Annotated in this window: 83 protein-coding genes; 43 read left to right on the top strand and 40 right to left on the bottom strand. The window is 41.9% G+C overall.

Annotated elements, in window-relative coordinates:
* Positions 1-403 precede the first annotated feature (403 nt).
* The 6 genes from RMX89_RS02270 (at position 404) to RMX89_RS02245 (ending at position 8852) form a co-directional block, all read left to right on the top strand.
* Entirely contained in the window at positions 404-1246 is an 843-nt protein-coding gene (locus RMX89_RS02270; protein ID WP_322682245.1) for an HpsJ family protein, read from the top strand.
* 126 nt (positions 1247-1372) lie between these two features.
* Positions 1373-2281: a glycosyltransferase family 2 protein gene (locus RMX89_RS02265; protein ID WP_322682244.1), complete on the top strand. Its 909-nt coding sequence runs from the start codon at positions 1373-1375 to the stop codon at positions 2279-2281.
* 709 nt (positions 2282-2990) lie between these two features.
* Positions 2991-3731: a DUF502 domain-containing protein gene (locus RMX89_RS02260; protein WP_322669835.1), complete on the top strand. Its 741-nt coding sequence runs from the start codon at positions 2991-2993 to the stop codon at positions 3729-3731.
* A 147-nt stretch (positions 3732-3878) separates the two neighbouring features.
* Positions 3879-4520 (top strand): transcription antitermination factor NusB, encoded by a 642-nt coding sequence (gene nusB / locus RMX89_RS02255; RefSeq protein ID WP_292787087.1) that lies wholly within the window; start codon positions 3879-3881, stop codon positions 4518-4520.
* Between the two features lie 253 nt (positions 4521-4773).
* The gene (gene ftsY / locus RMX89_RS02250) at positions 4774-6435 is read left to right on the top strand and encodes a signal recognition particle-docking protein FtsY (protein ID WP_322687757.1); all 1662 of its coding nucleotides are present in this window, start codon (positions 4774-4776) and stop codon (positions 6433-6435) included.
* Between the two features lie 1025 nt (positions 6436-7460).
* Positions 7461-8852 (top strand): PP2C family protein-serine/threonine phosphatase, encoded by a 1392-nt coding sequence (locus RMX89_RS02245; protein ID WP_322669833.1) that lies wholly within the window; start codon positions 7461-7463, stop codon positions 8850-8852.
* A 573-nt stretch (positions 8853-9425) separates the two neighbouring features.
* Here the strand turns inward: RMX89_RS02245 and RMX89_RS02240 are convergent.
* Positions 9426-10709 carry an ankyrin repeat domain-containing protein gene (locus RMX89_RS02240; RefSeq protein ID WP_322687756.1) on the bottom strand — a complete coding sequence of 428 codons (1284 nt, stop codon included), beginning with the start codon at positions 10707-10709 and terminating at the stop codon, positions 9426-9428.
* 199 nt (positions 10710-10908) lie between these two features.
* Here RMX89_RS02240 and RMX89_RS02235 point away from each other — a divergent pair, with 199 nt between their 5' ends.
* Complete coding sequence (locus tag RMX89_RS02235) at positions 10909-11379, top strand: DUF4079 domain-containing protein (protein WP_322682239.1); 471 nt, start codon at positions 10909-10911, stop codon at positions 11377-11379.
* Between the two features lie 64 nt (positions 11380-11443).
* On the opposite strand, the gene RMX89_RS02230 is transcribed toward RMX89_RS02235, so the two are convergent.
* Positions 11444-12115: a DUF1997 domain-containing protein gene (locus RMX89_RS02230; RefSeq protein ID WP_322687755.1), complete on the bottom strand. Its 672-nt coding sequence runs from the start codon at positions 12113-12115 to the stop codon at positions 11444-11446.
* A 178-nt stretch (positions 12116-12293) separates the two neighbouring features.
* On the opposite strand from RMX89_RS02230, the gene RMX89_RS02225 reads away from it, so the two are divergent.
* Positions 12294-12950 carry an NAD(P)H-binding protein gene (locus tag RMX89_RS02225; protein ID WP_322687754.1) on the top strand — a complete coding sequence of 219 codons (657 nt, stop codon included), beginning with the start codon at positions 12294-12296 and terminating at the stop codon, positions 12948-12950.
* 131 nt (positions 12951-13081) lie between these two features.
* On the opposite strand, the gene RMX89_RS02220 is transcribed toward RMX89_RS02225, so the two are convergent.
* The 11 genes from RMX89_RS02220 to gloA all read right to left on the bottom strand — a co-directional run bounded on the left by RMX89_RS02220 (position 13082) and on the right by gloA (position 29857).
* The gene (locus RMX89_RS02220; RefSeq protein WP_322687753.1) at positions 13082-13735 is read right to left on the bottom strand and encodes a TIGR04282 family arsenosugar biosynthesis glycosyltransferase; all 654 of its coding nucleotides are present in this window, start codon (positions 13733-13735) and stop codon (positions 13082-13084) included.
* 30 nt (positions 13736-13765) lie between these two features.
* A complete protein-coding gene (locus tag RMX89_RS02215; RefSeq protein WP_322682236.1) occupies positions 13766-14416 on the bottom strand; it encodes a type II secretion system protein in 651 nt (216 codons plus the stop codon).
* Between the two features lie 53 nt (positions 14417-14469).
* A complete protein-coding gene (locus RMX89_RS02210; RefSeq protein ID WP_322687752.1) occupies positions 14470-15435 on the bottom strand; it encodes a glycosyltransferase in 966 nt (321 codons plus the stop codon).
* Positions 15428-16429, bottom strand: a complete 1002-nt coding sequence (gene hpsE, locus RMX89_RS02205) for a hormogonium polysaccharide biosynthesis glycosyltransferase HpsE (RefSeq protein WP_322682234.1) — start codon at positions 16427-16429, stop codon at positions 15428-15430. The genes RMX89_RS02210 and hpsE (RMX89_RS02205) overlap by 8 nt, the downstream gene beginning before the upstream one ends.
* Before the next feature lie 21 nt (positions 16430-16450).
* The gene (gene hpsE, locus RMX89_RS02200; protein ID WP_322687751.1) at positions 16451-17410 is read right to left on the bottom strand and encodes a hormogonium polysaccharide biosynthesis glycosyltransferase HpsE; all 960 of its coding nucleotides are present in this window, start codon (positions 17408-17410) and stop codon (positions 16451-16453) included.
* A gap of 184 nt (positions 17411-17594) precedes the next feature.
* Positions 17595-18299, bottom strand: a complete 705-nt coding sequence (locus tag RMX89_RS02195; protein WP_322682232.1) for a prepilin-type N-terminal cleavage/methylation domain-containing protein — start codon at positions 18297-18299, stop codon at positions 17595-17597.
* A 38-nt stretch (positions 18300-18337) separates the two neighbouring features.
* Positions 18338-19354: a hormogonium polysaccharide secretion pseudopilin HpsC gene (gene hpsC / locus RMX89_RS02190; RefSeq protein ID WP_322687750.1), complete on the bottom strand. Its 1017-nt coding sequence runs from the start codon at positions 19352-19354 to the stop codon at positions 18338-18340.
* 65 nt (positions 19355-19419) lie between these two features.
* Positions 19420-20079 (bottom strand): hormogonium polysaccharide secretion pseudopilin HpsB, encoded by a 660-nt coding sequence (gene hpsB / locus RMX89_RS02185; protein ID WP_322682230.1) that lies wholly within the window; start codon positions 20077-20079, stop codon positions 19420-19422.
* Between the two features lie 204 nt (positions 20080-20283).
* Positions 20284-25275 carry a hormogonium polysaccharide biosynthesis protein HpsA gene (hpsA, locus tag RMX89_RS02180; RefSeq protein ID WP_322687749.1) on the bottom strand — a complete coding sequence of 1664 codons (4992 nt, stop codon included), beginning with the start codon at positions 25273-25275 and terminating at the stop codon, positions 20284-20286.
* Positions 25276-26178: 903 nt separating this feature from the next.
* A complete protein-coding gene (gene clpB / locus RMX89_RS02175) occupies positions 26179-28821 on the bottom strand; it encodes an ATP-dependent chaperone ClpB (RefSeq protein WP_322682228.1) in 2643 nt (880 codons plus the stop codon).
* A gap of 601 nt (positions 28822-29422) precedes the next feature.
* Positions 29423-29857, bottom strand: a complete 435-nt coding sequence (gene gloA / locus RMX89_RS02170; protein ID WP_322687748.1) for a lactoylglutathione lyase — start codon at positions 29855-29857, stop codon at positions 29423-29425.
* Positions 29858-30127: 270 nt separating this feature from the next.
* Here gloA and eno point away from each other — a divergent pair, with 270 nt between their 5' ends.
* Positions 30128-31417, top strand: a complete 1290-nt coding sequence (eno, locus tag RMX89_RS02165) for a phosphopyruvate hydratase (RefSeq protein WP_322669817.1) — start codon at positions 30128-30130, stop codon at positions 31415-31417.
* 95 nt (positions 31418-31512) lie between these two features.
* Here eno and argC read toward each other — a convergent pair whose 3' ends face one another.
* Positions 31513-32571: an N-acetyl-gamma-glutamyl-phosphate reductase gene (gene argC, locus RMX89_RS02160; RefSeq protein ID WP_322687747.1), complete on the bottom strand. Its 1059-nt coding sequence runs from the start codon at positions 32569-32571 to the stop codon at positions 31513-31515.
* A gap of 316 nt (positions 32572-32887) precedes the next feature.
* On the opposite strand from argC, the gene ribBA reads away from it, so the two are divergent.
* Entirely contained in the window at positions 32888-34561 is a 1674-nt protein-coding gene (gene ribBA / locus RMX89_RS02155) for a bifunctional 3,4-dihydroxy-2-butanone-4-phosphate synthase/GTP cyclohydrolase II (RefSeq protein ID WP_322687746.1), read from the top strand.
* Between the two features lie 236 nt (positions 34562-34797).
* On the opposite strand, the gene RMX89_RS02150 is transcribed toward ribBA, so the two are convergent.
* Positions 34798-35127 carry a TRADD-N-associated membrane domain-containing protein gene (locus tag RMX89_RS02150; RefSeq protein ID WP_322687745.1) on the bottom strand — a complete coding sequence of 110 codons (330 nt, stop codon included), beginning with the start codon at positions 35125-35127 and terminating at the stop codon, positions 34798-34800.
* 308 nt (positions 35128-35435) lie between these two features.
* Here RMX89_RS02150 and RMX89_RS02145 point away from each other — a divergent pair, with 308 nt between their 5' ends.
* From RMX89_RS02145 to RMX89_RS02135, 3 genes are all read left to right on the top strand, one after another.
* A complete protein-coding gene (locus tag RMX89_RS02145; RefSeq protein WP_322687744.1) occupies positions 35436-37013 on the top strand; it encodes an NB-ARC domain-containing protein in 1578 nt (525 codons plus the stop codon).
* 114 nt (positions 37014-37127) lie between these two features.
* Positions 37128-38030: a serine/threonine-protein kinase gene (locus tag RMX89_RS02140; protein ID WP_322687743.1), complete on the top strand. Its 903-nt coding sequence runs from the start codon at positions 37128-37130 to the stop codon at positions 38028-38030.
* 18 nt (positions 38031-38048) lie between these two features.
* Entirely contained in the window at positions 38049-39797 is a 1749-nt protein-coding gene (locus RMX89_RS02135) for a serine/threonine-protein kinase (RefSeq protein WP_322687742.1), read from the top strand.
* A 220-nt stretch (positions 39798-40017) separates the two neighbouring features.
* Here RMX89_RS02135 and RMX89_RS02130 read toward each other — a convergent pair whose 3' ends face one another.
* Both RMX89_RS02130 and RMX89_RS02125 read right to left on the bottom strand, forming a co-directional pair.
* Positions 40018-41730 carry a diflavin flavoprotein gene (locus tag RMX89_RS02130; RefSeq protein ID WP_322687741.1) on the bottom strand — a complete coding sequence of 571 codons (1713 nt, stop codon included), beginning with the start codon at positions 41728-41730 and terminating at the stop codon, positions 40018-40020.
* A gap of 137 nt (positions 41731-41867) precedes the next feature.
* Complete coding sequence (locus RMX89_RS02125; protein WP_322669810.1) at positions 41868-43592, bottom strand: diflavin flavoprotein; 1725 nt, start codon at positions 43590-43592, stop codon at positions 41868-41870.
* 109 nt (positions 43593-43701) lie between these two features.
* Here RMX89_RS02125 and RMX89_RS02120 point away from each other — a divergent pair, with 109 nt between their 5' ends.
* From RMX89_RS02120 to RMX89_RS02110, 3 genes are all read left to right on the top strand, one after another.
* A complete protein-coding gene (locus RMX89_RS02120; RefSeq protein ID WP_322687740.1) occupies positions 43702-44550 on the top strand; it encodes a pantothenate kinase in 849 nt (282 codons plus the stop codon).
* Between the two features lie 82 nt (positions 44551-44632).
* Complete coding sequence (locus tag RMX89_RS02115) at positions 44633-45109, top strand: hypothetical protein (protein WP_322687739.1); 477 nt, start codon at positions 44633-44635, stop codon at positions 45107-45109.
* A gap of 14 nt (positions 45110-45123) precedes the next feature.
* Complete coding sequence (locus tag RMX89_RS02110; protein WP_322687738.1) at positions 45124-45588, top strand: type II toxin-antitoxin system VapC family toxin; 465 nt, start codon at positions 45124-45126, stop codon at positions 45586-45588.
* On the opposite strand, the gene RMX89_RS02105 is transcribed toward RMX89_RS02110, so the two are convergent.
* The 8 genes from RMX89_RS02105 to trmD form a co-directional block, all read right to left on the bottom strand.
* Positions 45580-46422 carry an alpha/beta hydrolase gene (locus RMX89_RS02105; protein WP_322687737.1) on the bottom strand — a complete coding sequence of 281 codons (843 nt, stop codon included), beginning with the start codon at positions 46420-46422 and terminating at the stop codon, positions 45580-45582. The two genes, RMX89_RS02110 and RMX89_RS02105, sit on opposite strands and share 9 nt — an antisense overlap.
* 210 nt (positions 46423-46632) lie before the next feature.
* The gene (locus RMX89_RS02100; protein WP_322669806.1) at positions 46633-47127 is read right to left on the bottom strand and encodes an NUDIX hydrolase; all 495 of its coding nucleotides are present in this window, start codon (positions 47125-47127) and stop codon (positions 46633-46635) included.
* Between the two features lie 1091 nt (positions 47128-48218).
* A complete protein-coding gene (gene argH, locus RMX89_RS02095) occupies positions 48219-49604 on the bottom strand; it encodes an argininosuccinate lyase (protein ID WP_322687736.1) in 1386 nt (461 codons plus the stop codon).
* Between the two features lie 104 nt (positions 49605-49708).
* Positions 49709-49915 (bottom strand): hypothetical protein, encoded by a 207-nt coding sequence (locus RMX89_RS02090; protein WP_094348493.1) that lies wholly within the window; start codon positions 49913-49915, stop codon positions 49709-49711.
* A 106-nt stretch (positions 49916-50021) separates the two neighbouring features.
* Complete coding sequence (gene larB / locus RMX89_RS02085; protein WP_322687735.1) at positions 50022-50810, bottom strand: nickel pincer cofactor biosynthesis protein LarB; 789 nt, start codon at positions 50808-50810, stop codon at positions 50022-50024.
* Between the two features lie 178 nt (positions 50811-50988).
* Positions 50989-52773 (bottom strand): ABC transporter substrate-binding protein, encoded by a 1785-nt coding sequence (locus RMX89_RS02080; RefSeq protein ID WP_322687734.1) that lies wholly within the window; start codon positions 52771-52773, stop codon positions 50989-50991.
* Positions 52774-52834: 61 nt separating this feature from the next.
* Positions 52835-53320 carry a 2-C-methyl-D-erythritol 2,4-cyclodiphosphate synthase gene (gene ispF, locus RMX89_RS02075; protein ID WP_322669802.1) on the bottom strand — a complete coding sequence of 162 codons (486 nt, stop codon included), beginning with the start codon at positions 53318-53320 and terminating at the stop codon, positions 52835-52837.
* Between the two features lie 45 nt (positions 53321-53365).
* Positions 53366-54103 carry a tRNA (guanosine(37)-N1)-methyltransferase TrmD gene (gene trmD / locus RMX89_RS02070; protein ID WP_322687733.1) on the bottom strand — a complete coding sequence of 246 codons (738 nt, stop codon included), beginning with the start codon at positions 54101-54103 and terminating at the stop codon, positions 53366-53368.
* Between the two features lie 481 nt (positions 54104-54584).
* Between trmD and RMX89_RS02065 the strand changes: the two genes are divergently transcribed.
* From RMX89_RS02065 to cphA, 3 genes are all read left to right on the top strand, one after another.
* A complete protein-coding gene (locus RMX89_RS02065; protein WP_322687732.1) occupies positions 54585-54785 on the top strand; it encodes a hypothetical protein in 201 nt (66 codons plus the stop codon).
* On the top strand, positions 54758-55621 hold the full coding sequence (locus RMX89_RS02060; RefSeq protein WP_322669800.1) for a cyanophycinase: 864 nt from the start codon (positions 54758-54760) through the stop codon (positions 55619-55621). Before RMX89_RS02065 ends, RMX89_RS02060 begins: the two co-directional genes overlap by 28 nt.
* A gap of 178 nt (positions 55622-55799) precedes the next feature.
* A complete protein-coding gene (gene cphA, locus RMX89_RS02055; protein ID WP_322669864.1) occupies positions 55800-58505 on the top strand; it encodes a cyanophycin synthetase in 2706 nt (901 codons plus the stop codon).
* A 48-nt stretch (positions 58506-58553) separates the two neighbouring features.
* Here the strand turns inward: cphA and tatA are convergent, their stop codons facing one another.
* Both tatA and RMX89_RS02045 read right to left on the bottom strand, forming a co-directional pair.
* Positions 58554-58727 (bottom strand): twin-arginine translocase TatA/TatE family subunit, encoded by a 174-nt coding sequence (tatA, locus tag RMX89_RS02050; protein WP_322669863.1) that lies wholly within the window; start codon positions 58725-58727, stop codon positions 58554-58556.
* Between the two features lie 81 nt (positions 58728-58808).
* The gene (locus RMX89_RS02045; protein ID WP_322687731.1) at positions 58809-60212 is read right to left on the bottom strand and encodes a serine/threonine-protein kinase; all 1404 of its coding nucleotides are present in this window, start codon (positions 60210-60212) and stop codon (positions 58809-58811) included.
* Between the two features lie 93 nt (positions 60213-60305).
* On the opposite strand from RMX89_RS02045, the gene cbiT reads away from it, so the two are divergent.
* A complete protein-coding gene (cbiT, locus tag RMX89_RS02040; RefSeq protein ID WP_322669798.1) occupies positions 60306-60908 on the top strand; it encodes a precorrin-6Y C5,15-methyltransferase subunit CbiT in 603 nt (200 codons plus the stop codon).
* Between the two features lie 159 nt (positions 60909-61067).
* A complete protein-coding gene (locus RMX89_RS02035; protein ID WP_322669797.1) occupies positions 61068-61955 on the top strand; it encodes a phosphatidate cytidylyltransferase in 888 nt (295 codons plus the stop codon).
* Positions 61956-62163: 208 nt separating this feature from the next.
* Here the strand turns inward: RMX89_RS02035 and RMX89_RS02030 are convergent, their stop codons facing one another.
* Positions 62164-62877 carry a DUF2993 domain-containing protein gene (locus RMX89_RS02030; RefSeq protein WP_322687730.1) on the bottom strand — a complete coding sequence of 238 codons (714 nt, stop codon included), beginning with the start codon at positions 62875-62877 and terminating at the stop codon, positions 62164-62166.
* Between the two features lie 134 nt (positions 62878-63011).
* On the opposite strand from RMX89_RS02030, the gene RMX89_RS02025 reads away from it, so the two are divergent.
* Together RMX89_RS02025 and RMX89_RS02020 are read left to right on the top strand one after the other, a co-directional pair.
* Positions 63012-63770: a pseudouridine synthase gene (locus RMX89_RS02025; RefSeq protein WP_322687729.1), complete on the top strand. Its 759-nt coding sequence runs from the start codon at positions 63012-63014 to the stop codon at positions 63768-63770.
* Positions 63771-63799: 29 nt separating this feature from the next.
* Complete coding sequence (locus RMX89_RS02020) at positions 63800-64612, top strand: RodZ family helix-turn-helix domain-containing protein (RefSeq protein ID WP_322669794.1); 813 nt, start codon at positions 63800-63802, stop codon at positions 64610-64612.
* A gap of 245 nt (positions 64613-64857) precedes the next feature.
* Here the strand turns inward: RMX89_RS02020 and malQ are convergent, their stop codons facing one another.
* A complete protein-coding gene (gene malQ, locus RMX89_RS02015) occupies positions 64858-66372 on the bottom strand; it encodes a 4-alpha-glucanotransferase (protein ID WP_322687728.1) in 1515 nt (504 codons plus the stop codon).
* Positions 66359-66490, bottom strand: coding sequence for a hypothetical protein (locus RMX89_RS02010; protein WP_322687727.1), 132 nt, complete (start codon positions 66488-66490; stop codon positions 66359-66361). Before RMX89_RS02010 ends, malQ begins: the two co-directional genes overlap by 14 nt.
* Before the next feature lie 220 nt (positions 66491-66710).
* Between RMX89_RS02010 and RMX89_RS02005 the strand changes: the two genes are divergently transcribed.
* The 4 genes from RMX89_RS02005 (at position 66711) to RMX89_RS01990 (ending at position 69127) form a co-directional block, all read left to right on the top strand.
* The gene (locus tag RMX89_RS02005; protein WP_322669792.1) at positions 66711-67142 is read left to right on the top strand and encodes an NUDIX hydrolase; all 432 of its coding nucleotides are present in this window, start codon (positions 66711-66713) and stop codon (positions 67140-67142) included.
* Positions 67143-67252: 110 nt separating this feature from the next.
* Positions 67253-68563 (top strand): Rid family detoxifying hydrolase, encoded by a 1311-nt coding sequence (locus RMX89_RS02000; protein ID WP_322687726.1) that lies wholly within the window; start codon positions 67253-67255, stop codon positions 68561-68563.
* Positions 68564-68576: 13 nt separating this feature from the next.
* Complete coding sequence (locus RMX89_RS01995; protein ID WP_322669790.1) at positions 68577-68831, top strand: hypothetical protein; 255 nt, start codon at positions 68577-68579, stop codon at positions 68829-68831.
* A complete protein-coding gene (locus RMX89_RS01990) occupies positions 68828-69127 on the top strand; it encodes a type II toxin-antitoxin system VapC family toxin (protein ID WP_322687725.1) in 300 nt (99 codons plus the stop codon). The genes RMX89_RS01995 and RMX89_RS01990 overlap by 4 nt, the downstream gene beginning before the upstream one ends.
* A gap of 267 nt (positions 69128-69394) precedes the next feature.
* Here RMX89_RS01990 and tumE read toward each other — a convergent pair whose 3' ends face one another.
* Entirely contained in the window at positions 69395-69640 is a 246-nt protein-coding gene (gene tumE, locus RMX89_RS01985) for a toxin TumE (RefSeq protein ID WP_322700922.1), read from the bottom strand.
* A 148-nt stretch (positions 69641-69788) separates the two neighbouring features.
* On the bottom strand, positions 69789-70031 hold the full coding sequence (gene tumA / locus RMX89_RS01980) for an antitoxin TumA (RefSeq protein ID WP_322687724.1): 243 nt from the start codon (positions 70029-70031) through the stop codon (positions 69789-69791).
* A gap of 91 nt (positions 70032-70122) precedes the next feature.
* Between tumA and RMX89_RS01975 the strand changes: the two genes are divergently transcribed.
* Both RMX89_RS01975 and RMX89_RS01970 read left to right on the top strand, forming a co-directional pair.
* Positions 70123-70596 (top strand): hypothetical protein, encoded by a 474-nt coding sequence (locus tag RMX89_RS01975; RefSeq protein ID WP_174708314.1) that lies wholly within the window; start codon positions 70123-70125, stop codon positions 70594-70596.
* Between the two features lie 689 nt (positions 70597-71285).
* Positions 71286-73259 (top strand): ATP-binding protein, encoded by a 1974-nt coding sequence (locus tag RMX89_RS01970; protein WP_322687723.1) that lies wholly within the window; start codon positions 71286-71288, stop codon positions 73257-73259.
* 286 nt (positions 73260-73545) lie between these two features.
* Here RMX89_RS01970 and RMX89_RS01965 read toward each other — a convergent pair whose 3' ends face one another.
* From RMX89_RS01965 to RMX89_RS01955, 3 genes are all read right to left on the bottom strand, one after another.
* Positions 73546-73968, bottom strand: coding sequence for a hypothetical protein (locus RMX89_RS01965; protein ID WP_322687722.1), 423 nt, complete (start codon positions 73966-73968; stop codon positions 73546-73548).
* Between the two features lie 291 nt (positions 73969-74259).
* Positions 74260-74928 carry a (2Fe-2S) ferredoxin domain-containing protein gene (locus tag RMX89_RS01960; RefSeq protein ID WP_322686659.1) on the bottom strand — a complete coding sequence of 223 codons (669 nt, stop codon included), beginning with the start codon at positions 74926-74928 and terminating at the stop codon, positions 74260-74262.
* A 63-nt stretch (positions 74929-74991) separates the two neighbouring features.
* The gene (locus RMX89_RS01955; protein ID WP_322669777.1) at positions 74992-75249 is read right to left on the bottom strand and encodes an Asr1405/Asl0597 family protein; all 258 of its coding nucleotides are present in this window, start codon (positions 75247-75249) and stop codon (positions 74992-74994) included.
* Between the two features lie 454 nt (positions 75250-75703).
* On the opposite strand from RMX89_RS01955, the gene RMX89_RS01950 reads away from it, so the two are divergent.
* The 7 genes from RMX89_RS01950 to nblB all read left to right on the top strand — a co-directional run bounded on the left by RMX89_RS01950 (position 75704) and on the right by nblB (position 84610).
* On the top strand, positions 75704-76258 hold the full coding sequence (locus tag RMX89_RS01950; protein ID WP_322669776.1) for a Dps family protein: 555 nt from the start codon (positions 75704-75706) through the stop codon (positions 76256-76258).
* A gap of 610 nt (positions 76259-76868) precedes the next feature.
* Positions 76869-80126, top strand: coding sequence for a carbamoyl-phosphate synthase large subunit (gene carB, locus RMX89_RS01945; RefSeq protein ID WP_322686661.1), 3258 nt, complete (start codon positions 76869-76871; stop codon positions 80124-80126).
* A gap of 637 nt (positions 80127-80763) precedes the next feature.
* Positions 80764-81720, top strand: coding sequence for an RNA polymerase sigma factor, RpoD/SigA family (locus RMX89_RS01940; protein WP_322686662.1), 957 nt, complete (start codon positions 80764-80766; stop codon positions 81718-81720).
* A gap of 237 nt (positions 81721-81957) precedes the next feature.
* On the top strand, positions 81958-82302 hold the full coding sequence (locus tag RMX89_RS01935; protein ID WP_322687721.1) for a DUF760 domain-containing protein: 345 nt from the start codon (positions 81958-81960) through the stop codon (positions 82300-82302).
* 532 nt (positions 82303-82834) lie between these two features.
* Entirely contained in the window at positions 82835-83251 is a 417-nt protein-coding gene (mutT, locus tag RMX89_RS01930) for an 8-oxo-dGTP diphosphatase MutT (RefSeq protein ID WP_322686731.1), read from the top strand.
* A 162-nt stretch (positions 83252-83413) separates the two neighbouring features.
* On the top strand, positions 83414-83878 hold the full coding sequence (locus tag RMX89_RS01925) for a CBS domain-containing protein (RefSeq protein ID WP_322687720.1): 465 nt from the start codon (positions 83414-83416) through the stop codon (positions 83876-83878).
* Between the two features lie 66 nt (positions 83879-83944).
* The gene (gene nblB, locus RMX89_RS01920; protein WP_322687719.1) at positions 83945-84610 is read left to right on the top strand and encodes a phycobilisome degradation protein NblB; all 666 of its coding nucleotides are present in this window, start codon (positions 83945-83947) and stop codon (positions 84608-84610) included.
* Between the two features lie 262 nt (positions 84611-84872).
* Here nblB and RMX89_RS01915 read toward each other — a convergent pair whose 3' ends face one another.
* Together RMX89_RS01915 and RMX89_RS01910 are read right to left on the bottom strand one after the other, a co-directional pair.
* Positions 84873-85538: a PEP-CTERM sorting domain-containing protein gene (locus RMX89_RS01915; RefSeq protein ID WP_322687718.1), complete on the bottom strand. Its 666-nt coding sequence runs from the start codon at positions 85536-85538 to the stop codon at positions 84873-84875.
* 548 nt (positions 85539-86086) lie between these two features.
* A complete protein-coding gene (locus RMX89_RS01910; RefSeq protein WP_322687717.1) occupies positions 86087-86605 on the bottom strand; it encodes a DUF456 domain-containing protein in 519 nt (172 codons plus the stop codon).
* A gap of 337 nt (positions 86606-86942) precedes the next feature.
* Here RMX89_RS01910 and RMX89_RS01905 point away from each other — a divergent pair, with 337 nt between their 5' ends.
* Positions 86943-87857, top strand: a complete 915-nt coding sequence (locus tag RMX89_RS01905) for a M48 family metallopeptidase (protein WP_322687716.1) — start codon at positions 86943-86945, stop codon at positions 87855-87857.
* 111 nt (positions 87858-87968) lie between these two features.
* On the opposite strand, the gene RMX89_RS01900 is transcribed toward RMX89_RS01905, so the two are convergent.
* Positions 87969-88619 (bottom strand): cofactor assembly of complex C subunit B, encoded by a 651-nt coding sequence (locus RMX89_RS01900; protein WP_322669766.1) that lies wholly within the window; start codon positions 88617-88619, stop codon positions 87969-87971.
* 228 nt (positions 88620-88847) lie between these two features.
* Positions 88848-89576, bottom strand: a complete 729-nt coding sequence (gene rpaB / locus RMX89_RS01895; protein ID WP_292866575.1) for a response regulator transcription factor RpaB — start codon at positions 89574-89576, stop codon at positions 88848-88850.
* Positions 89577-89747: 171 nt separating this feature from the next.
* Here rpaB and radA point away from each other — a divergent pair, with 171 nt between their 5' ends.
* The 3 genes from radA to RMX89_RS01880 all read left to right on the top strand — a co-directional run bounded on the left by radA (position 89748) and on the right by RMX89_RS01880 (position 92790).
* Positions 89748-91277, top strand: coding sequence for a DNA repair protein RadA (gene radA / locus RMX89_RS01890; protein WP_322669765.1), 1530 nt, complete (start codon positions 89748-89750; stop codon positions 91275-91277).
* Positions 91278-91471: 194 nt separating this feature from the next.
* Entirely contained in the window at positions 91472-92242 is a 771-nt protein-coding gene (locus tag RMX89_RS01885; protein WP_322687715.1) for a Uma2 family endonuclease, read from the top strand.
* A 272-nt stretch (positions 92243-92514) separates the two neighbouring features.
* Positions 92515-92790, top strand: a complete 276-nt coding sequence (locus tag RMX89_RS01880) for a hypothetical protein (RefSeq protein WP_322686669.1) — start codon at positions 92515-92517, stop codon at positions 92788-92790.
* An 82-nt stretch (positions 92791-92872) separates the two neighbouring features.
* On the opposite strand, the gene RMX89_RS01875 is transcribed toward RMX89_RS01880, so the two are convergent.
* On the bottom strand, positions 92873-93157 hold the full coding sequence (locus RMX89_RS01875) for a hypothetical protein (RefSeq protein WP_322686670.1): 285 nt from the start codon (positions 93155-93157) through the stop codon (positions 92873-92875).
* A 201-nt stretch (positions 93158-93358) separates the two neighbouring features.
* Between RMX89_RS01875 and RMX89_RS01870 the strand changes: the two genes are divergently transcribed.
* The 3 genes from RMX89_RS01870 to RMX89_RS01860 form a co-directional block, all read left to right on the top strand.
* The gene (locus tag RMX89_RS01870) at positions 93359-93583 is read left to right on the top strand and encodes a hypothetical protein (RefSeq protein ID WP_322686671.1); all 225 of its coding nucleotides are present in this window, start codon (positions 93359-93361) and stop codon (positions 93581-93583) included.
* Positions 93583-93822 carry a type II toxin-antitoxin system HicA family toxin gene (locus RMX89_RS01865; RefSeq protein ID WP_322687763.1) on the top strand — a complete coding sequence of 80 codons (240 nt, stop codon included), beginning with the start codon at positions 93583-93585 and terminating at the stop codon, positions 93820-93822. The genes RMX89_RS01870 and RMX89_RS01865 overlap by 1 nt, the downstream gene beginning before the upstream one ends.
* 70 nt (positions 93823-93892) lie before the next feature.
* Positions 93893-95074 (top strand): serine/threonine-protein kinase (locus RMX89_RS01860; RefSeq protein ID WP_322687714.1); only part of this gene is annotated, 1182 nt, incomplete at its 3' end.

The following is a 95074-nucleotide window of genomic DNA, read 5'->3' as shown; positions in this document are numbered from 1 at the left end:
AAATTGGTTTAAAAATTGCTGCTACTGTACCTCATAAACTCCGAATCTGCTGTAAGGGTTTCAATAATTTAAATCAATCCATATTTATTCGCTGAAATTCAGACCTAGTAATGAGTTGAGTACCCTTAAAATTTTCTTTACGAATCAGCTCTTAATTTTGAATTGGTATGAGTCTGTTCCTGTAGCCCCACATCATTTTTGTATTTTAAGATACCAAGAATTTCCTGAAGACACTGGAGATAACAAATGTTACTGTGGGCTAGTTGAAAACCAAGAGGCAGATTAGCCTTTATCAATATTGAATCTGCTTTGTGTTTTTACACAATAGTCATAGTCATGGGCACAATATTCAAGTAGCTTGAAATATGAAAATCACTCATATTCACCACCAGTTTGAAAAACTATGGTTAACCGTTTTACTTCCGTGAGTACTGCTCTCACACTTAAGGTAGTTGGAATAATCTGCATTTTGTCGTTTTTCGTTGACTTTTTGATTCTGTTGTTACCCTTTCAACCCACCGATCGGGTATGGCAAATCAATTTGGGAACAGCGCTTGTCGATCGCGGAATTGTCCCTCTAGTCGGTTTGGGGCTTTTGTTTGCTGCCTATTGGATTGAGAATGCCGATCCAGCAAGCGATCGCCCCCAGGGTATCGACTTAAGATTTCCCGCCGCGATTATCTCCAGTATTTTAGGGTTGATGTTCTTGCTGATTTTTCCCCTGCACTTAAATAACGTCAATCAAGCCAAGACTCAAACACTCAACCGAATCACCCAGGAAGCAGATCAGGCAGAAACTCAACTGAACACTCGCTTATCGCAATTGCAAGCACAACTGAATACTGAGCAAGGAAAAGCGCAACTAGATCAGCTGCGAAACCAAACCAAAGCTCAGTTTAGTGAAATCCTCAAAGATGACCAAAAATATAAGCAAGCAATTGAAAGTCCTCAAATTCCCGCAAATATCAAAGAGTTACTCAAGAAGGCTAAAACAAATCCCCAAGTACTTGACAAAGCTATCGAACAACAAACAGATGTTCAAACGCTGCAAACTCAACAACTAAGCCAAGTTCGCCAGCGCCGAGACGAAGCACTGCAACAAGCTAAAGATACTGCTTGGAAATCTGGACTGAGGATTGGTATTAGCAGTTTGCTATTGTCCATTGGTTACATTATCATCGGCTGGACAAGCTTAAGAGGTAGGGGTGCTGTACAAGGTGGTAAACCTAGAACTGCCGCACGCTAATCCACTATTGGCATGGCAGTAGGGAGTATCCAAAAATTATTGACGGCTGATACTGCCATGCGCCTAATAGCTAATAACAATAAAAAGACAACGATCGCTGAGTAAAATCGCTATAAAACTTGAGTAATGTTCTCAATTTACATACTGACATATAACGAAGAACTAGATATTGCTGCTTGTATCGAATCGGCGATGTTATCAGATGACATCATTGTTGTGGATTCATGCAGTAGCGATCGCACTGTGGAAATCGCCAGTCGCTATCCCATCCGCGTTGTCCAACACGCTTTTGAAAGCCACGGACGCCAACGCACCTGGATGTTAGAGTCTATCCCCCCGAAGCATCAATGGGTTTACATTCTCGAAGCTGACGAGCGCATGACACCAGAATTGTTTGCAGAATGTGAAAAGGCAAGTCATAATCCAGACTACATCGGTTACTATGTGGCTGAACGCGTCATGTTCATGAATCGTTGGATTCGCTACAGCACACAGTATCCGCGTTACCAAATGCGACTCTTCCGCCACGGTAAAGTGTGGTTTACAGACTACGGTCATACTGAGCGAGAAGTTTGTGAGGGTGCAACTAGCTTTTTAAAAGAAACATACCCACACTACACTTGTAGCAAAGGTTTGAGCCGCTGGATTGACAAGCACAACCGTTATTCTACTGATGAAGCTCAAGAAACATTGTATCAGCTAGAACAGGGTAAAGTTAACTGGCAAGATTTATTCTTTGGCAAATCGGAAGTCGAAAGACGGCGTGCCCTGAAAGATTTGTCTTTGCGTTTGCCTGCTAGACCGTTGCTCCGGTTTGTATATATGTATTTTATCTTAGGCGGATGCTTAGATGGACGCGCCGGAGTCGCTTGGTGTACATTGCAGGCATTCTATGAATACCTGATTTTGCTCAAAGTCTGGGAAATGAAATATCTACCAAAACCTAATTTAGATACAACAGCGATTTTGGTAAAAGAGAGTACACAACAGGTGCAGTGTGCGGATTCTGAAACTACACAGGTTGATGCGGCGTGAACAGGGCTGAAAATCCTTTTGATTTCCAGTAAAATCAGCGATCGCAAAATCATATGGTGCACAGATGTGCTACACAGATCCTTGACTTCGTAAAAGTTGTCAGGGATCTTGTTTTTTATGAATCAAGACTAGATAAAAGGCAATACAGTTCAGTTGGACTTTGGAACCAGAGTTTTACCCTTAACTGAACCGTATTGAGATAAAAGGGACTTCCAAATAAAAAACATCCCAAATTTTCTAGTGGGATGGGTGTCCTCATCTGTATTCAGGGCAAGCAGAATACTTACCCCATAAGATGGATAATTTATTTCTTAGAAATCCTTAACAAATTAATATTTTTAATAGAACATTTTCATAAAAGCCGCTCCTGTTCAAAAGTGAGTGACTGAACAGATAAACTAATAAATTATTTTATCCAGTAGTACTTGCACAATCATCAGCAGCTTTTGATTAAGCGCGGTACATTAATAATATCTAAGAACTTGCAACAATCATTTACAAGTCTTATAAAGAAAAGTAATATCCTCTAAGAATAAACAGTTGCGATCGGATTGGTGAATGTCTATGTGTATGCTTATAGGAAAATAGCTAATTTCCAGCAGCAGGTACGTGTTTTTGCGACAGCAAGCAACTTGCTAGCGTTTTAGACAGTTGCTTGCGGCAAAAACTGCCAAAGTTAAAGCCTTCGGAATTTGACGAATCTGCTGGTATGGATACGAATAACAAAAGTTCCTCTAGCTTAAAACAGGAGAATCGGGGCTTGGTAATCGATCGCCTAAAACAGGACTTAAAAAACGACCTGATTGCTGGTTTATTGGTAGTAATTCCCCTAGCAACCACTATCTGGCTGACAATTACCATTGCGACTTGGGTAATCAACTTCCTCACCCAAATTCCTAAACAATTGAATCCCTTTGATGGGTTAAACCCAGTTTTAGTAAATATACTTAATTTATTAGTAGGATTGGCTGTACCTCTACTAAGTATATTGTTGATGGGATTGATGGCTCGGAATATAGCTGGGCGCTGGTTGTTAGATTTTGGTGAGCGATTATTACAGGCAATTCCTTTAGCAGGACAGGTATACAAAACTCTCAAACAGCTTTTAGAAACGATACTAAAAGATTCTAATGGCAAGTTTCGCCGAGTAATTTTGGTAGAGTATCCCCGCCGAGGAATTTGGGCGATCGCTTTTGTGACTGGTGTAATCAGCAGTGATATCCAAGCCCAGATATCTCGCCCAATGCTAAGTGTTTTTATCCCCACCACCCCAAATCCGACTACCGGATGGTACGCAGTTGTTCCTGAAGACGAGGTGGTGAACCTCTCAATGTCGATTGAAGACGCCTTTAAAATAGTTGTTTCTGGTGGCATTGTCGCCCCTAATACGCCTTTTGTTTTCCCTCAAGAATCCACACTGGAAGTGAAACACGACGAAATCAAGCAGTAGGTTATTCCCGTTGAAGAAACTTAAAATCAATCTGGCATAGTCACAAGCAAATGCGTAATGTTGTTGTTTGAGTGTGCCAAAATTGATATAATTATAAGTTTGTTTTGCCTAGTTAATTCAGTTCTTGCACAATCACCCCTCAGTTTTATGCAACCTCGTAAACCCCAGCAAATTGCTCGTGAATTGGCGCTTTTAAGCCTTAGCCAATTGCCAGTCAACCCAAAGAAATTAGATAAATTAGAAGACGATCAACTAGTATCCAAGTTGGTGCTAGGAGCAGTACGTACTCTGACCTCAGAAGTACAAGATACCCTCGATAATGCCGCAGGTGAACTGCAACGCAGTAACGATCGCCTCTTAAGCAGCCAAACTCGGGCCTCCGACCTCAATACTGCCAGAACAATGCTTCAAGAAGCGATCGCCTGCACCCAGACAGCAATTAATCAGTTGGGTACAGCAGTTGATTTCCCAGTATTGATTCAATTAGCTAATCAGGACAAGGGAGTTCGAAATTACGCTAAAGAGCTTGTAATCACCGTCAACGAAAATCGACACATTATAGATGAACTCATTTCTGCGGCCTTAGTAGATTGGCAAGTAACTCGTCTCGCCCAAATTGACCGCGATATCTTGCAAATCGCCGTGGCAGAAATGAAGTTCTTAGGAGTTCCAGACAGTATCGCCATCAACGAAGCTGTGGAGCTAGCCAAACGCTACAGTGGAGACGATGGTCATCGGTTTATTAATGGTGTTTTGCGCCGAGTCACTGAGCAGAAAAAAACTGCGTAGTACTGCCGCGGAATTCATAATTTCTTTACTGCCGTGGAAAAAAATCTGTAGCCCCTTCTGCGGCTTCCTCCAAGCGGAACCTCTTCCAAGGGAGATGCTGCGCAAACAGAGGAAACCTTTTATTGTAACGATTTTCTTTAAACTGGCGTTGAAAGGTGAGGATAACCCGGAAGTTTTCACCCCAAGAAAAAGTACAAAGTTAAATTAAACTCATAATTTATAACTTATAACTCATATAACTAATACTGCTGCAATGGTTTTTAATTGGTTCCGTCGTCAACATAACGATTCCTCTAACACTCCCTCTGATAAGAAACAGGAAGAAACTCCTCCTGCAAAAGAACCCCAACCAAAGCCAGCCGAAACCTCCACACCAACTGCTGAAACTACACCAGACACAACGGCAGACTTATTGGCATTTGCGAAAGCTGCCTACAAAAATATTCAGCAAAAACAGCAAGTCGAGGTAGTAGAAACCCCGCCCGATCCAGCAGATACCTTAGCACCATCAATACAACCTGAAACCGCAGAAACGGCAACTGCGGAAATAACTGAACCAGAAGCTACTAATACAACCGTAGAAACAGCACAACCAGAAGTTATCCAAGCTGCTAGTGAGGAAGAAATTACAGAAGATTTTTCAGTGGCAGCAATTGCTGAACAGCCAGATGTTTCCACCACAGAACTCACGGCAAGCGAAGTTGAACCAACACCTAGCGAACCACTAGCTACGCCAGAAGCAACACAGCCAACAGCACCAGCTAACTTATCCTTTTTAGAACGGGCGGCGGCAGAACGGCAAGCCAAGCTAGAACAACTAATAGCCACCGCCATTGAAGTTCCAGAACCGGAGGTAGTACAGCCAGTAGCTACAACCTCAGAAACAGGAGAGGAAAGTCCCGGACTGCTATTTGATGATGGGTTTGTCTGGTCAGCGAAAGTTCTAGCAGCTCAAGGTAGGAGTGCAGAAGACGTTTCTATTGAAGAAATTACCTGGCTGAAAAAGCTCCGGCAAGGGTTAGACAAAACTCGCCGTAGTATTCTCAATCAACTGAAGGCGATCGTTGGTCAAGGGCCGCTAAACCAAGCTGCTGTGACGGAAATTGAGGCATTGCTTTTGCAAGCTGATGTGGGTGTAGAAGCGACAGACTTTATTATCAATGCCTTACAGACAAAACTTCGAGAAGAAGTCACCGCACCTGAAGAAGCGATTGCTTTCCTGAAAAAAATCCTCCGGGATATGCTGGATGCACCGAGCAAAACATCCCACAAAACTACCTTTACGCCAGAAAAAGAAACCTTGAATATTTGGTTAATCACTGGGGTAAATGGTGCCGGTAAAACCACCACTATTGGCAAAATCGCCCATCTGGGACAAAAATCTGGCTATAAATGCTTAATTGGGGCAGCAGACACATTTCGCGCCGCTGCTGTGGAACAAGTAAAGGTTTGGGGTAGTAGAAGTGGCGTGGATGTAATTGCCAATCCGGGAAAAAATACAGATCCGGCAGCAGTTGTATTTGATGCGATCGCAGCCGCCCAAGCGCGTCAAACCGAATTACTTCTGGTAGATACAGCTGGGCGACTGCAAAACAAGAAAAATTTAATGGACGAACTCGGTAAAATCCGGCGAATTATCGACAAAAAAGCCCCAGATGCCAAAGTAGAATCTCTTTTGGTTCTAGATGCCACTTTAGGCCAAAATGGACTACGGCAAGCTGAAGTTTTTTCCCAAGCTGCCCAACTCAGTGGTGTTGTCTTAACCAAGCTAGATGGCACTGCTAAAGGCGGCGTTGCCCTTGCCGTTGTACAGCAGCTAGGTTTACCCATTCGCTTTATTGGTGCTGGCGAAGGAATTGAAGACCTACGCCCCTTTTCGAGCTATGAGTTTGTCGAAGCTCTTTTGAGTGGTTAATTGAAAAATTTCGAGTTAAAAATTTTTCTTACCAAACTTAGGACTTACGCAATATTGTATTATTCTTCTCTGGGAGACACTGCGCGTTGGCGTCAGCCTCTGACAGAAAAGGAGGTTCGATAAATTAAGCTTTTTAGCTATTTTTGCGTAAGTCTTAAAACTGATAAATTTAGGGATGACTGGTGTTGGCTATGGCGACTTACTCGTGCAACGTCTATCGAGAGGTTGGAATTATGATGGTTAAATGAAAAGACTCTTTCTGACTTTTGACTTAAAGTTCTTAGAAGATATTTCTTCTATTTTTAGTGTCATCTCTTCTATTCATATCTTACACTTACCAAATGACTCACCCCTAGAATAAATTACAGGCTAATGGTTTAACTCTGTTACCTTTGACTAAGAAGATAGAGTTACTTCACTTTTATCCAGTTTTGATGGATTTAAATTTTGCGTATTCAGCAACTCAAAATTTACAAAACGAGAAATTAAAAATGGAAAAGCTCAATCTTGGCGATTATCCGAGCATTTATGGTGTACAAATTAAGTATTTGAAAACTTATTAACATATACTCAGGTTTGGGAACGAGTGTAATTCTGTTTTTGAGCAAATCAAGCTCGATTTGAGCGCTTATAGAGGTTTTTACTCAAAAGACTTCTAGTCTTCTAGTTGCTTCTGCCCAAAAAGTCCCTCTGAGAGCGTTAGAAATTATTCTTTGAATAAAGTATTTTTATGACTTTAGAGATATGCTTTGGTAATTAAGTTATGGAAAAATGAAAAATTTTCTGATATATCAGCGAAACTAGTAATTTTTACGGGTAAAATTTGGACTAAAAATACATGATTTGAAATAACTAATATTCCATCAAAAATACAATAAGCAAATAAAATACTTATAAAATTTGCCTGTTACGTCTTTATACTCTTGCTAAAATGGCAAGTCTTGTCTAAATATGGTTTAGCAATGCCAAAGCCAAAAGATTTATAAATCATCTAAAATCTGCCAATATAAAGTGCAATAATACCCGTGCCTGTGTCTCAACTGCCCTCTCAACCCACTGATAATAGTAGTAGTGCCGCGACGGATGTCACACCAGTCGTGGCACTCAAAGAACTCGTGGCAAGGTTGCACCGGGAACAGAACAAAATTCAAGATTTGCTAAGTTCTTTAGGATTTGCCCTGAGAAGTTTCAATAATTTGAATCAGTTTTTGGAACTGATTCCACTGATGGCAACAAGAGTGACAGATGCAGATGGTAGCGCCCTGTTTCTCTACAAACCTAATGGTCAAGTCAGGTTAGAACAGTTACATTGGCAAGATAGTGGCCAGCGCAAGAATATCCGCAAAGCGCTAGAAATAGCCAGTAGTCAAATCACGCTTTTACCCAATACTGCCCCTCTAGCGAATGCCACGGGGATTTTAGATGACCAGATGCATCGCTATTTGGGGCCAGATGTGCAAATCTTTGGTACGGCGATTCTGGTAAAGCATACAGAACGGGGATGGCTCTATGTCTTGAGCCGCGATCCAGAATATAGTTGGACAGAAACCAGGCAAAAGTTAGTTAGGTTAGTGGCAGACCAAACAGCAGTAGCGATCGAAAACGATGAACTAGCTGTAGAACTAAGAAAAAAAGAACGCTTAGACCAAGAATTAGAAATTGGCGCAGAAATTCAACGGCGACTTCTACCACGTCAATGCCCTACAATTCCTGGTGCCGTCCTAGCTGCACGCTGTAAACCTGCCAATCGCGTCGGCGGAGACTACTACGACTTTATTGCTACCAATCATAATAAGATTCAGCCCAAGATCAAAGGTGGCAGCGAAACTAGTCGCTGGGGTTTAGTTATTGGAGATGTCATGGGCAAAGGTGTCCCTGCTGGGCTGATTATGACGATGATGCGGGGAATGCTACGGGGAGAAGTGTTACATGGTAATTCCCCAGCCGGAATTCTACAAAACTTAAATAGAGTTATGTATGCGGATTTGGAAAATTCCCACCGCTTTGTAACACTATTTTACTCAGAATATAACCCCTACAGCCGAATTCTGTCTTATAGCAATGCGGCACACAATCCTCCTTTATGGTGGCACGCAGCGACAAAAACTGTCACCCGTTTAGATACTTTAGGAATGTTAATCGGTTTGGATGCTAACAGCCAATATGAAGATGCCCAGGCACAGCTAGAGCCTGGAGATACAATTATTTACTATACAGATGGCTTAACTGATGCCGCTGCTGCTGGTGGCGATCGCTTCGATGAAGACAATTTTGTTACTAGCTTCAATACTGCTTGTAAATACTGCAATGGGCCAGAGGAGATTGTAGATTACCTATTTGACCAAGTTCAGCAATTCATCGGTGCTGATAAACAAAACACTGATGATATGACACTAGTTGTTCTGCAAATCTTATAATCATTGGCTATTTATACTCGATCGAGTCCATTAGTCAATGCTTGAGTTTATGGTGACAGAGGATTCACCACAGTGATTACACTAAATTTAATTTTTTATTTATTTTTCTTTGAATTTTCGTGGCGACCGCCCAAATGGTTGCACATCAACCTTTTTTGGGAACTTGTTTGTATTTAGCCTTTAGAATAATACATAAAAAATGATCGTTAGAATACTTTTCTGTTCAATTAAAAACTATATATTTTGCACATCTAGCACAGTAGGAAACGCCAAGGGGGAGAGCAGGTAAAAGGTAAAATGTACAAGGTAAAAAGTAAAAGGTAAATTTACTTCTTCATTTTTGCTTTCTTTCTATCCTTGTGACGCAAGCATTTGGTCTGCTCCCTTTTGGCGTTTTAATTTTTCTTTCTCCGCCGTAGCAAGTTCACAACAGCTACGACGGAGTTTTGCTTTCTTTGTTTCTTCGTCCTAAATTTGGTTTTTTAAACTTCCTTGCTATTTCAGCGAATAAGCTTCATTTAATAATTTGTCAAGATATTTCTAGAAAATATTTTCGATGAAGAATTTAGATTGCTATTCTTGCGCCCCAGCTTTTTGCAGACTCCGCACCACATTTTTATAACCATTAAATTCTGCAATCATCAAAGCAGTATAACCGCCACGGTTTTTCAAATTCACATCTGCCCCAGCTTGGAGTAATAACTGCACAATTTCGCCATAACCTCCTGAAGCCGCCCACATCAATGATGTGGCCCTCGCTGAGTCTTGAAAATTCACATCTGCCCCCTTTGCCAGCAGCAAATGTACGATCTCTTTGTGTTGGCGTTCGGTTGCCTTGATCAAAGCAGTTTTGCCATCATCCCCTGGAATATTGACATCAGCACCATAGTCTAACAACACTTGCACCGTTTGGGTGTGTCCTTGTGATGCAGCCAACGTCAAAGGTACTTCACCAAGACTTTTCCCATTTATATCTCCGCCAGAACGTACCAGTGCCTCGACAATTTGGCTATGTCCCTGCAATGCTGCTACAAGCAGTGGTGTATCGCCCAGGTGGTTGCTAATTTGCACATCTGCACCCCTGTCAAGTAATATTTGCACCACATCAATGTAGCCTTCCACAACGGCAAGGTGTAAGGCAGTTTCACCATCTCGATCTTGAAGATTAATCTGGGCACCTCCATCTAGTAAAGCTGCTGCGATCGCACTGTGTCCAGCCGCTGCTGCTGCCGATAGGGCTGTTCCACCATCAGCGTTTTTCACATTCACATCAGCCCCTGCTGCTAGCAGTGCTTCCACAATCTTTAGATGTCCTAAGTCTGCCGCTAGCATTAAAAGTGTCTCACCCTCCTCATCTGGGATATTTACATCGATACCAGTTTGGAGAATTGCTTGTAAAACTTCTATTTTTCCCTGCTTAACGGCAAGTTTCAACGCCGTATCATTATCTTTATCAACAATATTAACTTCGGCACCAGCAGCCAATAAAACTTGCACTACATCGATATAACCTTTGAGGACTGCTGCCATTAATGCTGTACTGCCATCTTCATTAGTGGCATTGACATCTGCACCTTTAGATAGTAAAAGTTGCAAAATGTCAAGCTGTTTGGCACTAGCCGCCAACATCAAAGCTGTTAAACCATAGAGTTTTCTGGGCAAGTTGATATTTGCCCCAGCATCGAGCAGCGATCGCACAATTTCGGTGTAGCCTAAATTGGCAGCAAACATTAACGCCGTGGTACCTTGGCGATCGCACGCGTCCACCCTTGCACCAGCAGCCAGTAGCGCACACAGCCCCTTAATATCACCACTTTTAGCAGCTTTGAGCAGCAAAGTATCGTTGTTTTCAGTCATGGATGAGATCCCACACAAGGGGTTTTGTTCGTCTACCCTCAAAATTTAGTCTGAGATTGTTTATCCACTTTGGCAAGAGGGTGAAGGAAAATAGTCGGGGACGTGCGGAAGTCTCTTTTAATTTGTGCAACATTAAGCACAGAAAATAGAGTTATGCTAATTTTTATAAATATTTAATAATTAATTAGGCGAGAACACGATGAGTCTGGAACTTTCTACGTCGGTGAAATATTGGCTGAACTTCTTCCACCCGGTGCTCATGTGGGCGCTATTAGTACTCTCAATTTATGCTGCCTATTTGGGACTGCAATTACAGCGTACCAGAAATGCTCAAGGGGAAGAAAAGAAAGAACTGATTAAAGGTAGATATAACGTCAGACACTACCAAATCGGTTCTATACTCCTAGCTTTGATGGTAGCAGGTGCGATCGGAGGGATGGCTGTCACTTACATCAATAATGGTAAGTTGTTTGTCGGGCCTCACCTGCTGGCAGGACTTGGTATGACAAGTCTAATTGCATTTTCTGCTGCTTTGTCCCCTTATATGCAGAAAGGGGCAAATTGGGCGCGTGCAACTCACATTTTAATAAATTTCACTCTTTTGGGACTTTTTGCTTGGCAGGCTGTTACTGGGGTGCAAATTGTCCAAAGAATTCTCACTAAAGCATAGTCCTTTGCCATTTGTCCTTTGTCATTTGTCATTAGTAGATGATAAATGACAAAGGATTGTTGACTCAGCGCTTTTGTTTAGAATTCCCAGGAAATGGTATTTCTAAAGATTTATGAAAATCTTCCTGAACTTTGCGAGTTAAGCGGCGGGAGACTTGGCGGACAATTTGGTTAAGTAAGCGATCGCCTGTAGATTGAATTATAGATTTGGGTAATCGCTGAATAAACCGGGGAAAGTGAAGATAAACTATCAAATCCAATTCCCATTCAACTCTTGTAACCTTACCAATGCTAGTGGAAAGATCGGTTTCTTTTAACTCTAGAGATGCACGATAGTCTACGTCATAACCAGGCGGTTGGTAGTCAGGAATGGGGATTGTACGGATGCGGTAAATACCCTTTTCTGGGGGCAACAATTCCAAACCTATTTTCGGTTCTACTTCATAACCGAAAGAACCAAAACGACCAATTGTTAAAGCATAGCCATTTTCCCCAAGTGATTGCACCTTCATGGGTTCAGCGCAGCGCGCAAACCATGAGGCGTGAGAATTGAGATACTCAGCAACCTTCTCTACTGGGGCAGCCATTTCCATACAATCTTGATAACGACCGTAAAATTTTGTCAACGTCGCTACATTTGGTTCTGTTAATGTGTCCTCGGCTTCTTGGCTGGACGCTACAGGTAAAACTGCTTCTGTTATTTCCCAGGATTTATATTCGCCTTTTCTTGAAAGCATAAATGCATTACTGTATATTTTGGCGTTAGTCTATATTAATGATTCCCCACACACCTGGGTCATTTCGCATTCAGATCCTATTTTGACCGAAACCTCATGAATCTGCGAGTAACTCCATAGAATTACTAAAATAAAGAACTGAACAAGCACACAATAGTTTCCCAGGATAGCATTTATCATGAAAGCATTTGTAGCAGGGGCAACAGGTGAAACAGGTCGCCGGATTGTGCAAGAATTAATCGCGCGGAATATTCCCGTCCGAGCCTTGGTGCGGGATATAGAGAAAGCTAGGGGTATTCTGTCTCCTGAAACCGAATTAGTGTTAGGCGATGTGTTACAACCAGAAAGTTTAACTGCTGCCTTGGGAGATAGCACAGTTCTATTGGTTGCGACTGGGGCAAAACCTAGCTTTGACCCCACTGGCCCCTATAAAGTGGATTTTGAAGGGACTAAAAATTTAGTAGATGCTGCTAAAGCAAAGGGAATTGAGCATTTTATCTTAGTTTCCTCTTTGTGTACTTCTCGGCTTTTCCATCCGCTGAATTTGTTTTGGCTAATTTTGTTGTGGAAAAAACAAGCTGAAGAGTATATTCAAAAAAGTGGTCTTACTTATACGATTGTCCGACCTGGTGGGTTGAAGAATGAAGATAACTCCGACCGCATCGTGATGCAGAGTGCAGATACGCTGTTTGATGGTAGTATCCCCAGGCAGAAAGTTGCACAAGTTGCTGTTGAAGCGCTGTTTGAAGCAGATGCACGCAATAAAATTGTCGAAATTGTTGCCAAACCTGAAGCAGCTTCAAAAAGCTTTAAGGAGCTATTTCAGCAGTGCTGATATTTCACAGGATTTTATTGCTTCTGTCTCTTAATTCTCATCCCCAAGATCATCGGCTCACATCTTTAGGGAAAAGTGATTTTTATGGCTCTGCCTACGCACTTTTTCAATTCGCCCCTTGATTATGCTCCTTAAAGCGATCGCTCCATCTCCCCTGCAAGGGCTTGTTCCCAAATTAGCAGATCCTCCGGTCGGTCAACATCAGCTAAGGGCAACAAGTCCGCGTATGATAAATTAAGTTTCTGGGCAATATCCACGGTTTTCTGGAATACTTGAGCAGTTCCCCACTCGATGTTAACGAATAACTCCGGGATGGGTTGGTGCAAACCAATTAAGTAATATCCACCATCGATCGCAGGCCCAAGTACGAGGTCAAAAGCGTGTAACTTCTCAAAGGCTGTTGCTAAAATCTGGGCATTCACTCCAGGACAATCTGTACCAATGATAATTACTTTTTCTGCACCAGATTGAAAAGCATTAAAAAGCGATCGCGCCATCCGCAAACCTAGATCCCCTTCACCTTGAGACTGGTAAAGCAAATCCAACCCCAGCCAGTCTTGCATAAGTTGCGAATCGCCGCCTGCAAACCGCACTTCCACAGATATGTCAATGGCTTTTTGCAATTCTTGAACCTGAAATATTGTATGCTCAGTCATTTCCCGTTGAAGATTGGCAGCACCAACATTTCCCAAAGCAGGTATCAATCGGGTTTTTGTCCTACCTGGTTCTGGATAACGGGTGAAAATAATCAGGTGCTGTTTTGGGCTTGCTGGTAAGTTCAGCACACAATACCTTGTTTAACAACTAAAAATATCTTAATAGCAATACTTGTCGTTTTCGTTGGCTCTAGAATGATCTTTTCCCGTCCGCATAGCCCCCAAAATGGTAGAAACATAGACACAACGTCTAACTTTACCACCATTCAAGCTGTAGAAGGTTATCTGTCCTAATCCGCCTACAGTACATTGATTTCCAACTTCAGAGATCGGACAACCGTGATAGTTAAATAAAACTCGCCACATTTGCTGTGAAGGGTGTTTTAGTAAAGTTGTCTCCTTTTTTCCTTTATTGTTTTCCTCTTCATCAATGCGAATGTTCGGCTCAAGACTATGCCATAAGTTGCCATTGTTTTTAACAGCATCAGGAATGAATTGTCCTGCCTCTGCTTGATGAACTGCCCATTGCACGACACCATTTTGTATACGAAAACTGGTTTGCCTAGTTAATTTATCTTTAGTGGCTTGGCTTTGCGCTTGGCGCATAGCATAATAAACCTCATTTTGACTAGTGTTGAGACGACGAGTCTCCACAAAAGCCAGCCAATTAGATATTCCGAGCGTAGCTAATATACCAATTAATACAATAACTACTAAAATCTCTGGTAAGGTAAAACCACTGTTGGAATGATTATTCTTCAAGAGATTTTTTGCAGAAACTAAAGACGGTAGATGCACCAGGCTATTCATTTTTATTCTGAGAGTTTTTCAGCTACCTAGCTGTTAAACAATTTTCAGTTTGTTTAGCTTTTTACTTCGTGCTGGTTAGTAATATTTTCGAGCAACGTAGGCATTAAAATAATTATAAAAATTTTTAATAATAATTTTAAAGTAAAGTTTATTCGCTGAAATCTTGAAGAATTATTCAGAATATAATTCCATAAGAATTTAGCCGCAGTTAAAGCTTTCTGTCGATTAAACGGCTTTTGTAGAGCTTTGCATGTCAGGTATTTATATAAATTTGCCAGACTGAGATTCCAAGTACTTTTAAGTGCTAAAGGTCTTTCCTTATATGCTCTATCAAGCACTTGCAAGCAAGCTTTTTCTTGTCTTATAAGATTAGAAGAAACGGAATTAGCACTTATTCTGTACAATATTTGTACAAATGGTACGCATACAAAATCAAACTGACAAGCTAATCGCAACCACATATCCCAATCTTGAGCAGCATTTAGAGATTCATCAAATCCACCTAATTTGATTAAAGCTTCTCTACGAATCAAAGGATTGGAGCCATTCTCTAAAAAGTTTGTCAACAATAACTTTTCATAAACGTCTCCATTGGCTGTAACGTGTGTACCAGAGAGTACTATTTCACCATTTTCATCGATATAATCAGTCCAACTGTAAGCAACTGTCGCAGTAGCATTTTCTTGCAGAGCCTTTAACTGAGACTGAAGCTTATCAGGTGTCCAAAGATCGTCCGCATCTAAGAAACTAACAAATTCTCCAACTGCAAGCTGTAGACCTCGGTTACGACTAACGTTTCCACCAGCATTGGTATAAGAAAATATTTTTATTCGAGGATCTTTAATTTGTGTAACAACATCTAAAGTTGAGTCTTCTGAACCATCATTAATTACAATTAATTCTAGATCGCTCAAAGTTTGATTTAGAACAGATTGAATTGTATGATAAATAGTATTTTCACTATTATAAGCGGGTATAATTACAGAAGTTTTCGGCAAATCTTGACTATAGTTAATCATTTGATAAGGCTAATTTATTTTTTAATCCTTTGCGCAAATTAGATTTTAAGTAGTAAAAAGGACTCATCATACTAGCCAAGTAAAATTCCATTTCAAAAAGTGCAATTAAATTACTTTTCAATTCCCCTCTATAGTGAATACGGTGCTTTAATACTCGGCGTAAATTCCCCAAAATAGTTTTTATAAACAGTATTGGTTTTTGCCAATTTTTAGTATTTATCAAGCTTAACTGGAAAATACACAAGCCACAACCGCGTGCCAGAGTTAAGAGATAATCTCTCTCAAGTCGCCAGCGTGGTATTTGATGATAAGTGTGCATGGTAGGATTATACCAAATCTGCCAGCCTGCATAATGTATGTAAAGCAATGGTTCATAGTCATCACCCTGTACGAAAATACCAGGCAACTTCCCACTTAAATTAGGCCGCTGTGGTACATTTTCACGCCATACCTGTTTCCGAACAACAAGCGCCGCACCAGGAGGAAGTCTTAAATTATCTGCGTCAAATAAATATGGATTTGAACCATGTTCTCTGATAGCTAAAAAAGCTTGAATTCTTTCAAAATTTTCTGGTGGGTTTACTTCAAAATCACCATGAATCTGTCCACTCCAAGCACCTGCTTGAGGATGCTCTAATCCAAAGGTATATGCTTCTGATAACCAATCAGGTGCAGGTAAATTATCATCATCTAAAAATGCGATTAGCTGCCCTTTGGCTTCACGTACTGCTCGCAATCTCGCAAAAGCTGCTCCCTGTTCGGTTTCTAAAACATATCTTAAATGACAGTTTCCATTATATATTTTTTGGTAATTCTGGATAATTTCAAATGTATTATCAGAACTATTATTATCCACAATAATAATTTCCCAGTTAAGTTGTTCTACTCCTGTCTGGGTTAATAGCTTATCCAAAATTTTAGGTAAACGGGTTGCTCCATTGTATGCAGGAATGGCGACGCTAATATCTAAATTTTCAGCTGTTAATTCAGTCATAATGCCTAAGGTTTTAGTAATTTATTTTTTAAAATATCCATTTTTCCAAAGATAAAAAGGACTAATGAAACTACTTAAAAAAAGTTCCATTTCACAAGCTGCTACCAAATCATCTTTTAGATTAGTTCGATATTTGAGTAAGTGTAACGTGATTTTACGTAAGTCATTTATCATATAAGATAAAAGAGCAAATGGTCTATATATTTGTTTAATATTTACCATTCTAGTTACACAACGGCTAAGTCCAATCCCTCGGAAAAATGGAATCAAATAATCTTTCTGCAAACGCAATTTTGGTATTTTGTGTGATATTTCCATTTCTGGGTTATACCAGATTTGCCATCCTGATTTTTGGATGTAAGACAACATCTCTAAATCTTCACTGGTAAGCATATTGCCTTTAACTCTGCCAGTTAAAATCGACTTATCAGGTACACTTTCTAACCATGCTTGTTTACAGACAACAAGTCCGGCTGAAGGGGGTAGTAATTTTTTAGATGCTTCATATAATAGCGGTAGATTCCCCCGCTCTGTAATTGCTAAGAATGGAGCAATTCGCTTAAAGTTTTCCGGTGGTTCTACTTCCCAGTCTGGGTGAATTTGGCTGCCATAAGCTCCAGCTTTAGGATATTTTTCACCAAAAGCATAAGCTGCGACTACCCAATTTGATACTGGGTAGTTGTCATCATCTAGAAAACCTATGAATTTACCTTTAGCTTCTAAAACTGCCTTTTTTCGAGCATAAGCTGCGCCTTGTTTTGCTTCAAAGCAATACTTTAAAGGGTAAGGACATCGCCAATCTTTTTGATAGGTTTGAACAACTTTAGCTGTATTATCATTGCTGTTATTGTCTACAACTATAATTTCCCAAGATAGATTTTCGGTGTGAACTTGGTTTTGTAGTCGTTCTAGTAGTTCAGGCAAACGATTTTCACCGTTATAAGTTGGGATAGCTACAGTAAAGTCAAGGTTCTCAGTCATTTTCCGAAAAGTATATTTTGATGACGCTTATTATTATGTTCAGGCAATGGCTAATTTATCAATGGCTCTTAAATAAACTATCAAATATTAAAACTGCACATGATGTTTCAATTTTGCTATCAACGTGCAGTTTTATGTTCAGCAATATTACGTATTTTTTAACAAATCTTGGTATTTAAATTACTTAACTGCAATTATTATCTTTTGCTGTCACTATTGAGCCTAAGATAGTTTTCACAATAACACATCGCTTTACGCTACTAGCCAATGTAGGATTTGCAGAGCTTGGTACAGCTACCACTATTTGTAACCCAGATGTTCCAAGGCTTGCATTGGGTAAAGTTCCCATATAGTCAAAAGTAATTTTTGCTGATGCATTTAAAGAATAGGATACAGTAGAATCGGCAGTGTTTTCAGTAGTGCTATTTAGATTTGTACCTAGCAAAAATTTATCAGAGCTAACGCCTACATCCGTTCCTAAAGGTTTCCACGTGCTGATTTCAGCTAAAGGCAAATTGCTACCATCACTCTTTTTGGTAGGAAAAATAGCAACCTCTTGAGTTGTGCTATTTTTCCGAAAACTGACACTGTAGCTAAGTTTTTTGTTTTTAGCTTCGCGCTGTGCTTCTTGCAGTGCTGCGAAAACGGCGTCGTTAAACTTATTGATCCGTTGCCGATTTACAAAGGCAGCCCAACCAGGAGCTGCGATCGCTGCTAAAATTCCTACTAGCAGCAGTACTACTATTAACTCTATAAGACTAAATCCAGCATCTTGTTGCTTGTAGCCATTAGTAGAGGGTCTATTTGCTAAATATTGCTGCTTTAGCTTTGTTTTTCGGCTGTGCAACTGGAAATAATTTAATAGTCTTAAACTAAGAATATTCGCCATACTATCCTGCTTTTAGTAATATTTGTCAAAGATAGAAGCTATTTGGTAAAGATAAAGCTACTTCCTTGAACCTTAATGTTTGCACTCGGAAAATAACTAGATTTACTCTGCGCGTAACGTGCTTTAGTTTCATCTTGTATTAAACGAGCTTGTGCATTACCCCTTAAATAAACTTCCGCAGCACTTCTATTATCTGCGCTAACTGAATCTACACAAGCATAAAAGCCTCTTCTAGCAAGGTTTGCGACTGCTGGAACTTGACTAAAGTCAGTAGAACAAGTCACTGTTGCTGTAGCTGTTGGGGTTTCCTGTGCTGTTGTTGTTTGATCTATAAAATCAACCAAAACCACGGGAACTTGATCGTAAGTCCCACCTCCTGCCCAACTATTCATTTTTGCTTGTAACGTTATGCCCTTTTGTGACAAGTCAAATGGTTTAAAACCTTTATCTGGACATGGTAGATATTTGTCGGTTGCAGTAAATCCAGAGCAAGTTACTGTAGCAGCAGTATTTGGAACGCCATCTTTAATTTCCCATCTGGCGATGCGTGCAGCGTTAGACCAAGTAGTGCTAGTGTCTTTAATTAAATAGTAGGCAACTAATGAGTAAACAAAAGTATCATCTTTTTGAGTGCCTGTAATTGTGATTGCTTGATTAATTAATGCTCGTTTCCAAAAAACAAGCACAGGAACTTTATCTGTTCCGTTAGGTAGTTGATTCCCAGTTGTACTTGCATTTGGGCAAGTATTAGCGGTACTAGTATCAACAGTACCGCTTAGACAAGCAATTCCAGTAGCATCATAAATATATATTGCTTGTTGGAGATCGCGAGTAATATAATCTAGTGCAGCTTTAATTTCTTGCTCAGAGTTCGCTTTGGCTTGTTCCTGACCATCAGTGTTTAAAATACTGATCATAAAACTTAGTAACGGCGTAATTACTAAAAATGCAATGAGCATAGCCACCAATAATTCAATCAGGGTAAACCCACTATTTTTATTTCGCTTGTGAGAGGGTTTTAGCTGAGTACTTAACAGCCACCTCAATATATTCATTTTGCTACAGGTTCTCCTTTATGACCGATACTGAGTTATGAAATTATTTATGTTTAACGGGTTAATTATGGTTGACAACCACCAAGGCGATCGCACAAAGCGCTATACGAGCTTTGACCCCTGACAATTTCAGTTGTCATTTCTACTAGTGGTGCTTTGCGATCGCCTAATCCCCCAGTGAATGTTGCTGCTGTTTTTCCATTGCTATCACTACCTTTTTTCAAGCTACCAGTACCGATGAAGGCATCTGAACGATATACCCGAACTCCCAAACGATAGCCTTGACCTTTATCAGCATCACTATCTGTAACAGCAACGCGAATAGCTTGAATGTAAAACAGATCGCTAGTACAGTCGGGATTAGCAAGGCTGCCATTTTTGTTAAAGCAATACAAACCAGTGCTAGCAGTAGGAGCTAACGTACTACTCAATAAATAGTCACTGCTTGAACTGGATACATTTCTAGTTGTGCTAGCAGTTAGTGTAACGGTGATTGTCGGATCTGAGATTGTTTTAGACTTTATAGCATCAACGAAGGCTTTAGCCGCTCCTGTTGCCAATTCCACCCGTTTAGCTTGTACACGAGTTGCTGTTGACATTACTAAGACAGGTGCGATCGCTACTAGCAAAATGGCAACTACGAGGATTGCCACAAGCGACTCAATGATCGTAAAACCAGAATCGTTAGACTGAGCAGATAATTCTTGTAGTTGGCGTGGGTTCATACTCGATTTCTTAATAAGGCTATGTTTTAAAGTAATTTGCGATCGGGTGTAATATATTCGTAACCTCTCTCCAAACCTCTCTCCTACAAGGGGAGAGGCTTTGAATTTTCCCCCTTACCTAATAGAGAAGGGGGCTAGGGGGTTAGGTCTGTTAACGTGGTCTATTCACCCGAAAAGTGATGTAAAAACTCTCATTCAAACACTTTAGGATGGTTGGAGTTGGCAGTTAGTAGGACGTTCAGTTGCAGGTAGCGCAAATTTGAACTTGCGGTCAGGGGCCGGAGGGGTAGTAACAGGGGTAGAGACAATGGTGCCAAAGTAGGCGCTGGGCGCATCCTCAAACCCATTCCCTGCATTCGCATTTTCATCTTGTACACCACATAACAGAGTTTTCACCCAAAGGTCATCGCGGCCTACTTCTCTGAAGTATTCATTCGGAGGATCTGCTGCTGGAGTTACAAAGCGCTGGGCAAACAAGTCGGGGTTTTGCGCCAATAACGCCACATCAAAACCCCAGTTACGGTTAGGAGCCATATAATAAGGCGCTTCACCACTAGGATTAGTAATGTAAGTACTATCTGATGTGTAACCAGGTCTTGCAGAATTCAGAAGTCTGTAAAAGATACTGTTATTATTCAAAAGGTTAGCAGCGCTAGTATCATTAGGGTCAGAAGTGGTTGCAGGAGGAGTTGTTGGCCCTGGTCTGACAAGAACTTGGAATGGTGCAGTAGCATAGATACTGCGTTTAAATTGGATAAATGAACCGTTGATATTGGCATCAATCCCATCCCAGTTTTCTAAGAAGCGCACAAAGTTATGCAAACCTCCATTGATTTCGTAGGTACTTGCACCCACACGAGCCGGAGTATCACCAGCAGCAACTACTAGATTAAAATTTGTTTGACTTGCCTGAGACAACCATCTAGTGTTTTTAACTACACTAGATGATCCTGCTAAAGTGGCGTAATTTGGAGTAGATGGTGTTGCGGTTGTTAGTTGTAATTGCAATACAGGTTCAAATAGCGGCTGGTATGACGCATCTCTGCTGGGTGTAGTGCTGAATAGTGACGCGTCTGTGGCTCCAGGAAAATCTCTAAGCGAACCAGAAGCCGGTAGTTTGGGGTATCTGTAGAATACACGATTAGTATTGTTGTATTTGATCTCGCTTATAGTTGATGGTGGTGGGCTAGTAGAAGTACTTGTTGTGGTTGCAAACCATAGAGCATTAGTTGCTATGTCAGGTAAACTAAGCGCGTCTATCAAACCACCTATGATAATTAGCGGCAATTCTCTTACTACACCTAATTTAATACCTAGTGGAATGGGAGTGGCGCTAGTATAATTTATTGCATTATTACTAATATCAACAAGCTTCGCAAAATCAGCATTAGTCGTTGCTACATTATATTTCCGTTTGAACGCAATCCTACGAGCAAAACCTTCAAAACCAGTCCTTGGCGATCGCGCAGTTGTACCAGCTAAGAGTCTGGTAAGATCGGTTACACCAACTACTTCACTAGACCTTTTTAGGATTTCTGTGTTTAGGTCTAAAGCATTACCTGTATCAGTATCACTATCTAAACCCACATACCAGTCACCCGGTTGACACTCTGAAACTGGTATTTTGAAGCACATCTCCATTACATACTCAGGGAAACTTCCTCGACGCTGAATGGGCGTGACAAAGTTGTTCACGTAAGAACTGTTATTGTTTACTGAGTCGGTAGAAGTGGGAGTACCTGTATAGTAAGTATCACTACCAGAGTTAGTCAAGAAATTAGATGAAGTGACAAAGTTGTTATTCCAGAAACCTACCTTCAGCCGACTGAGTACGACGTTAGGATCGCTCCCTTGGTTATTTCGCAAGTCGTAATCACCTTCATTGCGGAAACCTTCACGGAAGTTACCAGAGAGCAAGGTAACAGCATCGGCAATTACTGATGCTGGTCGCCAAGTTTCGCCTGTTGTGCAATTTGGTAGTCTAGGGTCACTAGGCCGACAAGCAAAGTCAGGATCGCGATTTGCCGCAGCACGAGTGTAAAATTTAGTATCGTAGGTAGCAGCGCTGGGAGCAGGTAAAAGATCCGGGGTTTTGAATTCTTGTTTAGTGTGCAGATTAAAATCGCCTTTAACATACACTGGTAGCTCAGTTGCTAAAATTAAGCCTTTTTCTTCTGCTCTGTAATTAGTCTGGCGACTCAAGTTAGTGCCATTAATCAACATAATGGCGTTAGGTCGCCGTTCTGGATCGAGATTGTAGTCACTAGCGCTAATATTTTCACTAGTTGGGTTACTGCGATCTTTTTGAGCATCATCACGAGAGGCATAGATAATGCCGCTATTGGGCAATAGATATTCGTTATCCGATGCAGCGCCAATTGCTTGTGTGCGAAGCTGACCTAAATTTATGCTAGTGGCACGAATTTCTAGAGGCTGACGCTGTTCAACTTCTAAATTGTAGTTTCCAGTTAATGTACCACCTTTATCTATAGCTTTAATTTGTCGGGCATCAAGAAATGCAGTTTCTTTGATTGCGCCATCAGGAATGTAGGTAGTACTCCGAGACAGAGTGCCATCAGCAATCTGTATTGCACAGATAGTAGAGTCAATTGCTGATTGCTCAGAGAGAGTGAGTTTACTGGTTGTTGCTTTGGCCAGTGCTTGCCGTAGTAGAGGATTCACAAGGCGACCATTGGGAAATACCAAGTTAGCTTGATACTTCAAGCGATTTAGCAAAGTTACACCAGTGTTAGTTACATCATCAGCATTAGCCCCAAGTGTAAAAAAACCATTGGCATCTACTGTTTGTCCTCTAGTTATACCATCAGATGCAGTAGCGGGAGCAGCATAAACAATCCCATTGTTAGATGCTGCTACTGTTGTCGAATCAAGGGGATTATAGGTGTTTGTAGTTGCTGTTGTCTGATTGGTAGGGTTGTAGTAGCTACTTACACAGGCCATGGGTGTTTGATAATCGTCTGGTGTACTCGCCTGAGGACTATAAGAATTAAAATTGTAGTGATACACCACCGTGGCACGCATTACTAAATCACCACGTTTTTGTTTACTTGCATTCAGAGGATCGGTCGGATCGGATACAACCATAGGCATAGTATCTGGCCAGACTACAGTGCCATAACTTTCGTTGACTCCCGACGTGCTTGGATCGTCAACCAGATCGGGCTTTCCTCCTCGTGTTGGAAGAGTAGGTTGGACGAGTGTTCTTAGTCCAGAACCTGTAGGTGTATATACTCCTGCGCCTGTAATCACCCTTAGTCCACCGACCACATCAAGGGGATTAGATCGCGGTGAAGCGGCTGAAATTTCCCAAAAACCATCACGTCCAGTTACCCCTAAATCTGATAACTGTCTGAGGCGAGTGGTACGAGTTCGATCTTTGGTAGTGCTACTTGTCCACCTCACAGCAGGACTGATGGTTTGGGGATCGTTCTCTCCTACAAAGTCTCCTTTTGTGTTGTCCCAGATAAGTTCAGGTAAGTTGTTGCCTACTACGATGCGATCGCCTAATTCTGTTTCTATTACAGGAGTATTATCTACAACGTCTGGATCTCTAGTAGGTAGTTGCGCTGTATTTAGTGTTAGTGTTGTATTAGTATCTGTTGGATAAATCCAGGCATCCATTGGACGTAGCGTATTAACAGAACCTTGCATAAAGGTTGTTGCATCTGTTATGTAGTCGTACTCAGTAGTGCCAGTTTTTATAATAGCAGAATTACCATAAGGAACTTCTCTAAATGGTACACGTCTAGTACGTTTACGGAACCAGGTTTCTAATTCTTCCTTACGTACTTTAGTGGAATCTAAGCTTGGATCGTTTAGAGTCCGGTTGGTTATATTAGTTCTGATTTCTTGAGGATCAGTAGTAGCAGCATTGTTAAGTTGTGCCTTCACTAATAAGTCTATGCGTTGAGCATAAGCCTGAGTGTTATACGCAATGTCATTCGAGTTATTTGAAGTGGTTTTATTAGTAGATGCTAAAGTTTTATTTGTAGTAGGCGCACCATTTTCTACAAATAAATCTACGTTTGTTCCACCTGTATCACTTGTACTGATTGGACTACCAGTTGCAATATTACCGCCAACAACTATCTTGCTATTTTCTCGTTCGTAGTAACATGAATACCTACTACTGACCTGAAATAGGGTTATATTTTGACTGCTTACACCAGTAAATAAGTTACTGTTGGTAAAGATGCGTCCATTCAGACGGAATCTCGGCCCTGGTGTAATATCTAAGTCATCTTCATAAACAACAGCATTATTAGTAATAGAAACTTGACTACGATCTTGTTGCATTTCTAATGCCGAGAAGCCCTTATTACCTCGATACTTCTCATATTTGGTTGTATCAAGAGAAGTAGCTTGAGCAATATCACTAATGGGAACTGTGACTGCATATACGAAAAAGCTTTTTTTCAATTCGCCAGTTGGTAGCTTATACCAACCCGAACTACCTACTAAGCTGGCGCTAGTATCACCAGCTACGTCACAAGCTCCACCTGCCTTAGCTGGTAGCATCGGAGGGGTTCTAGCATCTAGTGGGCTTCTATTTCGGAGTGTACCAGTTTGGGGGGGAGTACGGAAGTAGATACCATAGAGAATAAAGCTATCAAATTTACCGTTATTATCTGTATCGGCAGGAAATTTCCAGGCTGTTTGTATGCTTTCTTGATTTTCTAAAGCCATACTACTAGCTGCTTCAATCATAGGAGTTGAAGTACTTTTATTAAGGTTATAAGCCAGGGTTATAGGAGTTTCATCACCAAATGTATAGACAGAAAGTTTATTAACTAAGGTATTGTAAAGGGTTAGATTTGATGGGACAGAACGTGGTAGAGTCGGGTCAGCGAACAGTGCACTTATTTTGGCTTTAGCCCTGTCTAAAGCAGGGGTGGCGGCTTGCATTGTCGCTTCATTTACGCGGACATTACTAGCATTTTTAGAACGCTCAAAAGACCGAAATAAAATTGCAGTTGTTAACAGTACGACTACCAAAACTACCATTGCCACTGTTGGCAATACAAAGCCAGAATTAACTGACCCGCGTCTTCTTTGAGTACCAAAGATAGTTCGCAAAAGCCAAATAAGTTGCTTATTAATTGCAGATAAAAGCTGCTTGCTAATTTTTATGAAGGTTTTTTGAATTACCTTGAATAGCTGACGTTTTCTAGACATATCTGCTTCCTGGTCAAGTGGATTATAACGAATTTTCTATTTTTTCAAAGTTTTAACTCATGCCTATCAAGTATTTTTACAGGCATTACATGAGACGATATTTATCTAACGACTAGATTTTGCTTTACTAACTTCCAAACTAAAGTAGCTATGAAAAAGATAATTTATTAAAGTTATATCATTTATGAAGTTTTCATTTGATCCGGTAAATACTGATTTTTTCAGAATTATTTAGTTCAAGTCTGATAAATAATAAGAGCATTAGTTCACAGTATATTTGCGTAAATGTGTTTTATTTGAAGACAAATTTATGAAGATGTTGTCAGCAGAGTAGGCTTATAATACCCATCTGTTAAAGGAAAGATATCAGTTAGGTGCAAAATAATCAGATGTGCGGCTTATATTCCCGACTTCTTTAATTAAAAAGTCGGGAATCTTGTTGTTCGCATTCCTTTGATTAATTACTAATTACTCATTAGTACACCTTGGCATAAATCCCACTACCACCTTTAAAGACAAGCAAGCTTCTGCCACAAGGTACGCAAAATTAGTACCCTGTGGCAGAAGCTACTAGGCATCATAGATGCAACACGCAGTTACATTAATGTTAAAAGGATGGTTAGAAACCGCAACTATACGAGGTTTACTCACATCCGTGGGTTTCAAACCCTCAATTATTCTTAGATTTTGTTTGTGTATCCGGCGTTGCTGAATCAAGGGATGATTCTTGTAGGGTGGGCGACACGAGCGCCCTGAAACACAAGGGACGGGCTTTTCGGCCCATCCCACAAAACTAGCAAAATCATCCCGCTTTCTCTGCAACGCCGTTTATCCAAGCCAGTTTGGTCTTCTCCCTACAGCCCTTTGGCTACGTCCCGTTGAGTGAAGGGGAGACGCTAGGTGCTATGTAGCAATTTGTGGTACTGACACCTTCACTAGCACTTTTTTGCTAAAAGACAGACCATTTTCATTTTTGTCAATGATAATCGTGTCTCCAGAGATAAAAGTATTCTCCAATAACTTGGTGGCGAGGGGGTTTTCTACTTCTCGCTGAATTGCCCGTTTGAGTGGACGCGCACCGTAAACTGGGTCATAGCCTGATTCGACAAGGTGATCGCAAGCTGATTGGGATATCTCAAAGAAGATTTTTTGCTCGCGCAGGAGATTTTCTACCCGTTTGAGTTGAATGCGGATGATCTGCCGCATTTCAGTGCGACTGAGGGCATGGAAGAGAATAATATCATCAAGGCGGGTGAGAAATTCTGGGCGGAAATGCGATCGCAAAGCATCCATTACCCGCTTTTGCATCGTTTCATACTTGGAATCATCACCAGATATATCCAAAATATGTTCGCTACCAATGTTACTGGTCATCACAATGACGGTGTTACGAAAATCTACCGCCCTTCCTTGAGAGTCAGTAACTCTCCCATCATCCAACACCTGCAATAAAATGTTGAACACATCGGGGTGCGCCTTTTCCACTTCATCCAACAGCACCACTGAATAAGGACGGCGGCGAATCGCCTCGGAAAGTTGGCCGCCTTCTTCATATCCTATGTATCCTGGAGGCGCACCCACTAAGCGAGAAACTGAGTGTTTTTCCATATACTCAGACATATCCAAGCGCACCAATGCATCATCAGAATCAAAGAGAAACTGAGCTAAAGCACGGGCAAGTTCGGTTTTACCCACACCTGTAGGGCCCATGAACAAAAATGAACCAATGGGACGAGAGGGATCTTTCATCCCCGCACGGGCGCGGCGAATTGCGGCTGCTACTGCTTCTACAGCCTCTTCTTGCCCAATGACTCGTTGATGCAAATGACTTTCTAATTGCAGTAATTTTTGTCGTTCCGATTCCAACAAGCGATTGACGGGGATTCCTGTCCACTTGGCGACGATTTCGGCAATGTCGGCTTCGGTGACTTGTTCTCGCAGCAACGTGGAACCTTGGTTTTGAATTTCTAAAAGGCTCGCTTCTTTAGCTTCACGCTCGTGCTGCACTCCCTCCAATTTGCCATACTTTAATTGAGCAGCTTTATTTAGATCGTAGGCGCGTTCCGCCTGTTCAATTTGCACTCGCAGCGCATCTTCTTCTTTCTTTAAGGCGCTTATCGCCTCCAATATCTGCTTTTCACCTTGCCATTGCTCATTAAATGTTTGCTGTTTTTCCGTCAAATTGGCGATTTCTTGCTCAATTCGCTGCAAACGTTCTTTTGTTTGGAGAGTACCCTTTTCTTCACCAGCTAATGATAGCTTTTCCATTTCTAATTGCATGAGGCGGCGATCAATGGTTTCCAATTCGGCTGGTTTGGAGGTAATCTCCATTTTCAACTGTGCTGCTGCTTCATCGACCAAATCAATAGCTTTATCTGGTAAGAAGCGATCGCTAATATAACGTGCTGACAAGGTTGCTGCTGCTACCAAAGCCGAATCAGAAATTTTGACGTTGTGATGCACTTCATAGCGTTCTTTCAACCCCCGCAGAATCGAAATAGTATTTTCCACACTTGGCTGATCGACAAATACTTGCTGAAAGCGGCGTTCTAGGGCAGCGTCTTTCTCAATGTGTTTGCGGAACTCGTCAAGGGTAGTTGCACCAATACAACGCAGTTCTCCGCGCGCCAGCATTGGTTTGAGCAGATTTCCCGCATCCATTGCTCCTTGTTGGCTGGAACCTGTACCGACTACGGTATGTAGTTCGTCAATAAACAAGACAATTTGACCGTTAGATTCTGTAACTTCTTTGAGGACAGCTTTCAGGCGTTCTTCAAATTCTCCTCGCAATTTTGCCCCAGCAATTAAACTACCGATGTCTAAAGAGATGAGTTGGCGGTTTTTCAGAGATTCAGGAACATCACCGTTTACCATCCGTTGTGCTAATGCTTCGGCGATCGCAGTTTTACCTACCCCAGGTTCACCAATTAATACAGGGTTGTTTTTGCTACGACGAGACAATACTTGAATTACCCGTCGAATTTCGTCATCCCGCCCAATTACTGGGTCGAGTTTTCCCGCTTTTGCCTGTTCTGTCAAATCTCTGCCAAATTTTTGTAAGGCTTCATAGCGGGATTCTGGGGTTTGATCTGTTACCTTTTGGCTACCGCGAATAGTTTTGATTGTAGCTTCAAGTTTAGGTGCATCCGCATTAAAGCCTTTGAGCATCTTTCGTCCAATGCGATCGTCTTCAGCAAAGGCCAAAAGTATGTGTTCCACGGAAATGTAGGAATCTTTCATCCTGGCTCTAGCTTCCTCGGCTCGGTCTAGTAAAATATCTAAATTGCGGCTAAGGTAAAGCTGATCGCTTTTACCAACTTTGGGCTGGCGTTGGGTAAAAGCTTCTAGCTGCTGCTGCAAGCGGATTGGATCGACCTCAGATCGAGCTAGGATACGTATTGCTAGACTAGTGGGTTCTTCTAACAGGGCAATAATTAAATGTTCAACATCTAGTTGCTGTTGTTGATAAGCACGGACTATATCCTGAGATTTAACAATTGCTTCCCAGGCTTTATCAGTAAATTTATTTGGATCTGTAGGTTGCATCTTTAGAATTTTAGAATTTGAATTTTTAGTTTAAGGATTGGGGATTATTAAAGGGAGTAGGGAGTTGAGAGTGGTTGTAACCCTACTCCTTAATACCCAGATAATTATCCAAACATTCTGGGCGGATATCCGCGTGTATCTCCGGTGGCAATTTTGGATTGGCAATTGATGATAGTTTAATCCATTGCCTATTTCCTAATTTAAAACGAAAACACTGTTATGAGCAGACTTTCCCCAATGGTGTTATTGGAGCGATGTCTACGACTGGCTATTTGACTTCGCTATTAATATTGCTCATCAAGGACAGTATTGGGGAAATACTAATAGGATTTACGTAGAGGAGATCCCCTAACCCGCCCAAAAAGGGAAAACTCTAGCGCGTCTTCTGTGTTTACTGACACCAGATGACAGTGTGCCAGAAGAATCAATCTTTTTCTAGCTCCACTTTTTAAGACATCTGTGTAGATTTTCCGATCGCTCTTAAGCACAAATTGCTGCCCAGATTCCCGACTCCTTAAAGAAGTCGGGGATCTGAATCCAGCTTAGATAAATGACATTCCACCCTACTGGATAATTAATTTTTTGGAAATCCCCGATCGAATTATTGACTCACAAGTTGCTCAAGTGATTCTTGTTTGACTGCCGAACCTTGAGTTCCCAGTTGAATCAGTTCAATTTTATACCCATCAGGATCTTCCACAAAAGCAATTACCGTCGAACCATGTTTCATTGCCCCTGGCTCGCGCACGACTTTACCGCCCTGAGTGCGAATTTCTTCACACGTAGCGTAAATATCATCAACGCCAAGGGCAATGTGACCGTAAGCATTACCTAATTCGTACTTTTCTACACCCCAGTTGTAGGTTAGTTCGATTACCGAGTTGTCGCTTTCGTCGCCATAGCCAACAAAAGCCAGGGTAAATTCTCCGCCTGGATAATCTTTTCGGCGCAGCAGTTTCATTTTGAGAATTTCACAGTAGAACTTTAAAGATTCTTCAAGGTTGCCCACCCGCAGCATTGTGTGTAGTAATCGCATATTGACCTTTTCTCTGTAATTGATTTAGTGTTATTCTCTGCAAACATTTTACCTAGCTCAAAGTCTTAAGGTAAAAATGCTGTCACAGAAAGAATTAAAAGCCGAAAGGACAGGATAAACAATTACCCATTCTGGGCATTGCTCCCTATCCCTGATAATGGAAATCTTCTTTAATCTCAGCCGAGAAAGTCTCTTAACCACCTATGCTAGCGATTGGGTTAGGCAACTGGACTGGATGCATAACACACTCGAATAAAGGATAAAGTACAGATGAGTAAATTTCTAGATACTGCAATTGAGGCGATCGCAGCCCGTGAAATTCTTGATTCACGCGGTAGACCGACAATTGAAGCCGAAGTGCATTTAGCTAACGGTGTTGTCGGATTGGCGCAAGTTCCCAGTGGTGCTTCTACTGGCACTTTTGAAGCCCACGAACTGCGTGATGGCGATAAAGGCCGTTACGGGGGTAAAGGCGTACTCAAGGCAGTACAAAACGTCAAAGAAGCACTTGCACCACAATTGTTAGGCTTGGATGTCCTCAATCAAGAACTGCTAGACCGCACAATGATTGCGATCGATGGTTCTGCTAACAAAAAAAATTTGGGGGCTAATGCAATTTTGGGGGTTTCCTTAGCAGCTGCTAAAGCTGGTGCTGAGTCTCTAGAAATTCCTCTATATCGCTATTTGGGTGGCCCTTTAGCGAATTTGCTCCCTGTACCGTTGATGAACGTGATTAACGGTGGCGCACACGCCTCAAATAACGTGGATTTTCAAGAGTTTATGATTGTCCCAATTGGTGCAACTTCTTTCCGGGAAGCGTTGCGTTGGGGTGCAGAGGTGTTTGCTACTCTCAGCCAGGTGTTAGATGAAAAGGGTTTGCTTACTGGTGTGGGTGATGAAGGTGGCTTTGCTCCTAACCTAGAATCTAATCAGGTGGCTTTGGAATTGCTGGTTGCTGCCATTCAGAAAGCTGGTTACAAACCAGGGGAGCAAGTAGCTTTGGCGTTAGATGTAGCGGCTAGCGAGTTTTACAAGAATGGTCAGTATGTTTACGATGGTAAACCTCACGCCCCGACAGAGTTTATTGACTATTTAGGACAACTGGTTGACCAATATCCAATTGTGTCAATTGAAGATGGCTTACACGAAGAAGATTGGCAAAGTTGGCAATTGCTCACCCAGAAGTTAGGTTCGCGCGTGCAATTGGTAGGGGATGACTTGTTTGTGACTAACGCTACTCGCTTGCAAAGAGGCATCCAGGAAAAAGCCGCTAATGCCATCTTGATTAAACTCAATCAAATTGGTTCGCTTACCGAAACCTTGGAAACAATTGATTTGGCAACTCGCAACAGCATCCGTTCAGTAATTAGCCATCGTTCTGGTGAAACAGAAGACACAACGATCGCTGATTTAGCTGTAGCAACCCGTGCCGGTCAAATCAAAACAGGTTCTCTGTGTCGCAGCGAACGCGTAGCAAAATATAATCGCTTGCTACGAATTGAAGATGAACTAGGCGATCGCGCCGTTTATGCTGGTGCTGTGGGGTTAGGGCCGAAGTAGGGACTAGGGACTGGGGACTGGGGACTGGGGACTAGGGACTGGGGACTGGGGACTGGGGACTGGGGCAAGAATTCTTCCCAATACCCAATCCCCAATCAAGGATAAAACCCCAACTTGGGCAACCCCAAGGTTTCATCCCAACCCATCATCAGGTTTAGACACTGAATAGCTTGGCCCGCCTGTCCTTTAATTAGATTGTCAATTGCTGACATGACAATTACGCGACCCGTGCGTGGGTCAACTTCTACACCGATGTAACAAAGATTGCTGCCGCTCGCCCACTTGGTTTGGGGGTAAACGCCGCTACCGCAGACTTTTACCCAAGGAGAGTTGCGGTAGAAGGCTGAGAAAATTGTGATTAAATCATCTCGTACTAGACCTGGGTCGCTCATTGTGGCATATACTGTTGCCAAAATACCGCGTACCATTGGGACAAGGTGCGGTGTAAATTGGATCATGAGTTCGTGACCAGCTAAGTCACTGCAAATTTGCTCAATTTCTGGGGTATGACGGTGACGACCAACATTAAAAGCTGTTATGGAGTTGTCGGCTTCAGCTAGTAATAAGTTGGTTTGAGCCTGCCGTCCGCTACTAGATGTGCCAGACTTGGCATCGATAATAGCTGTTTCCGGTCTGATTAAGCCTTGCTTTAAAAGTGGCGAAAGTGCAAGAAGACTAGCAGTGGCATAGGAACCGGGACAGCCAATAAGTTGAGCTTCGGCAATGCGATCGCGATAAAGTTCTGGTAATCCATAAACTGCTGTCGCTGCAATTGTGCGATCGCTTCTCTCTGTACCATACCAATTGGTATAAGTTGTCAAATCACTAAACCGATAGTCTGCACTCAAATCTAGTACTTTACATCCTTTTTCCAAAAGTTTGGGTGCGATTTGGCAAGCCAGACCATTTGGTAAAGACAGGAAAACTACTTCACAGCGGTGAGCAATTATTTCTGGTTCTACCGCCTCTATTAGCAGGTTAGTTGCATGAGCCAGATGCGGGTAAAGATCCCCAAAGGATTTCCCGATACTAGTCTCACCTCCTAAATAAACCATTTCAACTTCTGGGTGATCCATCAGTAGTCGTACTAACTGCACTCCACCATAGCCCGACGCGCCAACAATCCCAACGGGTACGCGTCTAAATTTGCCCATGATCTGAAATCCTTATCCCATGAATGGTTAATTTGTTCTCAGCTATCAACAATATCAGCGACCAGACGCACAGCACACAAAAGGTCTTAAACCCCTCTACTTTGTTCCGAGAAGATGGGGGAGCAAACAAATGATTATTATGCTTCCTTATCCTCTTGATCCTTTGCGAGCGCTGCACTTTATCCCCACTTTTAATGGCAAAAATTTTTGCCCCGTTATCAAATCATTGCTAGTCTACTTCTCTGCCTTATAAAGGAGCTACAATCTAAAAGAAGAAATTGTTAAAAAAATTTACGTTTATAGCTGGAAATCTTCTGTGTCACAGCCTAATCCTACCCAAGCTTTTAAATTTGATTCGATTGATGCCGCTTTAGCAGACCTAAAAGCTGGTCGCGTCATTGTAGTGGTAGATGATGAAAATAGAGAAAATGAAGGCGACTTAATTTGTGCTGCCCAATTTGCCACACCCGACATGATTAATTTTATGGCGGTGGAAGCAAGAGGACTAATTTGTTTGGCAATGACAGGCGATCGCTTAGACGAGCTAGACTTACCCTTGATGGTAAGCAACATTACAGATACTAACCAAACTGCTTTCACGGTCAGTATTGATGCCGGGCCCGAATTAGGTGTCTCCACAGGCATTTCAGCAGAAGACCGCGCCCGCACTATCCAGGTTACTCTCAACCCAGCCACAAAACCTACCGATTTACGCCGCCCTGGTCATATTTTTCCCATTCGGGCTAAGGTTGGAGGCGTACTCAAACGCGCAGGACATACGGAAGCGGCTGTGGACTTAGCGAGATTAGCAGGGCTATACCCGGCGGGGGTAATTTGTGAAATTCAAAACTCCGATGGTTCAATGGCGCGGTTGCAGCAGTTAGTTGAATACGCTAAACGTCACAATTTAAAAATTATTAGCATTGCGGATTTAATCAGTTATCGCCTACAGCACGATCGCTTAGTGTATCGTGAGGTTATTACCAAGCTGCCTAGTCAATTCGGTCAGTTTGAAATTTACGCCTATCGCCATACTCTGGATAATACAGAACACGTTGCAATTGTCAAGGGCGATCCAGCTAATTTCAAAGATGAGCCAGTGATGGTACGGATGCACTCAGAATGCTTAACTGGTGACGCTTTGGGTTCTTTACGCTGCGACTGTCGGATGCAGCTTGTAGCTGCACTGAAAATGATTGAGTCTGCTGGTCAAGGTGTAGTTGTATACCTGCGTCAAGAAGGGCGGGGAATTGGCTTGATTAACAAACTCAAAGCCTACTCGTTGCAGGATATGGGACTAGATACAGTAGAAGCAAATGAGCGTTTGGGATTTCCTGCTGACTTGCGAGACTACGGTATGGGGGCACAAATGCTCATGGATTTGGGCATCAAAAAGATTCGTCTGATCACCAATAATCCCCGCAAAATTGCAGGTGTCAAGGGTTATGGGCTGGAAGTAGTCGATCGCGTGCCATTGTTAATTGAGGCAAACGACTACAATTCCTATTATCTGGCGACAAAGGCGAAAAAGCTGGGTCACATGCTGTTACAGACTTATCTGGTGACAGTAGCAATCCACTGGCAAGATGACCCGGAAGCTGTGACAGAACGTTATGAACGCTTAGAGAAACTGCGACACTTAGCCAGAAGTAACGATCTATTGTTACAGGAAGAGGCACGTCCCTTGGCGATCGCTTTATTTGACGAGCCATCTTTAACTGTACACTTGGGTTTCGATCAAGCAAAAGTTGCTAGCTGTGATTGGTATCAGCAGAGTGGTCATCCTTACATACAGGCAATCTTCCAAATTCTAGACAATCTCGCAACTGTGCCTTACATCCAGAAATTAGAATTTCTGATTTCTTCTGGTTGCGATCCTTTGAGTAATTTACAAGTCCAACTAGATCGGCAGACATTCGCGGATGGTACACTGCCTTCATCGATTAGCGATCGCTTGGAGACGCAACAAATTTACAGCTTTAGCAAATAATTAATCAACCTATAGCCATAGTCACACACACAGGTTAGGACATTTTGAAAGCATGAAAGCTAGGAATAGTAATACTTTTATCTCCTGCCTCCTGCCTCCTGCATCGCTGCCTCCTGTTATATAAAAATCCAACAAAGGGCTTTCGATTTGCTCGATTCTACATAGTAAGCAGTGAGTCAAAAGCCCTTTATTGCATAGACTAGAGTTTTTTATCAAAGAGGAACTTCAAGTTAAGGTTATTTTTCCTCAGCGTTCAGCCTATCCAATCGGTCATTTGCATCTTTTGCTAGTCGCAACCAAGGAACACTTGATAAAAGTCCCTCTATAGCTGCGATAGACCCATCTGAAAAATTTCCTGAAACTGACAATCCGATACCAAATAAGGTGAAGATACCACACATTGCACTCATCACCAAAGCGACGTTAAAGCTCAACTGTGCCTGCCTTAAACGTTCTTTCATGACATTGAGCTTGCTTGTTGCTTCATAGCTTGACGTTGGATCAGTTGTTGAAACCTCAATATCAGTGTTATTTGACGCCTGTTTTCTTATCTTGTTTGATGTCATGGTGTTGATTCCCGTTACCTAAATTCATTTTGTGAATTCACGATGTGTACATTATGGCTTATTTTGTTTATGTTATGTAAAGATATCTAGAAAATATTTTTACTCTATTTTGTAAGTGGCTGAGGTTTGCTATAGCTGAACTTGCCAAGTCTAAGCCACTAAAATCATGATGAAAACCCTGTAAATAATACATCTGAAGGTAGGTTGTATAATCTACAACAATTTATTTTTCATAAGTAATGTGGTTTTTGTGTAAAATGTGTACTATAACTAATGAATAAAAAGAACACATGGCAAGTAAAAAATAAATGGACGAAAATGAATTCACAAAGAAAGTTCAGGAACTAACCCCCAAACCAAGGGAGGTGTTAATGCTGGTACTACAGAGTTATACAGATAAACAAATCTCAGAACAAATCGATGCTTCAATAGCTACGGTTCGTAAACATATCCAAAATCTCTGCGATCGCTTTGAAATTCAGCGTGAAGTAAATGGTATAAAAAGGAATAGACGAGGGGATTTGATTGCTTTAGTAGCTCGATACAAACCAGAGTGGGTCAGCGATAGCTTTTCTGCGCTCACAAATAACTTTATAACAGCAGACACAGATTTCACTCAGGCAAACACCATACCCTATATGCCCCAAGATGGGGCTGAAAGACCAGATGTTTCCGTTTTTTATGGTAGACAAGAAGAACTGAATAAGCTCAAGCAATGGATTATTGAGAATAAATCGCAAGTAGTAGCTATTTGGGGAATGGCGGGAATTGGTAAAAGCCTTTTAGCAGCGAAGTTAGTCCATGAGATTGAAGGTAAGTTTGATTATGTTATCTGGCGATCGCTTTGGGATGCTCCAGCGATCGGCAAGTTTAAGGAAGATTTAATTTTATTTCAAGATTCTCGTTGTCTTCTCGTACTAGATAATTGGGATACCATTTTAAAAAAAGGTGATTTTGCTGGGCAGTATGAAGAAAAATATAAGGAATATGGTCAACTTCTAAAACAGTTGGGAAAAGAACGTCAAAAAAGTTGTTTAGTAATAACCGGCCGAGAAAAACCTAGAGAAATCGCTTTACTTGAAGAAGAAACCCTATCCGTTCGTTCATTACTACTTGAGGGTTTGAAATTCGATGATGCTAAAGCAATATTGGAAGCAAAAAAATTGACTGGGGGGAAAAAATGGAAAATACTAATTAACGTGTATCGAGGTAATCCATTAGCCTTAAAAATCATTTCTACAACGATTAAAGAGTTATTCGGAGGTGATGTTTCAGCATTTATTGAGCAAAGCTTATCAGCAGTATTTATGGATATAAGTGACTTAATAGAAAAACAATTTGAGCGTTTAACATATTTAGAAAAAGATATTATGTACTGGCTGGCAATTGAACAAGATTCCAGCTTCAAAGATGATATTCCTTATTTAGAAGCCATTGCTGAAAATTCTGAATCAGTTTCACTAACAAAATTGCAAAATGCTTCTTTGTTAGTATCACCGTCAGACTTTTTAAATGCTCTTAATTCTTTAGCCAAAAGAGATTTAATCGAAAAAGGTAAAGCAACTTACACCCTTCAACCAGCAATATGGGAGTACGTTAGAAATAAATTTACCGAAGAAGTTTGTCAAGAGATTCAGACATTTAGCAAAACTCATAAACTTAACCTACTTAAAAGCCACGCATTGAAAAAATCTTTAGATAAAAATCTCAAAGAAGCTCATAAAAACCATATTCTTACTTTAATTCAGAATAGGTTATATCTCGAAGGTAATTTTCAAGAATCACTAGATGCTATCAAAGAAATGGTGCAAGGTAAATCACAGCTAGAGATTGGTTATGCAGCAGAAAACATAGAAAATCTCTTAACAGCATTTCAAGAACTGTAAGAATTAAAGTTATACCACCTTACCTTGCAACTAACGATAAAGCTACCTCTTTTTCTATAAAAAATATAATTATCTATAGATACTCACGATTTAGTACTGATTTAGATTAAGGAAATGGCTAAATATAGTGTGGGAGTTTTTATGAGTCTCGAAAGAGGACAAGTAATAAGAGGACGCTACAGAGTTACTCGACAATTAGGACAAGGTGGTCAAGGGAAAACCTATTTAGCGGAGGACTGTAATCAACAATATCCCAGTCAAAATCAGTGTGTAGTTAAACAACTCAACCAGAGAGACTTCACTAACCCCTTAACTTTGTCAACAGCCAAAACACGCTTTGAAAAAGAAGCAAAAACTTTAGAAAAATTAGGTAATCATCCTCAAATACCTACACTTATTGATTATTTTGAAGAGGAACAAGAACTATACTTAGTTCAAGAATATATTGATGGTTTTGATCTGAAGCAGAAACTAGACAATAGTGATCCTTGGAGAGAACAAGATGTTATTAACATGTTAAAGGATATTTTACCAACTCTAACATATATTCATGAAGAAAGAATCATACATAGAGATATCAAACCATCAAATTTAGTCGTGCGAGAGCATGATAAAAAAATATTTGTGATTGATTTTGGAATTGTTAAACAACTCAATAAATTTCTGACAAAAAGCTTGACACTTCCAGGTCAGTCTCCTGGTACAAGTATATATATGGCGCCAGAACACAGGAGAGGGAACCCATGCTATGCTAGTGATATTTATTCATTGGGATTAGTTGCAATTGAAGCTTTAATTGAAGAATACTCACCCCCAGTTTTGGATACAGGTGAAGTCATTTGGAATCAGCAAAATATTAGCAAAGATTTAGCTGATATCTTAAACAAAATGGTGCATCATTCAGTAGAACATCGTTACAAATCTGCACAACAGGTTTTTAAGCATCTCAGAAATATTCCTCTACAGACTTCTAGTATTCTTCATAGTAGATATAAAATTCAGCGCAGAATTGGCTAGTTAAACAAAGGAGAAGTTATGGATAAAATCAAGTTTCGTTATACTTATATTGTCACAGATGAACAGTTACAAAACGAACTAGAAGATGTTTCCAAACCAAAACATATTCTCAAACATTTAAAGACAAGAGATTGCAATCAACTGGTAATAGAGCAGGCAATAAATTGCTTTCATGCAGAAATTGAAAAGTTAAAAAAATTGAATTATAGTCAGTGTCAAGTTGCACAAATTATCGAAGCGTATGAGAAGCAACAAGAATTTTATATCGTTTATGAATATATTAATGGCGATAATTTAAGTAATAAAATTACAAATAATAACCTTTTGAATGAAGAACAGGTTATAGATTTATTACAACAGGTTTTAAAGATATTAAAGTATATTCATCAACAGAATGTCAAACACCTTAATATTAAACCTTCCAATTTAATAAAGCAAAGTGATGGCAAGATATTTTTAATTGATTTTGGAGGATTTAATGAAATATCTACTTTAAGTTTTAACGATAAAACACAAGGTTTCTCAAAACAACCAGTAGGCACTAAAGGCTATATGGCACCTGAACAAGAAAAAGGCCATACGTTGTACTCAAATTGTGATTTATATGCTTTGGGTATGACAGCAATTGAAGCTTTAACTGGAGTTTCTCCAGATGAGATTAAGAAGAATCCACAAACAAATGAAATTGTTTGGCCAAATGATAAAAAAGTTAATAAAAAGCTAACCCAAATTTTAGAAAAGATGGTACATACTGACTTTAGAGAACGCTATCAGTCAGCCGATGAAGTCTTAAAAGATTTGTCTCAAATAACAGCGAAACCGCTAGCCAATAAAATAAAAAACCTGTGGTTTATATTACCACTTTTATTAATAGGAGTTATTTCTTTTCAAAACAGGAGTCAAATATTTGTAAAAGATTTTATAAATAGTCAAAGTCAAAATCCTAAAACCTCACCGAATAGTACCTTACAGCCACCTCCTACACCAACTATTGAACCAACTCAACCTCCATCATTAGATGATCCTTTGAATAGGGTAAATATTAGGCTTCCTGGTTCCTCTGCCATGTCAAAAATTAAGAAAATTATCAAAGGGGAATTTGAAAAAAAGTATAAGTATTCTCGTATAATACTAGCTAGCGAAACTGCTGGTGACGGAATTGATGCTGTTGAAAAAAGCAAGGAAGACATTATTGCAGCTTCTTCTCGTCCTTTGACTCCTGAAGAAAAAAATAAGAACTTGGTAGAGGAGCCTATAGCACACGATAGACTGGTATTTGTAACAGGAAATAAAAATACGTATACAAATGGATTTAGTTCAGATCAACTCAGGCAAATTTTCGGATGTGAGATCACTAATTGGTCTGCTTTGGGAGGAGCAGAAAAACCCATTAGAGTACTGATGAAACCGTTAAATAGTGGTGCTACTGTAACTGTTAAAGATAATGTGCTAAATGGGAAAAATTTTTGCAAGAATTCTAACTTTGAAACTTTAAGTAACAATGGTGAAGTTCAAGAACTGATTCCAAAATTACGAACTGATGCGATTGGTTATGGCAGTTCAATAAATCTAGCAGAGCAGGACAATGTTACGGTTCAGCAAATTGACGGGCATCAGTGGGATGAGAAAAAGTACCCTTACAAACGCAAGCTATTCTTGGTTTACAAAAATCCGCCTAGTCCAAAAGTTAAAGCATTTATAGCATTTGTAAAATCTCGAGAAGTACAACAAGCCATTAAGGATATACCAGGGGTGATAGAACCTTGATTGTAAGGTGGCTTCACAGGATTTGTTTGAAGTTGCAGCAGTTTCCTAGCCAATTTTAATAGGCGATTGAAAACAAGATGATAGCGATCGCTCTCCAAACTTCTACTTTTTAGCTGAAACAAAAATAAACCTCTTACTCACCAAAAGGAGAACGATCAGATAAAATTTTTGGGCGATGAGGAGTTTACGCCATGCCCAATGCCCAATGCCCCATTCCCAATTAATAATGAGTTGCCGACTTGCGATGATGCACAGCAGTAACGCCATCAGTATCTAACAATTTGCCACTCTCGACAGTCGCATAAACCAGCCAGTGATCGCCAGACTCCATCCGGTTTTGTACGGAACATTCGAGATATGCTAGGGCATCTGTGAGTATGGGAGAACCGCTTTCAGCTTCTTCGGCAGCGACATCAGCAAATCGGTCTTGTCCTGGCCCAAAAGGTTTGAGGAAGTGCTTCATCAATCCCAAGTGATTCCCCTCTTTCAGAATATTGAGGACAAATTTGTTTCCTGTATGCGTCAGTGTTTCTACTGCGCGGTCTTTAGCAACGGCGATGGTTAGACCAGGTGGACTAAAGCTGGCTTGAGACACCCAAGAAGCTAACATGGCACTGGAACGATCGCCTTCTTTGGCTGTGAGAACGCAAAGAGAACCGACAATCCGACCAACTGCTTGTTCTACATTGGTTGCAGGTTGACTTGGCGATCGCACTTTTCTCGCTTTCTTCAATACTTGGGCAAAGTCGGTTCCAGCTTCTTCACACAATTGTAAGGTGGCATCGTCGGGTTTGAATTTGACGCGGATGGTATCAAAACCAAACCGATAGCCAGCATCTTTTAATTTACTCTCGATTAAATCAACCGCTTCCCCACTCCAGCCAAAGGAACCAAAAGCACCGGCAAGTTTATTGTTAGTAGCGGTGGATAGCACAATCCCTAAAGCTGTTTGCACGGGTGTCGGTGCATGACCGCCGAGAGTGGGAGAACCGATGATGAAACCACCCGCTTTTTCCACAGCCGCTCGGATTTCTTCTGGTTCTGTAAATTCGCAGTTAATCGATTCTACAGCTACACCAGCTTTCGTGATCCCACGAGCGATCGCTTGGGCTAATGTGGCTGTATTTCCATAAGCAGATGCATAAATTAACGCTACTGTCAAGTCAGCAGAAGTTTGTTGTTGACTCCATTCCCGATAAGCTTTGGTCAGGTCGATTAAGCCATAGCGTACCAAAGGCCCGTGTCCAGTGGCATACATTCGCACGGGGAAATCAGCTAATTTCTCCAGCGCTGTTTCAACTTGACGAGCGTGGGGAGCCATCAGGCAATCAAAATAATAGCGCCGATCTTCGTTATATACTTCCCAGCCTTCATCAAATACCTGATCTCCACAAACGTGCGCCCCAAATAACTTATCTGTGTAGAGAATTTCTGTTTGTGGATCGTAGGTGCAAAGTTGATCGGCATAGCGGGGATTGGGAGTGGGAATAAATTCTAAATTATGCCCATTACCCAAATCTAGAGTTTCCTCGCCCCGCATCACAAGAATTTGCAAATCTTGATTTTCCAACGCCGCACGTAAATTTCTCGCCCCTGGATTAGAACACACAAAGGTGATTTGCGGGGCAATTTTTAATAAAGCTTTTAAAGTTGCAGCACGGTTAGGATTTACGTGTCCCAAAATTACATAATCTAAATCTTCAAGATGGAAACGTTGTTGCAAAGCTTCTAAATAAATTTGCGTAAAGGTTTCCCCTGGAGGATCGATAATGGCGGTTTTCTCGCTTTCAATTAAATAAGAATTAGCAGTTGTACCCTTAGCAAGAGCATATTCAATTTCAAATCTCAGCCTTGACCAACTGCGCGATCGCAGTATTCTCGTATCTGTCGCAATCGGGAAAACTTGAACGTCACGGGGTTTGTTTTTTGACATAGCTAAAACAAGAGTTATGAGTTATGAGTTATGAGTTATGAGTTATGAGTTGAAGAAAGTCGTTAATCAAAATTTTTGAACTTCCGTTGTAGAGACGATCTCGTCTCTACAACTCCTAACTCCTAACTCCTAACTTTTTAGTAGTGGTTGCCAACTTTACGGTGATGCACAGCAGTCAAACTTTCTGGTTTAGAAACTCCTCCGGCGTAGACTGTGCTATATACTCCCCAATGATCGCCGCAATCCATTCTGCTGATGACTTCACACTCCATGTAGGCGAGGGCATCGTTGAGGATGGGCGCACCATTTTCGGCTGGCTGAGTTCTCACACCTTGAAAACGATCTGCGCCAGGGGCGAACCGTTTCAAAAAGTGTTTCATTAATGGTTGGAAATTGCCTTCTTCTAAAACGTTGAGAACAAAGCGATCGCCTACTTGCATGAGTGATTCAATTGCCCGATCTTTGGCGACTGCAATCGAGAATCCCAACGGTTTGAAGCTAGCTTGAGCAACCCAAGAGGCTAGCATGGCACTGGATACATCGCCTTTTTTAGCAGTAATAATATATAACCCACCGCTGATTCTACCTAGTGCTTTATCTAAGTCAGCACCAAGGGATTTCATCGCTTTGATGTTGCGATCGCGTGTTACCCATTGAGCTAAGTCTGTACCCGCTTCTTCACACAACTTGTAGGTATTTTCCGTAGGCGTTTGTTTAATCCGAATTGGTGGAAAAACTGTTGTCAAACCTAAATTGCGGAATTTACTCACCAAAGGATCTATTGGCTCATCATCGCCACCACCGGTTTCAAATACGCCGATAGCTTGCTTTTCTTTGGTCGATCCTAAAACTGTGCTAAGTGCAGCTTGGATGTTCGCAGCGCCAGAAGCCGGAGGTAATCCAACGACTAGTCCAGCACAACGGCTAACTAGTTCCCGCAGTTCTTGTAAATCGACTTCAGATCCCAAATCGACAATTTCCACTGCGACACCGGTTTTACCGATACCGTTGGCAATTGCTTGCGCTAGGCGATCGCTATATCCGTATTCAGAAACGTAAAATATCCCAATTATTGTTTCTGCCTTGGTTTGGCTTTGGCTCCAAGTGCGGTAACGTCCAACTAGTTCTTCTACATTGTGAGATAATAATGGGCCGTGCCCTGTGGCAATCATGTCGATCGTTTTCAGTTCCGCCATCCGCTTCAGCGCAGATAGAACCGATCGGGCATTGGGCCCCATCAAGCAATCGTAGTAGTAATGAAAGTCTTCTTCGATCGCTGCCAGGTTTTCATCAAAGGTGCTATCTGAGCAATAGTGCAACCCAAAAGCGTCGCAGGTGTAGAGAATTTTGGTTTTGTGGTCAAAGCTGAAAATGGTATCCGGCCAATGTAAATTTGGAGCAATCACGAATTCAAATTCATGCCCATTGCCCAAATCTAAGCGATCGCCATTTTTCACAATCCGCCGTTTAAATGGCTGATGTACCAAATTCTCCAGAAACTGAATCGCCACTTTAGAACCGACAACGGTTATTTCTGGAGCCATAAGCAGCAAATCTTTAACTAAACCGCTATGGTCTGGCTCCGTGTGGCTGATAATTAAATAATCAATTTCTGTTGGGTTGATTAATCCGGTGAGCGTATCAAAGTATAGTTGGCGAAATTTTTCGTGGGAGGTATCAACTAAGGCAGTCTGCTCCCCGCGAATGAGAAACGAGTTATAAGTGGTGCCGTTTTGCAGACCAAACTCAATATCGAAGCGATCGCGATCCCAATCCAAAGAGCGAATAGCCGTTGTCTCTTGAGCAATCTCTACAGTCTGTATGGTGAGCCGTTTTTCAGTTTTTTCTGTGAGTGCTACCATAACTCCCTCCTTGACACAATGAGTATTTCTTCCTCTTCTTTTATTGTTACACGGCTTTAATGTTAATTTTTATTAAAAAACCTATAGTTGACTTAAAAAAGTTAAAAGTGTGAAACCACAGAGGCACAGAGAGGAAATTTGGCTAGCCTTGGAAATTGGTAATTCGCGGCTGCATTGGGCATTGTTTATTGGCGAGACACTTTACTCAGCTTGGGATACCGACTATCTTGCTGAGTCTGTCATACAACATCTAACTGAATTTCAAACCCTAGATGATTTATTGCTGGCAATTTCTCCAAGCCATCAACAAAGTAATTTTCTCACAAATACTCCACCCCTTTGCGCTTTTGTCTCTCTGCCCCCGTGCCCTCTTGTTCTTGCCTCAGTAGTTCCCAGTCAAACTGCTATTTGGCAAACTTACCCAAATGTTCGCGTTATTACCTTAGACCAAATACCACTAAAAGGCGTGTATCCCACACTAGGAATTGACCGCGCTTTAGCTTTGTGGGGTGCGGCGAAAACTTGGGGTTTTCCGATGTTGGTAATTGATGCTGGAACAGCGCTAACTTTCACGGCTGCGGATGCTAATGAGTGTCTAGTTGGAGGTGCAATTTTGCCAGGATTAGGCTTGCAATTTGCAACTCTCGGTCAAAAAACAGGACAATTACCATTAGTTGAAATGCAAAAGTTACCGTCTCTGCCACCACGTTTTGCTCTTAATACTACAGAAGCAATTCAAAGCGGAGTAATTTACACAGTCTTAGCTGGAATCAAAGATTTTATTGAAGCCTGGTTGCAATTATTTCCTAATGGTAAGATTGCAATTAAAGGGGGCGATCGCACTTTCTTGATTAACTATTTGCAAATTTTATATCCTGAAATTGCAACACGTTTAATTGTGGAACCAAATTTGATTTTTTTGGGAATGCAGAAAATAGTAATGGAGAATAAGGAATAGGAATCCGAGTTTTCACGGCAAAGAGACAATCCAAAGCCCAGATAGCATACAATTAAAAGAGAAGTTTATCCCTAAATAAACTATGCCCAAAAGTTCACAGCTAGATGTAATTATGCAGCAATTGGATGCCCTTTCTTCAGCAGAATTGCTGGCAGTTAGGGCAAAAATTGATGCCTTGATTGAGGGACAATCGTTGTCATTGGCTAAAGCTCAACCACCTTTGTTTCGTTGGCGTAACGTTCAGATAACTGAAAATATTGCATATCGTGGGAGTTTTAGTAGATTTACATTCATTGATAATAATAATAACGACGTAGACATCCTTGCTGCACTTGTAACCATAAATACACCCAGAACAAATGCAACAAATCCCTTGCCAACCTGGTTACGAGAATTAAGGCAAAATCAAGTTGCCCAATTTTCTGAATCGGAAGCAAAAGTGGATGATACCTTAGAAAAAGTAATAGGATTGGTTGACGAATGGATGGCTGATGAATCGGGATATGATGAACAAACATACCCACAGGTTGAGACAGGCTTGAATCAAAATCGCATGTAAGTGTAAAAACACAGATGAGTAGAGCCGTATTGCTAGACACTCATCCTTTGAGTCAAGTAACGCATCCAAAAGTAAACCCAAAAGTCCAACAGTGGTTGAGATCGTTAGGGAAAACCGAAACTGTTATACTTGTGCCCGAAATAGCCGATTATGAACTTCGGCGTGAACTATTGAGACAAGGAAAACAAAAGAGTATAGATCGCCTCAACAAACTTAGCCAAATTTGTCTCATACCACTGACTCCCGAAACGATGCGAAAAGCAGCTGAACTATGGGCATGGGTAAGAAACCAGGGGAAACCTACAGCAAGCAATGAAAGTTTGGATGGTGATGTAATTCTTGCTGCTCAAGCAATTCTCCAATTGAAGAGTTTTGATCAGGTCATAATTGTGACAACAAACTTGAAACACATATCACGTTTTGAGAGCGAAGGAATATGTGTTGTCGATTGGCAGCAAACTCTTAATGAGCTAGTTTAATTCGTTTAAATTATGGCTTTTTAAAATACCTTCAATAAATTCCCGAATCTCAACCGCCACAACCTCAGCACAAGATTCTGGCAAGTCATTTCCGGCATGAGCAATCATTTTCAACTCGACTTTCGGTATAAGTTGAGCAAAAACACGGCTTCTGGCTAAAGCATCTGGTGTATCTTGGCCACCTTGTAAAATAAAAACTGGGACATCTATCATGTAAAGCTGCTTTTGCAGTAATTCCGCCTCAATTTCTACTTGTCGCCGTTTGAAAAGTAACTGACAACCTATGGGATACGGCAATAGCGATTGACGCAACTGCAAGTCTTGTGCAATTTTTTCATGCCAACCCAGGATTTTAGTCAAAGGACTGAGCGATCGCAACAATTTAACTACTAGTGGTGGATAATTCAATAATCGCCGCATTTTCTGGCAATACTCTTCTTGTCCTGCTATCTCTACGCCCTCTGGTGCTAGCAGTACCACACCATCAACTTTCTCTGGATACTTTAAAGCATAGCTAGCAGCAATCCAACCCCCAAGAGAATGCCCCACTAAATATAGTTTTTCTAGCTTCACAGCTTGCAAAAATTCAGCTAAACACTCAACTTGTAAATCTATCGAATGATAGATATTAGGATTTTCTGATTCACCAAACCCTAACAAATCAGGTGCAAAACAATGAAAATCTTGTGCAAGGGATTCCATCACAGATAACCATTGACTGCTCTCATTCCAAGCACCATGTAAAAAAATTATAGGAGTTTTTTCACCGACTTCACGCCAGAATAATAGCCCTTGAGAGAGCTTTCTCCGGGAGTTACGCAATAGTGTATCCATTTTATTTAGTAGTTAACTTTCAGCATCATAATAAATAGTCATTAGTCATTGGTCATTAGTCATTAGTCAAATTACAAACACAAAGGTGTGGTGCAATTCGTTTAGCGTCTCCTTGGGGAAGCCTATCGTAGAGGAGAGAGGATTCCTTAAATCATAACCTTGGTGGAAATAACCAATGACAAATGACAAATGACAAATGACAAAATATTATTATGCCAATGTTGTCAAACCATTCAAGTAGTCTTGCAACTGCCGAGTATGGTCGTGAGACATCTTTCCTGAAGGTAGTAAACTGGGAGAGAAAGCTTGGATTTCCATGACTTCTAAGGTGTCTTGAATCTCCATTGTCCCATGCACCTCGGCTTCAACCACAATACAAATTGAATGGATTCTGGGATCGCGGTCTGGTGCAGAGTAAACTCCTACTAAACGGTTAATTTTCACCAATTCTAGCCCGGTTTCCTCCATTAATTCCCGGCGCACTGTATTGGGAATATCTTCTCCCCAATCTACAATCCCTCCAGGCAATGACCAAAGACCATTGTCGCGCCGTCGGATCAGTACAATCCGACCATCGGGTAAAATTGGGATGATACTAGTGCCAGTAATGGGATGACGAAATATTATACCCAATACTGTTTGTCCAATACGCCATAAGCTACGTGTGGACTCGACAGCTGCCGGAAAAAAAGCAATAACGTTCAATCTTCAAAATTTATGTGTTGTATTCTATATTTCCCTACCACTTACATAAGCTCAACTAATAAAATTTTGGTTGAGTTTTATTTTATACAAAAATGTTTGTGGGTTGAGATTTTATTCTTACGATTTACGTAGAATACTATCGATTCTAACATCAAGTTTCAATAGAAGCACTGTATTTATATATACATACTATTTATTGAATCAGGTATATTTTTAGTTTATGGCAAGTATTAGTGGTATTGAAACTAGCTATCACTTATAGTTTTTCAGTAAACATAAAAAAATATGAATAATAAGTCAAAATCCAAAATTCTGAATATCTGAATTTATAAGAGGCAATTAACTAGAGTTTAAGACCTCCTCTTAATTTAAATATCGCTCAATCAAATATTAGACTTCATGCTTAAATTCACCTATGCCTGCTAAGTTTTGATGACTAATTACTGAATTATTTATTAATAAAATTGGTTTGTTTCTATAACAACTAGTGAGCTATTTTACAATCTATTTGACACATTGGAATCTAATAAAAGATATTTTTCGTCTTGCTAGTGGAGATAATTCAGAATTTTTATTGACAAAGTTAGGTATAATGCGATAGACTAGTACACTGTTTAAAGCGTATTTATTGCTGCACTAGGTTAAAAGTATATCAATAACATTGGTAACTAATATTGCCTACGTGATGCCTAGTTGCTACTTTTTTGTTGTTTATTAATAGAGGTGAACATGGCCAAGCGCCGTAACCCGAAAAAAGAAAAGGCGCTACGTAACCAGGCGTATGCCAGAAAGTTTCGTAAACGGACTACGACAGGAAGAATGCAGAGAAGGTTCCAACAAAGACCACCAAAGAGTGAGGAAGAAGAAGGCGCAGCAGCAGCTGACACTGAATAAGTTGTCTGCCTAAATCCTTATTGTTTGGGTTATTTACCTTTTAGGGCGCACATTTATTTGTACGCCCTTATTTATTTTTGGGGATTGGGGCATTGGGCATTGGGCATTGGGCATTGGGCATTGGGCATTAGTTATTCCCCTTGTCTCCCTTATCTTTTTTGTCCCCCTTGTCCCTACTCCCCAGTTTCCCAATCCCTCTATTGAGCAATTTGAGCACGGGCGGCTATGAGTGCTTTGTTTACCTGAACAAAGCCAGTACCTCCGTAACTGTTGCGGGCAGCAACAACTTGACGGGGGGATATCGCCTCATAAATATCTGCTGCAAATGCCGGATGTATTTGTTGCCACTCTTCCAATTTTAAATCTTTTAGGAGTTTACCTGCGGCAATACTAGTTTTTACTACCTTACCCACAAGGTTGTAAGCTTCCCGAAAAGGAACGCCCCGTGCTGCCAAATAATCTGCTACATCGGTGGCATTAGAAAAATCCTCCGCTACAGCTGATGCTAACCGCTGAGTACGAAATTCTAACCCTTCCCTGAGCAAAATCGTCATCGCTTCTAGAGAAGCTTTGACTGTATTAACGCTATCAAATAGACCTTCTTTATCTTCTTGTAAATCTTTGTTATATGCCAGGGGTAGCCCTTTCATGATGACTAACATCGCCTGGAGATGACCGAATACACGTCCTGTTTTTCCCCGCACCAATTCTGGAACATCAGGGTTTTTCTTTTGAGGCATGATACTGGAACCTGTAGCACAGCTATCTTTGAGGGTGACGAAGCGAAATTCTTCAGATGACCAAAGAATGACTTCTTCTGCAAGGCGGCTGAGGTGAACCATAATCAAGCTAGCAGCACACAAAAATTCGATCGCAAAATCGCGATCGCTCACTCCATCGAGGCTATTAGCATAAATATCGTCAAAATTCAAGAGTTTGGCTGTGTAGTGGCGATCGATAGGGAAAGTAGTTCCTGCTAAAGCACCACATCCCAAAGGTGAAATATTCACGCGGCGAGAAACGTCTCCTAAGCGTTCCCAGTCACGTTGCGCCATTTGAAAGTATGCCAAGAGGTGGTGAGCTAAACTCAGGGGTTGAGCGCGTTGCAGGTGGGTATAGCCAGGAATCAAAGTTTCAACGTGCTTTTCAGCTATATCTAGTAAAACACCTTGAAATTCTCGCAATTCGCTTTTGATTTGTTGGATTTGGTCGCGCAGGTAGAGTCTGGTATCGGTGCCAACTTGGTCATTACGCGATCGCGCTGTATGCACCTTTTTACCTACATCGCCAACAATTTCTGTCAGTCGGCGTTCAACTGCAAAATGTACATCTTCAGCATCGACACCGGGCTGAAATTTCCCCTGGCGGTACTCTTGGCGAATTTGTTCTAAACCGGCAACCAGTTGCTCTCCTTCTTCTGGAGAGATGATACCCGTGTGAGCAAGCATTTTGGCATGAGCTTGAGAACCAGTAAGGTCATATTCGATTAATTCAATATCAAAACTTATACTGGCATTAAAACGAGCGATCGCTGGATGCAACGCTGATTCAAACCGCTGGCTCCAAGTTTCTTCTTTGGTCATAAATTATCAAAAGAGTGGGCGAGAGTTAAGAGTTAAGAGTGAGGAATTATGAGTTTTTGACTCCTAACTTCTCACTCCTCACTTTAAACTCCTAACTTTTAAATTTAACCGTAGCTAGTTAGATTCCGAATCATATAGCCAATGACTAAACCAATCAACAATGCCCACACTTGACCTGTTTGTATAAAGTGGCTCCAAGCTTTTTGCATCTGACCCATAACGTTTGGATCGGTGATTGTTTGTGCTAGTGCCGTCAAATTTACAGGCAAATGCCAAAGTAACTGAGATGTCAAATCGCTGTAATTGCTCATATTTGGTAATTAAGAAGTTAGGACTGAAAAATTCCAGTATCAGTTCATTTTTTACATTGAGTACTGATATTTACTGAAATATTAGATATAACTTCAATGTCTTAACTCAAGATGCAGCCGATGCCAACCGCAATTTCTCGGCAGTCCGCAAAATTTGCCCCGCCAAAACTGCTGCACCAAAACCATTATCGATATTTACTACACCTACTCCCGCAGCACAAGAGTTAAGCATTGTCAATAAAGGTGCTAAACCACCAAAACTTGCGCCATAACCGATGCTGGTGGGTACGGCAATTACAGGACAACTCGCTAAACCTGCAACAACGCTGGGTAAAGCGCCTTCCATCCCCGCCACAACAATCAACACCGATGCTGATTCAATCAGGTGGCGGTTACTCAGCAAACGGTGAATTCCAGCAACACCAACATCCCAGAGACGCTGTACCCGAAAACCAGAAAGTTCAGCAGTGACAGCCGCTTCTTCAGCAACGGCTAAATCGGCAGTACCAGCAGAAAGAATGCCAATTTCACCTGCAAATTGTGGTTCGATGGTAGGGGGAGCGATCGCACAAATTCGCGCCGATTCGTAATATCGCAAACCGCTAACTTTTGATTGCAATACGGTATAAACTGCTGCTTCGATACGAGTTGCCATCACGACCGGATTGCGGAGGCGCATCACCTCGATAATTTGAGCAATTTGGTCGGGAGTCTTACCAGGGCCCCAAATCACCTCTGGAAAACCAGTTCTTAGCTGGCGATGATGGTCAATTTTGGCAAATTCACCTACAGATTCATAAGTTAAATCTTTGAGTGAGTCTAATGCCGTATCTGGCGTAACTTTACCATTAGCAACCGCTTCTAAGAGCGATCGCAAAGTTTTTTCATTGGTCATGGGTCATTTTTCCTTTGTCATTTGTCATTTGTTTTTTGTGAATAAACAATGCCCCATGCCCCTCAATAGTAATTAGTGCTGAGTGCTGAGTTGTGAATCTTACTTATTTACTAGGAACTCGGAACGGGCTAAACGCCCCGCTTCCGCTAAAGGAACTGTTTTGCCCAATGCCCAATGCCTAATCTTCTGTTACTTTAATTTGTTCAATATTCCAGAATGCGCCGCCAAGAGCAGAGAATTTAATGCCTTCAAAACGATTACGCACCGCTGATAATGAATAAGGATTAACCAAGTAAATAAAAGGTAAATTTTCCTGAGTAATCCGCTGTGTTTCGGCATAAATCGCTTTAACTTTAGCTTCGTCTAATTCCTGTGCAGCTTGAATGTAAAGATTCCCTATTTCCGCTTCCCAAGGAGCAACCTCCCAACCCTGAATCGGCTTTTGTCCTGCTTGGGGTTTCTGATTAAACATGTGCAATCCGCCTTCAGGTGCCCAGACATTAGCTCCGTCATTCGGTTCTAATCCGCCAGTCAAACCCATCAAAGAAGCTTCCCAATCCAAGGAGTTAGAAGTTTTGTCAGTAAAAGTATTCCATGCCAACGGCGTGAAATCAACTTGAATGCCGATTTTGCTCAAGTCTTGTTTAATCTGCGATCCCATTGCCTCACGGATTTTATTTCCAGCATTAGTAAGCAAAGAGAAACGAACGCGATTTCCCTGAGAATCTACTAACTGATTGTTGTTGTACTTAAATCCTGCTTTTAGCAGTAATTCCTTCGCTTTTTGCTGATTGTAATCGTAAACTTTTAACCCCTCTTTAGGGGAAAGGTAATAGGGGCTTTGCACAGAAATCGGTGAATTTTGTGCTACACCCAAGCCGCGAAAAGTATTATTAATCATCGTTTGGCGGTCAATTGCATAAGCTATAGCTTGCCGAAATTGCACATTATTGAACCACCGAGATTTAACTGGATCTACCAGTGGTTTTCCGTCCCTTTTACCTTTGTTGAGATTAAACCAAACAAACGATGTAGCGGATGTTGGCCCCCCATTATAAATTGTGAAATTACTCTGTTTTTCTTGCACCTTTAGCAAAGAAAAGTAATCTGGTGACACTCCCACAGTATCTAACCCGCCAGAACGAAATTGCAGCAAGGAGGTATCTGTTGATTCCACAATTTGCCAAATTACCCGTTCAATATAAGGTTGGGAATTACCTTGAGCGTCCTTGCGCCAGTAGTAGGGATTGCGCCGGAAGACCACACGCTGACTTGTGTCGTAGCGCTCTATTTTGTAAGGGCCGTTGACAATAATTTGGTCGGGAGGAGTATCAACACCCCATTTTGTCAGAAAAATCGGACTCCCATTTTGGTCTTTGGTTTTTACTGATTGTTGCAATATGTGGGCAGGCAAAATTGGCGAACCTGTATTTAGTAGGAAAGGTCTAAAGGGTTCTGGTACGATAAACTCAACCCGGCGTTCATCTACTTTTTGTACAGTGGGTAGCTTCCGACTCTGACCAATTCTCAAACCGTCTCTCACATCTGTAGGAATTGCTTCGTTAAGGTAAATATCGTTGTAGGTAAACACCACATCATCTACTGTTAGTGGCTGACCATCAGACCATTTCAACCCTTCGCGTAAGGTAAAAACAATCTTTAATTTATCATCAGAAATTTGCCAGGATTCAGCTAATGCTGGCTCAATTTTTGCAGTGATTGGATTTTGGGTAATTAACCCCTCGTAAATTAAAGGAAAAACATTAGGAAACTCTTGACTCAGGGGGTAGTTAAAAGTTTTAGGATCGCTGAGAATGCTACTTACTAATTGCGGTACTTGAGCAGCGGGACTTTTAAAGTTAGCTGGGTTGCAGGCGGTAACTGTAAATGCTATTGCTGAAGTAAAAATTATTGGCAGCCAAAAACGTTTAATTGCCAAAAATATTTGTCTAAAAAAGTTCATAATTCCTAATCTATTTACATCCTAATCAGTCTTGAATATCTTTATTAGAAGCTAAAGAAAGTTATTCTGAAGCACCTAGCAAGACGACAGCATAAGCACATATACCTTCTTCACGGCCAACAGGGCCTAATTTTTCATTGGTTGTAGCTTTGATGCCAATTTGATTTGGTTGTAATTCTAAAACCGCCGCTAGTTTGTCGCGCATATTCTCAATATGCGGCTTTAATTTTGGACGTTCTGCTACTATCACCGAGTCAATGTTTCCGATCTGCCAGCCTTGAGCGCGAATCAGTTGATGTACTTGAGTTAATAGTACTAAACTATCTGCTCCCGCCCATTTGGGATCGCTAGGTGGAAAATAATGACCAATATCGCCCAAAGATAATGCCCCAAGCATGGCATCCATAATCGCGTGTGTTAGCACATCAGCGTCACTGTGCCCTAATAAACCCAGTTCATGGGGAATTTGAATTCCACCTAAAATCAAAGCGCGATCGCTCACCAGTTGATGAATATCGTAGCCGTTACCAATACGAATTTTTGTCATTTGTCGTTTGTCATTTGTCATTTGTCATTTGTCAGGAGTTATAAATTATTCTTCTCTCCATACTCCCCTGCTTCCCTGCTCCCCCTGCTCCCCCTGCTCCCCCTGCATCAATTTCTCCAGGAGATCGGGGCGGCGATCGCGGGTTCTTTGAATTTGTTGTTCGTAACGCCATCGAGCGATCGCGGCGTGATTTCCACTGAGCAAGACATCAGGCACTTTCAAACCGCGAAAATTCGCCGGACGAGTATATTGGGGATAATCCAATAACCCCTCCTCAAAACTTTCTGCTGTCAGGGACTCCGTTTTAGCCACAGTCCCTGGTATTAGCCGCACTACACCATTAATTAAGGCCATTGCTGGAATTTCTCCACCAGTCAGAATAAAATCGCCTAAAGATACTTCACGAGTTACCAAATGCAGCACTCTCTCATCCACTCCTTCGTAATGCCCGCAAATAACTACTAATTGGTCATAATTTGTCGCCAATTCTTTCAAAAGAGCTTGATTAATTGTTTGACCCTGTGGACTCATCAAAATTATTTCTCTTCGGGGTAGAATCGGCAGCGACTCCACAGCGGTAAAAATAGGTTCTGGCTTCATTAGCATCCCAACGCCGCCGCCGTAGGGTTCATCGTCTACCTTTCGGTGTTTATCAGTGGTAAAGTCCCGTGGATTAATCAGATGCACTTCGGCAATCTGTTTGGCTAAGGCTTTACCTAGCAGCCCAGAATTGAGAACAGAGTTAAAACAGTCAGGAAAAAGCGTAACTATATCAAAGCGCACAGTTATTCGTATTCGAGGACACTAATCTTAAATTTGAATGTCTAGCAAACACCAGCAAGCCAAGGTCGGATTAAACTCCAGTTAAACTTTATCAATAGTATCTAAAACTACCAGACCTCCTGGATTTTAGATGAGATCAAAAGTTTTTCTAATTACTTAATTTATGTTTAAATGTTGTCACAACTACATTTAAATTAATAATCATATCAAGTTAACAACTTCCAGGATGCATCGAGCCAGCCTCAGAAAAAAGCGTAGTCTTAACTGCTTTTCCCCAACTCTAAAGGGGGAATCTAGCCACTCAAAGACTATTTTGCCCTGCTGCAAGTGGACAGGTGAAAAACAAGGCGCTGACCAGAGAGGAATGGAAACAAACACGTTTAGACTGAGGCAATGCGAACGTGAAGCGAGAATTTGGAGAGTGGCTTTCCCCAATTCCAAACTTCCAAAAAGTGTCCTCTCAAAGATGCAAAGCGCAAAAATGATCGGGCAACTGAACCTTGTTAAATTCACACGCCATTCGCCACAAGCCGGGGAACCATGCACGGCAGTCGCTCATGGGGGAAACCCTCAAGACCGTGCTGCCTCTCCTGACGGAGACGCTATGCGAACACCAAGGCGATGGCTCCTGAAGTTGTTGACAGGAGAACCAAAATGCCGCAATTACAAGCTAAATCGCTAGAAATGAGGACACCCCAAGCAACTAAAACCGCCGTTCTGGTTATCGGAGGTGCAGAAGATAAAGTTCATGGGCGCGAAATCCTACGAACTTTTTTTGGACGCGCCGGTGCTAGTAAGGCTTATATTACAATTATTCCATCTGCCTCTCGCGAACCTGCCATTATCGGTGGTCGGTATATTCGCATTTTTGAAGAAATGGGTGCCCAGAAGGTAGAGATTTTAGACATCCGCGAACGAGAACAGTGTGAAGCCTCTCAGATCAAAGCATCCTTAGAAGCCTGTAGTGGGGTATTTTTGACAGGAGGAGACCAGCTGCGTCTTTGTGGCGTCTTGGCAGATACGCCAGCAATGGAAATTATTCGTCAGCGGGTGAGGGCGGGGCAACTTACGTTAGCAGGCACCAGTGCAGGAGCGGCGGTGATGGGGCATCACATGATTGCTGGCGGCGGGAGTGGAGAAACGCCCAATCGTTCCCTAGTGGATATGGCAACGGGTTTGGGATTTATTCCCGAAGTAATCGTTGACCAACACTTTCACAACCGTAATCGGATGGGGCGACTGATTAGTGCGATCGCAGCTCATCCCGATCGCTTAGGTATTGGCATTGACGAAGATACTTGTGCTGTGTTTGAACGTGATGGTTGGCTACAAGTTATGGGTAAAGGCAGTGTCACCATTGTCGATCCCACCGAACTGACCCATACTAACGAACCCCATGTCGGTGCTAATGAACCTTTAACCGTACATAATTTACGTCTCCATATCCTCAGCTTAGGCGATCGCTTCCACTTGTACCAGCGGACTGTATTGCCTGCTGTACACCGAATCTCCAGCTGACGGGATAGAGTATCTGAGGTTACACTGAGTTGACCGCACATTTATTATTTCTTACCGTAGAAAGAAAAATGATAAGAATACCATGTAAAAAGAAAAAACTGTTTTTAACGAACAGTTTAGCGGTCAATTCCAGTAAGAAACTAGAATTTTGGTTCCGAATCTCCATCTACCTATTCCCATGAGAATTCTCAAGATCCAGACATTACGCGGCCCAAACTATTGGAGCATTCGACGCCACAAACTGATCGTCATGCGCCTCGATTTAGAAAACCTTGGCGAGACGCCCTCGAATGAAATCCCTGGCTTTTATGAAGGATTAGTTGAGGCGCTGCCAAGTCTGGAGGGTCACTATTGTTCGCCTGGCTGTCGCGGTGGTTTTCTGATGCGAGTCAAAGAAGGCACTATGATCGGCCACATAGTAGAACACGTAGCCTTAGAACTCCAAGAATTAGCTGGGATGCATGTCGGCTTTGGTCGCACCCGCGAAACTGCCACACCCGGAATTTACCAAGTAGTAATCGAGTACCTGAATGAGGAAGCGGGACGCTACGCTGGACGAGCCGCAGTACGGCTATGCCAGAGTATTGTCGATCGAGGCCGTTATCCCAAGGCAGAACTAGAGCAAGATATCCAAGACCTGAAAGACTTTTCTCGTGATGCTTCCTTAGGCCCTTCTACGGAAGCGATCGTCAAAGAAGCAGAAAAAAGAGGTATTCCCTGGATGGCGCTGGAAGCCCGCTTTTTGATTCAGCTAGGGTATGGCGTGAATCAAAAGCGGATGCAGGCAACAATGACGGACAACACCAGCATTCTGGGCGTAGAACTAGCTTGCGATAAAGAAGCCACTAAACGTATCCTTGCTGCTGCTGGTGCGCCAGTACCCAGAGGTACAGTAATCAACTTCTTAGACGATTTGGAACAAGCCATTGAATTCGTTGGCGGCTATCCCATCGTCATCAAGCCCTTAGATGGCAATCACGGGCGTGGGATCACCATTGATATCAGAAGTTGGGAAGAGGCTGAGGCTGCTTATGAAGCTGCCAGACAGGTTTCTCGGTCAATTATTGTCGAAAGATATTACGTTGGGCGCGACCACAGGGTACTGGTGGTAAATGGCAAAGTAGTAGCAGTAGCCGAACGTGTCCCAGCTCATGTCATTGGCAACGGCAGATCCACCATTGCCGAACTGATTGAAGAAACAAACCTCGATCCAAATCGCGGTGAAGGACATGATAACGTCCTGACCAAGATTGAACTAGACCGCACCAGCTACCAACTGCTAGAAAGGCAAGGTTACACCCTAAATAGCGTGCCACCCAAGGGCACTATTTGTTATCTCAGGGCAACAGCCAACTTGAGTACAGGTGGTAGTGCCGTCGATCGCACCGATGAAATTCACCCAGAAAATCTGTGGTTAGCACAACGAGTAGTCAAGATTATCGGTTTGGATATTGCCGGACTCGATATCGTCACCACAGATATTAGCCGTCCTCTGCGGGAAGTGGATGGCGTGATTGTCGAAGTTAACGCTGCTCCCGGTTTTCGGATGCACGTTGCCCCAAGTGTAGGTATTCCCCGCAATGTCGCTGGTGCAGTGATGGATATGCTGTTTCCTAACGAGCAATCTAGCCAAATTCCCATTCTCAGCATCACGGGTACTAATGGCAAAACCACCACGACTCGACTACTAGCACATATTTATAAACAAACTGGGAAAGTAGTAGGTTATACTACTACCGACGGAACATATATCGGTGATTACTTAGTAGAAGCTGGCGATAATACAGGCCCTCAAAGTGCCTATCTCATCCTCCAAGATCCTACGGTAGAAGTAGCAGTACTAGAAACGGCTCGCGGTGGCATTCTCCGCTCTGGATTGGGTTTTGAAGCCGCAAATGTAGGAGTAGTATTGAATGTAGCCGCCGACCACTTAGGAATAGGTGATATAGATACCATTGAGCAGTTAGCTAACCTCAAAAGTGTAGTGGCAGAAGCTGTATTCCCTGATGGCTATGCGGTACTCAATGCCGACGATCGCCGCGTCGCTGCGATGTCAGAAAAAACTAAAGCTAATATTGCTTACTTCACTATGAACCCCGATTCGGAATTAGTGCGGAAGCACATCCAAAAGGGTGGAGTTGCGGCAGTATATGAGAATGGCTATTTGTCAATTGTTAAAGGTGACTGGACACATCGCATAGAAAGAGCAGAAAATATACCTTTAACAATGGGCGGACGTGCGCCGTTTATGATTGCCAACGCTTTAGCAGCAAGTTTGGCAGCGTTTGTGCAAAACGTCACAATTGAGCAGATTCGTGCTGGTTTGAAAACCTTCCGGGCTTCAGTTAGTCAAACACCGGGACGAATGAATCTATTTAATTTGGGCAACTACCACGCTTTGGTGGATTATGCTCACAATGCAGCCAGTTACGAAGCTGTAGGTTCCTTTGTGCGGAACTGGACTACAGGACAACGAATTGGCGTAATTGGGGGCCCTGGCGATCGCCGCGACGAAGATTTTGTTACTTTGGGTAAATTAGCAGCGCAAATTTTTGATTACATCATCATCAAAGAAGACGATGATACACGCGGACGCTTACGTGGTTCAGCCGCCCAGTTGATTATTCAAGGCATCACAGAAGTTAAGCCTGATAGCCGCTATGAATCAATTCTGGATGAAACCCAAGCAATCAATAAAGGCTTAGATATGGCTCCTGATAACAGCCTGGTGGTGATTTTGCCAGAAAGCGTTACTCGCGCCATTAAGTTAATTAAGCTGCGTGGTTTAGCCAAGGAAGAGATACACCAACCAAATTCCGGCACAACTATAATCGATTCCCAAAATGGGATCGCGCCTTCTTCTGTGGTGAATACCTTACTGTAGCCAGGAATCAGGAGAAAGCAGTATACTGGCTCCTCCTGACTCTTTTAATTACTGTTTTTCTTCTCCCTGATTGGTTTCCTCGCTGGGAGTTTTCATCTCCTCCTTAAAACCTCTTAGGGTTTTACCCAGTGCAGTTCCCAGTTCAGGAATTTTTTTTGGGCCGAAAATTAGAATAGCGACTATGCTAATTACAGCTATTTCTGGCCATCCCAGTCCAAACATATAAATTTCCTCTAAGGCATCTGTAATTAAATATAGACATTGATGGCTCACATCCCATAAGTTCGCCACCGATCAACGCAACTAACTTCTAATTGGATTGGTAATTGGCAAACCTAACCAATCGCTTAATTCCTGAGCTAGCCATTCCAGTTCCGCTTCCGATTTAATTGCACCATCACTACCACCAAGTTGATATTTTTTTACTCCTACCCAAATATCCAATTGTGCGGGAACGGCAATTCTCGTACCTTCAGAATCTTTCGTAAAATGTTTGGGAATGTAAACTAATTTATTAATACTTTGTCTTGGCGATGCACGGGGACGATAAAATTTCCAAGCAAACAATTCCCAAGTTAGGGAAATTTGTTCTGGATTCAGGCGTAAGCAAATGCGTCCAAAAAAATGAAAGAAAAATTTATACACCATCATCAAGCCAGCACCCCAAAATGGAAGTGAAAACAACGCAAAGGGGATGTTGACAGGAAAAGGTGCTGAAAGTGCGCCAATTGTCCAAAAGAGAATAAATGAATTCCAGACGATCGCAAACAAACCTGTAAATATTATTGATGGATCAAAACCAGATGGTGGAACGATAATTTCTAGAAAATCCCAATTTTTGGTTAGTTGAATCTTACTGCCATCTGGTTTGCCAACAACCAAAGTCGGCAAGTTTGTTGGTTGTGGTTTCTCTAAAGCTGCGAGTGCTTGGTCAGCTGAACTCAAACGCCGTTCTAAATTAGGTTCAATCATCCACTTTAACCAATTGCTAAAGCTGGGACTGAGATTAGCCAGTTGTTCAAACTGAATGCGAAAATCCTTTTGGGGTAAATCGGCTGGGTGAGTACCCGTCATCAAGTAAATTAAAGTTGCGCCTAAACTATAAAGGTCTGATGCTGCAACAGTGCGTCCGCCAAATTGCTCTGGTGGCATATAGCCATAAGTTCCCACCACAGTTCTTGTCCCGGTTTCGCTAGCCAAGACTGTTTGCACTGAGCCAAAATCTACCAAATAAACTTGACCGACACTATTTCCAGAACGCTCCCCCAATAAAATATTGCTAGGCTTAATATCACGATGAATTACAGGCGGATGTAGTTCATGTAGGTAAACAAGAATCTCTAAAAGTGCTTTGGCTATCTGTTTAACTTCAGCTTCGGTAAAAGTCCGCCCAGTTTGTAAGCATTGCTCTAAAGTTTGTGCAGGGATATAAGTTTGTACTAGAGCAAATCCTTTGATGGTTGGTAAATTTACCTCAAAATAGTTTAAATAGCCAGGAATTGAGGGATGTGCTAGGTTTTTTAAAGTTTCAGCTTCTCGCTCAAACAACTTGAGTGAATCCCACTCAAAGTCACTGCTAAAAGAGAGTAATTTAATGACAACTAATTTCTGAGTTTGCAAATCACGAGCTAATAGCGTCCGTCGCCCTGCTTTTTTTCCTAATAGCTGCTGAATTTCGTAGCGATCGCCTAATATTTCACCAATCATTATGTTTTCTTATAATGCTACCGTTGAAAAGTTTTATAGCTGATAGCTTTTCAATTTGGCAAATCGATATCTTTAGTATAATTGCGTAATTCTATGCCCTCCCAACTTTGGCCTTATATTACCCCTGGTATTCCCGATGAATTATTTGAGCATTTGCCAGGAATTCCCCTGAGCCAGCGAGAAGTCCGACTGCTATTGATTGCCCAACTGCGGCTGAAATCAGATTCCGTGTTGTGGGATATTGGTGCAGGGACGGGTACAATTCCGGTAGAGGTGGGGCTATTGTGTCCAGGCGGACAGATTATCGCTATCGAAAGGGATGAAGAAGTAGCTAGTCTGATCAAGCGTAACTGCGATCGCTTTGATGTGAAAAATGTCGAAGTTGTTGAAGGCAGCGCCCCAGAATGTTTACATGACCTCAAAATTACCCCTCATCGCGTTTGTATCGAGGGAGGTCGCCCCATTCAGGAAATACTGCAAGCAGCTTGGCATTATTTGCCGCCATCCGGTCGGGTTGTAGCCACAGCTGCTAATCTAGAAAGTCTGTATGCTATTTCCCAAAGCTTTTCCCTATTAAGGGCTAGAAATATCGAAGTCGTCCAATCTGCGGTTAACCGCCTAGAGACACGCGGCTTTTCTCAAACCTTTACCGCCGTCGATCCCATTTTTATCCTCAGTGGTGAGAAACTGGATTAGGGAATGGGGCATGGGGACTAGGGACTAGGGACTAGGGACTGGGGACTGGGGACTAGGGACTAGGACTAGATGGGAAAAAGTTTTCCAAATACCCAATACCCAATACCCAATACCCAATACCCAGTACCCAGTACCCAATACCCAGTACCCAATACTTCTATGCCTTGGTCTCGGATTATTAGTGGAATTGTTGCGATCGCTCTTGCTCTTTCTGCAACCCTTTTTGGGGGTTGGTACTTTACCATCATCTTTGCGGTTATCATCTTTTTGGGTCAACAGGAATATTTTAATTTGGTGCGAGCTAGAGGCATCGCTCCTGCCGCTAAAACCACTATGGCTGTCAGCCAAGTATTGCTGGTGATTTGCACCCTTGATGGCAGTTTAGCTGACGCTGTGATGCCAATAGCTGGCACACTTATTTGTTTTTACCTGCTGTTTCAACCCAAATTTGCGACGATCGCTGATGTTTCCGCTTCTATTATGGGGCTATTTTACGTCGGTTATTTACCAAGTTACTGGGTGCGGTTACGAGCAATTGATAGCGCTGCTTTTAGCAATCTCCCTTTGGGAGGTTACTGGCCCACAACCTGGACAGATTTCTGGGAAAAAGCAAATTCCGCTTCTTTAGCACAAGGTTTTACAGCCACATTACTAACTTTTTTGTGTATTTGGGCAGCTGATATCGGTGCGTACACCATTGGCAAATTCTTTGGGAAAACGCGTCTATCTGACATTAGCCCGAAAAAAACTGTTGAAGGCGCTGTCTTTGGTATTACTTCAAGTGTTGCCGTAGCCATAGCGGGAGCTTATTATCTTCACTTGCCTGAATCCCCGTTCACTGGTTTAGCATTGGGTTTGCTGATTGGCATTGCTAGTCTTTTAGGGGATCTTACAGAATCTATGCTCAAGCGGGATGCTGGAGTTAAAGATTCTGGGCAATTAATCCCCGGTCATGGTGGTATTTTAGACCGTACCGATAGTTATATTTTTACTGCTCCTTTGGTTTACTATTTTGTGACATTACTTTTGCCACTACTTAGTAAATAGGTGAGTTGGGCATTGGGCATTGGGCATTGGGCATTGGGCATTGGGCATTAAAAAGAGACAGGGTAGACAAGGAAGAGGGGGAAGAACAGGAAAAGATTTATTCAATAATTCCTCCTTGTCCCCCTTGTCCCCCTTGCACCCCTGCTCTTGTTCCACTAGACGCCACATCATTTAAAATAGGGTATTAATATTTTTTAATTTGCGATCGTCAAGGGTTAACGTTAATCCGCCCACGACACACCAGCTTTCCTGGGATCAGCGTTAATTCTTGGATATCGACATCTGAGCCAAGATCGAGATTGTACACATAATTGTTTTTTAATATATCTCCTTGGTCTGGCTTGATTGGGATATGTACCAGTTGCAACTCATGTCCACTAAGTAATTGTGAGCTTAGACAAATCTCTAGAGGCGTTGTTTCACTATTGGTGACTCTCAAACCTCGCAGTATAATTTGGTTGTTCCCAAGGATAATTTCTTGCCACTTGATTGGTTGTGACTGTGAGTAATCTGTTGGTAAAACCTTAACCAATAGATCGCTCAAAGCAGTCGATAATAAATCAGATGAGAGAGAAGCGTTCAGATCCTTCTCGTCTACGATCAAATCGCCAACCACTGGTACTGTTTCTAACAGTCGCAGAGGTTTTCCCTTGAGTACGGAACCGATATTTACTCGAATATTTTCTGCTATTAATTGAATTTGGGTAATTAGGAGACCTTGATAAACTGCATGAGTAGCAAAAACAGATACCAAAGGAATGCGTCCAGAGAAAAGTTGGCGATCGCTAGCTTTAATCTCCACTTCTAATGCCGATATTTGGCTGACCTGCGCTCTCAACCAAAGCTTGACTGCTGTTGTGAGTACTTGCGTAATTATGCGGATTTTATTTCCACTTGTTGTTTGGGGATTTTGCTCTGGCATTTAACCAATCTGTTTAAGAGTATTTGCTCAACAACCGAACCGAAATTAAATAAGCTTTAAATGTAACATTTATGCCTACTCGCTACAAAATGCAAATATCATTTAATTGATAACAATAAATAAGCAATTTCCACATGGAGGTACGGTTACAAAAAATTCTTGCTCAATGGGGTATCGCCTCACGTCGTGAAGCCGAAGAAATGATTAGGCAGTCACGCGTGCGGATTAATGGGGTATTGGCACATTTAGGCCAAAAAGTCGATCCCGAAAAAGATGCGATCGCAATTGATGGTCAGTCTGTATCCGAAAAGCAGCGTCCGGCTTTAATATATCTATTGCTGCACAAACCACCGAAAGTGGTTTCCACTTGCTACGACCCTCATCAAAGACCAACAGTCCTAGATTTACTACCGAAAGAATTACGGGAGGGTTCAGGTATTCACCCAGTTGGCCGTTTAGATGCAGACTCTACAGGAGCATTAATCCTGACCAATGACGGAGAACTGACATTTGGACTAACCCATCCACGTCATAGTATTTCCAAGACATATCATGTTTTGGTCAAAGGACATCCTCCAGAAACAGTACTACAGATGTGGCGTCAAGGTGTGATGTTGGAGGGTAGAAAAACCAGGGCCGCTAAGGTACATCTAATAGAACGTCGTACCGAAGAAAGCGTTTTAGAAATAGTGTTGCAGGAGGGAAGAAATCGCCAAATTCGCCGTATAGCTCAACAGTTAGGATACCCAGTAATCAAGCTGCATCGGACTGCTATCGGCCCAATTCAATTACAAACTCCAAAGCAACCCTTTTTGTCAGAGGGTAAATATCGTTCCCTCAAAGATTATGAAATTCGCTTTTTGCAAGATCAAATAACGCAACCTAATTATTGATTCAGTGGAGTTAAGGAGTGTCAGTAGGCATGAAATGGCTAAGAAAGAAGAATAAGCACCAGCCATCACTTTCATTAGAGGAACAACGAGCCGAAAAGTTGGCAGAATTAGGCGCTCAACTTTGGGCATTGCGTCAAGAACAGGGTTTATCTCTAGAGCAAGTGGTTGCATTGACCAGGATTCCCCGACGATTATTGCAGGCGATTGAAGAAGGTAATTTAAACGATCTACCAGAACCAGTCTATATTCAAGGTTTGATCAGACAATTTGCCGATGCACTCGGCTTGAATGGAGTCGAATTTTCTGGCACTTTTCCGGTCAGTTCTGCCCAAGTTAGTCCTTTAAGTAAGGGGAATACTTCACCCCTGGCTCAACTACGTCCGATTCATCTTTACTTTCTTTACATATTGCTAATAGTATGCTCTGTAAATGGGTTATCTCAGTTATTAAATAACGCTTTACTACAAGCAAGTAATAGCCCAAACCAGCAATATCCAAAACAAAAGTCTGTTGTTAAACCAGAACTAGCTCAACTAAAAGAGTCAACACAGGTACAACCTGTCAGCGATACCCTCAACGGTGTCCAAAAGGGACAGGTTGTACAGGTTGGTGTAACTTTGAAAGCCTCATCTTGGATTCGTATAGTAGCCGATGGCAAAACCGAGTTTGAAGGTATTCTGCCAGAGGGAACTCACCGAGTTTGGAAAGCCCAAGAGCAACTGACAGTGAAAACTGATAATGCTGGTGGGGTGTTGGTGAGCGTCAATCAAGAGAAAGCTAAGGAAATGGGAGAGCCAGGGAAAGAGGAAGAAGTTAGGATTGCTGCGAAACCTAAATTTTGAAATATGGGGCATGGGGCATGGGGCATTGGGGATTGGGGATTGGGGATTGGGCATTGGGCATTGGGCGTTGGGCATTGGAAAGAGGATTTGGAGACAAGAAGAATTGGGGACAAGGGGAAAGACTTGTTGTAAGTTCTAAACTTTTGTCACCTTGTCACCTTGTCCCCTTGTCCCCTTGCTTCCCCTGCTCCCCAGCTCCCCTGCTCCCCTGCCCCTCTGCTCCCCTGCTTACTCAGCCCCACTCCTTACTGGACTTGATCTTCTGGGGCGCGTCCATTGAGTTTGGTAAGAACCTTCAAGCGATCGCGCAATTCGTCTGTTATCGCTCCTGCTTGATAGCGCCACTCCCAGTTCCCCTCTGCAATACTGGGAAAATTCATCCGCGCTTCGTTTCCTAATCCCAAAATATCTTGCAAGGGAATAATCGCTTGGTTGGCTACAGAACTCAAAGCTAGGCGAATTAAATCCCAGTGAATGCCATCAGGGCTGATAGAACCTAAATAAAGCAACAAGTTTTGCTTTTCCTCGTCCTCGGCTGTATTGAACCAGCCTATAGTTGTATCATTATCGTGAGTTCCGGTATAAACTACAGCATTGTGCGGATAATTGAATGGTAAAAATGGATTAGCGGAATCAGCACTAAAGGCAAATTGCAAAATTTTCATCCCCGGAAATTCATACTTGTCTCGCAGTGCTTCTACCCCCGGTGTAATTACTCCTAAATCTTCTGCTAAGACAGGTAGCTTGCCTAACTTTTGCCTAATCACTTCAAAAAAAGCATCTCCAGGCGCTTCCACCCATTTACCATTGATGGCAGTTTGTTCGCCTTGCGGCACAGCCCAATAAGCCTCGAAGCCCCGGAAGTGATCGATGCGAATTATATCTACATAATCCAGCATTGCCTCAAAGCGCTGTACCCACCATTTAAAGTCTTGTTTTTGCAATTCATCCCAGTTATAAACCGGGTTGCCCCACAATTGACCAGTAGCGCTAAAGTAATCTGGTGGAACTCCTGCCATTTGAGCAGCAGCACCTGTCTCTGGATCTAAGCAAAACATATCGGGATGCGCCCACACGTCGGCACTATCATGAGATACGTAGATGGGGATATCGCCAATAATGTGAATACCGCGCATATTAGCGTAACTTCTTAATTCTGACCACTGGCGGAAAAACTCAAATTGGACGAATTTGTAATAATAAATCTCTCCGTTGAGCCGATGCTGTACTTGCTCCAATGCTTGGGGATCGCGCTTGACAAATTCGGGCTTCCATGAGTGCCAGTTTGCATTGTCGTTGGCATCTTTCAACGCCATAAATAAGGCGTAATTATCTAGCCAATAAGCTTTACTGTCGCAAAAACCTGCAAATTCTTTCTGCTGAATGGGCGTAGCATTGGCTCTAAAGTTGTCACAGGCTTTTTTGAGTAGCCCAATCTTAATTGGCACAACCTGCTCGAAATCTACCTTTTCTACCGGAAATCCTGGTAAATTAGCAAAGTCTTCTTCAGTGAGCAAACCCTCATCTCGCAGTTTTTCTGGGCTAACCAGCAGGGGATTTCCCGCCATTGCCGAGTAGCACATATACGGAGAATTGCCGTATCCAGTGGGGCCCAGTGGTAAAACTTGCCAATATTGTTGATGGCTCTCTTTAAGAAAATCAATGAAGCGATAGGCTTCTAAGCCTAAATCCCCAATGCCAAATCGACTGGGAAAGGAGGTAGGATGCAGCAAAATGCCACTGGATCTAGGAAAAGGCATAAGTAACCTGAATTATGAGAGGGAGCAATTGTCTGATGGAAACGCTAGGCGATCGCATCGAATTTATCACGGAACGGTATTTACAGGGGAAATCAAGTAAACTCATTTTGTTTGTCATTTGTCCTTTGTCATTTGTCCTTTGGCAATAACCAATACAACTCTTGGAGAGGCTGCACTTAGACTATGCTCAGTGACTACGCCAACGACTACGCGGTAGTTGAATCTCGACTTACTTCGACTATGCTCAGTACAAGTCGCTCGATTACCGCGCAGTCCAAACTTAGTACAAGTGACTAATGACCAATGACCAATGACCAATGACTAATGAGTAAATCACTATGACTTACCGAAATCCTACACCGACAGTTGATATCATTATTGAACTAGTAGATCGACCTCATCGGCCAATAGTGTTAATTGAAAGACATAATCTACCTTTAGGTTGGGCTATTCCTGGTGGTTTTGTAGATTATGGAGAAGCGGTGGAAGTGGCGGCGCGGCGAGAAGCTGAGGAAGAAACGGGTTTGCAGGTGGAGTTGGTTGAACAATTACTGGTGTATTCTGACCCCGATCGCGATCCGCGTCAACATACCATTAGCATTGTGTTTTTAGCGACAGCTACGGGGGAACCTGTAGCTGGAGATGATGCTAAGGGTGTAGGTATTTTTGAGTCTTGGCGTGTGCCTGGTGATTTATGTTTTGACCACGATCGCATTTTGCGGGATTATTGGCGATATCGGCATTATGGGATACGTCCGAGGTTGGGGTAGGAGGAACGAACCGCAGAGGCACAGAGAGCGCAGAGAGAAGAGGGGAGAGGAATATCTGTGACACAAAGTTTTTGTGATTATACTGTGTCAGTGGTATTTAAAGGTGAATTATGGACGCTGAGACACTGTTGGAGAAATACGCCGCAGGAGAACGAAAATTTCACAACGAGAATCTTAGAGGAGTAGACCTCAAATATGCAAATCTAACTGGAATAGACCTAACAGGTGCAGATTTGACGGGTGTAGATTTAAATGATGCGAACCTAAGTAAAGCATTACTTCAAAACGCAAACTTCACTAGAGCTTCTCTAACAGGTGCAAATTTGAGTGAGTTGGGCGAAAGTTCTAGTTTAAATTTGAGTTGGGCAGACCTAAGTAGTGCTGACTTGAGTGGAGCTAAACTAAATAGCGCTAACTTTAGTAACGCTAATCTGGATAACGCCAACTTGAGTAAAGCAAACTTGAGTAGCGCTAACTTTAGTAATGCCAACCTAGATAATGCCAACTTGAGTGATACAACACTCAATTCTGCAAACTTAACTGACGCATCCTTAAATGAAGCAAAGGTAGTTAGAGCTAATCTTACTAGTGCTAATTTAAGTGGAGCTAACTTGTTTGCAGCTGATTTGAGTCAAGCAAACTTAGCTCAAGTGATACTCAAAGGTGCTAATTTGCAGGGAGCCAAAATTCGGGGCGTTAATTTATCTCAAAAGGATTTGTCAGGTATGAATCTGACTCAGGCTGATCTTGGCGCAGCAAATCTTATCGGTGTAAATTTCAGAAGAGCCTGCCTTGAGGGGACAAATTTAGAGAAAGCAGAACTACAAAAAGTAGATTTGATCAACGCGAATCTGAAAGAGGCAAAGCTGAAGAAGGTAGATTTAACTGGGGCAAATATCTATGGTGTCAACTTTAAAGATGCTGACCTAACTGGTGCGATAATGCCAGATGGAGAAATCTATAAACCGATCGCAGCTGAAGCAGAAATCGGTAAACAGGAAACATCGTTAGAGAAAGTAATATCTATGACCCGTAAAGTAATTAATACTGATAACGCACCCGCACCAGTCGGCCCTTATAATCAAGCGATCGCAGCTTCAGGTCAATTTATATTTATAGCTGGACAAATTGCCATCGATCCCCGCCTTGGTGATGTCGTCTACACTGATGATGTCAAAAAGCAAACTGAGCAGGTATTAGCTAATCTTGAAGCCATCCTCACAGAAGCCGGTGCGACTTTTCAAGATGTGGTGAAAACCACTGTATTTTTGGCTGACATGAATGATTTTGCGGCGGTGAATGCCGTTTATGCTAAATATTTCCCGGAAAATACAGCCCCAGCGCGGGCTTGTGTGCAGGTATCGCGTTTACCTAAAGATGTGTTAGTAGAAATTGATGCGATCGCTGTGATTAGCGGTTAGGAGAAATAGAACAATGAGCAAAATTTTAACAGTTACATTTGATGGTTCTGTTTTGCGGCCAGATATTCCACTTGATTTAGAACCGAACAAACGCTATGTGATTACCATTGTTTCTGAGGATATTAACTCATCTCAAATTAAAGTAGCTGATGCATGGGATGTATTAGAAGGTTTAACTGGAACAGTTGATGCACCCGATGATTGGGCAAGTCAACACGATTATTACCTGTATGGCACACCAAAACGTCAACCTGAAATTAACACATGACAGGTGAGCGAATATTTTTAGACACTGTTTTTATCCAGGCGTTACTGAATGCACGCGATCAATACCATATCAAGGCTAGAACGCTGCTACCGCGTGTCCGAAATGCTGTTGAAGTATGGGTTACTGAAGCTGTTTTAATCGAAGTTGGTAATGCTTTGAGTGCTTTTAATCGCACAGCTGCCATGCAGTTTATCCAACAGTGCTATCAAACCCCAAATATGTATATTGTGAGTGTAGACATACCACTGCTCAACCATGCTTTAAAACTTTATCAATCCCGTCTAGACAAAACCTAGGGTTTAACTGATTGTATTTCGTTTATTGTCATGCAGGATCAGGGGTTAATTATTGCAGTCACGGCCGATCAACATTTTGTCCAAGCAGGTTATCAGGCACTTTTGCTGGAAATACAAGCTTGACTGGATCGTGGTTTAAAAAATTAGAACTTCAACAGCAAAGTTAGCAATTAGCAATTGCAAGTATTTTTGAGTGTTCTCCTCTGATGAATGCGATCGCTGTGATTGGCGGTTAGGAGGAACGCATCAATGAGCAAATTTTAACGGTTACATTTGATTGTTTTGTTTTGACTCTAAAAACTCCATCACTTCTTGTAGCACATCGGCTATATGTGGCTTTTCGCAAGCAATTACGTTATCGAAAAGATGTTTATGGTGCGGGAAGCTAGGCAAGTTGGGAAAGTGTGGTGTACTGTCATAACGAAAAATCAAACTATTTTGCTCGTTTTGAAAGTGATAACGGTAATCGATATATGTAATCTGATTATCTACAATAACAAAGGCTTCACTGATTCCTAGTCAATATTTGAGAGCGAAACGTATTATAATGCGGAGATTAGCTCTCTCTGTCGTTAAAATTACGGCACTATATTCTTCAACGTATATGTTAGAGCATCTGAGTAAAAGTTGATCTATTTCATCTAAATATGCTTGGATGACTTTACGCGACATCTCTAAGTTTGCTCTTTATATCTTGGTGTAGAGCTAGATAATGTTGGTAGTTTGCTGCCCATTCGACAAACACTTCATCGTCAGAAGTTTCGCCTTGGCTATATTTGGCAAAAAATTCTTCTGAATTCATTTGGTACTTTATTTCATAGGTATTTAACTGTTTGGTAAGGGCAATCAGCGCATCTAGTGGAGATGTATATTCGATGATTTGTTTACGCCTTGATTTCTGCATTCAGTTTCATCGTTAATTATCTCTCAACAAAGGCGATCGCCTCTACAACTTTGGGAATACTGAAATTAAGTACCCTAAAGGAGTATTAAAAATGGCAGAAAATCGTATCAGTGCCAGCCTCGCCCCAGCAGATAAAGAAGCAGTCATGCAGGCGATCGCTACAATTAGAGAAAAGTTACCGTTTTTAGTAGATTTGACCCCCGAAGATCGGCGAACAATGCTGAAGATGGGAGATAAAAGCCGGGCTTTTGTCAGCAAAGCTTTAGAAGTAGCGACACAGAACCCTAACTTTTTGCCTCGTTATTTTGATTTAGAAGAGATGCGCCGGGATTTGGAAATATATGAGGATTTGTATCCAGTGCTGTTGTCTCTAACCCAACTGCAAGAACTGGTGGATGATACCTGTATAACTGCTGCTAGCGAAGCCTATGCAGCAGCATTAGCAGTTTATAGCTATGCCAAAGCTAGCGGTGATGTCGCAGGTTTAGATGCAGTAATTGATGAGATGGGACGCAGGTTTAACCGCCGCTCCAAGAAAAAGCAATCCGAAGTTCCAGTTAGCTAAACCTTGAAACAGGCAATTATACCAGTTGTCAACTTGGTAAAATACACGTCATTTGTAGGGGCATAACAATGTTATGCCCTTTTCGCGTTTTAAATTCAAAGATTTTTGAAACCCGTGCAGGTGGTCACTGAGCTTGCCGAAGTGCAGGTTTTGCCTGTATAGCCGCGATTTGTATAACGCATCTCGTTTATCTAAAATATACTTTGACCTCTCTCCAAGCCTCTCCCCTACAAGGGGAGAGGCTTTGAATCTTACTCCCCTTCCCTACAAGGGAAGGGGCTGGGGGTTAGGTCTATATCAGACTCCACCGATAAGCGCTAATTCGCCAAGGCATTTTTGAGCCTCAGAAGGTCAACATTGAGCCTCAGAAGGTCAAAGTCGAGCCTCAGAAGGTCAACGTCGAGCCTCAGAAGGTCAACGTCGAGCCTCAGAAGGTCAAAGTTGAGCCTCAGAAGGTCAACTTTGAGCCTCAGAAGGTCAAAGTTGAGCCTCAGAAGGTCAACATCGAGCCTCAGAAGGTCAACGTTGAGCCTCAGAAGGTCAAAGTCGAGCCTCAGAAGGTCAACGTTGAGCCTCAGAAGGTCAACGCATAAAAACTATCTCGAAAAAGTTTAGTAAATTCCGAAATACATTTTGTATATTTGGTAGTTCTGTTTATAGACATTAACGCCTCAAAATTAAATCTTGTTATGAATACCCAAGACAAGCCCAAGAGTTTACAAGATATTGTTAAGCAACGTCAACAATCAAATTTTGTCGGTCGTGAAGACCAAATAAACCGATTTCGCCAAAATTTAGCATTACCAGTAGAAGATAATCGCCATTGTTTTCTGTTTAACGTTTCTGGTCAAGGCGGAGTTGGTAAAACTACCTTGCTGCGGCAGTTTCGGAAAATTGCTGACGAAGCAAAAATGATTTCGGCTTACATCGATGAAGTTGAAAAAACTATACCAGAGGTTATGGGTCGTATAGCTGAAGAGTTAGAACAGCAAGGTTACAAACTAACGCAGTTTAGCGATCGCTACAAAGTTTACTGCCAAAAGTGCCAAGAATTAGAAACAGATCCAGAAGCTCCTCAAGGTTTTTCCGCTTTTGTTGGGAAAACTATGGTAAAAACTGGCGTGCATCTGGCGCGTCGAGTTCCCGTTGGCGGTGCTGTATTTGACTTTGTAGATGAGGATGCTTTGGCCACCCAAGCCGGCGAATGGGCGTCTTATGTTGCAAAGAAAATTACAAATAAAGATGAGGTACATTTAGTTAAAGAACCTAAAGAAGTTCTGACCCCGCTATTTTTGCAAGATATTTCTAAAATTGCTGATAAAACTCCTGTTGTCCTGTTTTTCGATACCTCAGAACGCACCGGAGAATTCCTAGAGAACTGGCTACGGGAAATTTTTGAGAACCAGCACGGTAAAGTCTCTGCCAATATATTAATGATCGTTGCCAGTCGGCAAGAATTAGATAAAAATGACTGGGCATCCTACGAAGGATTAATAGTTCGTTTGCCTCTAGAACCGTTTACAGAAGAAGAAGCCAAACAATACCTAATTCACAAAGGCATTACAGACAATCGCATTGTTGAAGTGATTTTAAACGTTTCTGGAAACTTACCCCTGCTAATGGAAATGTTAGCAGATGCTCATCCCAATCACCCCAACCAGGTAATTGAGCCTAGCAGTAGTGCTGTAAAAAACTTTTTAAAATGGATTGACGATCCCAAACGGCGACAAGTGGTGCTTGATGCTGCCATTCCTCGGTGCTTGAACCGGGATGTTATAGCCAAATTAAGAACGGAAGAAGAAGCTGATGAGCTATTTTCTTGGTTGAAAGAAACATCTTTTATCAACGAACGTAGCAACGGCTGGGTTTATCATGATGTCGTCAAAACCCAAATGTTATGCCACAAACGCCTTTCATCACCGCAAGGTTGGGCTGACATACATGGTAAGTTGGCTCAATATTATGACAGCCTGCGGAACGATTTGCAATTGGATGAAGATAACAAACAGCGCGATCCTAGCTGGCAAAGTCACACTTTAAATGTTTTGTACCATAAATTATGTCAGTCACCGCAAAGGAATTTACTAGTAGCTCTGAATGAATTTCTTGCTATCCTCAAAAATCAACCCACTTTTGCCCAACAATATGCAAAAACAATGTTTCAGGCTGGTAAAGATGGGGATTCTGCTGAAGTTCAGTATTGGGGTAAGCAATTAGCAAATGGGTTAAAAGCTTATGAGGAAAAACGCTATGAAGATGCTAGATATAATCGTGCTTTAGTCTACTTAGCCCTTAACCAACCACACAAAGCACAAACTGTCTTAGTACCCGCTATCAAGCTGGCTACAGAACATTGCAAAAAAGATGCTAAAGACTGGCGTAATACTTTTAATTTAGCCCTTTACTATTTGGCTGCTCAATACACTCAACAAGCAAACGATTTGTATCGCTATGCCTTATCAAAAGGTGCTTCCTCAGAATCTATTGGTAAAGCTATCCAAGACCTAAATGACTTTTTAATTGTCTTCCCTGACCATCTGCAAGCTACATCCATCCGACAGTTGTTGCTATTTTGTCTAACTAAGTCATGTAATTTGCAACCTACTCTCCAGAAAACCCACAAGTCCCAACAAGAAACTGCTAATCAATTTCCTCTCTCATAATGCAAGTCCATTTGAGTGGACTTGCATTATGAGCCTGGGATTTCAACCTCTGGCACAGAAACGGGTAAGCGCAATATCTCAGCCTACTTGCATTCGAGAGACTGGCGGCTGAACGCAATTACATAAAAATGTTAAGCGAATTTTCCTTTCTTATGAGAAAGTGTTGCGATCGCTCAATGTAATTCTGTATTAAATGAGACACTACGCATAGCTTGCTTCACATTAAGAGACATAATCCAAAATTTAAAATTCAGAATGATATCAGCCAGCTAAAAACGGGATTTGTCTAAATCCACTCAAATCCCTTTGTGGCTAAAAATTCTTTAGCTGGTTCCAAAATATCTTTGCTTAAAATCAGTTTGACTTTTGGAGAACCAAGATATAAGCGAAAACGCTCAATAAATAGTTGGTTAGCAGGTTCAATCTTGCTAATGGCACTCCAGGGAATCAACAACGGCGTAAGTCCAAAGCTAAACAACGGGAAAATACTCAGATAAATCCCTTGAGAATTTGTACCAACATTTAAAGTTCCTTTGTAATACACTAAACCCACAGAACCGCTTTGCATTCGGGAGAAGTTTTGTGGCTGCGCTTCTTGGGTGCTGTAGAGTTTAGCGAGGCGATTCCAGTCATGACGGAATACAAAAATCATGACTATCGTAGAAAATGTCCAAAAAACGATGTATATCCACTGCGGGGTGTGTGGCATTTGTTTTTAAGTCATTGATGATTGACGCTTCCACTGTAAGCGATGTCTAACAACAAGCCTCAGTGCGTCTACGTACTCACCAATCAATCACATTCCCTTGAATCTTTTTAAATTATCGAACCATCCCAATTAAAAATTGCTTAATAAAAATCCTTTTCATTCAAAAAACTGGCCTTAATTAAAGCCAGTTTTTTGATTTTATTACAAACTTCTAGCGGGCTTTACAGCCGAGTCTTAACGGAACACACTTGAGAAGATATTATTAAGCTTTTTCATCGAAATGTCAAGATTTTATGAATTTTTTCCCCAAAGCTTGCCATTAGATATCACTACTTCCCTTAAATTCTCAGGCTGCGCTGATAAACTCTTGTCACCAAAATGCTTATCCATTAACGCTGGAACCTGTGCAGCTTGAATTCGACTATGGCGGGTTTTATCTGGCATTACTAAATTCGGCCCGGCTTTACAGTTCTTCATACAACCAGTGCCCTTGATTGTAACTTGGTCTTCTAAACCGCGATCGCTTAAAGCTGCCTCCAACGCCTGACAAACTCCTTTGCCACCGCGTTTCATACAATCAGACTTTTGACACACCAAAATAGTGGCTTTAGCCTTAGCTGGCTTTACCTTAACATTATCAATCGATGGGGGTTCTTGGACTGGTGCGATCGTTTGAATTGTTGCTGTTTCAGAACGCGCCGCCATCACACGTTCAGCTTTGAGTGTAACTTTGTCTTTTTTTATATCGTATTCTCTATAACCAACAACTTGTAGCCAAGTACCTGCTGGTAGCCGCAAATCAAAAGCAGCCCGTAAGTGTTTAGCGAGTTTAACGTAGCATTCACCCTCATGAGTACTTAGCAGTAAACCTTTTAGCTTATAGCCGTCTTTAATAACAAAATCTATAAATCTGCCCTCAAGGCAAAATTTTGATACTTCCATATTGTGAGATGCACCCATTTTTTAACCTCCTTTTTACTAAAACAAGCTGTCAAGCGAGATATTCTCAGCAGTAGCAAAAAATTAGAACTGTTGATAGCGACTTTTCCAGCAACACTCAAGAGTCCAAATTTGGTCTTGACGAGAGGCTGTAAATCGCCGTACTACACTCCAAAGTTGAACAGCCGCAGTCGGATTGCTAATTTCAACTTTTAATGGCTGGTTAGTCGCACAACTACAGGGAATGTCTAACTCCTCTAAGCGTTGATAGACTTGCCAGCGGTCTACCCAATTCACCTCTACAAGGTGGTTTATTTCTATTTCTGAACTATACGATTTCAAGAGAATTGCCCTCAAAGTGCAACAAACTTGTAGTAACTACGGCCATTTAACTTCCTGCTTTTTGAAAATCTTAGTAGTCTAGCCTCTTAAAACCAGCATACCTTAAGTGCAAACAATTCTCATTAATTTTGGAAAAAAAATATAATTCTTGCAATCCCCCAATGAGGGAGATGAGGGGGATGACGAGGAATATTAAGCCAAGGAGGCATTTACTCCTCCATCTCCCCTCCTCCCTTCGGGATGGATGCACACTTAAATTTTCATGTCAACAGTAATGAGAAATATACACAACTTGATGAGCGTGCCATAATCTAGCAAACAATAAACTTAAGACTTTTAGTAAACAAAAATACAAAATATTGTGATGGCAAATTGGCTTGCTATTATTGTGAAAATGTTAATATGTAAAGAATAAGCAGTTAAAATCTATAATTGCTAAATAGCGAGGAGAACAATGTCTGAAACGCAAACTTTGTTACGGAATTTTGGTCATGTATATGACAATCCTGTGTTACTGGATCGCAGTGTAACTGCTCCAGTAACAGAAGGATTTAACGTTGTATTAGCTAGTTTCCAGGCACTGTACTTGCAGTACCAAAAGCATCATTTTGTAGTTGAAGGCTCAGAATTTTACTCTCTGCATGAGTTTTTTAACGAAAGCTACAACCAAGTACAAGACCACGTTCATGAAATTGGAGAACGTTTAGATGGACTGGGTGGTGTGCCAGTAGCTACCTTCAGCAAATTAGCAGAATTAACCTGTTTTGAGCAAGAATCTGAAGGCGTATATTCCTCTCGCCAAATGGTGGAAAACGATCTAGCTGCCGAACAAGCAATCATTGGCGTAATTCGTCGCCAAGCTGCTCAGGCAGAGAGTTTAGGCGATCGAGGTACGCGCTATCTGTACGAAAAGATTTTGTTGAAAACTGAGGAACGTGCGTATCATTTATCTCACTTCCTCGCCAAAGACAGCTTAACTTTAGGGTTTGTCCAAGCAGCTCAAAGCTAAAATTCTCATAATCTAGATTTGTCTACCAAGACTGAAAAAAAGTTGGTAGCACCAACTATTAAAATAATATAAAAAATGGCAGAGAATGGTATCCCTATTTCTCTGCCATTTTTAATTTAAGTAAACATATTTATATAATATTTAATATTGAAAATATTTAGCAATTAGCTAGTTAAAATAAATTTTTATTTAAATAATTTCTTTGTATATAAATAAGCAGACAGATATACACCAAAATAAATCATCATTTATTGCAAGTTTCATCAGATTAAATAATAAAGATTCGCAAAAGGTTTAGAAATTTGAGCATGATAATTAAATAAAATTAGAAATACAAAATAATCATTGGGCATTGGGCATTGGGCATTGGGCATTGGGCATTGGGCATGGGGCATGGGGCATGGGGAAGAGACAAGGTAGACAAGAAAAAAGGAAAAGACTTGTTCAATAATTCCCCCTTGTCCCCTTGTCTCCCCTGCTCCCCTGCTCCCCTACTCCCCCACTCCTTCCTGTCATCAAACTTAGAAAACTTAATAATAAAAAGCACCATAGGGGGTAAAGACCCTTAAAATGATCAGGATTTCTATTCTCGTATTCCAAGGCAACGACTATGCCCCGCCGTGACGACCTCCAGAAGATTCTACTGTTAGGTTCTGGTCCAATTGTGATCGGACAAGCCTGTGAGTTTGACTACTCTGGCACTCAAGCCTGCAAAGCGCTCCGAGAAGAAGGCTATGAAGTGGTTTTGGTCAACTCCAACCCTGCAACGATTATGACCGACCCGGAAACGGCCGATCGCACTTACATTGAGCCGTTGACACCGGAATTGGTCGAAAAAGTCATCGAAAAAGAACGCCCCGATGCTCTCCTACCAACGATGGGAGGACAAACCGCGCTCAACATCGCCGTTGCTTTAGCCAAAAATGGGGTGCTGGAAAAGTACGGCGTTGAGTTAATCGGCGCTAAACTCCCAGCGATCGAAAAAGCTGAAGATCGAAAACTTTTTGGTGAAGCAATGGCAAGGATTGGGGTAGCCGTATGTCCCAGTGGCACAGCCGAATCTTTAGAAGAAGCCAAAGCTGTTGCCCGTCAAATTGGTAGTTATCCCCTAATTATTCGTCCAGCTTTCACAATGGGTGGAAGTGGCGGCGGCATTGCCTACAACCAAGAAGAATTTGAAGAAATGGCACAGGTAGGTATAGATGCCAGCCCTGTTTCGCAAATTCTCATTGACCAGTCTTTACTCGGCTGGAAAGAATATGAACTCGAAGTGATGCGTGACTTGGCAGATAACGTGGTGATTATCTGCTCCATCGAGAACCTTGACCCTATGGGCATCCACACCGGAGACTCTATTACCGTCGCTCCCGCGCAAACCCTTACTGATAAAGAATATCAAAGGCTGCGGGATATGGCAATTAAAATCATCCGCGAGATCGGTGTGGAAACTGGCGGTTCTAATATTCAATTTGCCATCAATCCAGTTAATGGCGATGTGGTTGTAATTGAGATGAACCCGCGCGTTTCCCGCAGTTCGGCTTTATCTTCCAAAGCCACGGGTTTCCCGATCGCCAAAATGGCCGCAAAATTGGCTGTGGGTTACACCTTGGATGAAATTAAAAATGACATCACCAAGAAAACTCCCGCGTCCTTTGAGCCGACAATTGACTATGTGGTGACAAAAATTCCCCGCTTTGCCTTTGAAAAGTTCCCTGGTTCTGACGCAGTGCTGACAACCCAAATGAAATCAGTTGGAGAAGCAATGGCAATTGGGCGCACATTCAATGAATCCTTCCAAAAGGCACTGCGATCGCTCGAAACCGGACGCGCTGGTTGGGGTTGCGATGGAGCCGAAAAATTACCCAGTGGCGAACAAATTCGCGCCCAACTGCGAACACCTAACCCCGATCGCATTTTCTCCGTGCGCCATGCCTTGCAACTAGGGATTAGTGCTGAGGAAATCTACGAACTGACTGGTATTGACCCCTGGTTCCTAGATAAATTTCAGCAATTGCTAGATGTCGAGAAATTCCTCAAACGGACACCTTTGCAGCAATTGACAAAAGAGCAACTTTATGAAGTGAAACGGGACGGATATAGCGATCGCCAAATTGCCTATGCCACCAAAACCACCGAAGATGAAGTTCGCGCCTACCGCAAACAACTAGGAATCATCCCAGTTTACAAAACAGTGGATACCTGCGCTGCTGAGTTTGAAGCGTTTACTCCCTACTACTATTCTACCTACGAAGAAGAAACAGAGGTTTTGCCTGTAACCAAGCCAAAAGTGTTGATTTTGGGTGGTGGCCCCAACCGCATTGGACAAGGAATTGAGTTTGACTATTGTTGTTGTCACGCCGCCTATGCTTTGAAGGATGCGGGGTATGAGACAATTATGGTCAACTCTAACCCAGAGACAGTTTCGACAGACTACGATACCAGCGATCGCCTTTACTTTGAGCCGTTAACAAAAGAAGATGTTCTTAACATCATTGAAACTGAAAATCCAGTCGGGGTAATTGTCCAGTTTGGCGGACAAACGCCGCTAAAGTTGGCTATTCCTTTACAAGAGTTTCTTAACAATGACGCATCAGGACTGCTCACTAAAATTTGGGGAACATCGCCAGATTCCATCGACATGGCAGAAAACCGGGAGCGGTTTGAAAAGATTCTCCAACAGTTGAATATTTCCCAACCACCTAATGGTATTGCGCGGAGTTACGAAGATGCGCTGATTGTCGCCAAACGTATTGGCTATCCAGTGGTGGTGCGTCCCAGCTATGTGTTGGGGGGACGGGCGATGGAAATCGTTTATTCCGATTCTGAGTTGGAACGCTACATGACCTTTGCGGTACTCGTAGAACCAGAACATCCGATTTTAATTGATAAGTTTTTGGAAAACGCGATTGAAGTCGATGTCGATGCGATCGCCGACCATACAGGAAGAGTGGTAATTGGCGGTATTATGGAACACATTGAGCAAGCAGGGATTCACTCAGGAGATTCTGCTTGTTCCTTACCTTCCATTTCCCTATCACCAGCAGTTCTCAATCAGATTCGTACTTGGACGATACAGCTAGCACAAGCATTGTCAGTCGTAGGGTTGATGAATATTCAATTTGCCGTTGTCGGTGCAAGCAGCTATTCTCCCCAAGTTTACATTTTAGAAGCCAATCCCCGCGCTTCTCGCACAGTGCCATTTGTATCTAAAGCTACGGGCGTACAGCTAGCGAAACTAGCATCCTTAATTATGTCGGGTAAAACCTTAGAGGAGCTAAATTTTACAGAGGAAGTCATTCCCATACATATTGCTGTAAAAGAAGCTGTATTACCCTTTAATAAATTCCCAGGAACTGATACAATATTGGGCCCAGAAATGAGATCCACTGGTGAGGTGATGGGGATTGACAGTGACTTTGGCCGTGCCTTTGCCAAAGCGGAGATGGGTGCTGGGGAGCGTTTACCGCTAACGGGAACTGTATTTGTATCAATGAGCGATCGCGATAAAGCTGCTGCAAGTGGTGTGGTCAAGGAATTTATCGATTTGGGCTTTACAGTGATGGCTACCCTTGGTACACGCCGAGTTCTTCTGGAGCAGGGGTTAAATATTGAATTAGTCTTAAAACTCCATGAAGGTCGTCCCCACGTCCTAGATGCGATCAAAAACCAGAAAATCCAACTTATTATCAACACACCATCAGGGGAAGAAGCCCAGACTGATGCTAGGTTAATCCGCCGCACAGCCTTAGCTTACAAAATTCCCATCATTACTACCATCGCTGGTGCAAAAGCTACTGTCGCCGCTATCCGTTCCTTACAAAATACGACTTTGGATGTAAAAACTATCCAAGAGTACTGCCCTCTTTAGAGAGTAGGAAAGCAGGGAAGTAAAAGAGCAGGAAGCAGACTTGCCGTGAGTGTAGCCGAACGGGAGCAGGGGAGCAGGGGAGACAAGGGGAATAACTACACCCAATGCCCCATGCCCCATGCGCAATTCCCGATTTACAATTCCCAATTGCCAGAAAAATTAAACAATTGTTAGAAGAGAATGAATATAGTTCTCATTGAGATACTTTAACAAATATGAGGAAAATTATTTGAATCAGATCGTTTCTTAAATTGACTTTTAGTCAACCTTCAGATAGAGACCAACATTCAATGAACTGGAAAAACCAGGAAATTTCATGTCGCCATCTAGCCAAAATATTCTCAGAAATGTTACAATTGTTAATAGGACTTTCATAAAAAATGTTTAAAAAGCAACCTTTTATCTAACTGTAGATACTTGTGAAAAATAGAAAATAACTGTAGTTTTAGCAGTTAAGAAGCCTAAATTTGATTATTATGAGCAGCCGACGACGACTTTCTCAGGCGCGTAAGTTGCAAACCATAGTACGGGTTCCCAGTCTGACTGGGTAGAACCTTAATAAATAAAGAAAGCTAAAGAAAGCATCTATCCCTTAATGACCCTACCGCCAACCCCATCATTACCAAAGAGTAGCGCCATGAAGACCGCTCAGACAGCCACAGACCTCGTGCGGACTTACCTGCGTGAGATTGGCCGTGTGCCACTTTTAACCCACGAGGAAGAGATTTTCTATGGTAAACAAGTGCAACGTTCCTGCGCTTTGCACGAATCAAGGGAATCTCTTGCCACCCAGCTAGGTTATCAACCGACTCTAGAAGAGTGGGCCAAAGCAACAAACCTAGAACCAGCAGAGTTGAACGAAGCGATCGCAGATGGTGAAATTGCCAAGCGCAAGATGGTAGAAGCCAATTTGCGGCTGGTAGTCTCCGTTGCCAAAAAATACATCAAGCGCAACGTCGATTTACTGGACTTGATCCAAGAAGGTAGTATTGGTATGCAACGGGGCGTAGAAAAGTTTGACCCCACCAAAGGGTACAGATTTTCTACTTATGCCTATTGGTGGATTCGGCAAGCTATTACTCGTGCTATAGCCGAAAAAGCTCGTACCATTCGGTTGCCGATCCATATCACCGAAAAATTAAATAAGATTAAAAAGGCACAGCGCCAATTGTCTCAAAAGTTGGGACGCGCTCCTACGGCTGGGGAGCTAGCTCAAGAATTAGAATTGACGCCCAAACAAGTGCGAGAGTATTTAGAAAAGGCGCGTTTGCCTCTTTCCTTGGATTTGCGGCTGGGTGATAACTACGACACCGAACTTGGAGAAATGCTGGAAGATCCAGGCGCTTCTCCCGAAGAGTTTGTTATGCAATCTTCCCTATCTTATGACTTAGATCGCTTGATGGGCGATCTCACGCCACAACAGAGGGAAGTAATCACACTGCGTTTTGGCTTAACTGATGGGCAAGCTCTGACTCTGGCTAGAATTGGTGAAATATTGAACATCAGTAGAGAACGAGTCCGACAAATTGAACGGGAAGCCTTAAGCAAACTTCGCAAGTCTAAAGCCAACATGGATGAATATTTGGCAAGTTAGTCATTTGTCATTAGTCATTTGTCATTAGTTGTTAACAAAGGACTAAAGACCAATGACTACTGACCAATTGGTGAGAAAATACGCTGACTTTGGTACGGTTACACCTACTTCCACTCTTACGCTAGGCTGTTACATTAGTTGACAGGAAGACAAAATAACTAAGTCAAATCCAAAACAAACATTTAATATTCAAATCACAAGCACCGCAGCTAATAGTGGTAGTTAAGGAGCTAAAAAATGAGTAACCCATCCAATCGTGTCTCAGAATTTTTTAATAGCGAAGCAGAAACTAACGATTTACTATGGCAGTACGTTAAATCCTTGAGTCCAGAGACAGTTACCCAGCTATCCAAACCCACGTCTGCCGAAGTCTTTCAGGTGATGGAACGAAATATTACAGGACTATTAGGTAATCTACCTTCAGAACACTTTGGTGTTACTGTCACCACAAATCGGGAAAATCTAGGTAGGCTTCTTGCTTCTGCGATGATTAGTGGTTATTTCTTACGTAACGCCGAACAGAGAATGAATTTTGAAATGGCCTTACAAGGATCTGATACCGACAACAGCGAAATTGACTAGAAATGTAAAATTTGGGAAATTCAATCAATAGTGTTGAACTGATAGCTAGTTATAGTTACAGCGATACGAGTTGAAAATAAGTCTCTGCGAAATCTTTACCGCTAATTTACGATTATACATCAGTTAAGTTTTTTAAAATATCCAAAATAGTGACGAATTCAGGTTGAAATTTAAACGCAGAGGAACGCGGAGTTTTTGATTCCGCTTCTCTGTGAACTCCTGTAATTTTGTGTTGATTCAATCAATTATTGATGTCAGGCTAGTTAGGTATAACTCCTGAATCTATGCAGAATACCGGAAAATTCCTTTCCTCTAGGCCTTTGCGGTCTTAATAAGAAGTTTTTAACCAGACACGATATTAGAGGTGTATTTGTAGATGATTAATGCACATTTGTGGATAAACGAACAGTGCTAAATGACTTTTGCAATAAATCTAAACTCGGCAGAGTTACAAGTAGTCTGCCGAGTTTTGTTATTAGTCAAGAATCAAAATTCAGGAATTCTTTCTCTACTCTCTACTCCCCATTCAATTATGAATGAAACCAGTTCTTTCCCACCCCATAAAATCATTGGTGTTGCAGTAATTTGGAATGACCAAAAGCAAATTTTGATTGACCGCCGTCGTCCAGAAGGAGCGATGGGTGGTTTGTGGGAATTTCCTGGTGGTAAAATAGAGCCTGGTGAAACCATCCAAGAATGTATTCAACGGGAAATTTCCGAAGAACTGGGAATAGTAATTGAAGTGGGAGAGCATCTGATTACTATTGACCACAGTTATACAAACTTGCGCGTTACCCTCACAGTACATCACTGCCGCCATCTTACAGGTATGCCCCAACCTTTAGAATCCGATGAAATTCGCTGGGTAACTTTGGAAGAACTGGAGCATTTTACTTTTCCGAAAGCAAATACTCAAATTATTGCTGCATTAAAAGTGACTGAGGACTAGCAAAGAAGCAGAGCGAGCAGGGGGAGACAAAGGGACAATGAGAATAACCATGTCCAATCTACCAATGACTAATCCCGTAACAATCTATTAATTGCATCAGGTTGAGTCCCGCAATTTTCTACAATAGGCGCAGGGACTTTGATTTAAGGTGTCAGCAAATAAATGCCTAAAACCGTTGCCGATGTGATGAGCCGCGATCCTATTGTTGTCCGGGAGGAAACTCCACTCAAGGAAGCTATCCAAATTCTCGCAGAACGCCATATCAGCGGACTACCTGTTGTGGACGATCTCGGTAAATTGGTAGGCATTATCTCGGAAACTGATTTGATGTGGCAAGAAACTGGTGTTACTCCACCTGCGTACATTATGTTTCTTGATAGTGTTATCTATTTAAAAAATCCTGCTACGTATGACCGTGATTTGCATAAGGCTTTAGGGCAAACCGTCGGGGAGGTGATGAGTAAAAACCCGATCGCTATTTCCCCTGATAAAACTTTAAAAGAAGCAGCTACAATCATGCACGATCGCAGCGTTCACCGCTTGCCAGTACTTGATATTACAGGTCAAGTAATTGGTATCCTGACTCGTGGTGATGTTATTCGAGCTATGGCTGCTAGTCAAGATTAGTCAAAAGTAGAGACGCGATTAATCGCGTCTGTCTTTTTTATACATTTGAAAATCAAGGATAACTAAATGAGTATTACTCCGGAGTCTGTTAAGCAATTGCTCAGTTCTGAGGATTTAGGCGATCGCTTACGTGCTGTAAATCAAATCCGCGAATTGGAACCTGCGGTTGGCTTTGAATTAATTCAAAGTGCTATTGGCGATCGCAATTCCCGTGTTCGTTACTCAGCAGTGAGTCAAATGGATACACTTGGAACCCAAGATTTACAGTTATCCTTGGATATCTTGCGCGATCGCTTGCTTCATGACTCCGAAGTAGATGTACAAGCAGCAGCAGCAGACTGTTTAGGCGCTCTGAAGTTAAGTGAAGCTTTTGAAGATTTACAGCAGCTTTATCACACAACCGAGGAATGGCTAATACAATTCAGTATTATTGCTACATTAGGAGAGTTGGGCGATCCACGAGCCTTTGAACTACTCAAAGAGGCACTTTCATCAGAAAATGAATTAGTCCAAACTGCTGCTATTAGTTCTTTGGGTGACTTGGGAGATATACAAGCAGTTCCTCTGTTGGCTCCCTATGCTACCAATCCAGATTGGCAAATTCGTTACAGACTTGTACAAGCTTTGGCTCGTTTGGGTAATCCAGAAGCCAAATCTATATTAGAAACTCTGGCTAATGATGAAGTAGATGCGATCGCAAGCGAAGCGAAACAATCTTTGCAGTCAGTTTAAGTCTATCTAATACCAATTTGAAAAAAGAATGCGACAAATAGACTATTGTAGAGACGCGATGAATCGCGTCTTTACCTAAGAATGTGTTGCAATCATTAATTGAATTGGTATAAGGTTAAGAAAATTCACCATTCATATAGATTTATCTGACAGTATAAAAAATTCGACCTGGTTGGGAGAATTTGCATTCCAGCCAGATCGAATAGATTAATTAGAGTTACTTTTAGCAATTAAAGGTAACTTTTTTATATTTAGGATAGGACTATTGAATGGCACTTTTGCGGCGGCGAGACATAACCATGCCAGCACCAACTAAACCTAAACCTAGCATTGTGGTTGGTTCAGGAACGCTAACTGCTTCGAGAGTTAAGTGGTACTCGCTTGTTTTTCCATTAAGAGAAGCACCCAAATTGCCAATCCCAATAGTTTTTCCATTGAAATTAAATTTCCCCGTAATCCCATCCAATATTACGTCATTAATGTTGGTAGCCGATTTCCGAGTTCTGGTAACTACAGAATCATCTAGATCAAAGGTCAGAAGCGCAGTAGTACTACCCAAGGTTCGCGAACCGAAATTAATGAACGGGGTGTAAACGCCTGTAGAATATGTAGCTGTTGTGCTTGATACATTAGCTATCTTGGTTAAATTTAGAGTGTTAATGGTAATACCTGTGCCTGATAGGCTTGGTGAGAAGGCGGCAAAATCACCATCAGTATCAATACCATCAATATCGACAAATTTAATACTAGTATTAGCTGGATTGACTCCATCATTAGGAACGATAGATGTACCAGTAAGACCAATACTTCCGTTCAAGGTTACAGCTTGAGCCGAACCAGCAGATGTAAACACCCCAGCAGTAGCCAAGGGGATTGCAAAACTAGCAGCTAAAGTAGCGTTTAGTAATTTAGATTTAAAATTAATCATGAGTGTTTGAGAGTCCTAATAATAACCTGGAACAGAGAAATTGATTGCTTGACCTTTACTATCAGTAATCTATTTAAAATACTGTCAGTGAAAGCGAAACTTGCGTGATGTATTTCTTATCTCCATAAAATCACATAGACTTAGAACCTGCAATATTTACTGAGTGGTCTTCATCACATCTTCAATTAACAAATAGTCTTCATAAAATTTTAATTTCTTACATATCTGCGCTTCGTATATCTCTTACTCTCTAGGGTTGAAATTATTGGCAATAGCTCCAACTTCAAGAAAAATTGCTTGCGTAAATATACTTATAATAGTATATAAAAACACTCTTAGCAGCTAAACTCTATTTTAGATAAATGGAGTATGAAGTGTATCTATAATCTTTCTAGTTACTAAATATTTAGTGAAACGGTTCCTCTCATAGAATAAATGGGAGGAACCGCTGTATTTGTTTACTATAGATAGTCTTTTTGAATATTTGTAACAAATAGCTAGTTGCTAGCTATTATCTCTGTTCTCAAATCTGTCAGATTTTTTAAATGCTAAGAGCCATATACCTGTGGCCAGGTTGTGATAACAAAAACTACAACTGCGGCGATCGCTAACAATCCTTGAATCAAATTTCCAACCAAAGACCCAACTACAATTCCTATACCTGCTTTAACCGCTAACCCAAATTCACGTCGGTAAAGGTACTCACCAATAATTGCTCCCAAAAGCGGGCCTAGTAAAATTCCTAACAGTGGCCCCCCAAAAGGTAAAGTTGGCAATAATCCCAAAAATCCTACCACCAAACCAACAATTGCGCCAATTTGCCCCCACTTGCTAGCTCCAGCTTGTTTTGCTCCTACATAGCTAGCTAAAAAATCTACTCCGACACTGAGCAGTAAAACTATAATTGTCACAATTAGTGGAATCTTGATAGCTGCAAAAGAACTACTAACGATGCCCCAGACAATAATTGCAATTAAAATTAAACTGCTACCGGGAATGGCTGGAACTACAGCACCAATAATACCCACAACCATTACAGCAACTAATAGCCAATAAATAATCTGCATAGATTAATTGTAAATTTCCAAATTCTCTCATCGGGGCGCACATCTGTTATTGGTGTCAACTTAAGCTAGAAGCCTTTTCAAATCGCGTTTCCAGCGAAATGCTGCTCCTGGCGGCAGAGCCTCTAGGACGGCATTCCCAGTCGGAGACTAGAAACGAGACAACGAAACAATATCTAAAAGCTGGTTCTAGGCTGGCTTTCACGTTAAGTTGACACCAATGCACATCTGTAATCCCCTACTGTTTATTCTATCTGGGTAAGATAGCGAAAAATGCCTAGTACAATGTAGTGCAAGTTTGCCTAATGCTTCTAAACTGCTATTTAAAAGCTCAAAACCCATGACGAGAAAAATATTAACTGGACTAAGTTCGGAAGCCTACGAACACCCCTTCGATCGCAAAGCCTTGGCTTCTTTACAAAATATGCCTGGTGTCTCACTACTACTCAAAAAAATTAACGAATACGGTATTGATCGTTTACTTAGACTGCAAAGTCTTGGTAGTGAAATCAGAATTTCGCCCCGTAATTTTCCCGAATTACATCAAGCATTTGTAGAAACCTGCCAAATTCTTGATGTTGCTCCACTTCCTGAATTGTATCTATTTCGAGGCACAGGTCACATTCAAAGCTACATTGTTGGCGTGGAAAAACCCCTTGTCGGTATCAATTTAGATGCAATGGAGTGGCTTGGCGTAGATGAGTTGCTTTACATTTTCGGACATGAAGTCGCTCGCATCAAAAGTCAGCACATGGTTTATCACCAAATGGCAATTGTTATGCCAACTTTGAAAAATTTGTTGAGCAGTACCACACTCGGAGTCGGTGGCTTGGTAGCTGGCGGAATGGAACTAGGTTTGTATAATTGGCGAATGATGGCTAGATTCACTGCCGATCGGGCTGCAATGCTTGCTTGTCAGGATATTGACGTAGCAACTAGTACACTGATGAAACTTGCGGGTTTACCAGATGAGTACTTGACTAGTGCTGTAATTGAAGATTTTCTTATCCAAGCCCGTGAATTTGCATCCAATAACTTTGATAGCGTGGATAAAGTCACTAAAATATTAAGTTATACAGAGCCTGGGCTTTCTTGGATAGTTATGCGGGCTGGCGAATTATTAAAATGGGTTGATTCAGGAGCTTATGATAATTTAATTCAACAGACAAATTTAAATATCCCGGAAGAACCAGAAGAAAAAGAAGCAAAGACACCAGAAGAAAAGGAAGGTTGGAATTTTCTGACTTCTTGGTGACTTAATAATTCGTAATTCGTAATTAACTATAGATACAAGCAAGTTAATTTGAGTAGGAATTACAAATTACGAGTTATTGTCCCACATGACCAAGCTAAATTTTTACGTCACTTAGTTGGATAAAGTCGAGTCAAGAGTAACGGCTAATTTATCAGCAATTCCTGCAATCCAGTTTTCATCTTGTTTGGTGTAACTGCGAGGAGCATTTGCTCCCAAAATTAACGCACCTTGGTTGCCAATAGGTTGACAAATTACACCTTGAGTATTTTCTGGTAAATAATCAAATTCAACTCTACCTGGATATATTTTTAGAGCAACTAAATAAATCGGCTTTTGTTTTTCGAGTACCTGTTTTAAGATTACTCCTGGCACAACCTCAGATTTAGTACCCAGAATCCCGCGACGCAACAAAACTTTACCTTGATAAAAAACCACAAGCGATCGCGTTACTGTATTAGTCAACAATAAATGAGATGCCCAAGCTAGCTCTGTTTTTACGGCTTCGGGTAAATCTGGTGCGAGTACAAAACCTTCTTCTCCTATTAGTTCTACAGTATCAGGCGATCGCGGCTGAACTTGCTGCCAAATTAAACCTGTCAAAATTAACACCGCACTCAAAATCACGCCCACTACATCACCACGCGATTGAGATTGGGTTAATTCCGGTGTTAATAAACGGTTAATCAATAAAAGTACAGCGCCTAGACCACCTACAACAATGGGTAGACGCCGCAAAACTCGATTAGGATCGGGTTTAGTCATTTGTCATTTGTCATTTGTCATTTGTCATTTGTCATTTGTCATTTGTCATTGGGCATGGGGCATTGGGCATGGGGCATTGGGCATTGGGCATTGAGAAGAGACAAGGTAGACAAGGAAGAGGGGGGAGATAAGAAAAAGACTTGTTCAATAATTCCCCCTTGTCCCCCTTGTCCCTTTGTCCCCCCTGCCCCCTGCTCCCCTGCTCCCCTGCCCCCCTACCTCATCTCCTTACTCTTCCCCTGGTTCAATAATCCGCTGGAAAAGATAACCTGTACCCCGCGCGGTGAGAATCAATTCTGGGTTGCTAGGATCGTCTTCTAATTTTGCCCGCAAACGCGATATATGCACATCTACTACGCGGGTATCCACATGACGTTCTGGTGTATAACCCCAAACTTCCTGCAAAATTTCCGAACGAGAAAAAGCTTCTCCAGAGCGACTGACTAACAACTCTAACAAGCTGAACTCCATACCCGTCAATCGAATCCGCTCATCGCCTTTGTAGACTTGTCGCTTATTCGTATCGATTTTAATATTCGCGACATGAATTACCCCAGAACTGGGAATTCCAGAAGCACCGTTTTTATCTACTCGCCGCAACACCGAGCGAATCCGGGCTTCTAGCTCTTTGGGGGAAAATGGTTTAACTACATAGTCATCAGCACCCAATTCTAACCCGGTGATGCGATCGGCGACATCACCCAAAGCTGTTAGCATAATAATGGGGACATCTGATTCTTTTCGTAATTCTTGACATACACCATAGCCGTCTAACTTTGGCATCATTACATCTAAAACTACCAGGTCAGGCTCAGTTTTGCGAAAAGTATCCAAAGCTTCTTCCCCGTCGCCAGCGGTCACTACATCGTAGCCAATCATGGAAAGGCGTGTTTCCAAAATCCGGCGAATGCTGGCTTCGTCGTCTACCACCAAGATTTTTTCTTTATGGCTTTCCAAGTTTCTCTAGGCTCCTTGACTAAAAATTTACATGATTAATTTTTAATACCATAATATTAAGATATCATTCCATGAATTGATTTGGAAAAAGCTCTAAATACCACATATTATTAGTTTTTAGTTTTTTTCAAGAATTAAGTAAATATTAAGATTATTTAATAAGATTTAAGAATGGCAAAGCCAAAAACCTTTTTTGTTTGTAATGAATGTGGAGCAGAATCGCCCCAATGGTTTGGTAAGTGTCCAGCTTGCGGTACTTACAACTCTCTAGAAGAACAAATTTCGATTCAATCCTCAGTAGATGTACCCAGTCGGGGGGGAGTGAGTGGTTGGCAATCAACTCAAAGCAATGGCAAATCTCACGCTAAACCAGCTAAAGCGCGAGCCTCCTTAACATTTAACCAAATTACCGATCGCCAAATCGCTCGCTGGGAGTCTGGTTATGGAGAATTAGATCGAGTACTTGGCGGTGGGGTTGTCCCTGGCTCTATGGTGCTGATTGGTGGCGATCCAGGGATTGGTAAATCGACTTTATTGTTGCAAGTATCTAATCAATTAGCACAGAAATATCGCATCCTTTACGTAACCGGTGAAGAATCAGGACAGCAGGTAAAATTACGAGCTTCTCGGTTGGGAGTATCAAAACCCCTAAGTATGGTAAACGAGGAGAAGGTAACAGTAGTAGTAGAAGATACTACGATTTCTATAGACCCTGACAGTATAGGTGCAGATTTATATGTACTGCCAGAAACAGATTTAGAAGAAATTTTACGGGAAATAGACTCTCTCAAACCAAATGTGGCGGTAATTGATAGTATCCAAACAGTGTTTTTTCCAGCGCTGACTTCTGCACCAGGTTCAGTGGCTCAGGTACGAGAATGTACCGCAGCACTGATGAAGGTGGCGAAGCACGAAGATATTACCATGCTGATTGTGGGACACGTCACCAAAGAAGGAGCGATCGCTGGGCCTAAAGTTTTAGAACATTTAGTCGATACAGTGTTGTATTTTGAAGGCGATCGCTTTGCCTCGCATCGGTTATTACGGACAGTCAAAAACCGCTTCGGCGCAACTCACGAAATCGGTATCTTTGAAATGGTGACAGATGGATTGCGAGAAGTCTCCAACCCCTCAGAGCTATTTTTAGGCAACCGTGACGATCCCGCACCAGGTACTGCCATTGTCGTGGCTTGTGAAGGCACTCGCCCGATCGTTGTAGAATTGCAGGCTTTAGTGAGTCCTACCAGCTACCCTTCCCCTCGGCGTGCTGGAACTGGCGTAGACTACAACCGCTTAGTGCAAATTCTTGCCGTCTTAGAAAAACGGGTGGGAATTCCTATGTCCAAGTTAGATTCCTACGTTGCTTCTGCGGGTGGCTTGAATGTGGAAGAACCGGCAGTAGATTTGGGAATTGCGATCGCAATTGTAGCTAGTTTCCGCGATCGCATCGTTGATCCCGGCACAGTATTAATTGGTGAAGTTGGGTTAGGTGGACAAGTGCGATCGGTTTCCCAAATGGAACTAAGGTTGAAAGAAGCAGCTAAATTGGGATTTAAAAGAGCGATCGTCCCTAAAGGACAAAAATTCCCCGATCTTGATATCGAGATTTTACCCGTTGCCAAAGTAATAGATGCGATTATTGCCGCCATCCCGCATCAAGAATTGACAGCCGACGATTTAGAACCTGATGAAGATGAGTAACTATTGGGGACTAGGAAGATGAGGGAAATGAGGGAGCAGGGAAGAAGTTGCAGTAAGTTTTTCCCCTCTCCCCCTCTGCCCCTGTGCACCCCTGCCTTCTCTTTCCCAATGCCCAATGACGCCAGTCGCCTCAAGTCGGGAAACCCGCCCACAGCGCTGGCTCCCCAATGCCCAATCCTAAAGGAAAACCGATCATGACAGCCCTCACCCAAGACTACCAAATCACTTGGGAAAAACTACCCGATGATTACAAACTGCCAGATGATCCAGTGGATAACATCAACCAACCAGCCTTAGCTGCTGCACTTACAGAAAGCCTACAATTAGCCGGAAAAATTTCAGCTAACGCCCTAACAACAACTAATTACGGTATTTGTGCCACTTTAAACAACAAAATGGTCATTAAAGCTCCTGATTGGGCTTTCATTGCCAAAATTAATGTTAGTAGAGAAGAAGTAATACGCAGTTACACACCTCAATTACAGGGTGATATTCCCGTAATTGTGATGGAATTTATTTCCGATACACAGGAAACAGAATATTCTATCAAAGCAACATATCCCCCAGGAAAATGGTTTTTCTACGAGCGCATCTTAAAAGTACCAAACTATATTATCTTTGAGCCAGATAGCGGCAGTTTCGAGATGTATCGCTTGCAGAATACAGAACAATACATTTTGCAAGGGCCTGATGAAAATCAACTCTACTGGATAGCAGAAATGAATCTTTACCTTGGGGTGTGGCAAGGTACTCGTGAAAATCGCCCAGGAAATTGGTTACGGTGGTGGGATCAACAAGGAAACCTTTTACCTTGGGGTTCTGAGTTAGCCGAACAGGAACGCCAACGCGCCGAACAAGAACGACAACGTGCTGAACAAGAACGACAACGCGCCGAACAAGAACAACAACGCGCCCAACGACTAGCAGCACAATTGCGGGCGGCGGGAATTGAACCTAAAGATTAGACTTCTTGTAAATAATTTAGGATTGCTAGGTTTAGTTAAAAATTTGCTAAATCTAGCATTTTTTTATAGCAATAAAATCTTAAATAACTCGAATTAGACCTAATTTATTGACATTAAAATTTCGGAATTATTGATAGAAATTTTTGAATTAATAGTTAACAAGTATAATTTTATACATTAAAATGAAACCATGATAAAGGCGATCGCTCAATCCGGCAAAAGATGAATGCGATCGCCCTTATCGGCCCCCTTATCAGGAGATAAATACAATCATGGCACAAGAAGAAGATTCCGCCCAGTCAAAGTTAGAGCAGTTCTTAGGTGAATATTTAGATACACCTACTGTCAAACAATCAACTGAACAGCCATTTCCCAAGAGAGAACCGATTAAGCATATATTGATTGGTTCAACCAAAGCCGTTACCAGTACAATTCACTATTTGCAGGTAATTGGCTACGCCAGCGTAGGAGATTGGAGTCCACTGGTACCAACCGGCAACCCAGATGAGGTAATGAGTATTTTAATCCGGCAAATTTTGATGCAATAAAACCTAATTAGCTCCCCGACTTTTTAAAAAAGTCGGGGAGCTGAACAGTGCAAATTTTCACAAATCAGATAGGATTATTGGATTAATTTCTGTCTATTCCCATGTCCCTGTTTTCTGTCTCGTTGGATTCTTGCGCTTCATTAGCAATCATCCCATTGATGTAGGTAACAATTATCACTAATTCTCCAATTGCTTCCAGTTCAGCCTCTTCTTCTGGTGTTTGAGAATTAGCTGTTTTCTTATCAACAAGTTCTTGCATCCGATCTGACAATTCATCTGTAATTTTAAATAGATTAATATTACTAACTTTTTCAAGTCGAATTCCATTCTCTAGCCAGGATGAGGGTTTAGCTACTGCGATCACCATAAGTTTATTACAATTGAATACACTGCTTATTGTAGGCTCTATCAGCATTGCATAAAGTTGAGCTTCGGAAAAGAAGTCGTTGCAAATTAGGAACATAGTAATCTAAAAATGCGATCGCCATAAATTGATTACGATTGAATATACTGCTTATTGTACGCTCCATCAAAATCGTCTAAAATCTCGCTTGCCAAAGCCTTAGCGATGAAACAAATCAAAATTATTGTAGAAAAACATTCTAACGGTTATGTTGCCTACCCTCTGGGTATAAAAGGGGCGATCGTTGGTCAAGGTGACACCTATGAAGAAGCCTTAGCCGATATCAAGTCAGCTATTCGCTGCTACATTGAAATATTTGGCAAAGAAATGCTTGGAGATGACTCACCAATAATTGAGGCTTTTCTGACAGAAGCAGAGGTGGCTATTTAATACCGAAGTTTCCTGTTGATGCTCCAAAGAAGAGAGTTATCAAAGCATTTGAGTTTTTGAGATTTCGCATTGTTCGGGAACGTGAACATATTGTCATGATCCGAGAAAATGAAGATGGCTCGCAGACACCATTAGTAATGCCTAACCAATCTCAAATTAAATCAGGGACGTTAAGAGCAATTTGCAGTCAAGTAGGTATCTCACGGGACGAATTCTTAACAGCCTATGAGCAAAGTTGAGTAAAGATGCCAAAAACTGATATTTATGATGTGCAAAAATAAAATATCAGTAAAACTACGGTTTTGACCAATGGCGTGGAATCCAGGGCAGGAGTTATTTGGTAGTCGCTACATAATCGAGAGAAAATTGGGCGAAGGTGGAGTTGGTATTACCTATCTTGCGAAAAATCGACGCGGTGAATTGCGAGTCATCAAAACCCTCAGAGAACAAATCCTCAATCATCCTGACTGGATACCACATCAAGATAAATTACGGCATGACTTCCGGGATGAAGCTTTGCGACTGGCTTTATGTCGTCATCCTCATATTGTGCAGGTAGAAAATGTCTTTAATGAAGGTAATTTTCCCTGTATGGCGATGGAGTACATCGAAGGCGAAGATTTGGGGAAGCGAATCACCAACAAAGGGGCGTTACCGGAAGGGGAAGCACTGCAATATATTCGGCAAATTGGCGAAGCTTTGATATTGGTTCATGAGAAAGGCTTGCTGCATCGGGATTTGAAGCCGAGTAATATTATGATGCGTGCTGGTAAACCAGAAGCGGTGCTAATTGACTTTGGGCTTGCGAGACAATTTATTTCCGGTGCAGCTTTACAGCATACAGAGAGTGTTACTCATGGTTACGCGCCACCAGAACAATATGCACCCGTCGAACAACGGGGAGAATATATTGATGTTTACGCCTTCGCAGCTACATTATATTCTTTAGTGACTGGACAATTGCCTATGCCAGCACCAGCTAGGCTGCAAAATTTTACGCTACAAGCACCCAAGGAGTTGAATGGCAGTGTTAGCGACAAGGTGAATGAGGCAATTATGAAGGGGATGGCGTTAAATTATAAGTTTCGTCCCCAGTCTGTGCAGGAGTGGTTGGATTTGTTGGGTGCAAGTCCCATACCGCCAACACAACCAGTAATATCTCGTCCCAATACACGCCCATCTTGGGAATGCGTCCACATCATCCCAGGTATTTCTGGGAAAAAAGCCCTTAGCCCCAAGGGAGATATCTTAGCAAGTTTGGCAGGAAAAGTTATTCACTTGTTTTCATCAACTACAGGTCAACTTCTTCGCACCCTGGGTGATCATTCCGACTCGGTGAATTCCGTAGCTATCAGTAGCGATGGGCAAATACTGGCTAGTGGTAGTCGAGACAAGACTATCAAACTGTGGAATGTGGCAACAGGCAGAGAAATTCGCACCCTGAGTGGTCATTCCGACTGGGTTGGTTCCGTAGCTATCAGTAGAGATGGG

It is taken from the genome of Nostoc sp. DedSLP04, from assembly GCF_034530775.1.
GTDB lineage: Bacteria > Cyanobacteriota > Cyanobacteriia > Cyanobacteriales > Nostocaceae > Nostoc.
This window is presented reverse-complemented; position numbering and strand designations above follow the sequence as displayed.

What these genes read in the sequence shown, in the direction of transcription:
- RMX89_RS02270 (WP_322682245.1), top strand. Translation starts at nt 404, where the DNA reads ATGGTTAACCGTTTTACTTCCGTGAGTACTGCTCTCACACTTAAGGTA.
- RMX89_RS02265 (WP_322682244.1), top strand. Translation starts at nt 1,373, where the DNA reads ATGTTCTCAATTTACATACTGACATATAACGAAGAACTAGATATTGCT.
- RMX89_RS02260 (WP_322669835.1), top strand. Translation starts at nt 2,991, where the DNA reads ATGGATACGAATAACAAAAGTTCCTCTAGCTTAAAACAGGAGAATCGG.
- nusB (WP_292787087.1), top strand. Translation starts at nt 3,879, where the DNA reads ATGCAACCTCGTAAACCCCAGCAAATTGCTCGTGAATTGGCGCTTTTA.
- ftsY (WP_322687757.1), top strand. Translation starts at nt 4,774, where the DNA reads ATGGTTTTTAATTGGTTCCGTCGTCAACATAACGATTCCTCTAACACT.
- RMX89_RS02240 (WP_322687756.1), bottom strand. Translation starts at nt 10,709, where the DNA reads ATGACTGAAAACAACGATACTTTGCTGCTCAAAGCTGCTAAAAGTGGT.
- RMX89_RS02235 (WP_322682239.1), top strand. Translation starts at nt 10,909, where the DNA reads ATGAGTCTGGAACTTTCTACGTCGGTGAAATATTGGCTGAACTTCTTC.
- RMX89_RS02230 (WP_322687755.1), bottom strand. Translation starts at nt 12,115, where the DNA reads ATGCTTTCAAGAAAAGGCGAATATAAATCCTGGGAAATAACAGAAGCA.
- RMX89_RS02225 (WP_322687754.1), top strand. Translation starts at nt 12,294, where the DNA reads ATGAAAGCATTTGTAGCAGGGGCAACAGGTGAAACAGGTCGCCGGATT.
- RMX89_RS02215 (WP_322682236.1), bottom strand. Translation starts at nt 14,416, where the DNA reads ATGAATAGCCTGGTGCATCTACCGTCTTTAGTTTCTGCAAAAAATCTC.
- RMX89_RS02210 (WP_322687752.1), bottom strand. Translation starts at nt 15,435, where the DNA reads ATGATTAACTATAGTCAAGATTTGCCGAAAACTTCTGTAATTATACCC.
- hpsE (WP_322682234.1), bottom strand. Translation starts at nt 16,429, where the DNA reads ATGACTGAATTAACAGCTGAAAATTTAGATATTAGCGTCGCCATTCCT.
- hpsE (WP_322687751.1), bottom strand. Translation starts at nt 17,410, where the DNA reads ATGACTGAGAACCTTGACTTTACTGTAGCTATCCCAACTTATAACGGT.
- RMX89_RS02195 (WP_322682232.1), bottom strand. Translation starts at nt 18,299, where the DNA reads ATGGCGAATATTCTTAGTTTAAGACTATTAAATTATTTCCAGTTGCAC.
- hpsC (WP_322687750.1), bottom strand. Translation starts at nt 19,354, where the DNA reads ATGAATATATTGAGGTGGCTGTTAAGTACTCAGCTAAAACCCTCTCAC.
- hpsB (WP_322682230.1), bottom strand. Translation starts at nt 20,079, where the DNA reads ATGAACCCACGCCAACTACAAGAATTATCTGCTCAGTCTAACGATTCT.
- hpsA (WP_322687749.1), bottom strand. Translation starts at nt 25,275, where the DNA reads ATGTCTAGAAAACGTCAGCTATTCAAGGTAATTCAAAAAACCTTCATA.
- clpB (WP_322682228.1), bottom strand. Translation starts at nt 28,821, where the DNA reads ATGCAACCTACAGATCCAAATAAATTTACTGATAAAGCCTGGGAAGCA.
- gloA (WP_322687748.1), bottom strand. Translation starts at nt 29,857, where the DNA reads ATGCGATTACTACACACAATGCTGCGGGTGGGCAACCTTGAAGAATCT.
- eno (WP_322669817.1), top strand. Translation starts at nt 30,128, where the DNA reads ATGAGTAAATTTCTAGATACTGCAATTGAGGCGATCGCAGCCCGTGAA.
- argC (WP_322687747.1), bottom strand. Translation starts at nt 32,571, where the DNA reads ATGGGCAAATTTAGACGCGTACCCGTTGGGATTGTTGGCGCGTCGGGC.
- RMX89_RS02150 (WP_322687745.1), bottom strand. Translation starts at nt 35,127, where the DNA reads ATGACATCAAACAAGATAAGAAAACAGGCGTCAAATAACACTGATATT.
- RMX89_RS02145 (WP_322687744.1), top strand. Translation starts at nt 35,436, where the DNA reads ATGGACGAAAATGAATTCACAAAGAAAGTTCAGGAACTAACCCCCAAA.
- RMX89_RS02140 (WP_322687743.1), top strand. Translation starts at nt 37,128, where the DNA reads ATGGCTAAATATAGTGTGGGAGTTTTTATGAGTCTCGAAAGAGGACAA.
- RMX89_RS02135 (WP_322687742.1), top strand. Translation starts at nt 38,049, where the DNA reads ATGGATAAAATCAAGTTTCGTTATACTTATATTGTCACAGATGAACAG.
- RMX89_RS02130 (WP_322687741.1), bottom strand. Translation starts at nt 41,730, where the DNA reads ATGTCAAAAAACAAACCCCGTGACGTTCAAGTTTTCCCGATTGCGACA.
- RMX89_RS02125 (WP_322669810.1), bottom strand. Translation starts at nt 43,592, where the DNA reads ATGGTAGCACTCACAGAAAAAACTGAAAAACGGCTCACCATACAGACT.
- RMX89_RS02115 (WP_322687739.1), top strand. Translation starts at nt 44,633, where the DNA reads ATGCCCAAAAGTTCACAGCTAGATGTAATTATGCAGCAATTGGATGCC.
- RMX89_RS02110 (WP_322687738.1), top strand. Translation starts at nt 45,124, where the DNA reads ATGAGTAGAGCCGTATTGCTAGACACTCATCCTTTGAGTCAAGTAACG.
- RMX89_RS02105 (WP_322687737.1), bottom strand. Translation starts at nt 46,422, where the DNA reads ATGGATACACTATTGCGTAACTCCCGGAGAAAGCTCTCTCAAGGGCTA.
- argH (WP_322687736.1), bottom strand. Translation starts at nt 49,604, where the DNA reads ATGACCAAAGAAGAAACTTGGAGCCAGCGGTTTGAATCAGCGTTGCAT.
- RMX89_RS02090 (WP_094348493.1), bottom strand. Translation starts at nt 49,915, where the DNA reads ATGAGCAATTACAGCGATTTGACATCTCAGTTACTTTGGCATTTGCCT.
- larB (WP_322687735.1), bottom strand. Translation starts at nt 50,810, where the DNA reads ATGACCAATGAAAAAACTTTGCGATCGCTCTTAGAAGCGGTTGCTAAT.
- RMX89_RS02080 (WP_322687734.1), bottom strand. Translation starts at nt 52,773, where the DNA reads ATGAACTTTTTTAGACAAATATTTTTGGCAATTAAACGTTTTTGGCTG.
- ispF (WP_322669802.1), bottom strand. Translation starts at nt 53,320, where the DNA reads ATGACAAAAATTCGTATTGGTAACGGCTACGATATTCATCAACTGGTG.
- RMX89_RS02065 (WP_322687732.1), top strand. Translation starts at nt 54,585, where the DNA reads ATGATCGGGCAACTGAACCTTGTTAAATTCACACGCCATTCGCCACAA.
- RMX89_RS02060 (WP_322669800.1), top strand. Translation starts at nt 54,758, where the DNA reads ATGCCGCAATTACAAGCTAAATCGCTAGAAATGAGGACACCCCAAGCA.
- cphA (WP_322669864.1), top strand. Translation starts at nt 55,800, where the DNA reads ATGAGAATTCTCAAGATCCAGACATTACGCGGCCCAAACTATTGGAGC.
- tatA (WP_322669863.1), bottom strand. Translation starts at nt 58,727, where the DNA reads ATGTTTGGACTGGGATGGCCAGAAATAGCTGTAATTAGCATAGTCGCT.
- RMX89_RS02045 (WP_322687731.1), bottom strand. Translation starts at nt 60,212, where the DNA reads ATGATTGGTGAAATATTAGGCGATCGCTACGAAATTCAGCAGCTATTA.
- cbiT (WP_322669798.1), top strand. Translation starts at nt 60,306, where the DNA reads ATGCCCTCCCAACTTTGGCCTTATATTACCCCTGGTATTCCCGATGAA.
- RMX89_RS02035 (WP_322669797.1), top strand. Translation starts at nt 61,068, where the DNA reads ATGCCTTGGTCTCGGATTATTAGTGGAATTGTTGCGATCGCTCTTGCT.
- RMX89_RS02030 (WP_322687730.1), bottom strand. Translation starts at nt 62,877, where the DNA reads ATGCCAGAGCAAAATCCCCAAACAACAAGTGGAAATAAAATCCGCATA.
- RMX89_RS02025 (WP_322687729.1), top strand. Translation starts at nt 63,012, where the DNA reads ATGGAGGTACGGTTACAAAAAATTCTTGCTCAATGGGGTATCGCCTCA.
- RMX89_RS02020 (WP_322669794.1), top strand. Translation starts at nt 63,800, where the DNA reads ATGAAATGGCTAAGAAAGAAGAATAAGCACCAGCCATCACTTTCATTA.
- malQ (WP_322687728.1), bottom strand. Translation starts at nt 66,372, where the DNA reads ATGCCTTTTCCTAGATCCAGTGGCATTTTGCTGCATCCTACCTCCTTT.
- RMX89_RS02010 (WP_322687727.1), bottom strand. Translation starts at nt 66,490, where the DNA reads ATGACAAACAAAATGAGTTTACTTGATTTCCCCTGTAAATACCGTTCC.
- RMX89_RS02005 (WP_322669792.1), top strand. Translation starts at nt 66,711, where the DNA reads ATGACTTACCGAAATCCTACACCGACAGTTGATATCATTATTGAACTA.
- RMX89_RS02000 (WP_322687726.1), top strand. Translation starts at nt 67,253, where the DNA reads ATGGACGCTGAGACACTGTTGGAGAAATACGCCGCAGGAGAACGAAAA.
- RMX89_RS01995 (WP_322669790.1), top strand. Translation starts at nt 68,577, where the DNA reads ATGAGCAAAATTTTAACAGTTACATTTGATGGTTCTGTTTTGCGGCCA.
- RMX89_RS01990 (WP_322687725.1), top strand. Translation starts at nt 68,828, where the DNA reads ATGACAGGTGAGCGAATATTTTTAGACACTGTTTTTATCCAGGCGTTA.
- tumA (WP_322687724.1), bottom strand. Translation starts at nt 70,031, where the DNA reads ATGCAGAAATCAAGGCGTAAACAAATCATCGAATATACATCTCCACTA.
- RMX89_RS01975 (WP_174708314.1), top strand. Translation starts at nt 70,123, where the DNA reads ATGGCAGAAAATCGTATCAGTGCCAGCCTCGCCCCAGCAGATAAAGAA.
- RMX89_RS01970 (WP_322687723.1), top strand. Translation starts at nt 71,286, where the DNA reads ATGAATACCCAAGACAAGCCCAAGAGTTTACAAGATATTGTTAAGCAA.
- RMX89_RS01965 (WP_322687722.1), bottom strand. Translation starts at nt 73,968, where the DNA reads ATGCCACACACCCCGCAGTGGATATACATCGTTTTTTGGACATTTTCT.
- RMX89_RS01960 (WP_322686659.1), bottom strand. Translation starts at nt 74,928, where the DNA reads ATGGGTGCATCTCACAATATGGAAGTATCAAAATTTTGCCTTGAGGGC.
- RMX89_RS01950 (WP_322669776.1), top strand. Translation starts at nt 75,704, where the DNA reads ATGTCTGAAACGCAAACTTTGTTACGGAATTTTGGTCATGTATATGAC.
- carB (WP_322686661.1), top strand. Translation starts at nt 76,869, where the DNA reads ATGCCCCGCCGTGACGACCTCCAGAAGATTCTACTGTTAGGTTCTGGT.
- RMX89_RS01940 (WP_322686662.1), top strand. Translation starts at nt 80,764, where the DNA reads ATGAAGACCGCTCAGACAGCCACAGACCTCGTGCGGACTTACCTGCGT.
- RMX89_RS01935 (WP_322687721.1), top strand. Translation starts at nt 81,958, where the DNA reads ATGAGTAACCCATCCAATCGTGTCTCAGAATTTTTTAATAGCGAAGCA.
- mutT (WP_322686731.1), top strand. Translation starts at nt 82,835, where the DNA reads ATGAATGAAACCAGTTCTTTCCCACCCCATAAAATCATTGGTGTTGCA.
- RMX89_RS01925 (WP_322687720.1), top strand. Translation starts at nt 83,414, where the DNA reads ATGCCTAAAACCGTTGCCGATGTGATGAGCCGCGATCCTATTGTTGTC.
- nblB (WP_322687719.1), top strand. Translation starts at nt 83,945, where the DNA reads ATGAGTATTACTCCGGAGTCTGTTAAGCAATTGCTCAGTTCTGAGGAT.
- RMX89_RS01915 (WP_322687718.1), bottom strand. Translation starts at nt 85,538, where the DNA reads ATGATTAATTTTAAATCTAAATTACTAAACGCTACTTTAGCTGCTAGT.
- RMX89_RS01910 (WP_322687717.1), bottom strand. Translation starts at nt 86,605, where the DNA reads ATGCAGATTATTTATTGGCTATTAGTTGCTGTAATGGTTGTGGGTATT.
- RMX89_RS01905 (WP_322687716.1), top strand. Translation starts at nt 86,943, where the DNA reads ATGACGAGAAAAATATTAACTGGACTAAGTTCGGAAGCCTACGAACAC.
- RMX89_RS01900 (WP_322669766.1), bottom strand. Translation starts at nt 88,619, where the DNA reads ATGACTAAACCCGATCCTAATCGAGTTTTGCGGCGTCTACCCATTGTT.
- radA (WP_322669765.1), top strand. Translation starts at nt 89,748, where the DNA reads ATGGCAAAGCCAAAAACCTTTTTTGTTTGTAATGAATGTGGAGCAGAA.
- RMX89_RS01885 (WP_322687715.1), top strand. Translation starts at nt 91,472, where the DNA reads ATGACAGCCCTCACCCAAGACTACCAAATCACTTGGGAAAAACTACCC.
- RMX89_RS01880 (WP_322686669.1), top strand. Translation starts at nt 92,515, where the DNA reads ATGGCACAAGAAGAAGATTCCGCCCAGTCAAAGTTAGAGCAGTTCTTA.
- RMX89_RS01875 (WP_322686670.1), bottom strand. Translation starts at nt 93,157, where the DNA reads ATGGTGATCGCAGTAGCTAAACCCTCATCCTGGCTAGAGAATGGAATT.
- RMX89_RS01870 (WP_322686671.1), top strand. Translation starts at nt 93,359, where the DNA reads ATGAAACAAATCAAAATTATTGTAGAAAAACATTCTAACGGTTATGTT.